We start from the raw sequence: 113,770 nt of genomic DNA, 5'->3' as shown, positions 1-113,770 counted from the left end.
CCGTCGCCGGGAACGTGGCCTACCCGCTCAAGGTGGCGGGCTGGTCGCGCGAGAAGCGGGCAGCGCGCGTCGCGGAGCTCCTCGCGTTCGTCGGGCTCGCGGACAAGGCGAAGGCGTACCCGCGCCAGCTCTCGGGCGGGCAGAAGCAGCGCGTCGGGATCGCCCGCGCGCTCGCGGCGCAGCCCACGATCCTCCTCGCCGACGAGGCGACCTCCGCGCTCGACCCCGAGACGACGCGCGAGGTCCTCGCGCTCCTGCGGCGCGTCAACGCCGAGCTCGGCATCACCATCGTCGTCATCACGCACGAGATGGAGGTCGTGCGCTCGACGTGCCACCGCGTCGCCGTGATGGAGCACGGGCGGGTCGTCGAGACGGGCGACGTGTACGACGTCTTCTCCGCGCCCCGCGCCGACGCCGCGCAGCGGTTCGTCGGCACCGCGCTGCACGACCGGCCGTCGCGCGAGACGCTCGCCCGCCTGCGCGAGCGCCACCCGGGCCGGCTCGTGACGGTCGGCGTGCGCGAGGGCGCGAGCACCGGGACGGACCTGTTCCGCCTGCTGCGCGAGCACGACGTCGACGGGTCCGTCGTCTACGGCGGCATCTCCGAGGTGGGGGAGCGGCCGTTCGGGTCGCTCACCGTCGAGCTCGACGCGCCCGAGGACCGCATCGCGCCGTTCCTCCTCGCGCTGGGCGAGCGCGCCGACGTCGTCGACCTCGGGACGGCGGAGCACCCGCTCGACGACCCGCGCGTCGCGCGCCTCGCCGCGGCTCCGGCCGACGAGGACGCCCCCGACCCGACCGACGACGACCCGGGCGACCCGTACGGCCTCGCCCGCGACACCCTCTTCCGCCACGGCAACCTCGGAGGCCGCTGATGAACCGCGACTGGTCCCAGCTGTGGCCGATCCTCGTCGAGTCGTTCGGCCAGACGCTCCAGATGGTGTCCGTCGCCCTGCTCACGGGCGGCGTCGCGGGCCTCGCGCTCGGCATCGCGCTCTACGTGACGCGACGCGGCAACCTGCTCGCCAACCGCTGGGTGTTCGGCGTGCTCAACGTGCTCGTCAACATCGTGCGGCCGATCCCGTTCATCATCTTCGTCACGCTGCTCGGGCCGGTGACGCTCCAGGTGGTCGGGACGACGCTCGGCACGGAGGCGTTCATCTTCCCGCTGTCGGTGATGACGGCGTTCGGCACGAGCCGCATCGTCGAGCAGAACCTCGTGGGCATCGACCCGGGCGTGATCGAGGCGGCGCGCGCCATGGGCGCGTCGTCGTGGCGCATCATCACGACGGTGCTCGTGCCCGAGGCGCTCGCGCCGCTCATCCTCGGCTACACGTTCCTCTTCATCGCGGTGCTCGACATGTCGGCGATCGCCGGGATCATCGGCGGCGGCGGGCTGGGGAACTTCGCGATCGTCTACGGCTACCAGCGCTACAACTGGGGGGTCGTGGTCGTGACGGTGCTCGTCATCATCGCGATCGTGCAGGTCGCGCAGCTGCTGGGCAACTGGCTCGCGCGCAAGGCGCTGCACCGCTGACGCGGCCGGGCCGGGACCGGCGGGACCGACGGCGGAGCGACCTCGTGCGTGTGGGTCGCGACGTCTAGAGTGACCGGGGTGAGCACCGCCCTGTACCGCCGCTACCGGCCCGAGACCTTCGCCGAGGTGATCGGTCAGGACCACGTGACCGCACCGCTCATGCAGGCGTTGCGCAGCGGTCGGGTGAACCACGCCTACCTGTTCTCCGGGCCCCGAGGGTGCGGCAAGACGACGAGCGCGCGCATCCTCGCGCGCACGCTCAACTGCGAGCGCAACACCCCCGAGAGCCCGCTCGACACGCCGTGCGGGCAGTGCCCGTCGTGCGTCGAGCTCGCGCGCGGCGGCCCGGGCAGCCTCGACGTGGTCGAGATCGACGCGGCGTCGCACAACGGCGTGGACGACGCGCGCGAGCTGCGCGAGCGCGCGGCGTTCGCTCCCGCGCGCGACCGGTACAAGATCTTCATCCTCGACGAGGCGCACATGGTGACGCCGCAGGGCTTCAACGCCCTGCTCAAGCTCGTCGAGGAGCCGCCGGAGCACGTGAAGTTCGTGTTCGCGACGACGGAGCCGGACAAGGTCATCGGCACCATCCGCTCGCGCACGCACCACTACCCCTTCCGCCTCGTCCCGCCGGACGTGCTCGGCCCCTACCTCGAGGAGCTGTGCGCGGCCGAGGGCGTGTCGATCGGCAGCGGCGTGGTCCCGCTCGTCACGCGCGCGGGCGGCGGCTCGGTCCGTGACTCGCTGTCCGTCATGGACCAGCTCATGGCGGGTGCCGAGGACGGCGCCGTCGAGTACGAGCGCGCGGTCGCGCTCCTCGGCTTCACGCACGCGACCCTGCTCGACGACGTCGTGGACGCGCTCGCCGCGCGCGACGGCGCGAGCATCTTCCGGGTCGTGGACCACGTCATCGCGACGGGGCACGAGCCGCGGCGCTTCGTCGAGGACGTGCTCGAGCGCCTGCGCGACCTCATCGTCATCGCGGTGTCGGGCGACGAGGCGCAGGCCGTCCTGCGCGACCAGCCCGCCGACCAGCTCGAGCGCATGCGCACGCAGGCGCAGCACCTCGGGGTGGCCGAGCTGTCCCGGGCCGCCGACCTCGTCAACGCCGCGCTCACCGAGATGACGGGCGCGACGTCGCCCCGCCTGCACCTCGAGCTCCTCATGGCCCGCCTGCTCCTGCCCGGAGCGGACGACGGCGCGGCCGGGTTCGCGGCGCGCCTCGACCGGCTCGAGCGCGGAGGCCTGGGCAACGTCGTGGTCCCCCCGGCCGCGGGGACGCCCGCCCCGGGCGACGCCGCCGCGGCCACCGCGACGGCCCCGGCTGCTGCTCCGGCCGGCGCGCCCTCCTCGGGCCTCACCGGTGCCGCTGCCGTCCGCGCGGCGCTCCGGCCCGCGCGACCGGGCCAGCCCGCCGCGGCACCGGCGAGCGCGCCGGCCCCGCAGGACCCGACGCCGGTCGGGCGCGTCGCGGCTCCCGCTGCGCCGGAGCAGGACCGGCCGTCCGGCGACGCCTCCGCGTCGCCTGCCGCCGCGTCGCCCGATTCCGCATCACCCGCTGCCGCGTCGCGCGCGGCCGACGGTGCGGGGTCGTCGGCGGTCGACAGCGCCGGGTCGGCCGTCGGGTCGTCCGCTCCCACGCACTCGTCCGCGCCGCGCGAGGAGACCGCGCCTGCCGAGGCGTCCGCCCCCGAGCGGACCGGTCCCGTGTCGGGTGCGGCGAGCGCCCCGCCGCGCACCGCGCCCGACGCGGCGTCCGGCGCCGGGGCCGGCACGACGTCCGTCGCGGAGTCCGAGGCCCCGGACGACGGCGCCCGCGAGACCGCTGCCTCTGCTGCCTCGGCGGATGCTCCCTCCCACGCCCCCGAGGCACGGCACCCCGAGGCATCGCGCCCGGAGGCGTCACGCGAGGAGGCGCCGCGCGAGGAGACCCCGCGGCCGTCGACGCCGCGCGAGGCGGCTCCCCGGCAGGAGGCGGCTGCGTCGTCTGCTCCGGCGGCGGGTGGCGCGAGCCCTGCCCTGACGACGGAGGAGCTGCGCCGGCGCTGGCCGGAGGTCCTCGAGAACCTGCGTGCGAGCCCCGTGACGTGGTCGCTGGTGAGCGCCAACGCGCAGGTCGCGGAGCTCGGCGCCGACGTGCTCTACCTCGCCTTCCCCTCGCCCGGGCTGGCCCGGACGTTCTCGTCGTCCCGGCACACGAGCGCGGTCCAGGACGTCGTCTACCAGACGCTCGGGCTCCAGGTCCGCGTCGAGCCGCGCCTCGACGAGGGTGGTCAGGCGGGCGGCGGCTCGGCGCCGTCGTCCGGCCCTGCGCCGGTAGCGCCCGCGCCGTCCGGCGGCTCCGCGCCGTCGGGCCCCGCGTCGCCCGTCGCCACGTCGTCCGGCCCGGCGGCGAGCGCCCCGACGGCAGCGGCTCCTGCCGTGCCCGGCCCCGCGGGGTCCGCCTCGGCGAGCGTCGGGGCTGCCGCCCTCCACGGACCGGGCGGCTCGCAGGCAGGGACGCCGGTCGCGACCGTCGCGGCGCCGAGCGCGCCCGGCGCCGCCCGCTCCGCGAGCACCTCCCGCCCGGCGGACGAGGCCGCGGAGGCGCACGAGGCCCCGCGCGCCGCCGTCGCGCTCCAGGAGCGACCGAGCACCGAGACCGCACCCGCCCCGCCGCGGGCAAGCTCGACCGTGGTGGACGCCGCCGACGAGGCCTGGCTCGCCGGGGCGTCGGTCCCGGCGTCCGCACCGGCGCCCGCACCGCGCGTGGACAGCGCGGACGAGGCGTGGCTCGCGGGGCTGCCCGCGGAGCCGCCCGTCGACCTCGACGACGGCCCCGAGCCGGAGCCCGTGCTCGAACCTGCCCCGCCGACCACCCCGGCCTCCACGCAGGCCCCCGCCCGCACCGCGCCGTCCGCCGCCACCGCGCCGACGGCGCCCGGACGGCCGTCCGCGGCGTCGCCCGCGGCCTCGTCGCAAGGGGCGCCCGCCCGCGCGGCGGCCCCCGCCGCACCGGCGTCCGCAGGCACGTCGGCCGCACCGTTGCGCGGCGTCTCCGCCGCTCGCGCGGCGATCGCGGCGGCCCGCGTCCCGCGGCCCGCCGAGGAACCCGCCCGGCGGGGCGAACCGTCCACGGCCGACCCCATGGACGACCTCCCGTCCGCCGACGACCCCGACATCGTCTCGACGGGCCTCGTCGGGACGGCGCTCGTGGTGAGCCTGCTCGACGGCAAGATCATCGAGGAGATCCAGGACCAGGGCTGACGCCCCTCGAAACAGCGGGCCGGCTGCCGGACACGTACGAGGTATGAGCCCACCTCCCGTGGCGGACCGTGAGGAACGGTTCCGCGACCTCTACCGAGACACGTACGCCGACGTGCTGCGCTTCGTGCGGCGACGCACCGACGACGACCACGCCGAGGACGTCGTCCACGAGGCGTTCGTCGTCGCGTGGCGGCGGATGCGCGACCTCCCACCGACCCGGGACGCGCAACGGGCGTGGCTGTTCGGGGTCGCGCGCGGCTGCCTCCTCAACGACCGGCGGGCGAGCACGCGACGCGGTGCGCTCGGTGTCCGGCTCGCCGCGCAGCCCGAGCCGATGCTCCCGGCCCCCGACGAGCAGACCGCCGCGCGCTCCGACCTCGCCGCGGCGTGGCGCCGGCTCACCCCGGAGCAGCAGGAGGTGCTGTCGCTGCTCCTCTGGGAGGACCTGCCGTCCGCTGACGCCGGACGCGTCATCGGCATCTCGGCGGTCGCCTACCGGCTCCGCCTGCACCGCGCTCGCACGGCGCTCCGCCGGCTGCTCGCCCTCGACGAGGGAACCGGCGCGGACGGCGAGGACCACCGGCCCGCCGCCCTCCCGACCCCATCCCTCGACGTCACCGCCCAGGAGGCGCTCCGATGACGCACGACGACCTGACCATGCTCCGCGGGCTCGATCACGCCCCCGCGTCCGACCTCTCCGCCGCCGAGGCCACGCGAGCGGCGCAGGGCCTCGACCGCATCCTCGCCGGCGAGGAGCCGGGCACGACGGGCGCGCTCGCCGTCGGGCACCTCGCCGTGCAGGCCCGGCGCCGCGCGGCCCGCCGGATCGGCATCCCGGTGGCCGTGACCGCCGCCGCGGCGGCGGCGTTCGCGCTCCCGTTCGTCGGTCCGGCACCGCACGCGCTCGCGTCGTGGACGCCCGAGCCGGACGCCCTCTCCTCGCAGGACCTCGCCGTGCTCGACGCGGCGTGCCAGGCGCGGCTGGGCTCCGAGCGGGCGGTGACCGTCGACGACGTGGTGCTCGCGGAGCGTCGCGGCTCGTGGGCGGCCGTGATGTACCTCCACGACGACGCGCAGGGGCAGACGCTGCAGTCGTCGTGCGTCGGCTACCTGCCCCCGGGCGCGGACGAGGCGGAGGACGTCTCCGCCGGGTCCGCGGGCGGTGGCGACCTCGTCCCCTCCGCCCGGGGCGTCGCGGAGGGCGCGATGTTCCAGTCGGGCGGCAAGGCCTACCCGTGGAGCCGCGAGCGTCCCGTCCTGTCGATGACGGGTGGCCGTGCCGGCGCCGACGTCGTGGCGCTCACGCTCCGGCTCGCGGACGGGACCGCCGTCGAGACGACGCTCGAGGACGGCCGCTTCGTGGCCTGGTGGCCCGGGCCGATCTTCGACCCGGAGACGGTGGACGGTCCCGACGGCGAGGGCGGCCCGCTACCGACCCTCGCTTACGAGGCGACGTACACGGACGGCACCACGCGGACCGTGACGCCCGAGCTCCCGGACTGACCCCGGTGCCCGGGCACGGACCCGGCCTGTCCGCGACGGCGGCGGGCCGGGTCCGCCGTGCGGGCCGCGCCCCGTAGGCTGGGGGCGTGTACGAAGGCGCTGTCCAGGACCTGATCGACGAGCTCGGCCGGCTTCCCGGCGTCGGGCCCAAGAGCGCGCAGCGCATCGCGTTCCACCTGCTCGCCGCGGACGCGGTGGACGTGCGCCGGCTCGCCGACGCGCTCACCGAGGTGAAGGCGCGCGTCCGCTTCTGCGAGACGTGCGGCAACGTCGCGGAGTCGGAGCAGTGCCGCATCTGCGCGGACCCGCGCCGCTCGCCCGAGGTGATCTGCGTCGTCGAGGAGCCCAAGGACGTCGTCGCGATCGAGCGCACGCGCGAGTTCCGCGGCCGGTACCACGTGCTCGGCGGCGCCATCAACCCGATCGAGAACGTCGGGCCGGGCGACCTACGGATCGCGGAGCTCATGAGCCGGCTCGCGGACGGGCAGGTGACCGAGGTGATCCTCGCGACCGACCCGAACGTCGAGGGCGAGGCCACCGCGACCTACCTCGCGCGCATGCTCGGCCCCATGGGCCTACGCGTGACCCGCCTCGCGTCGGGCCTCCCGGTCGGTGGAGACTTGGAGTACGCGGACGAGGTGACGCTCGGCCGGGCGTTCGAGGGCCGCCGCCTCGTCGGCGGCTGACGGGAGGTGACGAGCATGGGGGAGATCCACAACGACCCCGACCTGCGGGAGATCGCCGAGGGCATGGCGGAGCAGGCCCGCGCCTACCTCACCACGACGACGCAGGTCGCGTCCGGCGCGGCCCCCGGCGCGGTGCTGCCGCTCCTGCTCCTCGCGCTGTCCGACGCGCTCGCGGCGGGCGCCCGCCTGGGAGCCGTGGGCGACGTCGTGCCGGTCGAGCGCTTCGAGCCCGACGCCGGCCGCGACACGGACGTGGACCCGCTGCGGACGGCGCTCGCGCGGCTCTTCGACGGGTTCGACGACTACGCCGAGATCACCGACCCGCTCGTGGGGGCCGAGGTCGGCGCGGCGTCGCTCTCGGGCGACCTCGCGTGCGTCGCCGAGTGCCTCGCGAAGGGCCTGCAGCACTACGACGCCGGGCGCGAGCTCGAGGGCCTGTGGTGGTGGCAGTTCTCCTACGTCTCGCTGTGGGGAGAGCGCGCCGCGAGCGCGCTGCGCGTCCTGCAGCTCGCGCTCGCGCACCTGCGTCTCGACGTCGAGGACGACGTCGCGACCGAGGCGGAGTACGACGCGCTCCAGTCCTGAGCGTGCCGGTCGGGCGCCGCGGGCGTCCCGCGGTCAGCCGGCGTCGCCCGCCCGGCCGTAGTGGTCCGCGAGCCCGGCGAGGTACGGCTCCCACGGCACGGTGGCGGCGTCGCGCCCCTCGCGGACGGCGACGAGCCGGTCGAGGTAGTACTCCCACCCGGGCCCGATGTTCCGGGCGTCGTCGTCGGGGCCGAGGAGCTGGCGGAAGGTCAGTGTCGTGACGCCGTCCTGCTCGGCGAGCTCGAAGGACAGGTGCCACGTCTGGTCGCCCGAGGACGTCATCCCGGCGAAGCGGTGCGGCGGCTCGCACCGGGTGATGCGGTACTCCTCGGGCTCGGGCTCGGGGTCGTCGCTCTCGGCCGTCATGAAGAACTCGACGCGGCCGGTCGAGGGGTCGCCCTCCCAGTAGCCGATCCACCGCGCGAGCCGGTCGGGCTCCGTGAGGCTCGCCCACACGTCGTCGGCCGCAGCGTGGAACGTCCGCGTGACGACGAGCTCGTCGCCCGCGGGGCCGCGCTCCACCGTCCCGCCGGGTGTCGGCAGACCGGGTGCCGGCGGGACGGGGGCTGCTGATGGGGTCGTCGGGTCGCTCATGCGCTCTCCTCCTGCTGGGTCGTCCCGCGCTCGGCACGACGTTCTCGGGTGGTGCGGCGGACCTCGAGGTCGAGGCCGTCGAGCGCCCGCGCCGGGACGGGCGGGGCGGGTGCGGTGAGCGCCGCGACGAACGCGGCGAGAGGGTCGAGCGCGGCGGGCCGCAGCGAGTAGAGGCGACGGCGTCCCGCGACGACGGCCTCGACCAGCCCGGCCTCGCGCAGCACGCGCAGGTGGCGGCTCACGGCGGGGCGGGAGACGTCGTCGCGCACGCGCGCGAGGTCGCCCGCACTGAGCGACCCGGCCCGCAGCGCTCGGAGCAGGTCGCGGCGCACGTCGTCGGCGACGGCCTCGAACACGTCCATCCAGGAAGCGTAACCGAACGGTTACGCATGGGGAAGAGCCTCCTCGGCCGTGGACCGGTCGCGGACCGGTCGTGGACCCGGCCCGGGCGTGCCCCGTCCGCGTGGTACCACTGGGGGGTGCTTCCCGCCCTCTCCCTCCCGGTCTCCGGCGGCCTCGAGATCGACGGCGTGACCGTCCTCCTGCTCGTCCTCGCCGCGCTCACGGCGGGGTGGATCGACGCCGTCGTCGGCGGCGGCGGGCTCGTCCAGCTCCCGGCGCTGCTCCTCGTCCCGGGCATCAGCCCCGTGCAGGCGCTCGCGACGAACAAGCTCGCGAGCATCATGGGGACGTCGGTGAGCGCCGCGACGTACTACCGGCGCGTCGGGCCGGACCTGCGTACCGCCGGGCCCATGGCGCTCGCCGCGCTCGTGGGCGCCGTCGGGGGAGCGGCGCTCGCGTCGCGCATCCCGGCCGACCTGTTCAAGCCGATCATCCTCGTGGTGCTCGTCGGCGTCGCGGCCTACACGATCGCGAAGCCGAGCCTCGGGCACAGCACGAACCTGCGCTGGGAAGGCAACGGCCACCGGTGGGCGGCGGCCGGGATCGGCCTGGTCATCGGCACCTACGACGGCCTGCTCGGGCCGGGCACCGGGACGTTCTTCGTCATCGCGCTCGTGAGCATCCTCGGGTACGCGTTCCTGCCGGCGTCGGCGCTCGCGAAGATCGCGAACTTCGCCACGAACGCCGGCGCGCTGATCTTCTTCGTGCCGTACGGGGCGGTGCTGTGGGGGCTGGGCCTCCTCATGGGCGCGGCCAACCTGCTCGGGGCGTACGTGGGCGCCCGGATGGCGGTGGCCAAGGGCAGCGCGTTCGTGCGCGTGGTCTTCGTGGTCGTCGTCGGCGCGCTGATCGTCAAGCTCGGGTACGACGTCGTCCGCGACCTCACCACCTGAGGCATCCGCGCCGTCGGGGGCTGATGCCACCAGTGGTGTCAACGCGTTGTCACAGAGGGTTGCGGTGACACCACTCGTGGTGTCATGATGGCGTCATGGACCTCACCCCGTATGTCGACGACCTTCAGAACCGCCTCGCCGCCGCCGCGGACGCCGCCGGGGACGACGGCCGTCGGCTCGCGGAGCGCCTGACCGCACCGCTCGACGCGGCCGTGCGTCTCGTGCTCCTCGACGCGCTCTCCGCCGCGGCGGGGGAGATCTCCGCAGACCTCGCCCCGGGGTCGGTGGACGTGCGGCTGCGAGGCGGTGCCCCCGAGTTCGTGGTCGCCGTCCCCGCCGCCGCGCCCGCCCCGGTCGAGGGCCTCGTCCCCGCGAACACCCCGGCCACTGCCGCCGGGCCCGCGCCGTCCGACGTCGAGGCTGGGGCCACGACCCGCACGACCCTGCGCCTGCCCGACCACCTCAAGACGCAGGCCGAGACCGCCGCCGCCCGCGACGGCGTCTCCGTCAACACGTGGCTCGTGCGCGCGGTCGCCGCGGCGCTCGAGCAGTCCACCGGGCGTCCGGCGGCGCAGGCCCGCCCGCAGCAGCGCGGCTCCGCCCGCGTCACCGGCTGGGTGCGCTGACCACCTCGGTCTCCGTCTCCGCCCCCTCCGACCGCACCTGACACCACCACGACACCACTCCTGGAGCTTCGTCATGCCCACTTTCCCCGCCCCGCAGCCCTTGCCCGTCGTCGTCGACGTGCCGTTCGCCCACCTGCACGTGGTCGCCGGGGACCGCGACGACGTCGTCGTCACGGTCCTGCCGACCGACCCGGCCAAGTCAGGCAGCGTCCGCGCCGCCGAGGCGGTCCGCGTCGACGGCGACGGCAGCGCCCTGACGATCTCCTACCCCGGGTCGTGGAAGCAGTACGTGCTGCCGTTCGCGTCCGGCACCGCCGACATCACCGTCGAGCTGCCCGCGGGCTCCGACGTGCGCGGCAAGGCGGGCTCGCTCTACGCCGAGGGCAGCCTCGGCACCGTCGCGATGGCGCTCTCCGCCGGGGACGCCCGCGTCGAGGACGTCGACCGGCTCGACGTCAAGGCCTCGGCGGGCTCCGTGGCGGCGCGCCGCGTGCGGGGCTCGCTGGACGCCCGCGCCAGCGCCGGGTCGGTCCGTGTCGAGGAGGTCCAGGGCGAGGGCACGATCAAGGCGACGAACGGCACGACGACGGTCGGCGCCGTCACCGGCTCGCTCGCCGTCCACGGCGCGCACGGCGACATCGCGGTGACGCGCGTCGCCGGCACGCTCACGGCGAAGTCCGCGCACGCGGGCATCCGGGTCGAGCGCCTGGAGTCGGGGAGCGTCACCCTCGCGACGTCGTACGGCTCGATCGAGGTGGGCGTGCCCGAGGGGACCGCCGCGTTCCTCGACGCGAGCTCCGAGCACGGCAGCGTGCGCAACCACCTCACGCCCACGGAGGGCCCCGTCGAGGACGAGGCCACCGCGGAGATCCACGCCAGCACCGGGTTCGGCGACGTCGTCGTCCGCCGGCCCTGAACCACCCACCAGAACCCAGGGATCGGAGATCCGCAGATGTCTGCTGACCAGACCCTCGCCCCGGCCGTCCGGGTGCGAGGCATCGAGAAGTCGTACGGCGACCTGCGCGTGCTGCGCGGTGTCGACCTCGAGGTGGCGCGCGGGAGCATCGTCGCGCTGCTCGGGTCCAACGGTGCGGGCAAGACGACGCTCGTGCGGATCCTGTCCACCCTGCTCGCGCCGGACGCCGGCACCGCGACCGTCGACGGGTTCGACGTCGTCGCGCAGCCCGGGCACGTGCGCGAGTCCATCTCGCTGACGGGGCAGTTCGCCGCGGTCGACGAGGTGCTCACCGGACGGGAGAACCTCGTCCTCGTCGCCCGCCTGCGGCACCTCGCAGACCCGGGGCGCGTCGCGGACGAGCTGCTCGCCCGCTTCTCCCTGACCGACGCCGGGGCCCGCCGCGCCGGGACCTACTCCGGCGGGATGCGGCGCCGGCTCGACATCGCCATGAGCCTCATCGGCGACCCGCCGGTCATCTTCCTCGACGAGCCGACGACCGGCCTCGACCCGCAGGCCCGGATCGAGGTCTGGGCCACGGTGCGCGAGCTCGCCCACGGCGGCACCACCGTGCTGCTCACCACCCAGTACCTCGACGAGGCCGAGCAGCTCGCCGACCGGATCGCGATCCTGCACCGCGGGACGATCATCCAGAACGGCACCCTGGCCGAGCTCAAGGCCCTGCTGCCCCCGGCGACCGTCGAGTACGTCGAGAAGCAGCCCTCCCTCGAGGACGTGTTCCTCGCGCTCGTCGGCGACGCCGGCGACAGCGCCCCCACCACGGACCGGACGAGCGCCGACGGCGTCCGCCCGGCAGGAGGGGAAGCCCGATGACCACCCACGCCCTGGCCGACACCCGTGCCCTCACGGGCCGCTCGCTGCGCCACGTCCTGCGCAGCCCGGACACGATCATCACGACCGCCGTGACCCCGATCGCGCTCATGCTCCTCTTCGTCTACGTGCTCGGGGGCGCGATCGACACCGGCAGCGGCGAGTCGTACGTGAACTACCTGCTGCCCGGCATCCTGCTCATCACCGTCGCGTCGGGCGTCGCGTACACGTCCTACCGCCTGTTCCTCGACCTGCAGGGCGGCATCGTCGAGCGCTTCCGGTCCATGCCCGTCGCCCGGTCCAGCGTCCTGTGGGCGCACGTGCTCACCTCGCTCGTGGCGAACCTCGTCTCCGTGACCCTCGTGGTGGGGGTCGCCCTCGTCCTGGGGTTCCGGACCGACGCGTCCGTCGGGGCGTGGCTCGCCGTCCTCGGCATCCTCGTCCTGTTCGTCCTCGCGCTGACCTGGCTCGCGGTCGTCGCCGGGCTGTCGGCCAAGACGGTCGACGGCGCGTCCGCCTTCAGCTACCCGCTGATCTTCCTGCCCTTCGTCAGCTCGGCGTTCGTCCCCACGGACAGCATGCCGGGACCGGTCGCGTGGTTCGCCGAGAACCAGCCCGTGACCGCGATCGTCGACACCCTGCGGTCCCTCTTCGCCGGCCAGCCCGTCGGGAGCGACATCTGGGTCGCGCTCGCGTGGCTCGTCGGCATCCTCGTCCTCGCCTACGCGTGGGCGACGGCGGTCTACCGGCGCCGCGTCGGCTGACGACCGCCGGGGACCGACGCCCGAGGGGCCGCGCGCGGGAGACCGTGCGCGGCCCCTCGCCCGTCTGCACCCCCGTGCCCCGGGGCCGACGCGCGGACCTTCGGTCCCGAGCCGGGGCGACCACCGGCCCTGTCCGGGAGGTCGCCCGGACGCGAGGATCGAGGTCGTGCAGACCCTCGCCCAGGCGGTGACCACCCAGTCGGAGGCGGCCCGGGAGAAGGTGCTCTTCGCCAGACGTCCCGGGCGCTACCTCGTCGCGGCGATGCTCGCGGGCGCGTACATCGGCGTCGGCGTCGTGCTCATGGTCGCGACGGCGGGCCCGTTCCTCGCCGCCGGGTCCCCGGCCGAGCGGCTCGTCGCCGGGGGCGTGTTCGCCGCGGCGCTGACGCTCGTCGTCTTCGCCGGGGCCGAGCTCGCCACGTCCGCGATGATGGTCCTCACCCAGGGCGTCGCGACACGAGCCGTCCGCGTGCGCGACGCCGTCGCCACCCTGGGCCTGTGCCTCGTCGGCAACCTGGCCGGGTCGATGCTCTTCGGCTGGGCCGTCACGCAGGCGGGCGTGCTGCGCTCGAACGCGGCGGCCGGCGAGATGGCCGCCTCGATGCTCCGCGCGAAGGCGCACGAGACCGGGGGAGAGCTCTTCTTCCGCGGCGTGCTGTGCAACATCCTCGTGTGCGCCGCGATCTGGGCCTGCGGGCGCCTGCGCTCGGAGGCCGGCAAGGCGGTGATCCTGTTCTGGGGGATCCTCGCGTTCATCGCGTCCGGGTTCGAGCACGTCGTCGCCAACATGACGACGTTCTCCCTCGGGCTCTTCGGCGACCTCGGCCCGACGACGTGGGCCGACTTCGGCCGCAACCTCACCTGGGTGGGCCTCGGCAACCTCGTCGGCGGGGCCGTCGTCGTCGGGCTGGCGTACGTCGTCGTGGCCGGGCCGCGGGCCCGCGTGCTGCCGGAGGTGTGACCCCGGCGGCGGCCTGCCGCGGTCCGCAGGGCGGGACGGGCTTGGCCGGGGCGTGGGACGCGTGCCTATCATCGACCGACCCACAAGCACCCGGCGGGCCGTTGAGAGAGACGGAGGCCGGCGACAGATGGAGCAGCACGTGGCACTTGTCGTGCAGAAGTACGGCGGTTCGTCCGTCTCGGACGCCGAGAGCATCAAGCGGGTGGCCAAGCGCATCGCCGAGGCGAAGCGGGCCGGGAACGACGTCGTCGTCGTGGTCTCGGCGATGGGCGACACGACCGACGAGCTCATCGACCTCGCCCAGCAGGTCAGCCCCCTCCCTCCGCAGCGCGAGATGGACATCCTCCTCACCGCGGGCGAGCGCATCTCGATGTCGCTGCTCGCGATGGCGATCACCAGCCTCGGCGTGAAGGCGAAGTCGTTCACCGGGCAGCAGGCCGGTCTCATCACCGACGCGGTGCACGGCAAGGCGCGCATCGTCGACGTCGTCCCGACGCGCGTGCGCGAGACCCTCGACCGCGGCCAGGTCGCGATCGTCGCGGGGTTCCAGGGCGTGACGCAGTCGACGAACGACGTGACGACGCTCGGGCGCGGCGGGTCGGACACGACCGCCGTCGCGCTCGCGGCAGGTCTCGACGCCGACGTGTGCGAGATCTACACCGACGTGGACGGCGTGTTCACGGCCGACCCCCGCATCGTGCCGTCCGCGCGCAAGATCGACCGCATCACGTACGAGGAGATGCTCGAGATGGCGGCGAGCGGCGCGAAGGTCCTCGCGCTGCGCTGCGTCGAGTACGGCCGCCGGTACGGCGTCCCCATCCACGTGCGCTCGTCCTTCAGCGGCAAGGACGGCACGTTCGTCAGCGCGGACGCGTACACCGCGCGCCCCGGCGCGAGCGCCGGCTCCCCGGCCGGCACCGCCGGCAGCACCGCAGACCTTCCCGAGGAGACCGTCATGGAAGACCCGATCATCTCCGGCGTCGCGCACGACCGCAGCGAGGCCAAGATCACCGTCGTCGGCGTGCCCGACGTCCCGGGCACGGCCGCGCGGATCTTCGAGGTCGTCGCGGGCTCGGGCGTGAACATCGACATGATCGTGCAGAACGTGTCGGCGGCCCGCACGGGCCTCACCGACATCTCGTTCTCCCTCCCCGAGGGCGACGGCCCGGCCGCGATGTCCGCCCTCTCGGCGCTGCAGGCCGAGATCGGGTTCGACTCGCTCCAGTTCGACGACCAGATCGGCAAGCTCTCGCTCGTCGGCGCGGGCATGAAGTCGCACCCCGGCGTCTCCGCGAAGCTGTTCGGCGCGCTGCGCGACGCGGGCATCAACATCGAGATGATCTCCACCTCGGAGATCCGCATCTCCGTCGTCACGCGCGAGGACTCGCTCGACGACGCGGTGCGCGCCGTGCACACCGCCTTCGAGCTCGACGCCGCCGACGGCGAGGCCGTCGTCTACGCCGGCACCGGCCGCTGACCCGACGCAGGAGAGGACCCACCATGAGCACCCAGAGCACCCCCGGTCTGCACCTCGCCGTCGTCGGCGCGACCGGCCAGGTCGGCGCGGTCATGCGCCGCCTCCTCGAGGAGCGCGACCTGCCCGTCGCGAGCGTCCGCTACTTCGCGTCGGCGCGCTCCGCCGGGTCGACGCTCCCGTGGCGCGGGACCGACGTCGTCGTCGAGGACGTCGCCGCGACCCCGACCGAGGACCTGCGCGGGATCGACGTCGCGCTCTTCTCCGCGGGCGGCGCGACGTCGAAGGCGCAGGCCGAGCGGTTCGCCGCCGCGGGCGCCGTCGTCGTCGACAACTCCTCCGCGTGGCGCATGGACCCCGACGTCCCGCTCGTCGTCTCGGAGGTGAACCCGGGCGCGCTGCGCGAGGCGCGCAAGGGCATCATCGCCAACCCCAACTGCACGACGATGGCCGCGATGCCCGTCCTCAAGCCGCTCGCGGACGAGGCCGGGCTGGAGCGCCTGATCGTCGCGACGTACCAGGCCGTCTCCGGCGCCGGGCTCGCCGGCGCGGAGGAGCTGCGCGCGCAGGCCGTCGCGGGCGCCCGGGCCGAGGCCGACGGGTCCGGCCCGGGCCTCGTCGGTCTCGTGCACGACGGCGGCGCGGTCGCCTTCCCCGAGCCCGCCGTCTTCCCGCGGAACGTCGCGTTCAACGTCGTCCCGCTCGCCGGGTCGATCGTCGACGACGGGCAGGAGGAGACGGACGAGGAGAAGAAGCTCCGCAACGAGTCGCGCAAGATCCTCGGGCTGCCGGAGCTCGCCGTCTCGGGCACGTGCGTGCGCGTCCCCGTGTTCACCGGGCACTCGCTCGCGATCCACGCCGAGTTCGGCGCCCCGATCACGCCCGACCGTGCACGCGAGATCCTCGCCGACGCCCCCGGCGTCGCGCTCGCGGACGTCCCGAACCCGCTGGAGGCGGCCGGCAAGGACCCGTCGTTCGTCGGCCGGGTCCGCACCGACCAGTCGGTGCCGGGCGGGCGCGGTCTCGTGCTGTTCGTCTCGAACGACAACCTCCGCAAGGGCGCCGCGCTCAACGCCGTCCAGCTCGCCGAGCTCGTCGCGCAGGACCTCGACGGCGTCCGCGCCGCGTTCGCCCCGGCCCTCGCGCAGTAGAAACCAGGTACCGCGGGGTAGAGCCCCGGTACCGCGAGGTAGAGCCCTGGTGATGACCAGGGCTCTACCTCGCGAGCCGGGGGTGGCGGCGGTGCGGGCTCAGCCCTCGACGAGCCGGGCCATGTTCTCGCCGTCCGCGAGCCCCACGACGTTGCCGGCCGGGTCGGTGAGCCAGGCGCCGTCGCCGCCCTCCATGAAGCCGCGCACGATCCCCTTCTCGTCCTGGTCGAACCCCTCGTAGCGCTCGAACGTCACGCCCTTCGCGATGAGCTCGTCGACGGCCTGGTCCACGTCGTCGACGGTGAGGTGCATGACCGTGAAGGCGGCCGGCCGATGGTCCTCCTTCGGGTAGACGAACACGTCCGAGCCGCCGCCGAGGTGGAGCACCAGACCGTTCCCGTCGTCGAGTGCCGTGACGGGGAGCCCGAGGGTGTCCCCGTAGAACGCGCGCGCCGCGTCGAGGTCGTCCGCCGAGAAGCTGGAGAACCCGCGCCTGATGGTGACCATCGTTGCCTCACTCCTTCGGGACCGCCGGCGGCCGGAGGGCGGGGCCCGCCGCGGACGCCGGATCCTCCCAGCGTCCCACCGCCGGCCCGCCGTGGGTACCGCCCGGGGCGGGGGAAGGGAGCGAGTCAGGACGAGCGTGCGAGCGCGGGGCGGGTCCCGGGCGTCGGCGCGAGCACCCACAGGGCCGTCGCGGCGAGCACGTGCCAGACGGCGTGCCCCTGGAGCGTGACGCCGAGCGCGCCGTCGGCGTCGCACAGGGGCCAGCCCGGGCGGGTCAGGGTTCCCACCGTGCCGCCGACGGCGAGCAGCACGAGCGCGGCGACCGTGCGGCGTCGGACGGCGGGCCGTCGCCACGCGCGTGCGGCGCTCGCGGCCACGGCCGCGCCTGCCGCGACCACCTGGGCGGCGGTGGACGCCGGGACCGAGACCGCCGCGAGCACGACCCCGAGCAGGGTCGGCGCGAGCCACCACCACGTCCGCAGGCGGCGCCCGGTGAGGTCGGCGACGGCGTCGGCGGCGACGAGCGCGAGCGTGCCGAGCAGCGGCGGGTCGTGCGCGACGGGGTTCCACGACGGCGACGGTCCGTGCTGCACCACGGAGCCCACCCCGATCAGCGCGACCAGGACCCCGAAGGCCACCGCGCAGCCGCGACGCGGCGCCGTCGGGCTCGCCCGGGTCCCCGGGGGCCCCGGGTTCCGGCCGCCGCGCCGCCACCACGACGGCCGCGCCGGCCAGGACGAACGCGAGGCTCGTCCACGTGCTCAGCGGCTCGGCCCCGGGCGCCCCGCCCGCGAGCTCGCACGCTCCGCCCACCGCGCCCCCTCCGTCTCCCGATGCGGCCCGACCGGGTCTCCCGATGCGACCCGACCGGCACCGGCCTCGGCGCCGACGTCCCCATCGTTCCGCCCGGCGTCGGTCGTCGCGCGTCCGGAAGAAGGGTTGCGCCGCACTCCTCATCTGTGGTTCATTACTCAAGTAATGAACCACAGAACACGCGAGCCGGGAGAGGATGGGCCCCATGTTCGACGGACCTGAACCCATCTACCTCCAGATCGCGCAGATGATCCGGGCACAGGTGCTCGCGGGGGAGCTCGCGGAGGAGGAGCAGGTCATGTCCACGACGCAGTTCGCGACGACGTTCCGGATCAACCCGGCGACGGCGGCCAAGGCGTTCGCCGGGCTCGTCGACGAGGGCGTCCTCTACAAGCGGCGCGGGCTCGGCATGTTCGTCGCACCGGGCGCGCGCGAGCGGCTGCTCGCCGAGCACCGCGCGCGGTTCTTCGACGAGGTCCTCGACCCCGCGCTGGCGCAGGCGGACCTCCTCGACATCCCGGCCGCCGAGATCGTCGAGCACGTCCTCGGCCGCCCGCGGCCCGCCGGTCCCGGGACCGGCGACGCACCCCGTACCGGCCCCGACACCGACCCCACCCCGAGGTGAGACCCGTGACCGCCCGGCCCACCAGCCATCCCACCGACCACCCCGCCGCGACCGCGCCCTTCGGCGCCGAGGTGCGCGACGTCGTCGTGCGGTACTCCCGCGGCGACGACCCCGCGCTCGACGGCGCGACCCTGACGATCCGCCCCGGCGTCATCACCGGCCTCCTGGGCCGCAACGGCGCCGGCAAGACGACGCTCGCGGCCCTGCTCGCCGCGTTCCGGCGCCCGACGTCGGGCACGGTCCGCGTCGGTCCGGACGGCGAGCTCGAGGACCCGTTCGAGAACGTCTGGGCGACCATGCACACCCAGCTCGTGCGCGAGAGCGGCGACGTGGGGGAGTCCGACAAGGCGCGCGACACGCTCGAGTACTACGCGGACGTGCGCCCGCACTGGGACGCCGACCTCGCCGGGCGCCTCCTCGACACCTTCGAGGTGGACGTCCGCAAGAAGCCCAACGAGCTCTCGCGCGGCAAGCGCTCGGCGCTCGGCGCGGTCGTCGGGCTCGCCGCCCGCGCGCCCCTGACGATCTTCGACGAGGTCTACCTCGGCATGGACGCCCCGAGCCGCTACGCGTTCTACGACGCGCTCGTCGCGGACTACGCCGAGCACCCGCGCACGATCCTGCTCTCGAGCCACCTGATCGCCGAGGTCGAACGGCTCTTCGAGGACGTCGTGATCATCGACCGCGGGCGGGTCCTGCTCGCCGAGAACGCCGACGACGTCCGCGCGCGCGGCGTCAGCCTCACCGGGCCGGCGGACGTCGTCGAGCGCCACACCGCGGGCCGGGAGGTGCTCGCCCGGCAGCGGCTGGGGAGCACGGCCCAGGTCACGCTCTTCGGCACGTTCGCCCCCGACGAGCGGGCCGCGGCCGCCGCGGCCGGGCTCGAGGTCGGGGCGGTGCCCGTCCAGGACCTGTTCGTCCACCTCACGCGCACCGACCGCACCGAGGACGGCGCGTCCGCCCGCACCCGCACGCAGGAGGCACGATGACCGCCACGACCCCGCGCTCCGCGGAGCGCCGCGCGCTCGAGAAGGCCGCCCACCGGCGCGGCGTCCGCGCCGTCGCCTGGTACTTCATCGGCGGCACCTGGTACGTCGGCGTGTGGTTCTGGCTCATCGCGCTCGCCATCGGGGCCCTCGTCCTGTGGATCATGCTGCGCAACGACGACGTGAGCATCGAGGGCGTGGGCGGCGTCGCGGGCTCCGCGAAGTTCTTCCTCTTCGTCATGGGCATCCTCCTGCCGCTCATGACGATCGCGCTGCACGTCGCCGCCGGCGGCACGCGGCGGTCGTACACGCACGGCCTGTGGATCGGCGCCGCCGTCTCCGGGCTCACGTTCGGGATCGCGACCGCGCTCGTGCGGTGGGCGGAGTGGGCGCTGTTCCGCCAGGCCGGCTGGCCGACGGAGCAGGACCTCACGCAGCTCTACACGGACGGGTCCGAGGTCGGGCTCATGATCCTCGTCGAGGGCACGTTCTGCGTCGTCTACTACCTCGCGGGCATGGTCGTCGCCGCGGGCTTCTACGGCTTCGGGTTCCTGCGCGGCGTGCTGCTCGTCGTCGCGTCGCTCGCGACCGTCCTGGTGAGCGAGGTGTTCCTGCGCTCCGGGTTCTTCGGCCACGCGCTCTCGCGCGTCGTCGGTCTCGACGGCACCCCCGTCTGGCTCGCCGTGCTCGGCGGGCTCGCCGGGGTCGTGCTCGCCGCACTGCTCCTGCGCGTCGTCCTGCGGGGCGTCGCGATCCGTCCGGTCGAGTTCGCGGGCACCGCGAGCGCCTGACCGGCAGCACCCTCCCGACCGCACTCCCACCCGTCCGGGCGGCGCACGGCGCCGTCCGTGGGTGCCGCACACCCTCCTGGAGGTCACCATGAGCACCGCAGCACCGCCCCCGGGCGGCACGACGGCGACGTCGCCCGCCCCGCCCGCCGACCGCACGGCCGGGCCCGCCCCGGTCGTCGAGATCCGGAACCTGCGCAAGACGTACCCGGGACCGCAGGGCTCCGGCACGCGCACCGTCGCGGTCGAGGACGTGAGCCTCACCGTCCGGCAGGGCGAGATCTTCGGCATCCTCGGGCCCAACGGGGCCGGCAAGACGACGACCGTCGAGTGCCTCGCCGGGCTGCGCCAGGCCGACGGCGGCACGGTCCGCGTGCTCGGCGTCGACCCGCAGGCCGACCCCGCCGCGGTGCGCGACGTCGTCGGCGTCCAGCTCCAGGAGGCCGCGCTCAACGAGAAGATCACGGTCGAGGAGGCGATGCGGCTCTTCGCGTCGTTCTACGCGTCGCCCGGCGACGTGGAGGAGCTCCTCGACCTGCTCGACCTCGCCGCGCACCGGCGCGTCGCGTTCGCCAAGCTCTCGGGCGGGCAGAAGCAGCGCCTGTCGATCGCGCTCGCGCTCGTGGGGAACCCGCGCGTCGCGATCCTCGACGAGCTGACCACCGGGCTGGACCCGGCGGCCCGCCGCGCGACGTGGGAGCTCGTCGAGCGTGTGCGCGACCGCGGCGTGACCATCCTGCTCGTCACGCACTTCATGGACGAGGCGGAGCGCCTGTGCGACCGGCTCGTCATCATCGACCGCGGCCGGGTCGTCGCGCAGGGCACGCCCGCGGAGCTCGTCGACTCCGTCGACACGTCGCGCACCGTGCGCCTGCGCGTGCCGCCCGCGGACCACGACCTCGCGCTGCACACGATCGCGGGGCTCGCGGACGTCCAGCACGTCGAGGCGACGCCCGGGGCAGGGCGCGAGATCGAGGTGACGGGCTCCCGGCAGGTGCTGCCCGCCGTCGTGCTCGCGCTCGCCGAGCGCGAGGTCGTGCCCGACGACGTCCGGACCGTCTCCCGCACGCTCGAGGACGTCTTCGTGGCCGTGACCGGCCGCACGTACGACCCGGACGCGACCGACGCCTCGGACGCGACCGACGCTCGATCGACCCGAGGGGAGTCCCGATGACCGCCACGACCCTGACCCCGTCCACCGTGCCCGTCCGCCGCAGCAGCGGCTGGCGCGGGTTCGGCGTCCTGCTCGCCACGGAGGCGCGGCTCTGGCTGCGCGACCCGGGGACGGTGTTCTTCGCGCTCGTGTTCCCGACCGTCCTGCTCGTCGGGGTCGGTTTCGCCATCCCCGGGATGCGCGTGCCGATCGAGGACGCGCCCCCGCCGTGGGGCGGGCTCACACCCGTCGCTCTCTACGCGCCCGTGGTGCTCGCCGCGGCGATCGCGACCCCGGCCCTGACGACCATGCCGGTCTACTTCGCCACGTTCCGCGAGAAGGGCCTGCTGCGGCGGCTGTCGACGACGCCCATGCGCCCGCAGGGGATCGTCGTCGCGCACCTCGTCATCAACCTCGTGGCCGTCGTGGTCGCGTCCGCCGTCGCGCTCGTCGTCGGGCAGCTCGTGTTCGGCCTGCCGGCGCCGCAGAACGCGGCGACGGTCGTGCTGGCGTTCGTCCTCGGCGTCGCGTCGATGTACGCGCTCGGCACCCTCGTCGCGGCGCGCGCGCCCAAGGCGAGCACGGCGTCCGCGATCGGGACGCTCATCTACTTCCCGCTCCTGTTCCTCTCCGGGCTGTGGACGCCGGGGCCGATGATGCCGGAGGCCGTCGCGCAGGTCGGCAGGTTCACGCCGCTCGGCGCCGCGTCGCAGGCGATGACGGCGGGGTGGTTCGAGGAGGGCTTCCCCACGGTGCAGGTGGTCGTCATGGTCGTGTGGACGGCCGTGCTCCTGCCGCTCGGCATCCGGCTCTTCCGCTGGAGCTGAGGCGGGACGGACCGCGGAGCCGGGCCTCGGCCCCGTCCGCGCCACCGCTCGGCCTCGTCCGGACTGCGGCCCGGCCCCGCGGGCGTGGCCGCCGGAGCGCCCCTAGCCTGACCGGCATGAAGCCCTTCCTGCTGCTGGCGTCCCGGGCGGAGGACCCGGCCGCGGACGGCGAGCACGCGGCGGTGCTTCGTCACTCCGGCCTCGCGCCGCACGAGCTGCACCGCGTGCGGATGGAGGCGGGCCCGCTGCCGGCGATCGACCTCGACGCGTACTCGGGGGTGATCGTCGGCGGCAGCCCGTTCGACTCGTCGCGGCCCGAGGCGGAGAAGTCGGCGACGCAGCGCCGGGTCGAGCGCGAGCTCGCGCCTCTCCTGGACGAGATCGTCGAGCGCGACGTCCCGTTCCTCGGGGCGTGCTACGGCGTCGGGACGCTCGGCCTGCACGAGGGCGCGGTGCTGGACGACACGTACGCCGAGCCCATCTCGCCCGTGACGATCCGGCTCACCCCGGAGGGCCGGGCCGACCCGCTGCTCGCGGGCCTGCCCGACGCGTTCGAGGCGTACGTGGGCCACAAGGAGGCGGTGCGGGAGCTGCCGCCGCACGCGGTGCTGCTCGCGACGTCGGACGCGTGCCCGGTGCAGATGTTCCGCGTCAAGGAGAACCTCTACGCGACGCAGTTCCACCCGGAGCTCGAACTGGAGGGCATCCTCACGCGCATCGGCGTCTACCGGGACTACGGCTACTTCCCGCCCGAGGCCGCGGGCGACGTCGAGGCGGCCGTCCGGCGCGGCGACGTCCGGGAGCCGCACCGCATCCTCGCGACGTTCGTCCACCGCTACGCAACCGACTGAGACCGAGCCGGTCCTCGCAGGTCGAGCAGGTGGTCGTGGTCCGTCCTGCCGCCAGGACGGACCACGACCACCTGCTCGGCGGAGCGGGTCCTGGCGGCCGGGTCAGCGGGTGGCCGGGGCCGGGTGGGGGGTGTCGGCAGGCAGTCGCTCCGCCGCCACGGCGCGGCGGTGCGCCCGCACCGACCAGACGACGGCGGCCGCCCAGACGACCGCGACGAGCGCCAGCACGACGCCCTGGACCGCGCCGCTCGCGTCGACCCAGTCGGAGCGCAGCAGCGTGCGGACGTTGGTGAGCACGATGACGCCGCCCACGGCCGAGCCGAGGATCCGGGGCGGGAGCATCCGCACGAGCCAGGCCGCGATCGGCGCGGCGACCAGCCCGCCGAGGAGGAGCGCCACGACCCACGTCAGGTCGATCCCCTGGGAGCCGAGCGACCAGAGGAACCCGAGCGACGCGGCGACCGCGACGAGGAACTCGCTCGTGTCGACGGACCCGATGACCTTGCGCGGCTCGATCCGGCCCGAGGCGAGCAGGGCGGGCGTGCCCACGGGGCCCCAGCCGCCGCCGCCCGTGGCGTCGACGAAGCCCGCCACGAGACCGAGCGGCGCGAGGAACCGCTTGCGCAGCGGCAGCCCCAGGCGACCCGTCGGCAGCCCGGCGAACGTGAAGCGCGAGAGCACGTACACCCCGAGCGCGAGGAGCAGCAGCGACATGACGGGGGCGGCGACCTCGGTCGACAGGTTCGCGAGGAACGTCGCGCCCGCGAACGCCCCGAGCGCGCCCGGCACGCCGATGCGCAGCACGACCTTCCAGTCGACGTTCCCGAACCGCCAGTGCGCCGCGCCGGACGCGAGCGTCGTCCCGATCTCCGCGAGGTGGATCGTCGCGGACGCCGCCGCGGGGTTGGTCCCGATCGCGAGGAGGAGCGTCGTGGACGTCACGCCGTACGCCATGCCGAGGCTGCCGTCGACGAGCTGGGCGCCGAGGCCCACGAGGGCCAGCAGGACGAGGGTCCGCACCGGGGCCTCCTTGCTCGGGCCGCCGGGAGGGTCCCGACGTGTCCTGACAAGGTTGACCGGGCGGGTCCACTATGTGAAGCGCCGCCCGCATCGTGGGCCAGTGTTAACGGGAGCGTCCCGTCAGGGGTTCTCCCACGCGTCGGCGCGGGCCGCGAGCGCGTGCACGTCGTCGGGCAGGTCGCGGCGCACGACGTCGTCGATCGTCACGCGGTCCAGCACGTCGCGGACGCTCGCGCGCAGGGCGATCCACACCTCGAGCAGGCCCGCGGCGGAGCCGTCGTACTCGAGGCTCGGGGGGCGCTCGTCGCGGACCGTGACGAGCGGGCCGTCGACCGCGCGGAAGACGTCGGCGAGCGTCACCTCGGACGCCGGGCGCGCGAGGCGGTGGCCGCCGGAGCGCCCGCGGACGCTCGCGACGATCCCGGCCCGGCGCAGGTCGCCGAGGATCCGTTCGAGGAAGCTCACCGGGAGGCCCTGACCCGTCGCGAGGTCCTCCGCCCGTACCGGGTCGCCGTGCGGCGACGCCGCGAGCTCGGCGCACGCCCGCACCGCATAGTCCGCCTTCGCCGAGACACGCATGAGGACATTGTGCCGTGCGCGGGTCTCACCCCGGGGCGCCGCTGCCCCTCGCGACCCCTTCCCCCCTACGCTGTGACGCGTGGACGTGCACGAGCGCAACAACGTGCGGGTCATGGGGGCGCAGGACGGCCCGACGATGGTCTTCGCGCACGGTTTCGGCTGCGACCAGTCGATGTGGCGCTTCGTCGCGCCCGCGTTCGCGACGGACCACCGGGTCGTGCTGTTCGACCACTCGGGGTGCGGGGCGTCGCACCCGACCGCGCACGACGCCGTCCGGCACGCCGACCTCGCGGGCTACGCCGCGGACGTGGTGGAGATCGTGGAGGCCGTCGGGCCGGGGGAGGGGCGCGGGCCCGTGGTGCTCGTGGGCCACTCGGTGAGCGCCGTGATCGCGCTGCTCGCGGCGGCCGACCGCCCGGACCTGTTCGACCGGCTGGTGCTCGTGGGCCCGAGCCCGCGGTACGTCGACGACGACGGCTACCGCGGCGGGTTCACCGCCGAGGAGATCGACGAGCTCCTGGAGACGATGGACGCGAACTACCTCGGCTGGACGCAGGTCATGGCACCCGTGATCGCCGGGAACCCGGACCGCCCGGCACTCGGCGACGAGCTCGCCGCGGTGTTCCGGCGCAACGACCCGGCGGTCGCCCGGCAGTTCGCGCGCGCGACGTTCCTCGGCGACAACCGGGCGGACCTGGCGCGCGTGCGCACCCGGAGCCTCGTGGTGCAGAGCCGGGAGGACGTCATCGCGCCGCCCGAGGTCGGGCGCTACGTGCACGAGCACCTGCCGGACAGCGACCTCGTCGTCATCGACTCGGTGGGGCACTGCCCGAACCTCTCGCACCCGGACCTCCTCGTGCGCGCGATGCGCGACTGGCTGGGCGCCGCCTGATGGCGATGTCCCGGGCCGAGCGCTGGGCGCTCGCCCCCGTCGCGCTGCTCCTCCTCGACACCGAGGCGCGCGTCCTCGACGCCAACGACGAGTTCCTGCGGACGATCGAGGTCCCGGACGTCGAGGCGGTCGCGGGCCGCCGGCTGGCGGACCTGCTCACCGTGGGCGGGCGCATCTTCTGGGAGACGCACGTCGGTCCGCGCCTGCACATCGAGGGCCGCGTGGACGAGGTCGCGGTCGAGCTCCGCACGCCCGGGGGCCGCGAGCCCGTGCTGCTCACGGCGATCGAGCGCGAGGCGCGCGGCGAGCGGCTGATCGAGGTCGCGATGCTCGGCGCGCGCGAGCGCTCGCGGTTCGAGCACGAGCTCGTCGAGGCGCGCCGCGCGGCGGAGGAGGCGGAGCGCCGGGTGCGGCTGCTGCACGGCGTCGCCGCCGACCTCGCGAGCGTCGCCGGTCTCGACGGCGTCGCGTGGGTCCTGCTCCGGGCGGCCGTCACGATGCTGGGCGCGGGCGACGCCGCGCTGTGGACGGCGCAGGAGCGCGGCCCGCTGCGGCGGTGGGGCGGCGCCGTCGGCGTCCTGGCGCCGTCGATCGACGAGCTCACCGAGGCGACCGTGCGGGACGACGGGACGGTCGTCGTGCCGCTGCGCACCGCGGGCGCGCTGCTCGGCGTGCTCGCGCTCGAACCACGTCGCGCCGCGGGCTCCGACCCCGTCGACCTGGGCACCGCCGCCGCCGCGGGCCAGCTCGCGGCGCTCGCGCTCTCGCGCGCGCGGGTCCACGAGCAGAGCGTCTCGGTCGCGAGCGAGCTCCAGGGCGCGATGCTCTCGGACGGGATCGTCACCGACCCGCAGGTCGAGGTCTCGGCGTGCTACCGCCCGGGCGTCCACGACCTCCAGGTCGGCGGCGACTGGTACGACACCTTCCGGGTCGCGCCCGACGTCGTCGCGCTCAGCGTGGGGGACGTCGTCGGCCGGGGGCTCAAGGCGGCGACGTCGATGGGGCAGCTGCGCACCGCCGTCCGGGCCGCGTCCGACACGGGGCTGCCGCCGGAGGAGGTGGTCGAGCGCGTCGACCGCTTCGTCGACCGGACGGGCACGGGCTTCATGGCGAGCCTCGTGTACGGGGAGCTCGACCTGCGGGCCGGGGTGCTGCGCTACACGTGCGCGGGCCACCTGCCGCCCCTGCTCGTGCGGGCCGGCGGCTCCGCGGCGTACCTGTGGGAGGCCCGGTCGACGCCGCTGGGCGTGCGGGGCACGACGCCGCGCGTCGCGAAGGCCGTGCGCCTCGCCCCGGGCGACCTGCTGCTGCTCTTCACGGACGGCGTCGTCGAGCGCCGCGACCGGCCGCTCGCGCTCGCGCTCGACGAGCTCGCGGACGTCGTCACGCGCGCCCTCGACGTCGGCCTGCGCGACGACCGGCTGCTGGAGGCCGTCGTCTCGCGTGCGCCCGAGGACGACGACGCGTGCCTGCTCGCGGTGCGCTGGCTCGGCCCCGCCGGGGACGGGCGGGCGGTGCCCGACGCCCCGGCCGCCGCGTCAGCGGACGAAGAACGGGCCGGCTGAGGGGTCGGCGAGGCGTGCGAGCGCGTGCCCGAGACGCTCGGTCGACGAGCGCGCGACGTCGTCGGGCAGGGCGTCGGGGGCGAACCACGCGACCGCGAGCGACTCGTCGTCCGCGACGTGCGCCGCCGCGGCGGCCGCCGGCGACACCGGGCGGCACAGGAACGCGAGGTCGAGGTACTGCGACCGGTCGCCGTTGGGGTACTCCATCGGCTCGGTGACCGTCACCGCGACGAGCGCGTCCACCACCACCTCGACGCCCGTCTCCTCGAGCACCTCGCGCGCGAGCCCGACCGCCGGGTCCTCGCCCGGCTCGAGGATCCCGCTGATCACGGCCCACTGCCCGGAGTCGGCGCGCTGCCCGAGCAGCACCCGGCCGGCGTCGTCCACGACGACGCCCGACACCCCCGGCATCCACAGCAGGTCGGTCCCCACGTGGGACCGGAGGGCGGCGACGAACTCGGGGATCGGCATGCCCCGAGCGTAGGCGCTGCCCGACCGGCCCGTGAGACGGCCCGTCCGCCCCTCGGAGGCGCTGTGCTACGGTCGGCTCGTGACTTCTCAGTGGTATTGGCGCTTTACGCAGGCTCCCGGTGGGGCCGTGCGGGCGTCAGCCTGACCACAGATCACCACCCGGAGCCAGCACAGGGCCTTGGACGCGGACCGCGTCCGGGCCCTTCGTCGTGAGACGGGCCGCTCCGGGACCACGGGCGGCAGCAGGCCGGTGGAGCGCCGCTGGGCATCCCGACTCACGGCGTTCCCAGACCCCGCCGCACAGACCAGGAGCCCCCCGTGACCAGCACCACCACCTCGCCCGAGACCGCGACGACCGACGGCGCGACGAGTACCGTCGACCCCGTGGACAGCCCCGAGCTCCAGGCGCGCACGAGCGACCTGCGGGTCCGCGCGCTCGACGCCCTCCCCGCGCCGCGCGCCATGCTCGCCGACCTGCCCCTCGGTGCGACGCGCAGCGACCTCGTGACGACGTCGCGCCGCGAGGTCCGTGACGTCCTCGCGGGCGACGACGACCGCCTCCTCGTCATCGTCGGCCCGTGCTCGGTGCACGACCCCGAGGCCGCGCTCGAGTACGCGGGGCGCCTGGCCGCCGTCGCGCACGAGCTCGCGGACGACCTCATGGTCGTCATGCGCGTCTACTTCGAGAAGCCGCGCACGACCGTGGGCTGGAAGGGCCTCATCAACGACCCGCACCTCGACGGGTCGCACGACGTGCACCACGGCCTGCGCCTCGCGCGCGAGGTGCTGCTCGGCGTGCTCGACGCCGGCGTCCCGGCCGCGTGCGAGTTCCTCGAGCCGACGAGCCCGCAGTACATCGCGGACGCGGTGTCGTGGGGCGCGATCGGCGCGCGCAACGCCGAGTCGCAGGTGCACCGCCAGCTCGCCTCGGGCCTGTCCATGCCCGTCGGGTTCAAGAACGCGACCGACGGCGACGTGCAGATCGCGGTCGACGGCTGCATCACCGCGGCGAGCGAGCACACGTTCTTCGGCATGGACTCGCTCGGCCGGGCCGCCGCCGTGGAGACCGCGGGCAACCCCGACTGCCACGTCATCCTGCGCGGCGGGCGCTCGGGCCCCAACTACGGGGCCGACGACGTCGCGGCGGCGCTCGCGGTCGCGCGCACCTCGGGTCGCGGCGGGGTCACGGAGCACGGGCTCGTGGTCGACGCGTCGCACGGCAACTCCGGCAAGAGCCACGTGCGCCAGGCGGAGGTCGTGCGCGAGGTCTCCGCACGGCTGGCCGAGGGCGAGCAGGGCATCACGGGCCTCATGATGGAGAGCTTCCTCGTGGCGGGCGCGCAGAAGCCCGCGCCGAGCGGCCTCGTCTACGGGCAGTCCGTCACGGACGCGTGCATCGACTGGGACACGACGGCCGACCTCCTGCAGGAGCTCGCGGCGGCGGTCCGCGCCCGACGCGCGCTCTGAGCGGTGCCCGCGGGGCGGGGACCCATCCGTCCGCGCGTCGGCGCCGAACCCAGGATGTCCCGGACGGACCGGGACGGCGCTGGCGACGGGAGGTCGGGTGCCGAGAGCCGTGGTCGACGCGCCGCAGCGCGTGCGGGAGGCGCCCGTGCTGCACACTGACCGGGTGCCACCTCCCGTGACGACGAACCCGGCGGTCGACGCCGCCCTCGCGGCGTGCGCCGGCGGCGACCCCGCGGCGTTCGCGCCCGTCTACGACGCGCTCGCGCCGGTCGCGTACGGCACGTGCCTGGGGGTCCTGCGGGACCCGGACCACGCGGCGGAGGTCGTGCAGGAGGTGATGGTGGAGGTGTGGCAGACGGCGGCGCGCTACGACGCGACCCGCGGCTCGGCGCGAACCTGGGTCGCCACGCTCGCCCGGCGGCGCGCGGTGGACCGCGTGCGGGCCGAGCAGGCGCGCCGCGACCGCGACCAGCGCGACGTGGACGCCTCGACGGCCGCGGCACCGCGGGACGTGGTGGTGGAGGACGTCGAGCGACGTCTCGAGGGCGCGGCCGTGCGGCGGTGCCTGGACTCGCTCACGGCGACGCAGCGGGAGGCGGTCGTGCAGGCGTACTACGGCGGGCTCACCTACCGGGAGGTCGCGGAGCGGCTCGACGCCGCGCTGCCGACCGTGAAGTCCCGCATCCGGGACGGGCTCCTGCGGCTCCGCGACTGCCTGGGGGTGCGTCGTGGCTGACCTGACCACGCCCCGCGGTGACGGCGCGGACGACCGTCCGGACGCCCGCGACCTGCTCCCCGCCTACGCGCTCGACGCGGTGGACGACGTCGAGCGGCGCGCCGTCGAGCGCCTGCTCGCGGCCGACCCCGACGCGCGGCGCGAGCTCGACGAGTACCGCGACGTCGTGGCGGCGTTCACCGTCGAGAGCGCACCGCCGCCCGCGCTGCGCGACGCCGTCCTGGCCCGCGTGGCCGCGTCCGCGGACGCGGCCCTGTCCGCCGGGGAGAGCACGGGGGGCGTCGTCGTCGACCTCGCGGCCGCGCGTCGCGCCCGCCGCCGACGCTGGACCGGGCTCGCGGCGGCCGTGGCCGCGGTGGTCGCGGTGGCCGTCCCGACCACGGTCGCGGTCCGCGCGACGCAGGAGCAGTCCCGCCTGGAGGCGCGGGCGGACGCGATCGAGCGCATGCTCGCCGACCCCGACGCGACGATCCTGCACGGCGACGTGGCGGGCGGCGGGCAGGCGTCCGTCCTCGCGGCGGGCGACGACATGTACTTCCGCGCGTCCGACCTGCCGGACGCGGGCGACGACCGTGACTACCAGCTCTGGGTGGTCGAGCCCGACGGCGCCGTCGTCTCGGCGGGCGTCCTCGACGTCCAGGACGGCAGCACGTCGCGGCTCGTCCAGGACGAGCCGGGCGTCGGCATGGCCGTGACGGTCGAGCCGGCGGGCGGCTCGGAACAGCCCACGACGGACCCGGTGGTCGCGCTCGTCGGCTGAGCGCAGCGGCCCGGAGGGGTCGGGACGCGCGCGGGAGAAACTCGTGCTGATCTCGACCCATCCACCCGGGGCGGCGCTCCGAACCCTCGGCATGACGCCCCGCACCGGCGGGGCGACGACCCGAGGAGAGACCGATGAACGTTCGCACCCGCACGTCGTACGCCGTCGCCGGCATCGCCACGCTCGCCGTGCTCGGCCTGTCCGCGTGCAGCTCGGACACGGACACGGGGTCCGACTCGACGACGACCGACTCGCAGTCCGACACCATGACGGACGACTCGACGTCCGACGACATGACCGACGACTCGACCGAGGGCTCGGACGACATGGCGGCCGACCCCGCCGCGAACCTCGTGGGCCCCGGCTGTGCCGCCTACGCGGAGCAGGTGCCCGACGGCGCCGGGTCGATCACCGGGATGTCGACGGACCCCGTCGCCGTGGCGGCGTCGAACAACCCGCTGCTCACGACGCTCACCGCGGCCGTCTCGGGTGAGCTCAACCCGGACGTCAACCTCGTCGACACGCTCAACGGCGGCGAGTTCACCGTGTTCGCCCCCGTCGACGACGCGTTCGCCAAGATCGACGCCGCGACGCTCGAGTCGCTGAAGACGGACTCCGACACGCTGACGAAGATCCTCACGTACCACGTGGTGCCCGGCCAGCTCACGCCCGACCAGGTCGTCGGCGAGCACGGGACCGTCGAGGGCGGCACGGTCGAGGTGACCGGATCGGGCGACGAGCTCATGGTCAACGACGCGGCCGTCGTGTGCGGTGGCGTGATGACGCAGAACGCGACCGTGTACCTCGTCGACTCGGTGCTCATGCCGACCATGTGACCCTCCCGGCGCGTCCAGAAGCGGGCGCGCGGTGGGCCCGCGCGAGCGGGTCCTGACGGCCCCGACCGGACGGTCGGGGCCGTCGTCGTGCGCCCGCCGACGTGCACCCGGCGCGTGGTGGACCCATCCGCGAGGGCCGCCGGTCCGAACCCCGGGCATGGAGACGCTCATCGTCATCGGCCTGCTCGGGGGACTCATCACGGGGATCTCGCCGTGCATCCTGCCCATGCTGCCCGTCATCTTCTTCGCGGGCGGCGTGCAGGGCGCGCGCACGGGGGAGGCGCCGTCGGGCACCGCGGAGACCGGGACGGGCGGCGTCTCCCCGGGGCTGTTCGCGGGCGTCCCGGACGCGGTCCGCGTCGGCGGTCGCCCGGCCGCGGGGCTGCGTGGCCGGGGTGGCCCGGTCGGCGCGCCGGAGGCCGCCGGGTCGCGGGAGGTCGCGGCGCGGCCGACGCGCGGCGGGACGCTCGCCCTCGACCTGCCGACGGGGGACGCGGCGGAGCCCGCCGCCCCGGCCGACGGTGGCCCCGGTCGCCGCGCGACGCGGCGGACCACGCGCCGCTCGTGGCGCCCCTACCTCGTCATCGCGGGCCTGGTCCTCAGCTTCAGCGTCTTCACGCTCCTCGGCTCCCTCCTGCTGACCGCGCTCGGGCTCCCGCAGGACCTGCTGCGCTGGGCGGGCATCGTGCTCCTCGTCGCGATCGGCGTCGGGATGATCGTGCCGCGCGTCGAGGAGGTCCTGGAGCGGCCGTTCCGGCGGGTCGCGGCGCTCGGGGCACGGCGCGGCGCCGCCCGCCAGGACCGCGGGGCGTTCGTGCTCGGCCTCGGCCTCGGCGTGCTGTACGTGCCGTGCGCTGGTCCCGTCCTCGCGGCGATCACCGTGGCCGGGGCGACGGGGAACATCGGCCCGGGCACCGTCGCCCTCACGGTGTCGTTCGCGGTCGGGGCGGCGATCCCGCTCCTGGTCTTCGCGCTCGCGGGACGCCGCGTCGCGGAGCGGGTCCGCGGGTTCCAGCGGCACACGCGCGGCATCCGCGTCACGGGCGGCGTCGTGATGATCGCGCTCGCGGGCGCGCTCGCGCTGAACCTCCCCGCCGCGCTCCAGCGCGCCCTGCCCGACTACACGGGTGCGCTCCAGCAGCGGGTCGACGAGAACGACGCCGTGCGCGAGGCGCTCGACCTCGGCGGGCTCGTCACCGACGAGAACCGCGAGCTGTCGAACTGCTCGAACGGCGCGCCCGTGCTCGAGGACTGCGGCACCGCCCCGGAGCTGCGCGGCATCGACACGTGGCTCAACACCCCGGGCGGCGAGGCGCTGACGCTCGAGGGGCTGCGCGGCAAGGTCGTGCTCGTCGACTTCTGGACCTACTCCTGCATCAACTGCCAGCGCGCGATCCCGCACGTCAACGCCTGGTACGACCGCTACCGCGACGTCGGCGCGGGGTTCGAGGTCGTCGGGGTCCACACGCCCGAGTTCGCGTTCGAGCGCGAGACGCGCAACGTCGTCGCGGGCGCGCAGGACCTCGGCGTCACCTACCCCGTGGCCCAGGACAACGCGTACGCGACCTGGACGGCCTACCGGAACCGCTACTGGCCCGCGCAGTACCTCGTCGACGCCGACGGGACCGTGCGCCACATCCGCTTCGGGGAGGGCGGGTACGAGGACACCGAGCGCCTGGTGCGCGAGCTCCTCGAGGACGCGAACCCGGGCGTGGAGCTGCCCGAGCCCACCGCCGTCGGCGACACCACCCCGCAGGACGAGACGACGCCCGAGACGTACTTCTCCATCAAGCGCGTCGTCAACTACGCGGGCGAGCCGCGCTACGCCGCGGGGCAGCAGGACTTCACGCTCGCCGACGACCAGCGGCAGGACACGTTCTCGCTCGGCGGCACGTGGGACGTCGACTTCCAGGGCGCGACCGCCGTGTCCGACGACGCGCGCGTGCGTCTCGCGTACCGCTCGACCGACGTGTTCACGGTGCTCGGCGGCGAGGGCACCGTCACGGCGCGCGTCACGACGGACGGGCGGACCACGACCCGCGAGATCGACGTGTCCGGCAGCCCGACGCTCTACCCCGTCCTGGAGGGCGACGGCCCGACGGAGGGTCTCGTGGAGCTCGACGTCCCACCCGGCGTCCAGGTGTTCACCGCGACGTTCGGGTGACGCGTCAGCTCGCGAGCTCCCGCGCGGGCGTCCACGACCCGATCGTCGCGGTCCCGCCGCCGAGCAGGTCGAGGCCGTCCCCGACGCCGGGGATCCCCGCGAGCCCGACGACCGACTCGGGGTCTCCCGGGTGCGGGGCCACGAGCAGCGTCGTGACGAGCGGCGGGTCGTCCGCTGTCGACCCACCGCGCCACGAGAGCGCGGCCCAGGCGGTGGCGCCCGGCGCGAGCGTGATCGGGGCGAGACCGTCGTCGTCCGGCTCGAGGAGCACGTCCGTCTCCGAGCCGTCGTCGGCGACGAAGCGGACCGCGGGCGCGCCCGCGAGGACGCACTCCGCGGTGCCGTCGTTGCGGGCCGTGACGGTGAGGAACCGGCGCCCCGCCGCGGCGTCGAACCCGAGGGCCCCGAGCGTGAGGTCGCCGGGGGCGCACGCGCCCGCGGGGGGCGTCCCGGTCGTCGGTGCGGCGGCTCCCGCGACGAACCCGGAGCGCGTCGCGGACGCGCCGCCGTCGGTCGAGCCGTGGACCTGGTACGCGAGGGTCGGGCCGGCATAGGCGGCGCCGTCGAGGGTCCGCGCGACCACGGCGGCGTCGCCCGAGGTGATGACGGTGAGCAGGGGTCTCGGCGGGAACGTGTCCCGCGCGGTCTCGTGCACGACCTGCGTCACGCCAGGTTCCGCGGCGACCTCTCCGAGCAGGGTGAGCAGCGCGTCGTCGGGGACGGACTGCCCGCCGTCGTCGTAGGTGCCGACGGCGCCGCCGGCGACACCGAGGCTCGTCAGCCCCCGGCCCTCGGCACGGACGAGCGCGGCGGCCGCGACGAGGTCCCCGGCCGCGCGGACGTCGACCGACGCGGACCCCGGGGACAGGAACACGCGGCGCACGGGGTCGTGGGCGACGAGGCGCACGGCGTCGGCCACGGCGTCGGCCCCGAGGAGCTCGGGGCGGGGCTCCCCGGTGGCCGGGTCGATGCCGCGGTCGGTGTCCGCGCCCGGGCCGTGCGCGACGGCGAACGTCCCGCCGCCCGCGCCCGTGCCCTCGACGCGGAGCGACCAGGCACCACCGCCGGGCACGGCGGCGACGATCGCGCTCGCGTCGTCGGCGGTGCGCTGCGCCTCCTCGGGTGTCGGCAGCGGACTGACCAGCGTGACGCGCGCGGACTCGCCCGCGGTCCCCAGGGCATCCACGGCCGCGACGCCGGGCAGCGCCCGCAGTCGCGCCGCGACGGCCTCGTGGTCGCTCTCGGGGGAGGTCGGCGCGGGCGTCGCGCCGGGTGCGGGGGTCGTCGGGGCGACCGACGAGGTGGTCGGGGCGGGCTGCTCGGCCGCGGTGCGCAGCGCCGCCGGCCCGACGACGGTGGCCACCACCGCGAGGACGCCGCCCACGCCCGCGGCGGCCACCGCGACGAGGGGGCCGCGCCGTCGGGCCCGTGGCGGGACCGTCCCGGTGCCGGTGCCGGTGCCGGTGCCGGGGTCGGTAGCGGGCTCGGGGGAGGGTGTGCCGTCGTCGTCCACGGCCGTGACCGTACCGGTCACCGCGACCGTGCGGGGTGGCGCGCCGACGTCCTCCCCAGGGTCCGCCCGGCGTCTTCACCGTGCCAGGGCCTACCCGGGCCGCCGCGCGGGGGAACCGGTCTTTTCGGCGCATCGACGGACGAGCCGGGCGCGTACCGACCCCGCGCTATTACCAGGACTCCTGCTGACGGGCAACATCTGGCATGATCCGGCCATGACAGTGCGGACGGCTGCGGAGCTCGCTGCGGTCGACGACCCGGCGTGGCCGACGCTCTCGCGCATGCTGGGTCGCGGCGGCGTCGAGGTCGTGCCCGCGCCCGCCTGGTCGCTCGAGGTCCTCTACCGGCTCCAGGTCACCGTCCGCTCGACCCTCGGCGCGCTCGCCCTGCACACCGGCGGGGTCCTCGTCGACGGCGGCTGGCTCCGGATCATCGGCGGGGGCGGGGCCGGGCTGCCGGACCTCGCGACCGTCAACGGCCTCGGCGAGCCGGGCGAGGACAGCGTTGCGCCGTCCGTCCTCGTCGTCGCGTACGACGTGCTCGGCGGCACGTTCGCGATCAACGGCGGCGGGCTCCCCGGCCCGCTCGGCAACGTCCACTACTTCGCGCCGGGCTCGCTCTCCTGGCTCGACCTCGGGTTCGGCCAGGCGGCGTTCCTCGAGTGGTCCGTGAGCGGGGGGACCGCCGAGTTCTACGCGCCCGTGCGCTGGCCCGGCTGGTACGACGAGATCGGCTCCGTGCGCCTCGACGAGGGCCTGAGCGTCTACCCGCCCCTGTGGTCGGAGGAGGGGCGCGACGTCGCCCGCTCGTCGCGCACCCCGGTGCCGCTCGGCGAGCTCGTGGACTGGCACTTCGAGATGGCCGAGCGCATGGCCCCGGTCGACGACTACGTGCGCGACGCCGACGAGCACCTCGACGGCTACGGCGCCTGGCCCACGGACGGCTACCGCCCCTGAGCCCCGGTCACGCCCTCGTCATGCCGGGTCCGCGTCGAGGAGGTCGGCGCGCACCGTCCCGAGCTTGTCGGGGTTGCGCACGACGTCGAGCGCCGCGACCCGCCCCCCGACGACCGTGAACGCGATCACCGTGAGCACCCCGGTCCCGTCGCGCAGGAGCAGCCCGGGCGCGCCGTTGACGTCGACCAGGCGCATCGCTTCGGGCGGCGTGCGCAGGTAGCTGAGCAGCACGGGACCTGCCGTCCCCGCCCCGCGCACGGTGTGCCGCAGCGCGCGGACCTTGCCGCCGCCGTCGCCCCGCAGCACGACGTCGGGGTCGAGCACCGCGAGCAGGGCCGGCAGGTCGGCGTCCGAGCAGGCCGCGACGAACGCCTCGACGGCGCGCGCCTGCTCGGCGCGCGTCGCGGTCCCGCGCGGCCGCCCCGCCTCCACGTCCTTGCGGGCGCGCGCCGCGAGCTGGCGGACGGCGGCGGGCGAGCGCCCGACGACGTCGCCCACCTCGTCGAACGGCAGCCCGAACACGTCGTGGAGCACGAACGCGACGCGCTGCGCGGGGGAGAGGCGCTCGAGCACGACGAGGAGGGCCATGCTCACCTCCTCGTCGAGCGTCACACGGTCGGCGGGGTCCGCCGCGTCGACGGCGCCCGCGGCGACCGGCGAGGCGGCGCCCGGGGTCGTCACGACCGGCTCCGGCAGCCACGTCCCCACGTAGCGCTCGCGGCGCGCCCGCGCGCTCCCGAGCACGTCGAGCGCGAGCCGCCCGACCGTCGTCGTCAGCCAGGCCGCGAGGTTGCGGATCGAGCCCGCGTCCTGGGTGCGCAGCCGCAGCCACGCGTCCTGGACGCAGTCCTCGGCGTCGGACCAGGAGCCGGTCGTCGTGTACGCGAGCCGCAGGAGGCGCGGGCGCTCGGCCTCGAACGCGCGCGCGAGGTCGTCCGCGGCCGGGCCGGTCACCGGGCCCCCGCCCGCTCGGCGTGCTGCGCGGCGAGCCAGTCGCGGAACGTCGTGGTGCCGCGCACGTCGGGGTGCGGGTCGGTGAGGCCGCCGGCGCGCAGCGCGCGGCCGAGCGCGCCGGGGAGCGGCACCCGGACGGGGACGGCGCGCGAGCCGGTGACGTCGCGCCAGGCGCGCGCCAGGTCGCGCAGGTCGACCGCCTCGGGACCCGCGACGGTCGTGGTGCCGCCGAGCGGGCCGCGCACGGCCGCGTCCGCGACCGCGGCGCCGACCTCGGCGGCCGCGACCGGCTGGACCGGGGCGCGCAGCAGCGGCACGACGCCCCGGCGCGCCGCGGCCCCGAGCGTCGCGGCGACGAGCTCGTGGAACTGGGTCGCGGCGACGACCGTCCACGGCACGCCCCCGTCCGCGACCTCGCGCTCCTGCGCGACCTTGGCGGCGTAGTAGGCCATCGGCACATCGTGGCACCCGACCACCGACACGAGCACGTGGTGCCGCACCCCGGCGTCGCGCTCGGCGGCGAGCAGGCGCCGCGTGCCGTCGACGACGGCCGCGCGCACGTGCCGCAACGACGTCGCGGTGTTGCTCGCGTCGACCACGACGTCGACGCCGTCGAGCGCCGCCGCGAGACCTGCGCCCGTCGTGAGGTCGACGGGGTGCTCCCGCGCGTGCCTGCTCAGCGCCCGCACCTCGTGGACGCGCGCGGCCAGGCCCGCCACGACGTGCCGACCGACGGTCCCCGTCCCACCCACCACAGCGATCCTCATACCCGGACGACGACGCGGCGCCATCCGATGTGACATCTCCAGCCTCCTCCAGAGTTGTATACAAGTGCGCAGGCCGTGTGGCACGATGGCCGGGTGACGACGACGCCCGAGCTGCGCACCGCCGTCGGGCCGGCTTCGGTGCCCGGCGACGCGGGCCTCGTGCGCCGCCAGTCCGGGGCTCGCGCGGTCTACGACCTGCTGCGCGGTCGCATCATCGACGGCTCCCTCGCGCCCGACGCGCGGCTCACCGAGCCCGTGCTCTCCGCCGAGCTCGGCGTCTCGCGGACCCCGGTGCGCGAGGCGGTGCGGCTGCTCCAGGCCGAGGCGCTCGTCGTCGAGCTGCCCACCGGGGGAGTGCGCGTCGCGCCGCTCGACCTCGCCGACGCGCGGCGCGTCTACGACGTGCGCGCCCGCCTCGAAGGCCTCCTCGCCCGGGACGCGTGCGAGCGCGCCACGCCCGACGGCGTCGCGCGGCTCGCGCGCCTCGTGACGCTCATGGACGCGGTCCGCGACCACGAGGACGAGGTGCTGCGCATCGGCGCCCAGTTCCACGGCGAGATCGAGGCGCTCGCCGACAACCGCTGGGGCTCGGCGCTCCTGCGCCAGATCCGCGGCCACGTCGACCGGTACCGCGCGCTCGCGGCTCGCCGCCGCGTGGGCACCACCGACCACGTCGACGAGCACCGCGCCGTCGCCGACGCCATCGCGAGCCGCGACGCCGCCGCCGCCGAGGCGGCGATGCGCGCCCACATCGAGCGCAGCGCCGCCCTCGCCGAGCAGTCGTTGCGCGGCGCGGGGTCGGCGACCGACGACCTCCCCTGACCACCGCCCACCGCACGACGGAGACACCGATGCCGTACACCCACCACCTGCGCGTCTACCCCAGCGCTGAGCCGCTCGACCGCACGGACCAGCTCGCGTGGAAGCTCGCCGAGCTCGCGACCGACCCCGTCGAGGTCACGCCCGAGGTCGTCGACATGGTCGTCAACCGGGTCATCGACAACGCGGCCGTCGCCGCGGCCAGCCTCACGCGCGGCCCCGCGGTCGCGGCCCGCGGCCAGGCGCTCGCGCACCCCTACACCCCGGGGTCGACGGTGTTCGGCTGCGGCCTCGAGACCCGCACGAGCCCCGAGTGGGCGGCCTGGGCGAACGGCGTCGCGGTGCGCGAGCTCGACTTCCACGACACGTTCCTCGCCGCGGAGTACTCCCACCCGGGCGACAACATCCCGCCGATCCTCGCCGTCGCGCAGCACGCCGGGTCCGACGGAGCCGCCGTCGTCCGGGCGATCGCGACCGGCTACGAGATCCAGGTCGACCTCGTGCGCGCGATCAGCCTGCACCGGCACAAGATCGACCACGTCGCGCACCTCGGGCCGTCGGCCGCCGCGGGCATCGGGACGCTGCTCGGCCTCGACACCGAGACGGTGTTCCAGGCGATCGGCCAGGCCCTGCACACGACGACGGCCACCCGCCAGTCGCGCAAGGGCCAGATCTCCACGTGGAAGGCGCACGCCCCGGCGTTCGCGGGCAAGGTCGCGGTCGAGGCGGTCGACCGCGCGATGCGTGGCCAGACGTCGCCCGAGCCGATCTACGAGGGCGAGGACGGCGTCGTCGCGTGGCTGCTCGACGGCCCGGACGCGGCGTACGACGTCGTGCTCCCGGCTCCCGGCGAGCCGAAGACGGCGATCCTCGACACGTACACCAAGGAGCACTCCGCGGAGTACCAGTCGCAGGCGCTCATCGACCTCGCGCGGGCACTGCACGACGAGCACCCGTGGCTCGCCGACCCCGAGAACGTCACGTCGATCGTCATCCACACGAGCCACCACACCCACTACGTCATCGGCTCCGGCGCGAACGACCCGCAGAAGTACGACCCGACGGCGTCGCGCGAGACGCTCGACCACTCGATCCCCTACATCTTCGCGGTCGCGCTGCAGGACGGCGGCTGGCACCACGTCGACTCGTACGCCCCCGAGCGCGCGGGCCGCCCCGACACCGTCGCGCTGTGGGCCAAGGTCACGACGGCCGAGGACCCCGAGTGGACGCGCCGCTACCACTCGACCGACCCGGCGGAGAAGGCGTTCGGCGGGCGCGTCGAGATCGAGCTGGCCGACGGCGGCCGCCTCGTCCGCGAGATCGCCGTCGCCGACGCGCACCCGCTCGGCGCGCGGCCGTTCGGGCGCGAGCAGTACGTGCACAAGTTCCGCACGCTCGCCGCGGGCGTCCTCGAGGACGCCGAGATCGAGCGCTTCCTCGACCTCGCGCAGCGGCTCCCGGAGCTCACGCCCGCGGAGGTGCGCGAGCTGACGATCGTCGGGCGGCCCGGTCTGCTCGACTCCGTGCCGACGCCGACCGGCCTGTTCGAGCTCGGTCGCGACGACGCCCCCGCGCACCCCGAGGTCGAGGGCGACGGGTTCACCATGCACGAGGCCGACGCGACCACCGAGGGAGAGGCGCGCTGATGCTGTACAGCCAGGTGACGCCGTCGGACAAGCGGCGTGGGTTCCGCGCGGCGCTCGACGCCGCGGCGACCACGGGAGAGCCGCTGCGGCTCCCGGGCGCGTTCAACCCGCTGTCCGCGCGCCTGATCCAGGACAAGGGCTTCGAGGGCGTGTACGTGTCGGGGGCCGTGCTGTCGGCCGACCTCGGCCTGCCCGACATCGGCCTCACGACCCTCACCGAGGTCGCGGGGCGCTCGCAGCAGATCGCGCGCGTCACGGACCTGCCCGCGCTCGTCGACGCCGACACCGGCTTCGGCGAGCCGATGAACGTCGCGCGCACCGTCCAGGCGCTCGAGGACGCGGGCGTCGCGGGCGCGCACGTCGAGGACCAGGTCAACCCCAAGCGGTGCGGCCACCTCGACGGCAAGGAGGTCGTCGGGCTCGACGAGGCGGCGAAGCGCGTGCGGGCGGCCGCCGACGCGCGCCGCGACCCCGGCTTCCTGATCATGGCACGCACCGACGTCCGCGGCACGATCCCCGGCGACGCCGGGCTGCGCGCCGCGATCGACCGCGCCAAGGCGCTCGTCGACGCGGGGGCCGACGCGATTTTCCCCGAGGCGATGAAGGACCTGTCGGAGTTCGAGGCCGTCGCGTCGGCCGTGGACGTGCCCGTGCTCGCCAACATGACCGAGTTCGGCAAGTCCGAGCTCTTCACGCGCCGTCAGCTCGGCGACGCCGGCGTGCGGCTGATCATCTACCCCGTCACGCTCCTGCGAGTCGCGATGGGCGCCGCCGAGCGCGCGCTCGACGAGATCTCCGCGACCGGCACCCAGGCAGGCCAGGTCGAGGGCATGCAGACGCGCGCACGCCTCTACGAGCTGCTCGACTACGCCGCCTACAACACCTTCGACGAGGGCATCTTCACCTACCGGCCCTGACGACCGGCCGGTGCCGCGCGCCCGTCGGCCGCGGCACCGGCATCTCCCCGCGACCCGTGCTGCACGAAGGAGTGACCGCATGACCATCACCGCACCGACCACCGACGCGCCCGAGATCCGCAAGGGCCTCGCGGGCGTCGTCGTCGACGTCACCGCGATCTCGAAGGTCAACCCCGAGACGAACTCGCTCCTGTACCGCGGCTACCCGGTGCAGGACCTCGCCGCCCGCCGCAGCTTCGAGGAGGTCGCGTACCTCCTGTGGCACGGCGAGCTGCCCACGCCGGAGCAGCTCGCCGAGCAGACCGCCGTCGAGCGGGCGCACCGCGCGCTGCCCGGCCACGTGCGCAACGCGATCCTCGAGCTCCCGACGACGTGCCACCCCATGGACGTCGTCCGCACCGCCATCTCCCAGCTCGGCGCGCACGACCCCGACGCCGAGGACTCCTCGCCCGAGGCCGAGCAGGCCAAGGCGGTCCGACTGTGGGCCGTGCTGCCCGCCGCCGTCGCGCTCGACCAGCGTCGCCGTCGCGGCCTCCAGCTCGTCGAGCCGCGCGACGACCTCTCCTACGCCGAGAACTTCCTGTGGATGACGTTCGGCGAGGAGCCCGAGCCCGCCGTCGTGCGCGCGTTCGAGGTGTCGATGGTGCTGTACGCCGAGCACTCGTTCAACGCGTCCACGTTCACGGCGCGCGTCATCACGTCCACGCTGTCCGACCTGCACTCCGCCGTGACGGGCGCCGTCGGCGCGCTCAAGGGGCCGCTCCACGGCGGCGCGAACGAGGCCGTCATGGCGACGTTCGCCGAGATCGGCACCGCCGACCGCGCCGCCGCGTGGCTCGACGACGCGCTCGCCCACAAGCGCAAGATCATGGGCTTCGGGCACCGCGTCTACAAGCACGGCGACTCGCGCGTCCCCACCATGCGCGCGACGCTCGACGACCTCGTCGACCACTACGGCCGCCCGGACCTCCTCGAGCTCTACACCGCGCTCGAGACCGCGATGACCGAGCGGAAGAACATCCTGCCGAACCTCGACTACCCGGCCGGCCCGGCGTACCACCTCATGGGCTTCGACACCCCGATGTTCACGCCGCTGTTCGTCGCGTCGCGCGTGGTGGGCTGGACCGCGCACGTCATGGAGCAGCGCGCCGCCAACGCCCTCATCCGCCCGCTCAGCCAGTACGTCGGCCCGGAGCAGCGCGACCTCCCCTGACTCTGCCCCTGCCCTGCCCTGCCCTGCCCTGCCCTGCCCTGCCCTGCCCTGCCCTGCCCTGCCCTGCCCTGCCCTGCCCTGCCCCTGCCCCTGCCGCTGGCCCCGCGCCCCTGCGCCGAACAGGTGGTCCTGGCGCGTCCCGTCCCCCGGACGAACCGGGACCACCTGCTCGGACCGCCGGGATCGCCTGGTCGGCCGACGGAGGGCGTCAGCCGACGAACGACTCCAGCTCGGCGCGGTCGGGCGGGCCGTCGCGGTGGATCAGCGTCTTGACGTCCTCCATGCGGTCCCAGACGTTGACGGCCATGCCGGCCTCGACGCGGCCGTCCTCGAGCCAGAACGCGACGAGCTCGCGGTCCGGGACGGAGCCGGAGACCACGACCTCGTCGTAGGCGTCCGGGCCGGCGACGAAGCCGAGGTACTCCATGCCGACGTCGTACTGGTCGGAGAAGAAGTAGGGCAGCTCGGGGTAGGGGTCGGTCGCGCCGAGCATCGCGCGCGCGGCGTGCGGGCCCTGGTGGAGGGCGGTCGCCCAGTGCTCGACGCGCAGCGACCGCCCGTAGCGTGCCGAGGGCACGCTGGCGATGTCACCCGCGACGAAGACGTCGGGGTCGGTGGTCTGGAGGGTCGCGGAGGCGACGACGCCGCCCGTCGCCGAGTCGAGGGCGAGCCCGGCGTCCCGTGCGAGCCCGACGTTCGGGACCGCGCCCACGGCGACGAGCACGAGGTCCGCGTCGACATGGGTGCCGTCGGCGAGGTCCACCCCCGTGGCCCGACGACCGTCGCCGGAGATGCCCGTGACCTCCGCGCGGCGGTGGAGGTGCACGCCGTGGTCGGCGTGGACCTGCCCGTACAGCTCACCCATCTCGGGCCCCAGCACGCGCTCGAGCGGGTGGGTGCCGAGCCCGATCACCGTGACGTCCAGGCCGAGCGTGCGAGCGGACGCCGCGACCTCCAGCCCGATCCAGCCGTCGCCGACGACCGCCAGCCGCCCGACGCCGTCGTCCCGGGCCGCGCGCAGCGCCGCGGCCAGGGCGTCGCTGTCGTCGAGCGTCCGCAGCTCGTGCACCCCGGCCAGGTCGCCGCCGGGCAGGGGGATCCGGCGCGGGTCCGAGCCCGTCGCGAGCAGCAGCTTCTCGTACGACAGCGCGCGGCCGTCGTCGAGCGTCACGCTCCGCCCGGCGAGGTCGAGGGCCGTCGCCGCGGTCCCGGTGCGCAGCTCGACGTCGTGCGCGGCGTACCAGTCCGCCGCGAGCGGGAACACCGCGTCGCGCTCGGCCTCGCCGCGCAGGTAGTCCTTGGACAGCGGCGGCCGCTCGTACGGGCGGTGCGGCTCGCGCGCGACGACGGTGATCCCGCCGTCGTAGCCCTCCGCGCGCAGCGTCTCGACCGCCTTCGCCGCGGCGAGCCCTCCTCCGACGACGACGTGACGTCCAGCGCTCATGGCGACCTCCGCGGTGGTTCGGGACAGCGGACGGCCTCAGTCTCGCGCGAACCGGGGCGCACCGCCGGGGGAGCGGCGGGCGGGAGAACGACGAGAGGCCCGGGATCCTCGCGGATCCCGGGCCTCTCGGCTGGTCGGGGTGACAGGATTTGAACCTGCGACCTCTTCGTCCCGAACGAAGCGCGCTACCAAGCTGCGCCACACCCCGGTTGCTGGCCCACGTGACGGTCGACGAGGAGACCTCGTCTTCCCCGCAGGAAGCCTGCCCAGAATAGCCGACGAAGTGCCGTGCCACGAAACCCGATCCCCGTGACCCCGACGACACCCGCCAGCAAGCGCCCCCAACCACCCGCCGAGCACGGGGTCGGCGACCGAGAACCCGGGATCGCGGTCGCTGACCCCGTGCTCGGTGGAGCGGTGGGGAAGGGGGCGTCAGCGCGACGTCAGTGTGAGCAGCGTGGCCTCCGGGCGGCACGCGAACCGGACCGGCGCGTAGGGCGACGTGCCCGCGCCGGCGGAGACGTGCAGCCACGTCGAGTCCTCGCCGCCCGCGGCGTCGGGGCGAGGGCCCGGCCAGCCGTGCAGGCCCTTGGCCCGCTTGCGGTCGATGTCGCAGTTCGTCACGAGCGCGCCGAACCCGGGCACGCAGAGCTGCCCGCCGTGGGTGTGGCCCGCGAGGACGAGCTCCGCGTCGTCGTCGTGCATCTGGTCCAGGACCCGCCGGTAGGGCGCGTGCGTGACCCCGAGCCGGAGCACGCCGCCCTCCGGCGGCGCGGCGGGAGCCTGCGACGCGGGCGCGGGGAAGACGTCGCGGTCGAGGTGCGGGTCGTCGACGCCCACGAGGTCGAGGCGGACGCCGCCGACGTCGAGGACGTCACGACGGTTCGTGAGGTCGACCCACCCGGCGTCCCGCATCGCGCCGGCCATCTCGGCCGCGGGCAGGAGGCGGGCCTGCGACGTGAACGGCAGGCGGGCGTCGGGCAGGAGGTAGCGCGCGGGGTTCTTCGGGACCGGGGCGAAGTAGTCGTTCGAGCCCAGGACGAACGCGCCGGGCAGTGCAAGGAGCGGGGCGAGCGCGTCGAGCAGCGGCCCGAGCGCGTCGACGTGCGCGAGGTTGTCCCCGGTGTCGACGACGAGGTCGGGCTCGAGCTCGGCGAGCGAGCGCACCCACTCGATCTTGCGCCGCTGGGTCGGCACGAGGTGCAGGTCGGAGACGTGCAGCACCCGCAGGTCCCGCGACCCGGGCGGCAGGACGGGGACGGTCGCGTCGCGGAGCGTGAAGAGCTTCGTCTCCACGTGCGCGTACGCGACGCCCGCCACGCCGACGGCGGCCAGCGCCCCGAGCCCTCGCAGGGCCCGGCGCGCCCCGTCGGCGCTCAGCCGTTCCCCCCGCCGCCGAGCCCCTCCAGCCACGCGCCGAGGTCGCTCTCGCGGCCCGCACCGTTGCCGCGGTCGCCACGGTCGCCGCGGTCGCCGCCGTCCGCCTCGGTGTCCGGCTGGTCGGCGCCGGAGTCGTCACCACCGGGCTGCTCGGCCCCCGGGTCGCCTCCACCCTGGTCGCCGCCCTGGCCGCCCTCGGGGGTCGAGGGGGTGCTGGGCGGGGGCGTCGGGGCGTTCACGCGGCCCCAGTCCGGGTCGGCGAAGCCGGGAGCGGGCTGTCCGGCGAGGATCTGGTTCATGTAGTCGCGCCACGTCGGGGCGGCGAGGCTCGAGCCGTACCAGTACGGACGCGTCTTGCCGTTGATGGTGAAGCGCCCGTTCATCGGGACGTCGCTCTCGGCGTTGCCGATCCACACGGCCGTGACGACCTGCGGGGTGTACCCGATGAACCACGTGTGCGTGTTGTTGTTCGCCGTCCCGGTCTTGCCTGCTGCGGGGCGCCCGTCCGCGAGGGCGTTGCCGCGCCCCGAGCCCTGCGTGAGGACCTGCTGCAGCGCGTAGGTGACGGTGTTGGCGATGTTCGGGTCGATCGCTCCGGGCTGGCAGCCCGCGGAGGGCACGGGGAGCTCCGTGCCGTCGCCCGCGACGACCTTGGTGATGGCGATCGGGGAGCAGTAGGTGCCGCCGCTCGCGAAGGTCGCGTACGCGGCCGCCATGTGCAGCGGCGACGAGTTCTGCGTGCCGAGGATCATGGACGGGCGCACCTTGACCTCGCCCGCGTCCGCGAGCATCGACGGCTGGAACCCGGCGGCCTTGGCCGTGTTCGCCACGCCGCACAGGTCGAGCTGGCTCGCCATCGTCGTGTACGCGGTGTTCACCGAGTTGAACGTCGCCTGGAGGACGGACATCGAGCCGCTCCCGGGACCGTCCGAGTTGGCCGGCGTCCACTGCTCGTTGCCGAAGCGCGCGCAGCTCGCGCGGAAGTCGCGACCCAGCGTCCACGTGCGCTTGTTGGCGCTCACCGTGTCGTAGAGCGAGTGGCCCTCCTTGAGCCACTCCGCGAGCACGAACGGCTTCCACGTCGAGCCGGGCGAGAAGCCGTTCGACGACCCGTGGGCCTGGTCGACGCTGTAGTTGACCGCGGTCGTGTTCGGCGCCGGGTCCTGCGTGTTGTCGAACGCGCGGTTCTGCGCCATCGCGAGGATCTTGCCGGTGCCGGGCTCGACCGTGACGATCGCGTCCTCGATCTGGCTCGGGTCGTCGGCGGGGACCGCCGCGGCCGCGTGCTGCTCCGCCGCCGCCTGCATGGTCGGGTCGAGCGTCGTGTAGATGTCGAGGCCGCCGCGGTAGAGCAGCGCCTGGCGTTCCTCCTTGGTCGCGCCGAACACCGGGTCGGACATGATGATCTTGGTGACGTAGTCGCAGAAGAACGCGGATCCGCCGGACGCCTGGCAGCCCGCCTCGAGCGGCTGGACGTTGAGCGTGTCCGCGATGGGGGTGGCCAGCCCGGCGTCGTACTCCTCCTTGGTGATGTACCCCTGCTGGTACATCGTGTTGAGGACGACGTTGCGGCGGTTCTGGGCCTTCTCCGGGTCGGCCGTCGGGTCGTAGGTGGACGGCGCCTTGGTGATGCCGGCGATCGTGGCCGCCTGGAGGTAGTTCAGGTCGACGGCCGAGACGCCGAAGTAGTGCCGCGCCGCCGTCTCGACGCCGTACACGGAGCGACCGAACTGCGCGATGTTGAGGTAGCCCTGGAGGATCTCCTCCTTGCCCATCCTCTTCTCGAGCGAGATGGCGAGCTTCGCCTCGCGGGCCTTGCGGCCGAGCGTGTCGGCCTTGGCCTCGTGCTGCGCCATGACGTCGTCGTCGCGCACGGCCTGCTCGATGAGGACGTTCTTCACGTACTGCTGCGTCAGGGTCGAGGCGCCCTGCGTCGAGCCGCCCGTGAGGTTGTTGACGAACGCGCGCGGGATGCCCTCGACGTCGACCCCGCCGTGCTCCCAGAAGCGCTTGTCCTCGATCGCGATGACCGCGTTCTTCATGGGCTCGGAGACCTGGTCCAGCGGGACGACGATGCGGTTCTCCGTGTAGAACGTCGCGAGCCGCGTCGTGCCGTCGTTCGCGTAGATGCGCGACTGCTCGGACAGCGGGCCCGGCTCGAGGTCGGCCGGCAGCTCGTCGAACACCTCGACGGCGGTGTCTGTCGCCGTGTTCGCCCCGGCGGCGAGCGGCACGAGGAGCCCGGCCGCGAGCACGCCGCCGACGCCGGAGACCAGCACGAACGCCAGGAAGAGGGCGACGAGCTGGTACGCGTTGATCTGCCGGCCGCGAGGACGCACAGGGGAAGCCATGGTGCCAACCCTACGGGAGCACACCCGGGAGAGGCCCGGAAAGCCGCCTCTCCCGGGTGTGCGGGTTGTGTAAGCATCCCGGGACGGCGCGCCCGTCCGGCCGCGCCGCGGCCCGCGCCGTCCGACTACGCTCGCCCCATGGCAACCACGTGGGAGTACGCGACCATCCCCCTCATCATCCACAACACGAAGGCCGTCCTCGACCAGTGGGGCTCCGACGGCTGGGAGCTCGTCCAGGTCGTGACCGGCCCGGACGGCAACGGCCTCGTCGCCTACCTCAAGCGCCCCACCGGGGAGAAGTAGTGACGGGCGTCCCCGCCGGGACGGTCGCCGCGCGCCTCGCGGAGCTCGGGATCACCCTCCCGCGGGTGGCGGCGCCGGTCGCCGCCTACGTCCCCGCGGTGCGCTCGGGCCGGTACGTCCACACCTCGGGCCAGCTCCCGTTCGTCGACGGCGCGCTGCTCGCGACCGGCAAGGTGGGCGACGGCGAGGGCCTCGTCGCGCCGGCCGACGCCGCGGGCCTCGCGCGCGTGTGCGCGCTCAACGCGCTCGCGGCCGTGCACGACGTCGTCGGCAACCTCGACGACGTCGTGCGGGTCGTCAAGGTGGTCGGGTTCGTGGCGAGCGACCCGTCGTTCACGGGCCAGCCCGGGGTCGTGAACGGTGCGAGCACCGTCCTCGGCGAGATCTTCGGCGAGGCGGGGGTGCACGCGCGCAGCGCCGTCGGCGTCGCGGTCCTGCCGCTCGACGCACCGGTCGAGGTCGAGCTCGTCGTCGAGCTGGCGGACTAGCCCGCACGCCCGCACGAGAACGGGGTCGGCGACCGGGTCCGTGAGGATCCGGTCGCCGACCCCGTTCTCGTCGGCATCTCGTCGGTCAGCGTGCGCGGCGCTCCAGGCGGTCCATGTCGAGCAGGACGACGGCCCGGCCCTCGCGGCGGACCCAGCCGCGCGTCGCGAAGTCGGCGAGCGCCTTGTTCACGGTCTCGCGTGACGCGCCGACGAGCTGCGCGAGCTCCTCCTGCGTGAGGTCGTGCGCGACGCGGACGCCCTCGTCCGTCTCCTCGCCGAAGCGGGTCGACAGGTCGAGGAGCGCCTTGGCGACACGGCCCGGCACGTCGGAGAACACGAGGTCGGCCAGCGTCTCGTTCGTACGACGCAGGCGGCGCGCGAGGGCGTTGAGCAGGTGCTTGGCGACGCTCGGGTGCTTCTCGATCCACTCGACGAGCTGGTCGTGGCCGAGCTCGTAGATCACGGAGTCGGCGACGGAGCTCGCGGTGGCGGTGCGGGGGCCCGGGTCGAAGAGCGAGAGCTCGCCGAACATCTCGCCGGGGCCGAGGATCGACAGGAGGTTCTCGCGGCCGTCGTTGGAGCGGCGCCCCAGCTTGATCTTGCCGCTCGCGATCACGTAGAGGCGGTCGCCCGGCTCGCCCTCGCGGAACAGCACGTCTCCGCGCGAGAGCTCGATCTGCTGCATCGACTCGAAGAGGGTGCGCGTCTCGTCCGCGTCCATCGTCGCGAACAGGGGGGCGGAGAGCACAACGTCGTCGTCCACGCGGGGTGTCCTATCGTCTCGTCCTCGGAAATGTTCCAGGACAAGTCTGCCCTACCGCTGCAACTCGGGTGTCAGGGGCGGCGGCTACGGTGGGTTTCGTGACCACCACCGAGCAGGCCCGCGCGCGGGCCCCGAAGCCCGAGTCGCACCTCGCGCTCGTGCGGCGCGCGCGCCGCACCAACCGTGAGCTCGCGGTCACCTACCCGGACGCGCACTGCGAGCTCGACTTCACCACGCCGCTCGAGCTGCTCGTCGCGACGGTCCTCTCGGCGCAGACGACGGACAAGCGCGTGAACCTCACGACGCCCGCGCTCTTCGCGCGCTACCCGGACGCCGCCGCCTACGCGGCGGCGGACCGCGCCGAGCTCGAGGAGATCCTGCGGCCCACGGGCTTCTTCCGGGCCAAGGCGCAGTCGGTCATCGGGATCGGCCAGGCGCTCGTCGAGCGGTTCGACGGCGAGGTGCCCGCCCGACTGGAGGACCTCGTCACCCTGCCCGGCGTGGGGCGCAAGACGGCGAACGTCGTGCTCGGGAACGCGTTCGGCGTGCCGGGGCTCACCGTGGACACGCACTTCGGCCGCCTCGTGCGTCGCCTGGGGTGGACCACGGAGGAGGACCCGGTCAAGGTCGAGCAGGTCGTCGGCGGGCTCATCGAGAAGTCGGAGTGGACGATGCTCTCCCACCGGCTGATCTTCCACGGCCGGCGGGTGTGCTTCGCGCGCAAGCCGGCGTGCGGTGCGTGCACGATCGCGCGGTGGTGCCCGTCGTTCGGCGTCGGCGAGGTCGACCCGGTCAAGGCGGCCGCGCTGGTCAAGACGAGCTGAGGGTCTCGCGCGGACGGTCGGGCGAGGGCGCGGTCAGCCCGCGGGCCGCTGCGTCGTGGGGAGCCAGTCCAGGAGCAGGTCCGTCACGGTGTCCGGGGCCTCCTCGGGGAGGAAGTGCCCGGCGTCGTCCACGACCTCGAAGCGGAAGTCCGGGGCGAGCGCGGCGCCGTCGGCGTCCGCGAGGTCGCGCCGCAGCAACCCGTCGCGCGCCGCGTGCACCTGGAGGGCGGGGACCTCGACGGGGCGGCGGAGCGCGGCGAGGAAGCGGCGCCCTTCGGGACGGGGGGTGGAGCGCACGGCCCAGCGCAGCGACTCCATCGCGGTGTGCGCCGCGAACGGGATGCGCATGACGGTGCGGTACGTGTCGACGACGTCGGGCGCGAAGGGCTGCGCGGCGCCCGTCGCGAGCACGTCGGCCACGAGGTCGCCGCGGACGAGTGCGCGCTCGGGTAGCGTCGGCACCTGGTAGAACGCGAGCTGGCGCTGCGCGGCGGGCGTGAGGAGCCGTCGGGCCGACGTGTGCAGGCGTGCGGGGTGCGGCGCGGAGAACGCGGCGACCCCGGCCGTCACGGCGGGCTGGAGCGCCGCCATCGCCCAGGCGAGGCTGCCGCCGGTGCCGTGGCCCACGACGACCGCGCGCCCCGACCCGAGCGAGCGGATCACGCCGGCGATGTCACGCGTGCGCGTCGGGGCGTCGTAGCCGATCGGCGGCTTGTCGGACGCCCCGACGCCCCGCACGTCCATCGCGGCGACGCGGTAGCCCGCGGCGGCCAGCGGCTCGAGCTGGTGCCGCCACGCCCACCAGAACTGGGGGAACGAGTGGAGCAGCACGACGAGCGGCGGGCCGGGGTCCCGCACGCCGCGGTCCTCGGGACCGGCGAGCGCCACGTGGAAGCGGGCCCCGTTGGCCGGCACGAACTCGTGTCGCCAGGGGCCGTCGAGGAGGGCGGACGTGAAGTCGGAGGGGTCGGGCGTCACCCGGACGAACCTACCGGCGTCCCGGACCCGCTGTCGGCCGACGACCCGGAGCCGGCGCCGGCGGCGTCCGCTCCGGACGTCTCCGCGGCCGCCGCGGGCCGGCGGTCCTTCGGCGGGTCGAACCGGTAGCCGACGTTGCGCACCGTGCCGATGAGCTGCTCGTGCTCCGGCCCGAGCTTGGCGCGCAGACGGCGCACGTGGACGTCGACGGTGCGCGTGCCCCCGTAGTAGTCGTAGCCCCAGACCTCCTGGAGGAGCTGCGCGCGCGTGAACACGCGGCCCGGGTGCTGGACGAGGTACTTGAGGAGCTCGAACTCCTTGTACGTGAGGTCGATCGGGCGGCCGCGCAGCCGGGCGGTGTAGCCGCTCGCGTCGATCGCGAGCTCGCCCGCCGCGATCTCCTGCGGGCCGTCCTCGGCCGGACCCCGCGCGGAGCGCTCGATGACGAGGCGGAGGCGAGCCTCGACCTCGGCCGGTCCGGCACCCTCCAGCAGGAGGTCGTCGGCACCCCACTCGGCGGTCACCACGGTGAGCCCGCCCTCGGTGAGCACGAGCACGAGCGGGACCGTCAGGCCCGTGGCGTGCAGGAGCCGGCACGTGGTGCGGGCCGCGACGAGGTCGCGGCGCGCGTCCAGCAGCACGACGTCGGAGTCCGGTGCGTCGACGAGCGCCGACGGCTCCATGGGCAGGACCCGGATACGGTGCGAGAGCAGGCCGAGCGCGGGCAGCACCTCGACGGAACCGCCAGTGGCGGGGGTGAGGATGAGCAGGTCGGCCATCCGGCACCTCCTTCCGGGTCGCGGGGCGCGGGCGGCGCCCCCGGGCGTCGACGCGTGGCGACCGGGCGGGACGGACCTCTACGGGGCACGCCACGTCGTCGGCCACGTCCGCGGTCCGTGGACGGTTACCGTATCGCGTGCCGGCCGCGCGCACGGTGCGTGTCTCACATCGCGCGCGTCCGCACTCCCCGGCCGGTGACAGCGCTGCCCGGCAGCGACGCCGCGGCTCGCTCGCGAGACCGCCGCCCGGCCGCCGACGGGCAGCCGGTGAGCGGCCCGCGGCGAGTCTCTGCGACACTCTGAGGCGTGCTGCACGACCCGACGCCCTCCCGCGACCCCCGAACGGGGCGCTGACCGCGTGGACCTCTCGACCCGTGCCGTCGTGACGGCATGCCTGGCGGCGGTCGTGGCCGTCGCCGCGTTCTTCGGCCCGCTGCCGCTCACGATCGCGTCGGGCGTGCTGGCGCTGAGCGTCGCGATCGGCTGGCCGCGGCTGCTCGACATCCCCGTCCACGGCGGGACCCGGGTCGTCATCGCGATCGCCGGGCTCGGCGCCGTGGCCGCGACCGCCGCGACGCGCGGGGAGCCCGCGCTGCGCCACCTGCCCGTCGTGCTCGCGCTCTCCGTCGTCCTCGCGTTCGTCGCCGAGCTCCTGCGGCGCGACGGCCGCCCGCGTCTCGTCGAGTCGCTCATCGGCACGGTGAGCGGGATCGTCGTGGCGACGTCGAGCGCGGGCTGGATCGCCGCGGGCCGCACCGACGCGGGCGAGTCCCTCGTCGTCACGACGGCGGTCGCGCTCGCCGTGGCGTCCGCGGTGTCCGCGCTGCCGCTCGGCGGCTGGCTCAACGCCGCGCTGACGCTCGGCCTCGCGGTGCTCGCGGGCGGCGCCGTCGGCTACGTCATGCCCGATCTCGAGCTGCTGGGCGGCGTCTGGGCGGGGGTCGTCGCGGGCCTGCTCGTCGCGTCCCTGCACGCGCTCTTCGACCAGCTCCCCGAGCTGCGCGGCCGGCTGGGCGCGTTCTCCGCGACGGCGCTGCCCGTCGCCGTCGGCGGGACCCTGATCTTCGTCGTCGGCCGGGTGATCGTCGGGTGACCCCCTCGCCGCTCGCCGTCGTGCTGCTCGTCGTGACCCTCGTCGCGACGGCCGCGCTCGGCGTGTGGTGGCAGCGCCGCCAGGGCGTCGTGCGGGCCGCGCGGGAGAGAGGGCCCGCGTCGCCCGCGGCCGCCGTCGCCGGGCCCGCGCCCGTGGACTGGGCGGCGCACGGCGTCGCGCTCGCGGAGCGCCGCACGTTCGTCCAGTTCTCCGCCGAGCTCTGCGCGCCGTGCCGCGCCACCGCCCGGGTCCTGCGCGACGTGAGCGCCGCGCACCCGGACGTGACGCATCGTGAGATGGACGTCGACGACCACCTCGACCTGGTGCGAGCATTCGGCATACTGCGCACGCCGACCGCCCTCGTGCTCGACGCGGAGGGCCGCGAGGTCGCCCGCGCGAGCGGGGGCATGAACCGCGCCCAGGCGCTCGCGGCGCTCGCCGTCGCGGACCCGGGCGCGCGGCCCGCGAGCGTGCCAGGCAGCTGACCGCCGTCTCCGACGGCCCGACCGGAGGAGACCCGAGTGAGCGACCAGGCAGGCCCGGAGGCCACCGTCACCGAGCCGGGCGGCGCGCCCGCCGGCATCGACCCGCGCGGGCCGCGCGCGGGGGCGGGCATGACGGCCGTCCTGCTCGCCGTGGTGATCCTGCTCTGGACGTCGCCCGCGGCGCTCGTGCTGCTCGCCGTCGTCGCGGCGGGCTTCCTGCTCGGCACCGTCCGCGGCGCGCAGGGCACGTGGCAGGCGGCCGTCTACCGGCTGGTCCTGCTCCCGCGCATCGGCCCGACGACGGAGCGCGAGGACCCGAGGCCGCCGCGGTTCGCGCAGGCGGTGGGCCTGGTGATCACCGGCGCCGGGGTCGTGCTCGGGCTGCTCGGCGTCGCGGGCGCCGTGCCGGCCGCGGCGGCGCTCGCGCTCGTGGCCGCCGTCCTCAACGCCGCGTTCGGCCTGTGCCTCGGGTGCGAGCTGTACCTGCTGCTGCGCCGGGTCGCGCCGGCCCGCTGACGGCCCGGCGCGCGCCCGCCCCGCAGGCGAGCGCCTGCGGGCGCGGCTCGCTCAGTAGACGAGCGCCTGGGCGCCCTCGCGCAGCGCCTCCTCGACGAACACCGCCGCGCCCGCGATGCGGACGCCGGGCAGGACGTCGTCGGCCGTGATCCCGCGGCGCGCCGCGCACTGCGTGCAGACGGTCAGCGTGCCCGCGGCGAGGACCGCGTCGAGCAGGTCGGGCAGCGGCGCCGCGTGCTCGAGCTCGAGCTCCGCCGCGCGGCCCGGCACACCGAACCACGCCGCCTCGCCCGTGAGCCACACGCTCACCTCGACGCCCGCCGCGACCGCGGCGGCGGCGACGGTGAAGGCCTGGTTCGCGGCCTCGGGCCGGTCGAGCCCGGAGGTCGTCTTGACGACGAGCGAGCGGGAGCGGGGGGCGGCGGCGGGGAACGTGGAGTCGGTCACGCGGCCGAGCGTAGCCCCGCGGGTGACCACGGCCACGGCGTGCGGGCGCCGTCCGGCCGGTAGGATCGCCCGCATGAGCCCGCACACTCTCGAGCTGATCTTCCTCGGCCTGCTCCTCGCGGCGACGGTGACCATCACGTGGTTCGCCGGGTACGTCGTCTACAAGCTCTTCAAGGGCCAGCGCTGACGTCGCCGCGCGGGGCCCGTCCCCGCGCGGGCGCCGCGCGCCGCCCGACTCCGAGAGGTGGTCGCTGATGCCGTTCGAGTTCCCCGAAGGCCTCGCTCCCGAGGTGTACCCGCTCGCCTGGCTCGTCGGGAGCTGGCGCGGCGAGGGCGTCGTCAAGTACCCGGGCATCGAGGAGACGCCGTTCGTCCACGACGTCGTGTTCGACCACGACGGCGGCCCCTACCTGCGCTACGAGTCGACGCTGCGCGTCCTCGACGCCGCGGTCCCCGAGACGGTGCCCGCGGAGGGCGAGTGGCCGGAGCGTGACGAGGCCACCCTCGACGCCGCGGCCGCCGCGTCGCCCGTCTGGTCCACGGAGACCGGCTACTGGCGCGTGTCGACCGACCGGCCCGAGGGCCTGGAGGACGACCGCCACCCCCTCGAGGTCCTCGTCGCCGACCCGGCGGGTCGCGTGTCGGTGTACCTCGGCGCCGTCGGCAACGGCCGCGTGGACCTGGCGAGCGACCTCATCGCGCGCACGTCCACGGCGTCCGAGGTCACGGCCTCGAAGCGGCTCTACGGGTTCGTCGAGGGCCAGCTCCTGTGGGTGTGGGAATTGGCGGCCTTCGGTCAGCCGTTGCAGTCGTACGCGTCCGCGAAGCTGACCCGGCGCCCGTCGGCCTGACGCAGGCCACCGGGCGGCCCGAGGGCCCGCCCGGTCCGGACGCGTCGACGAAGGAGGACCACCCGTGACCACCGGTTACACCAGCCCGCTCCTGTCCCGCCACGGCGCCGTGCCCGCGACGGGCCCCGACGAGGGCGTCGCCTGGCACTACGGCGACCCGACCGGGGAGCAGCGCGCGCTGCGCACGGGCGGCGCCGTCGTCGACCAGTCGCACCTGGGCGTCGTCACGGTCACGGGCCCGGACCGGCTGAGCTGGCTGCACTCCATCACGTCCCAGGACCTCACGGACCTCGCGCCGCGCACCTCGACGGAGCTGCTCGTGCTCTCGCCGCAGGGCCACGTCGAGCACGCCGCGTCGGTCGTCGACGACGGCACCACGACCTGGCTCGTCACCGAGCGCTCGCACGCGGCCGACCTCGCCGCGTGGCTGGACCGCATGAAGTTCATGCTCCGCGTCGAGATCGCCGACGCCACGGACGAGTGGGCCGCGCTCGGCGAGCCGGTCGACGCCGAGGGCGCCGAGGACGAGCCCGTGACGTGGCGCGACCCGTGGCCGCGCGTCCTCGCGGGTGGCACGCGGTACGGCCCGCCCGAGGACGAGCACCCGGGACGCGAGCGCCCGTGGCGGCTCGTGCTCGTCCCGCGCGCGGAGCTGGCCGACGCCGTCGCGGCGCGCGAGGCCGCCGGGTGGCGCCTCGTGGGCACGTGGGCGAGCGAGGCCGCGCGCGTCGAGGCCTGGCGCCCGCGCCTCGCGACGGAGGTCGACCACCGGTCGATCCCGCACGAGACCGACTGGCTGCGCACCGCCGTCCACCTGCACAAGGGCTGCTACCGGGGGCAGGAGACCATCGCGCGCGTGCACAACCTCGGGCGTCCGCCGCGGCGCGTGGTCATGCTGCACCTCGACGGGTCGGGCCATCTGCTGCCCGCGCCGGGGGCCGAGGTCACGCTCGACGGTCGCGCCGTCGGGGCGGTCACGTCGGTCGCGCGCCACCACGAGCTCGGGCCGATCGCGCTCGCGGTCCTCAAGCGGAGCGCGCCGGTCGACGCCGAGCTCCTCGTCGACTGCGACGGGGGCGCGATCGCCGCGGCGCAGGAGGTCGTGGTGCCCGGCGAGGGCGTCTCCGTCGACCGTCCGGCCGCGCGCGGCCCGGTCGGGCGCGGCGTCACGCCGCGCGGCGAGGGCGCACCCACGAGCATGCTGTGACGTCGGGGCCGGCGCGCGGGCAGTCCCCGGGGGCGGTCGACGTCGCCCGGACGGCGTGGCGCCGACTCCTCCTGCGGGCCCGGGTCCGGCAGGGCGCGTCGCGCGTGCGCGTGGCGCTGTGGCCCGTCCTCCAGGCGTCGGCGGCTGCCGGCCTCGCGTTCGGCATCGCCCGGTACGGGCTCGGGCACACGGCCCCCTTCTTCGCGCCGGTCTCCGCGTGGATCTGCCTCGGCTTCAGCCAGGACCGTCAGCTCCGCCGCGTGCTCGAGCTCGCGGTGGGCGTCGCGATCGGCGTCGGCCTCGGGGACCTCGTGGTCCACGCGATCGGGTCGGGCTGGTGGCAGGTCGCCGTCGTCCTCGCGGTCTCGGCCCTCGCCGCACGCTTCATCGACCGGGGCGCGATGCTCACGACGCAGGCGGGCGTGCAGGCCATCGTCATCGTCGGGCTCCCGGCCGCGCAGGCGGGCGGCCCGCTCGGGCGGTGGACGGACGCGCTCGTGGGCGGCGCCGTCGCGCTCGCCGTCGCGGCGCTCACCCCGGGCGACCCGCGGCGACGCCCCCGTCTCCTCGGCGCGGAGGCGACGTCGGAGCTCGCGGGCGTGCTCGACGTGCTCGCGCGCGGTCTGCGCGGGCGCGACCCGGGGGACCTCGACGCGGCGCTGGTCAAGGGCCGGGCGTCCGAGGGCGCGCTCGAGGAGTGGCAGTCGTCCGCGACGTCCGCGCGCGAGCTCGCGCGCGTGAGCGCCGCCGGGCTGCGGCACCGGGACGAGCTGGGCGGGCTCGAGCGGCAGGCGGTGCTCGTCGACCGCGCGATGCGCAGCGTGCGCGTCCTGGCGCGGCGCGCGCGGCCGGTGGCGAGCGGCCCGGACCACCACGATCTCGACGCCGTGGCGGACCTCGTCGCCCGGTTCGGCGCCGGGGTGCACGTGCTCGCCGAGGCCGTCGGCGCGGGGCGCGACCCGGCGGTCGCGCGCGAGGTCCTCCTCGAGGTGGCCCGCAGCGCCGACCCCCACGCGCTCGGCGACGGCGACTGGCAGGTGCAGTCGCTCGTGATGCTCGTGCGGTCGCCGATCGTCGACGCCCTGGAGGCGGCGGGCGCGACGCCCGAGCAGGCGCGCGACGCGCTCCCCGAGCTCTGAGAGCGTTCGCACCCGGGACGACCGACCCCTGCACAGCGGTACCGCGGGCCGGTACGGTCGGGGCATGGAGGTCCCTGTCAGCGCGCTGCGTGCCGAGCTCAAGTCGTGGATCGAGCGGGCCAGGGACGGTGAGGAGGTCGTCATCACCGAGCGCGGCGTCCCCGTCGCCCGGCTGACCGGCGTCGCGACGGCGGACCTCGTCACCGAGCTCGTGCGCGACGGCGTCCTGGTGCCCCCGGCGGGGGAGCGCCCCGTGCACGCGGTGCCCGCGCCGGCGCTCGTCGCGGCGACGGACGGGGCACGTCCGGCGGGTCCCGACGGCCCGCGCCCGTCCGACGGCGCCCGGGCCGCCCGCGGCGGCGGGGTCGCGGCGCTCGTGCGCCGGATCCGGCGCTGAGGGTCCCGCGGTGGCCCTCGTCTACTTCGACGCGAGCGCGCTCGTGAAGCTGTGCGTCCCGGAGGCCGGCTCCGCGCTGGCGAGCCGCCTGTGGAACCGTGCCGACGTCGTCGTCACGAGCCGCCTCGCCGACGTCGAGGTCCGCGCCGCGCTCGCCGCGGGGGCCCGCGGCGGGGTGATCGACGGCTCGGCGCACGCCCGCGCGCTCGGCACCTGGGACACCCTCCGGCCCGCGCTGCACGTGGTCGAGGTGTCCGGCGCGGTCGCCGACCGCGCGTCGCGCCTCGTCTCCGCGGGGTCGATGCGCAGCAACGACGCGGTGCACGTGGCGAGCGCGCTCGCCGTCGCGCACGACGACACGGTCGTGGCCGCCTGGGACCCCCACGTCGTCACGGCGGCGCGTGCCGCCGGGCTGCGCGTGGTGCCGTGGCCGCTCGTCAGACCGTAGGCTCGTGCCCGTGGGAATCTTCGGGTCGCTGCAGTGGATCGTCTACCTCCTCCTGTCGCTGGTCGTGTTCGGGACGCAGCTCTTCGCGCTCGTGGACGCCCTCCGGCGGCCTGCGAGCGCGTTCACGGCGGAGGGCAAGCTGAGCAAGCCGATCTGGCTCGCGATCCTCGGCGTCGCCGCGGCGCTCGGATTCCTCTCGATCCCCCTCGGCGGCGGGATCAACCTCGGCTTCATCGGGATCATCGCGGTCGTCGCGGCGATCGTGTACCTCGTCGACGTGCGCCCGCGCCTCCAGCCGTACGGGAACGGGCGCGGCAACGGGTCGTCCGGCCGGCCGGGCGGCTGGTGAGCGCCGCGGTGACCGACGGCGTCCGCACCGGGGTCGCGCGCGCCGCCGTCCCGCTGGCCGAGGTCGTGCGTGGTGACCTCGTCGAGTCCGTCCACACGGGCCACCTCGTGCTGCTGGACGCCGACGGCGGCACGCTCCTCGAGCGCGGCGACGCCGGCACGGTGATCTGGCCGCGCTCGAGCGTCAAGCCGTTCCAGGCCGTCGCGATGCTGCGGCACGGGCTGCGCCTTCCGCCGCGCCTCCTGGCCCTCGCCGCCGCGAGCCACGACGGCGAGCCCGAGCACCTCGCCGGGGTGCGCGAGATCCTCGCGGGCGCCGGGCTCGACGAGTCCGCGCTGCGCAACACCCCCGACCTCCCGCTGCACCCGCCCGCCGCGCTCGCGTGGCAGGAGGCGGGGAACGGCCCGGCGTCGATCACCCAGAACTGCTCCGGCAAGCACGCGGCGATGCTCGCGACGTGCGTCGTGGCGGGCTGGGACCCGCGCACGTACCTGGAGCACGACCACCCGCTGCAGGTCGCGGTCCGGGAGGCCGTCGCGGAGGCGACGGGCGTCGCGGTCGAGCACGTCACGGTCGACGGCTGCGGGGCGCCGCTCTTCTCGACGACCGTGCGCGGGCTCGCGCGCGCCTTCGGGCGGCTCGCCGCGGCCCCGCAGCACGACCCGGGTTCCCCCGAGGCCGAGGTCGCGCACGCCATGGCGGCGTTCCCCGAGATGGTGGGTGGCACGGGCCGCGACGCGACGGTCGCGATGCGCGCCGTGCCCGGCCTGGTCGCCAAGGACGGGGCCGACGGGGTGTACGGGGCCGCGCTGCCCGACGGCCGTGCGCTCGCCCTCAAGGTGCTCGACGGCGCGTCCCGACCCCGGCCGGCGGTGCTCGCCGCCGCGCTGCGTCGTCTCGGCGCGCTCGACGTCGCGGGGGCGGACGGGCCGGCGCTCGACGCGCTCGGCGACGTGCCGGTCCTCGGTGCGGGGCAGCCGGTGGGCACGGTCCGCGCGGTGCTCGACGAGGCCGCGGCGGACGCCCTGCAGGACCGGCCGCACGGCCCCTCGGCCGACACCGCGCGGCACGCCGACGGGGGTCGGCCGTGAGGGCCGTCGTCCAGCGCGTGACGCGCGCGAGCGTGCGCGTCGTGGCCGACGACGGGACGGCGGAGGTCGTCGGCGCGATCGACCGGCCGGGCCTCCTCGCGCTCGTCGGCGTCACGCACGACGACGGCGACGCGCAGGTGGAGACGATCGCGCGCAAGATCGCCGAGCTGCGGATCCTCGCGGGGGAGCGGTCCGTGCTCGACGACGGCGCGCCCGTGCTCGTCGTCAGCCAGTTCACGCTCTACGCGGACACGCGCAAGGGCCGTCGGCCGTCGTGGAACGGCGCGGCGCCCGGTCCTGTCGCGGAGCCGCTCGTCGACGCGGTCGTCGAGGCGCTGCGCGCCCGCGGGGTCGAGGTGGCGACCGGGCGGTTCGGCGCGCACATGGCGGTCGACCTCGTCAACGACGGCCCGGTCACGCTGATCCTCGAGGCCTGACGCGGCGTCGTACGGGCTGTCCCGTACGGGGCCTGCGTACGGAGGACCGCGTACCCCGCGCGTCGCGCGTGACGCGAAGAGTGTGGGAAGCACGTAGTCCCGCGGGCCCCGCCCACGGCTACGGTCGCTCACGTCAGCCGGTCGCTCAGGCCCCGCAGGAGGCCGCACCGCCGCGCGTCCGCGCGGGTCGGCGACCGACCTCGTCGACGAGAGGTCCTCTCGATGCACCGTCCTCGCCCGTCCGCCCCGTGCCGCGCCCGCGCCACGCGCGCGGCCGCCGGCCTCACCGCCCTCGCGCTCGCCGCGAGCGGGGCCGTCGCCGCCGCGACGACCGCCGCCGCCGCGCCGACCGCCCACCTGACCGCCACGACGGCGGCCACCACCCCGACGCCCGACTCGCCGAACGGCGACGCCGCCCTCAACGGGTACCGCAACGTCGGCTACTTCATGTCCTGGGCCCCGGAGAACTACGGCTACACCGTGCGCGACTTCGTCGAGTCGGGCCAGGCCGAGCAGATCACCCACGTGAACTACGCGTTCGGCAACATCCACCCGACCGACCTCACGTGCTTCCTCGCGGACGCCCCGGGCACGCCCGAGCCGGGCGGCAACGACGGCGCCGGCGACGCGCAGGCCGACTTCGTGCGAGCCGTCTCCGCCGAGGACTCGGTGGACGGCGTCGCGGACGAGCCGGGCCAGGCGCTCGCGGGGAACTTCAACCAGCTCCGCAAGCTCAAGGAGGAGCACCCCGACACCAAGGTCCTCATGTCGCTCGGCGGCTGGACCTGGTCCAAGTTCTTCTCGAAGGCCGCGGCGACGCCCGAGAGCCGCGCGAAGTTCGTCGCGTCGTGCATCGACCTCTACATCGACGGCAACCTGCCCGTGATCGACGGCCGCGGCGGCCCCGGCGCGGCCGCGGGCCTGTTCGACGGCATCGACGTCGACTGGGAGTGGCCCGGGGCTCCCGACTGGTCGCAGCACCCCGAGAACCACGTCGACCCGGTCAACGACAAGGCGAACTTCACCGCCCTCCTCGCCGAGTTCCGCAAGCAGCTCGACGAGCGCGGTGCCGCGCAGGGCAAGGACTACCTGCTCTCCGCCTACATCCCGGTGAGCCCCACCGTGGTGAACGCCGGCTGGGACGCCCCGACGATCTTCGACTACCTCGACTACGGCAACATGCAGGGCTACGACCTGCACGGTGGCTGGTCGCCGAACCTCGCCGGGCACCAGGCGAACCTGCACGACACCTCGCAGCCCGGCACGATCTCGCTCGAGGACGGCATCGACCTCTACCTGTCGCGCGGCGTCGACCCCGCCCAGCTCACGCTCGGCATCCCGGCGTTCGGCCGCGGCTGGTCCGGCGTCGAGGCCGGCGACTCGAACGGCGCCTGGCAGCCCGCCGCGGGCGTCGCCCCCGGCACCTACGAGGCCGGGAACAAGCAGTACTTCGAGCTGCGCGACCACGGGACCGAGTACTTCGACGAGGTCAGCGGAGCCTCGTGGCGCTACGACGGCGACCAGTGGTGGAGCGTCGACACGCCGCGCGCCGTCGAGTTCAAGGCGTCGTGGATCACGGAGAAGGGCCTCGGCGGCTCGATGTTCTGGGACCTCGCGGGCGACGACGAGGACGAGCTCGTCGGCACGGCGGCCGACGTCTACCGCGCGGCCCCGGCCGGTCCGGTCGACCCGACCGCGCCCGGCTCGTGCTTCCCGGGCTGGGACCGCAGCACCTCGTACGTCGGGGGCCGCGTCGTCTCGCACGAGGGCGTGAACTACCGCGCCGCGTGGTGGGTCCGCACGAACGTCCCGGGCACGGAGAAGTGGTACCCGGCCTGGCGCGTCGTCGGCACCTGCGCCTGACCTGAGGGTGCGGTGCGCGGCCTCGGCCGCGCACCGCACCGTCCGTCGCTCAGCGCAGCCAGCCGCGGCGCTTGATGTACGCGAGCGGGATGACGGCGGCGACGAGCGTCACGAGGACCGTGAGCGTGAACCCGTACGGCCGGTCGAGCTCGGGCATGTGCGTGAAGTTCATGCCGTAGAACGACGCGATGAGCGTCGGGGGCAGGAACACCGCCGTGATGATGGTGAAGACCTTGACGATCTGCGCCTGCTTGACGTCGAGCGACGTCATGATCGCCTGCTGCAGGTAGCGCACCTTGTCGTGCTCGAACCCGGCGTGCTGCTTCACGCCGTCGACGTCCGCGACGAGCGTCTCGACGAGCCCCGCGAGCACGGGGTCCGAGTCCGCGATCTCGCTGCGCAGGTGCCGCGCGGCGCGGGCGAGCGAGAGCTGGGACTCCTGGGCGCGCGACACGATCTCCTCGGCGCGGTTCATGCGCGTGATCGTGTCCTGCATGTCGCTCACCCCGATCTCCCGGCCGCGGGAGTCGACGCCCCGCGTGGCCTCGTCGATCTCGTCGGACATGTCCTCGAGCAGGTCGCTCGCGTAGGACACGACGCGGTCGGCCGCCTCGTTGAGCGCGTAGAGCAGCGCGTACGCGACGCCGTACGACGAGCCGATGAGCCACGGCGTGCGGCGCATGCGGGCGATCGCCTTGTCGAAGACGGCGTAGTGCCGCTGCGGCTGGGCGGTCACGACGACGTCGGCGGACAGGGCGAGCACGATGCGCTCGTCCACCACCCGGTCGCCGTCGCGCCGGGTCGCCGTCACCGGCAGGTAGACGTGCGCGTCCGTCTCCCAGACACGTCCTCCGGCAGCCGCGAAGTCGACGCCGTGCTCGGCTGCGCGGGCCGCGGAGTCCGGGTCCCCGACCGCGACCTGCACCCAGCGCGAGCGCAGGACGCGCGGGTCGAACCGGGGCGAGCCGTCGCCGTGCGCGCGGGCGTGCAGGTCGAGCCCGCCGCGCGCCGGGGCGGGCAGGCGGGTCTCCGTGCCGGGGGCGAGGCCCGGGGTCTCGGGCAGCATCGTCGTCATCACGCACCGCCGGCCGTGAAGTGCGCGGTGAGGAGCGCGGCGCAGATGAACAGGTAGAGCCCCACGGTGAAGGAGATCGACTGCCGTTCGAGGTTCGGCTGGCGCGCGCGGCGCCGCGCCTCGCGCGGGGCGCGCAGGGGCGTCCGGGCGGGGCGGGCCCGCACCGGGGTGGCAGGGGTGGTGGTCGGCGCGGTCGCAGGGGAACGCTGGGTCATGGTGGTCGTCCTTTCCGGCGGGCGGACGGCACGGGCGCGGCCACGGGTGGGCGGCGCGGGTGCGTCGGCGGGGGAGGTCCGGCGGCGCGCGCGAGGCGCGCGCGGAGCGCACTGGCGACCTCCCCGCGCGGGACGGACGACGGCCGGGGACGCAGGGACCTGCGTCGGCCGGGCTCAGGCGTCGGGTCGCGAGCCACGGGGGGTGAGCGCGCAGTGCACGGATCTATGACTGCTGCCGTCAGGCATGGGGCTCACCTCGCTCTCGTGGCGGCGGCGCCGTGGGCGCCGCACCCGGGTCGGGGCGCACGGGGGTCGTGGCCGCGACGGGGATCGAGGCCAGGCTAGCCCTCCGGGCAGCGGGCAGCAACCGTCGAGGTGCGAGCGTCGGCCCAGGTGGCGACCGTGTGACGAGCGGGAAACGATGAGGTGATCCCTTGTTTACGGAGGGTTGTTAACATTTCATCCGGTCGACGGGCGACGAAGCCCCCGGACGGAGGGTCCCGACATGTCAGAACAGCAGGACTACATGGTTCCCGAGCCGGTCCGTCGCGCGGACTCGCGGTTCGCGCGACGGCTCGAGCGGCTCTCGTCCCGCGCGCAGGAGGTCGACCGCGCGCTCGCCGCCGTGAGCGAGGGCAAGGGCGGTCTCGTGTGGACCGCCGAGCACGGCATGGGCGCGAGCGCGACGCTCGAGCTCGTGTGCGAGGCCGTCGCGACGCACGAGTTCGCGCAGCCGACCGTCACGCTCCGCTGTCGCCCGCCCGCGGGCGTCCCCGCTCCCGGGTCGGCCGTCGTCTCCGTCGTGTCGCAGGTGTCGCAGCTCGCGGGCGGCGTGGTCCCCGAGCGGCTCACGCGGGTCCTCGAGCCGGTCGACCCGGGCTTCGGCCACCTCCCCGAGGTGGCGGCGGTCGCGCTCGCCGAGCTCCTCGTCGCGACGTTCGACGGCGCGACCGTCGTCCTCGTCGCCGACGACCTGCACCTCCAGGACGAGCTGAGCCGGTCGGTGCTCGCGAGCCTCGTGGCGCAGCGGCACGCGCCCGTCGTCCTGCTGGGGACGGCGCCCGCGGGCGCGCTCGACCCGTCCGCGGGGCCGTTCGAGCTGCGCGCCGTCCCGCCGCTCGCGCCGGCCGACGCGCTCCACCTCCTGCTCGTCGAGCGGCGGCTCGCCGTCGCCCCGCACGTCGCGGCGCGGCTCGCGCACCTCCTCGGCGGCAACGCCGCGGCCATCACGCAGACGGCGGCGCTCCTCACCCCCGAGCAGCTCTCGGGCGGGTCGATCCTGCCCGACCCGCTGCCCGCCGTCCCCGCCGTCCGGTCGCTCTTCGCCGACCGGCTCGCCGCGCTCAGCGAGGCGGAGCGCCAGGCGCTGCTCGTCGCGGCGGTCGCCGTCGTCGACCGCACCGAGCTCGTGCTGTCCGCGACGGGGCTCGCGATGGAGCAGGTCCTCGACGGCCCGCTCGCGGAGCACCTCGTCCTCGCGGGCGGCCGCTTCGCGTTCGTCGACCCGCGCATGCGCTCCCTCGTCCACGCCGACGCCCGCCTGGCCGAGCGCACGGCGGCGCACGTCGCGCTCGCCGAGGCGCACCGGCGGGCGGGGGAGGAGGACGTCGCGGTGTGGCACTCGGCGCTCGCGACCCTCGTGGGAGACCCGGCGCTCGTCCCGGGCCTCCTGCGCATCGCGCGCCGCCACCTCGACCGCGGCGACGTCGTGTGGGCGCACGAGGTCGCGCGCGAGGCGGCGAGCCAGGCGGGCGCCGAGCACCGCGCCGAGGCGTTCGCGATCGCCGGGGTCGCGGCCCTGCGCTCGGGCCACGTGCAGGACGCCGCCGACTGGCTGCGCAAGGCCTCGCGGAGCGGGGACGACGCGCTGCGCGCGTGCACGCTCGGCCCGCTCGTCGCGGCGCTCACGCTCGCCGAGGGCCAGGTGCCCGACGACGTCCTGTCGCCCTACCTGCGCGGGGGCCGGCCGGACGGCCTCCCGCCGGACGCCGTCGCCGGGGTCGTGACGGGCGTGCTCACGGCGGCGCGGCTGCACGCAGAGCGGGGCGACGGCGTGAGCACCTCCCAGCTCCTCGACACCGCGACGTTCCTCGCGTCGTGGTGCGAGGACGACGCGACCCCGGCCCGTCTCGCCCTCGCGCGCTCCTGGGCCGCGGTGTTCGGGGTGGGGGAGCGCGGCGTCGTGCCCGACGTCGACCTGGGCCCGGACCACGAGGCCGCGCTCCAGGTGAGCCGGGCGCTCGGGCTCGCCGCCGACGACCGCCTGGACGACGCCGCGCAGACGCTCGCGAGCGTCGTCGCCTCCCTGGCCCCGGTGCGCGACGGCGGCCGGTGGTTCGACGGCCCGGACGCCGCCCTCACGCCGCTCGCCGAGGCGCACGTCCGGCTCGCGCAGGCGCTCGTGCACCTGTGGCGCGGCACCCTCACGCGAGCCGCGGACGAGCTCGCGGAGGCCGCGTTCCGCCTGCCGCTCGGCCTGCCGTTCGCGGGGATGGGCGTGGCCGCCGCGCGCCGCCTCGACATGATGACCCGGGGCGTCGTCGGGCCCGTCGCGACGGCGCTCGAGGAGACGTGCGCGAGCCCGACGTCGCGGCCCGTGCGCCTCGGCCTGCTCGTGGACCGCGCCATGGGCGCCGCGTTCGCCCACCACGTGACCCAGGCCGCGACGCTGCTCGAGCTCGCCGCGGAGCGCGAGCGTCCCGACAGCGCACGCATGCTCCCGCTGCCCGGGCTGGACGACGTCGAGGCCTGGGTCGTCGCCGGGCGGCACGACGCGGCGCAGCGCGCGCTCGCGCGGCGCCGGGTCGACGCCAAGGAGCTCCCGCCGTCGCTGCGGTCGGCGACGCTCGTGCGCGCCGACGTCTCGCTCGCCGCGCCCGAGGACCTCACCGCGCCGCTCGAGCGGTTCACGCGCGTGAACCGCACGACCGCGTCGCCCTACGAGCACGCGCGGACCGACCTGTGCGCCGCGCGCGCCCTCGTGCGCGCGGGCGAGCTGCAGCGTGCCCACGGCCTGTTCCTGTCCGCGATCGAGCTGTTCGACGACGCGGGCGCGGACGCCTGGACGACGATCGCGCTCGACGAGCACGCCGAGGTGGTCCGCCTCCTCGGGGGCCCGGTGCCCGAGGACCTGACCGCGGCCGTGCCGGGGGTGCCCGGCGTCCTCGGCGGCGGGGCCGTCGTCCCGGGCGGCACGTGGCCCGCGGCCCCGCGGGCCGGGAGCATGCACGCCGCCCTCGGGGTCGCGCGCGCCGGCGTCGAGGCGCAGGCCGCGCTGCGGCCCGCCCCGCCGGACGCGTGCCGGCTCGCGGTGCGCGAGAGCGACGTGACGGACGAGGCGCTCGCCGAGCTGCGGGGACGGTGGGCGGACGAGCTCACGGAGCGTGAGCTCGACGTCGCGCTCCTCGTCGTCCAGGGCGCGTCGAACCGGGAGGCGGCGGACCAGCTCTACCTGTCGGTCCGCACGGTGGAGGTCCACCTCGGGCGCGTGTTCCGCAAGCTCGGGGTGCGCTCGCGCGTCGAGCTCACGGTCCTGGCGCACCGCGTGGGGCGCTGAGCCGGAGTCGATTCGGGGCCTCTCGTCAGCATCTGTCCGCTTTTGTCCTACGGGTCTTCCCCTACGCCGACCGCGCGGAGGAGCCGCGAACACTGCGGGAAGCGCGGATCACGCGCGGGTCCCCTCGTGGCTACGTTCGGGGTGACCTGAGGGCAGGGCGGTCCGGAGCACGGAGCCGCCGCAGCTCCCCGTACGAGCACGAGGCAGGACCCATGGACGTGTCCCTCTCCACCCGACCACCGCGCCCGGCCCGGCGGCGCGGCGCGCGCCTCGCGGCGCTCGCGACGGCGGCCGCCCTCGTCGGCGGCCTCCTCGCGGGCGTCGCGCCGGCGCAGGCGGCGCCGACCGCCACGGCGGCGGTCGGCAACCCCGGCGACAGCGACGTCAACGGCTACCGCAACGTCGGCTACTTCACCCAGTGGGGCGTGTACGGCCGCGCCTTCCCGCTCAAGAAGGTGCAGGACTCCGGCGCGGCCGCGGACCTCACCCACATCAACTACTCGTTCGGCAACATCCACCACCAGAACCTCACGTGCTTCATCGCGAACAAGGCGCAGGGCACGGGGCCGAACGGCTCCGACGGCGCGGGCGACGCGTGGGCCGACTTCGGCATGGGCTACACGGCCGCGAACTCCGTCGGCGGCGTCGCCGACGCGTGGGACCAGCCGCTCGCGGGCTCGTTCAACCAGCTCAAGCAGCTCAAGGCGAAGAACCCGCAGCTGCGCGCGCTCATCTCGATCGGCGGCTGGACCTGGTCGAAGAACTTCTCCCGCGCGGCGGCGACGCAGGCGTCCCGCGAGAAGCTCGTGTCGTCGTGCATCGACCTCTACATCAAGGGCAACCTGCCCGTGATCGACGGCCGCGGCGGGCCGGGTGCGGCCGCCGGCGTGTTCGACGGCATCGACATCGACTGGGAGTGGCCGGGCTCGAACAACGGCGAGGTCGGCAACTCCGTCGACCCCGTGAACGACCGCGAGAACTTCCGGCTCCTGCTCGCCGAGTTCCGCAAGCAGCTCGACGCGTACGGCGCGCAGACCGGCAAGCACTACCTGCTCTCGGCGTTCCTGCCCGCCAACCCGGCCGACATCGCGGCCGGCGGCTGGAACGACCCGCGCATCTTCCAGTCCCTCGACTACGGCAACGTGCAGGGCTACGACCTCCACGGCGCCTGGGACCCGGCGCTGGCCGGCCACCAGGGCAACCTCTACGACGACCCGGCCGACCCGCGGGCCGCGAGCCGCCAGTTCAGCGCGGACAAGGCCGTCCAGGAGTACCTCCGCGCCGGCGTCGCCCCGAGCCAGCTCGGCCTCGGCCTCGCCATGTACGGCCGCGGCTGGAAGGGCGTCACGTCGTCGCAGCCGTGGTCGGCCGCGAACGGGGCGGCCCCCGGCACGTGGGAGGCGGGCAACGAGGACTACGACAAGCTCCGCACGCGGGGCCAGGACTACTACGACCCGACGACCGTCTCCGCCTGGCGGTACGACGGCGACCAGTGGTGGAGCTACGACAACGCCCGGTCGGTGGCGGCCAAGGCCGAGTACATCGACCGGCTGAACCTGGGAGGCGCCATGTGGTGGGACCTGTCCGGCAACCACGACGGCACGCTGCTCGGTGGCTTCACGGACAAGGTCCGCACGCTCCCGGCCGGTCCCGTCGACGGCACGAGCGGCCCGACGAACCCGCCGACGAACCCGCCCACCAACCCGCCGACGAACCCCCCGACCACCCCGCCGACGGACCCGACGGCCTGCGTGGCCGCGTGGTCGGCCGCGACGGTCTACACGGGCGGGGCGACGGCGTCGTTCGAGGGCAAGAACTACCGCGCGAAGTGGTGGACCCAGGGCGACCGGCCGAGCGCGGGCGGCCCCTGGGAGGCGACGGGCGCGTGCGGCGGGACCACCCCGACGACCCCGCCGCCCACGAACCCCCCGACCACGCCGCCCACCACGCCGGGCACGTGCACCGCGCCGGCCTGGTCCGCGACGGTGGCCTACACCGGGGGTGCGACGGTCTCCTACCAGGGCCAGTCGTACCGCGCGAAGTGGTGGACGCAGAACAACGTCCCGGGTGCGGAGCAGTACGGCCCGTGGCAGGCCCTCGGCGCGTGCTGACGCCCGGCCGCCCCTCCTGACGGGGGACCACCGGGGCGGCCCGCGGGTACGGGGAATCCCGTACCCGCGGGCCGCCATCGTGTGGTTCTCCCGCATCTCGACCAGCCCTCGCGCTCGTTAGCGTGAAGGGGCCGACGAGGACCTCCGCAGCCCTCCCCAGTGGGTTGCGGGGCTCCTCCGACCGTGAAAGGCGGTCAGCGTGCCCGTGCGTCACCGAACGACCCGACCCCGCACCTCCCGTCCCCTCCCGCCCTCCGTGGCCTCCGCCCTGCCCGTGGCCCTGACGGCCGTGCTCGGCGCCGCGCTCCTCGCGGGCTGCACGAGCGGCTCCGACGACGCCGGGTCGGCCGTCGACGGCGGGTCGGGACCCGCCCAGGCCGAGGACCACGGCTCGCACGGCGACCACGCCGACGCGGGCAAGGTGCCCGTGGGCCCCCTCCAGCTCCCCGGCGCCGACTACTGGTCGGTGCTCCAGCCGGCCGACGGCGTCACGCAGGTCCGGGCGGGCGGGTGCCCCGAGGACGCCGCGTGCCCGAGCTTCGAGGTGCTGACCGGTGCGGCGCTCGACGGCGTCGACCCCGCGACGGCGCTCCTGCCCGACGGCGCCACGTGCCCCGGGGCGGACGCGCTCGCGGCCCGCGCGGTCGGCGACCCTGCGGAGTCGGACGTCGAGGTCGCCGGCACGCCCGCGACGCTCGCGCGCTGGACGCTCTCGTGCGTCGACGCCGCCGGGGCCGAGGTGCGGACCGTCGAGCAGCTCCAGTGGTACGTGCCTGACGCCCCCGGCGGTGCGGTGCTCGTCGTCGACCGCTGGGCGTTCGAGGGGCTCGAGTCGCGCCTCGCCGCGGGAGGCTGGGCGTCCGCCTGACCGACCCCGGCCCGCACCGACGACGGCCTCGCACCCGGGAGGGTGCGAGGCCGTCGTCGTGCACCCGGCCGTGCCGGCGGCCGGGTCAGCCCTTGCGCGTGCGGCGCGTCAGCAGCACGACCGCGGCGCCCACGGCGGCGAGCCCCGCGGCGACGGCGGCGTACAGGCCCACGGTCGCGCCCGTCGTCGCGAGCGACGAGGACGACGAGCCGGTCGCGACGGTGCGCGAGACCTGGGACGCCGTCGTGGTCGTCGTGGGGTTCCCCTGTCCCGGCGGGTTCGTCGCGCAGCTCGGCGACGACGGCGGGTAGTCCACGCTGACGACCGTCTCGGGGTTGACCTGGAAGAGCACCTGGACGCTGGGGCGCACCCAGTCGAACTCGTCGCCCTCGACCCACTGCCCGTCGACCAGGCTCCAGCCGGGCCAGTCGGCGCCGCGGCCGTCCGCCCCGACGACGGCGCCGGGCCACAGCACGCGGCCCTGCAGGGGGAGGCCGGACTGGACGACGTCCGCGCCGCCCGGGTTGAGCCACGTGATGGTCGCGGTGTCGTTGTCCGTGCCGGTGACGGCGATGGCGTACTCGAGGTACGGGACGTCCCCGTCGCAGACGGGGGACAGGGTGGTGAGCTCGATCGTCGGCTCCGGCACGTACGTGTCGTCCTCGGCGGCTCCCGCGACCGGCGCGGTGAGCAGCACCACCGTCGCGGCTGTAGCGGTGACGGCCAGCGCGCGGCTCCCGGCGCGGCGTCCTCCCGACGTCTTCATGGTGAATCCTGTCCGTGGGCGGGAAAGGCTGTTCGTGGAGAGGGAGCCGTGCCCCGAGGTCCCTGATACGTGCAGGTGCCACACGTGCGCGAGGTGTTTCCGTCCTGCCAGGCTAGCGAGGCGGGCGCCCGAGTTGGACGCTTGTCCAGGGTGAAAAAGCGTCGGTGCGCGGGATCGTGACCGCGCCGTGACGCGACCGGACGCGGCTCAGCCGCAGGGCGCGACGTCGACCGTGCGCAGGCCCGGCTGGGTGGTCGTGGGCGTGCTCCACACGTCGAGCGAGGTCGCGGCGGCGGTCCCCGCGTCCCGCGGCGTCGTCGTCGTGAACGACAGGGTCGCGGACTGCCCGGGCGTGAGGTCGACCATCGCGGAGAGCGCGCCGCGGCCCGCGACGTCGCCGGGCTGCGCCGGGAGCGGGGCGTCGTCGCGGCGCAGGCCCGAGACCTGCCCGTCGCGCGGCGGGTAGAGCACGACGAACGTGCGCGTGACGCCCGGCTCGACGCCCGCCGTCCCGCCGCCGGTGACGTACCAGGGCAGGCTCGTCGCGGCGTCGGCCGGGGCGGACGACGCGAGGTCGACCTCGAACGTGTCCACGCGGCCCGCGGCCGTGCACGTGCTGCCCGCGAGGCGCACGTCGCTGCCGAGGTAGACGCCCATCTTGCCGCCGGTGCCGTCGTTGAGGAACACGCCGACCGAGCCCGCGGCCTGGTCGGCGGTGTCGATGTCGCCCGCCACGACCGTGCCCGCGAGGCGCTCCTGCTCCGCCTCGTGCGCCGACCACAGCAGCACGCGGTGCTCGTCCGCGCCGCGCACGAGCGCGTCCCGCGCGACGGCCGGGTCGGCCCCGCCCGCGAGGAACTGCTCCAGGACCTGGGCCGCGACCGCCGCGAAGAACGTGTCCGTCTGCTCGCCGGGCTCGAGCTCGCCGTACGCGTCGGAGAGGAGGGTCTGCACGACGTTGCCCGCGTCCAGGTCGACCGCGCCGCCGTCGACCGGGACGGTCACCGGACCCGTGGCCTCGAGCAGGTAGGAGAGGGCGACGGGGTCGGTCGCGACCACGCCGTCGACCTGCTCGCCCTGCGCGCGCTCCCACATCGTCGACGCGAGCGCGGCGGTCGTGGGGAAGTCCGGCGTCAGCGGGGTGTCCTGGAGGTAGCGGCCCACGCGGTCGGTGAAGAGCTGCTCGACCCCGGGGTCGAGGGGCAGCACCGGCTCGTCGAACGACGGGAAGCCGACCGTCGAGGCCTGCCGCTCCAGCGTCACCCTGCCCTGGTCCGCCGAGATCACCGCGAGCGCGCCGGGGATCCCGCCGCCGGCGCGCAGCTCGGCGTTGTTCAGCGCGAGGACGAGGTAGCGGCGGGGGCCGTCGGCGCCGAGCATCGCGGGCGCGAGCGCCGTGAGCCGGTCGGCGGTGCGGACCACCGGGCGCAGGTCGTCGGTGCGCGCGACGAGCGCGGCGTACGGGTCGGCGACCTCCGCGTGCAGCGCGTCGCGGTCGACGGTCGCGAGGCGCGCGTCGATCGCGTCGAACGCGTCGGCGGCGCGCGCGACCGTCGGCGCGGCCGCGACGAGCGGTGCGAGGTCGACGCCGTCGCCCGTGAGCGCGATCCCGTCGCCCTCGACGCTGCCGAGCGTCTGCGTGAGGGACGGCAGCACCACGGCGGCGAGGTCGTCGGCCGTCGCGGCGGCCACGGAGAAGGCCCGCACGTCCTGCCCGTAGACCGGCAGGTGCGCGGCCAGGGACCACAGGGGACCGTCGGTGTGCGCCCGTGCGGACGCGGTGAGGGGCTGGACCCGCTCGAGCGCGGCGTCGGCGGCCGCGACGTCGCCGTCCCGGAGCGCCTCCTCGGCGGCGGGGACCTCGTCCAGCGCGCGCGTCAGGGCGTCCCGCGCGGCGAGCGCGTCCCGGGCGAGGAGCCCGGCGCACACGACGAGCGCGACCGCGAGCAGGATGAGAACCCAGCCCAGCCAGGCCGCCCGGCTCCGCCGACGGCGGGGGTGGCGCGGCGGGGCGTCCCGCTCCGTCGTCGTCATGCCTCTCAGCGTAGGGGCCGGAGATGGCAGGATCGGGGCCGTCGCGGGTGAGGTTCGGGTGAACCGCGGGGCGTGCAAGGAACGCGGGCCCCGGGACACAGAGCGGTTGACAGCCCGCCCCGCCGACGAGGAGCCGCCGTGACGACCGACGAGGGCAGTGACGAGACCACCGAGGCCGCCGTCCACGACGAGGCCTGGTTCGCCGCGCTCTTCGCCGCGCACGCGACACCGCTGTACCGCTACTTCCGCCGGCGCCTGCCGAGCGCCGTCGGGGGCGTCGCCCCCGACGCCGACGACCTGACGGCCGAGGTCCTCGCGACCGCGTGGCGGCGTCGCGCCGACGTGCCCGACGGCGCCGAGCTGCCGTGGCTGTACCGCACGGCGGGGTTCCTCCTCGCCAACCACCGCCGCAAGGCGCGGGCCCTGCCCGTGGCCGAGGTGCCCGAGCGCCCGGACGACGGCGCCGACGTCGAGCACGTCGTCGTGCAGGACGACGAGGTGCGCCGCGCGCTCGGCGCGCTCTCCGACCGCGACCGGCGCATCCTGCTCCTGCACGCGTGGGAGGGGCTCGGCGGGGCGGACCTGGCCGCCGTCCTCGGCACGTCGCGCGGGGGCGCGGACGCCGCGCTGTCCCGGGCCCGCGCGCGCCTGCGCACGGCGTGGGCGGAGCAGTCGGCGCTCGCGCAAGAGACCGGCGCCTGAGCACACATCACGGGTAGACCCGACCGGCCGCACCTGCGCGGTACGGCCCCTGCGGTACCTGGAGGGCGACATGACCACCCGAACCCCCGAGCAGCCCGACGACGCGGACCTGGAGCGCCTGCGCGCGGCCGACCCGGCCGCGGACGCGACCCCGGACGCCACGGTCCTGGAGGCCGCGGTGCGCGACCGCGTCCCCGAGGCGTTCGCCCGTCCCGCGACGAGCGGCCCGGGCGCGGCTCCTGCGAAGCTCCCGGACGCGGCCGGCCTCGCCGGGGCGGACGGCCCGACGGCCGCGCTCGTCGACGAGCTCGCCGAGCGTCGCGCCCGCCGGCTGCGCCGTCGGGCGCCGCTCCAGGTGGCGGCCGCCGTGGTGGGCGCGCTCGTCATCGGGACGGGCGGCTACGCGCTCGGCGCCGGCGAGTGGAGGACCACTGCGGGCGGCTCCGCCGCGGAGAGCACGGCGCTCGCCCCGATCCGGCTCGGCAGCGCGGACGCACCCGCGGGGGCGGACGCGTTCGCGGGCGGCGCCGCCACCGAAGGGGGCGCTGTCGATGCGTCGCGCGCGGCGAGCGTCGTCCCGGGGTTCGCCGGGGGGTTCTGGGGAGCGCGCACGGTGTTCCACCAGGACGGCCTGCCCACGCAGGGCGCGAGCGCCGAGGCGTGGGCCTACGACGCGGCGGGCGTGTTCTCGCAGGAGACGGTGCGCCGCGTCGCCGACACCCTCGGGGTCGCGGGCGAGGTGCGCGAGGAGTACGGGTCGTACGCCGTCGGCTCGGCCGACTGGACGGGACCCAGGGTCTCGCTCCAGCCGGACGGTCTCGCGAGCGTGAGCTTCACCGACCCGGCCAAGGACCCGTGGGGCTGCGTCGCCGTGACGCCGATGCCTGCTGACGGTGCGGACGGCTCAGGGCCGGCGGGCTCGTCCACCTCGTCAGCGGAGCCAGGGGAGTGCGCGGAGGAGGGGCACGGGGCGCCGCCAAGCCCCGACGCCGCCGTGGACCAGCTTCGCGAACTGCTCGCGCGACTCGACGTCGACGTCTCGGGATACGAGGTCGTCGCGCGCGAGATGACGCCGGAGCAGGGCGCCCGGGCCACGTTCCTGGCGGCCTACGAGATCGTCGACGGTCAGCGCACGGGAACCACGTGGGAAGCGACGTACTCGGGTGCGGGGCTCGCGTCGCTCTCCGGACCGCTTGCGCCGCGGGTCCCGCTCGGCGCGTACGACGTCGTCAGCCCGGCCGAGGCGGTCGAGCGGCTCGGCGACGCACGGTTCGGGTTCGGCGGCGGGGGGATGATCGCGTGGGCCCGCGAGGACGTGCAGCCCCTCCCGGAGACCGCGTCCGAGCCCGAGGCCCCGACGGTCCCGCCCACCGTGGGGGAGGGTGCGCGGTTCGCATGGCCCGTCACGGACGTGACGATCACGGACGCGCGCCTGGGCCTGGCGGTGCAGCACCAGCCGGACGGCGCGGCCGTCCTGCTGCCCGCGTACGAGCTGTCCGACGCGGACGGGAACCTCTGGTCGGTCGTGGCCGTGGTGGACGACCAGCTCGACTTCACGCCCGCTGCCGGATGACGGAGCACGACCCGGCGGTCGGTATCGTGATACCGACCGCCAGGTCGGCTTCGCCTGCGCGCTTTTGCACGTTGCAAGCATCCGAGGTCGCGAAAGTGGCCACGCTTTTGATTGACCACCGACAAAAGTGTGGTTAGGGTCGCAGCAGACCGAGCGCCACCGGGTCGGAGAGCGAGCAGAGCGACCCTCTCCCGGGGCGTGCGGTCCGACGGTGGCAGGGAGGCCATCGTCGTCGTGATCGGCGGCGCCGCGGCGTCCGCCGTCGGAACGGGAGCAACGATGCACCACTTCGCCCCTGACGGATCGTCGGACCGCCCCGCCCCGGACGCGCGCACCGGGCTGTGGCTCGTCGGCGCCCGCGGCTCGGTCGCCACCACCGCCGCCCTCGGCCTCGCGGTGATCGCCGACGGGCGCGCGGAGCCGACCGGGTGCGTCACCGCGGGCGAGCCCTTCGCCTCCGCCCCGCTGCCCGCCTTCGGCGACCTCGTCGTGGGCGGCCACGACATCTCCGACGTGTCGATGGTCAAGCGCGCCGAGCTGCTCGTCGAGGCCGGCATGATCGCGCCGCGCCTGCTCACCGCCGCGCACGCCGCGCTCGAGCGGGCCGACGCCGAGGTGCGCCCCGGCTACTCGGCCCACCCCGCCGAGGGCACCGCGCGCGAGTCGCAGCAGGCCGCCGCGGAGCGCCTCGCCGCGGACATCGTGGACTTCCGCGAGCGCCACGGCCTCGCGCGCGTCGTCGTCGTCGACCTCGTGTCGACCGAGCCGCTGCCCGAGCCCGCGCCCGAGCTCTCCGACCGCGACCTGCTGCGCGCGGCGCTCGCGGACCCGGAGCGCGCGGTGCTGCCGCCGAGCTCGGTCACCGCGTACGCCGCGCTGCTCGCGGGCGCCCCGTTCGCCGAGTTCACGCCGTCGGCGAGCATGCACCTCCCGGTGCTGCTCGAGCTCGCCGAGGAGCGCGGCGTGCCCGTCGCGGGCCAGGACGGGAAGACCGGCCAGACGTGGCTGCGCACGATCCTCGCCCCGGCGTTCGGGGCCCGCGGGCTGCGCGTCCTGTCGTGGGCGGGGGCCAACCTGCTCGGCGGCGGGGACGGCGCCACGCTCGCCGACCCGCAGGCGGTGCAGAGCAAGCTCGTGTCCAAGTCGCGCGGGCTCCAGGACCTCACGGGCAGCGACGTCACGCCGCTGCACATCGACAACGTGCCCGACCTCGGTGACATCAAGGTCGCGTGGGACCACGTGCACGTCGAGGGCTTCCTCGGCTCGCGGCTCACGCTGCAGACCACGTGGTCGGCGTACGACTCGATGCTCGCCGCGCCGCTCGTGCTCGACCTGGCGCGCCTGCTCGCGCTCGCGGACGCGGCCGGGTACGCGGGCCCCGTCCCGGAGCTCGGGTTCTTCTTCAAGGACCCCTGGGGCAGCGGCGTGCACGACTTCGCCGCGCAGACCGTCGCGCTGTCCGACTGGGTCCGCGCGGCGACCGCCCGGGTGGGCGGCGACGCGACCGCCGCGGCCGACCGGTCGTGACGGGCTCCCTCCACGACCACCTGGACCTCGTCCGCGCCCCCGCGGTCCTCTCGGTGGTCGGTGACACGCTCGCGGGCGCGGCGGCGGCCGGGCACGCGCTCACGCCGCGCCGCGCCCTCCTGCCTTTCGCCTCGGCCTGCTTGTACGCGGGCGGCATGGCGCTCAACGACTACGCGGACCGGCACCTCGACGCGGTCGAGCGGCCCGAGCGGCCGATCCCGTCGGGCCGCGTGACGGAGCGCCGGGCCCTCCAGGTCGCCGTCGGCCTCACGGCCGCGGGCGTCGGTCTCGCCGCCGCGGGCGGGGGAGCGCGCGCGCTCGCCGTCGCCGTCCCGCTCGCCGCGAGCGTGTGGACGTACGACACGGTCGCGAAGGAGCGCGCGGCCGGTCCGCTCGTCATGGCCGCGTGCCGCGGGCTCGACGTGCTGCTCGGGGCCGGCGTCGGGCACCTGCGCGCCGCGCTGCCGGCCGCCGCGGGGATGGCCGTGCACACCGCCGGCGTCACGTACCTGTCGCGCGGCGAGGTGCACGGCACGACGTCGTCCCTCGCCGCGGGCGTGGCCGCCGCCACCGCGGCGGGCGGGGCGGTCGTCGGCGCGGGGGCGGTGCGCCGCGCCCGGGCGGCCGACGGCGCGAGCCACCGGACGCGCGTCGCGACGGCGGTCGCCGGGGTCGCGGCCGCGGGCGCCTACCTCGCGACGTGCCTGCCCCGGCAGGTCGACGCCGCGATCACGCCGTCCGCCCAGAACGCGTTCGCCGCGACCAAGGCCGGGATCCGCGCGATGCTGCCGCTGCAGGCGGCGTGGTCCGCGCGCGGGGGGAGCCTGGCGTCGGTGGGGGTGCTCGCGGGCGTCGAGGTCGCGGGCCGGCTGCTGCGCCGCGCGGGGCGGGCCCCGGGCCGCGCCGAGATGAGCGAGACGTGAGCGCGCCCGGCACCGCCGGGGGCGCGATGCTCTTCACGCTCGGGTACGGCACCAACGGCTTCACCGACCACCCGCTCGACGTCGCGCTCGACGTGCTCGCCCACGAGGGGTACGGCGCCGTCGCGCTCACGCTCGGCTTCCCGCACCTCGATCCCTTCGCGGACGGCTGGGAGGACGAGGCCGCGGCGCTGCGTGCACGGCTCGCCGCAGCGCACGAGGGTGCGGGGATGCGCGTCGTCGTCGAGACGGGCACGCGGTTCCTCCTGGACCCGTTCCGCAAGCACCGCCCCACGCTCGTGGACGTCGAGGCCGACGCGCGGCTGCGGTTCCTGCGCCGCGCGGTCGAGATCGCGGCCGTGCTGGACGCGGAGTGCGTGTCCTTCTTCTCGGGGGTCCTGCCCGACGACGTGACCCCCGCCGAGGGCTGGACGCTCCTGCGCGAGCGCCTGCCCGCGCTCGTCGAGCACGCGCGCGACCGCGGCGTGCGGCTCTCGCTCGAGCCCGAGCCCGGGATGCTCGTGGAGACGGTGGGCGACGCGCTGCGGCTGCGCGACGAGCTGGGCGGCGACGGCGGCGACCTCGCGGACCTCGGCGTCACGGTCGACGTCGGGCACTGCCTCGTCGTCGAGCCCGACGGCGTGGTGGGCGCGCTGCGCGCGGCCGCGCCGTACCTCGCCAACGTGCAGCTCGACGACATGCCGCGCACCCACCACGAGCACCGCCCGTTTGGCGAGGGCGAGATCGACCTCCCGCTCGTGCTCGGCACGCTCGCCGACGTCGGGTACGCGGGCGTCGCGGCGGTCGAGCTGCCGCGCCACTCGTACGACGCCCCCGGCCTCGCGCACCGCAGCATGACAGCGCTGCACCGCGCGTGGGACGACCGCCCCCACCACCCCCAGGAGGTGCCATGACCGAGACCACCCGCCCCGACGCCCGCACGGCGGACGGGACCGCCCCGGGCGAGCGCTGGCTCGCCGAGGCGCGCGCCGCCGTCGCGCAGGACCCCGCAGCCGTGACCCGCGCGTTCGCGCTCGCGGGCCGCCAGGTGGGCCGCGCGCCCGTCCGCCCGGACACCGACCCCGCGGGGGTCGTGCACGGGACGGTCGACGACGCCGCCCGCGCCGACCTCGTGGTCGCGCTCGGCGAGGGCGCGGGTCGCGGCGGTGCCGACGGCGAGGCCGCCCTCGCGGCGCGGCTCGCGGACCTCTACCAGCACGGCGACACCGCCGAGCGGCGGGGCGTCCTGCGCGGTCTCGACGCCCTCACGGCGCGAGGTGCGCTGGCGGACGACGCCGCGCCGTCGGTCGTGGCGGTGGGCCGGGACCTCGCCGCGGACGCGCTCCGCACCAACGACCAGAGCCTCGTCGCGGCGGCCGTCGGGCCGTTCGCGGCCGCGCACCTCGACCCGCACGCGTGGCGCCACGCCGTGCTCAAGCTCGTCTTCATGGGCGTGAGCCTCGACGCCGTCGCCGGTCTCGACGACCGCGCGGACGACGAGCTCGCCCGCATGGCCCGCGACTTCGCCGCCGAGCGCCGCGCCGCGGGCCGCGTCGTGCCCGACGACGTCGCCCGCCTCGCCCCTGACGTCACCACCGGGAGGACCGCCTGATGCGCATCTTCGACCCCCACATCCACATGACCAGCCGCACGACCGACGACTACGAGGCCCTGTACGCCGCGGGCGTCCGCGCGCTCGTCGAGCCGGCGTTCTGGCTGGGCCAGCCGCGCACGAACGTGGGGTCGTTCCTCGACTACTTCGACGCGCTCCTGGGCTGGGAGCGGTTCCGGGCCGCGCAGTTCGGCATCCGCCACCACGCGACGATCGCCCTCAACCCCAAGGAGGCGAACGACGCGCGGTGCCGCGAGGTGCTCGACGAGATCCCGCGCTACCTGCTCAAGGACGGCGTCGTCGCCGTCGGCGAGGTCGGGTACGACTCGATGACGCCCGAGGAGGACGAGGTCTTCTCGCGCCAGCTCCAGATGGCCCGCGACGCGGCGCTGCCCGTGCTCGTGCACACCCCGCACCGCGACAAGCTGTCGGGGACGCGGCGCACGCTGGACGTCGTGCGCGAGTCGGGGATCGCGCCCGAGCACGTGCTCGTGGACCACCTCAACGAGACCAACGTCGCGCTCGTGCTCGACGCGGGCGCGTGGGCCGGGTTCTCGATCTACCCGGACACGAAGATGGACGAGGACCGCATGGTCGCGATCCTCCAGGAGCACGGCACCGAGCGGATGATCGTGAACTCCGCCGCCGACTGGGGCCGCTCCGACCCGCTCAAGACGCTCAAGACGGGGCAGGCGATGCTCGCCGCGGGCTTCACCGAGGACGACGTCGACCAGGTGCTGTGGCGCAACCCGGTCGAGTTCTACGGGCAGTCGGGCAACCTCGTGCTGGACCCGGTCCCCGGGTTCGTCGAGGGCGACCTCCCCACCCCGGGCGTGGAGTTCGAGGGCTCCTCCGTGCTGCGCGGCGCGCGGGCGTAGCGCGGGAGGGCTCGACCATGCTGCTGTCGTACTGCACCAACGTCCACCCGGCCGAGCACCTCGACGGCGTGCTCGACCAGCTCGTGCGCTACGCCGCGCCCGTGCGCGAGGCCGCGGGGCTCGACGTGCTCGGTGTCGGGCTGTGGATGCCGGCCGTGCTCGCGCACCGCCTCGCGGGCTCGCCCGACGACCGCGTGCGCCTGCGCGCCGTGCTCGACGAGCACGGCCTCCAGGTCCACACGCTCAACGCGTTCCCGTACGGCGGCTTCCACGCCGACGTCGTCAAGCTCGACGTCTACACGCCCACGTGGGCCGACCCGGAGCGGCTCGCGTACACGCTCGAGTGCGCCGAGGTGCTGGCCGAGCTCCTGCCCGACGGCGTCGCCGGGTCGATCTCGACGCTCCCGCTCGCCTGGCGCGAGCCGTGGACGGACGCCGACGACGACGCCGCGTCGCGCGCGTTCGCCGCGCTCGGGGAGGGCCTGCGCGACCTGCGCGAGCGCACGGGCAAGGTCGTGCGCGTCGCGGTCGAGCCCGAGCCGGGCTGCGTGCTCGACACGGTGGACGACGTCGTGGCCTGGCTCGCGGCGCGCACGGGGCCGGACGTGCCGGCGGACCGGCGCATCGACCCCGAGCACGTGGGCGTGTGCCTCGACACGTGCCACCTCGCGGTGTCCTTCGCGGACCGCCGCGCGGGGACGGCCGCGACGGTGCGCCGCATCACCGACGCGGGCCTGCGGGTCGTCAAGGTGCAGGCGTCGGCCGCGCTGCACGTCGCGGACCCGGCCGACGACGCGGCGCGCGCCGCCGTCGGCGCGTTCGCCGAGCAGCGGTACATCCACCAGGTGCGCGAGCTCACCGCGGCGGGCGACGTGCTCGCCGCCGACGACCTGCCCGACGCCCTGGACGGCGCGCTGCCCGCGGAGGGACCGTGGCGCGTGCACTTCCACGTGCCCCTGCACCACGAGCCCGCCGCGCCGCTCGCCGCGACGACGGACGTGCTGCGCGCGGCGGTCGACGCCGTCCGCGCGGCGCCGCACGGGGACGAGGCTCACCTCGACGTCGAGACGTACACGTGGGCCGTGCTGCCCGAGGGGGCCGCGACCGACTCGCTCGTCGCCGGCATCGCGGCCGAGCTGCGCTGGGCGACGAACCACCTCGCCGCGACCCACCTCGTCGCGGCGCACGACGTCGCTGCCGCCGGGACGGCGCGCACCGAACCACCCTCGGGACCGACCGCGGACGACGCCGCCGCCGACCCGGGCACGACCAGGAGGACCGCATGAAGCCCGTGCTGCTGCTCGACGTCGTCGGGCTCACCTCGACCGCGCTCGCCCACATGCCGCGACTGCGCCAGCTCGCCGCGAGCGGCTGGCAGTCCGAGTTCGCGACGGTGCTGCCCGCCGTGACGTGCAGCGTCCAGTCGACGATGCTCACGGGGCTCAGCCCTGCCGAGCACGGGATCGTGGGCAACGGCTGGTACTTCCGCGAGCTCGGCGACGTCTACCTGTGGCGCCAGCACAACCGCCTCGTCGAGGGGGAGAAGCTCTGGGAGGCCGCGCGCCGGGCGCACGGCGAGTACTCGTCGGCGAACGTCTGCTGGTGGTACGCGATGGGCATGACGACGGACGTCACCGTCACGCCGCGCCCGATCTACCACGCGGACGGCCGCAAGTCCCCGGACGCCTACGTGCGCCCGGCGGCGCTCCACGACGACCTCGTCGGCCGGTTCGGGGAGTTCCCGCTGTTCACCTACTGGGGCCCGACGGCGGACATCACGTCGTCGCGGTGGATCGTCGACGCGACGCGGCACGTGCTGCGCACGCACGCGCCCGACCTCACGATGGCGTACGTCCCGCACCTCGACTACGACCTGCAGCGGTTCGGGCCCACGTCGCCGCAGGCCGACGCCGCGGCGGCCGAGCTCGACGCGACGCTCGCGCCGCTGCTCGACGACGCCGCGAACCAGGGCGTCACCGTGCTCGTCGTCTCCGAGTACGGCATCGCGGACGCCGACCGGCCCGTGCACCTCAACCGCATCCTGCGCCGGGAGGGCCTCCTCGAGGTCTACGTGCAGGACGGCAAGGAGCAGCTCGACCCGTGGACGTCGGGCGCGTTCGCGGTCGCGGACCACCAGGTCGCGCACGTGTACCTCGGCGACCAGCAGGACCCGGCGCTCCGGCGGCGGGTCACGGACCTGCTGCGCGGCGTCCCCGGCGTCGACGAGGTGCTCGACCGCGAGGCGCAGGCGCGGTACGGGCTCGACCACGAGCGGTCGGGCGACCTCGTCGTCGTCGCGGAGCCCGGCGCGTGGTTCACGTACTACTTCTGGCTCGACGACGCCCGCGCGCCCGAGTACGCGCGCGGCGTCGACATCCACCGCAAGCCCGGCTACGACCCCGCCGAGCTGTTCTTCGACCCGGCGGACCGGCTGGCGAAGGCGAAGGCCGGCCTCAACCTCGTGAAGAAGAAGGTGGGCCTGCGGTACGCGATGAGCACCGTGCCGCTCGACGCGTCGTACGTCAAGGGCTCGCACGGGCGGCTCCCCGACTCCTCCGCCGACACGCCGCTCGTGATCTGCTCGGACGCGGAGGTGCCGGCGTCGGTCGCGGGTGTGGTGGAGAGCGGGTCCGGGCAGGTCCCGGCCGCCGCGATCAAGGGCCTGGTGCTCGAGCTGCAGGGCCTCGGCGTCCGGGTCTGACGAGCGATCGCTACCGGGCGAGGCGCTCGTCGAGCCAGTCGAGAACGCGCTGCTCGACGAGCGCCCGCCCGAGGGGCTCGCAGTGCCCGCTTGCGCCCTCGTCGTCGCTGAAGGTGACGAGCGTCGCCCCGGGGACGAGCCCGGCCAGCCGCTCCGGCTGGCCGGGCCAGAACTGCTCGTCCTCCGGGCTCGTGACGAGCAGCGGCGTCGTGACCTGAGCGGCGACGTCGGAGGCGTCGTACCGGCGGACCTCGCGCAGCGTCGCGGCATACCCCTGCTCGCCGTACGGGCGCGCGCGGAAGCGCCACGTGCGGGCGGCGCCCTTCGACAGGCGCAGGCCGAGCGCCATGTCGCGGTCGAACGCGTGGTCGTCGCCCTTGTCCAGGAGCTTGAGGAGGCTCTTCGGCACCTCGCGCTCCCACGAGGTGGCCACGTCGACCACCCCTGGGTCGACGACGGCCGCGGCCGGGCGGTGCTCGAACGCGAGCGCGCGCGTGACCCAGTAGCCGCCCTGGCTGATCCCGTAGACCGCGACGCGGCCGGGGTCGACGTCGGCCCGCGCGACGACCGCGTCGAGCACGGGCGTGAGGACCGCCTCGAAGTCGGGACGGAACGGGACCCCGTGCTCGAAGAGCACCGACTGCTGGCCCGGGCCGTCGAACACGAGCGCGTGGTACCCGCGGCGCACCGCCCCGTACACGACGGCCGACCACAGCGACGGCAGCGAGCCGTCCGAGCCGTTCACCGCGACGACGACGGGCCCGCGCACCCCGGGGTCGACGCCCGGGGCGCGGAACAAGTACCCCGGGAGCGTCGTGCCCTCGTAGGGGATCGGGAGGCGCTCGACGTCGAGGTCCACGAGGTCGACCCAGCGGTCCCACGCCGCACGGTGCTTGCGGAACGTCGGCAGCAGCGGCGCGTCGTCCTCGAGCCCGGACACCGCGTTCACCGCGACGCCGAGGTAGGTCGCCGCACGCAGGTACGCGGAGGCGGCGCTCACGCGGTGCCCGCGCGCCGCGCACGACTCGCCGGTCGCGGCCAGGCGGTCGCCGAGCGCGTCCCAGGCGCGGAACCACGCACGGTGGTCCGTGCCGACGTCGGCCACGGCCGCGAGCACCTCGCCGGCGTCGGCGGCGCCGCTGAACGCTCCGCCGAGGACCGTGCGGATCTCGAAGTCGAGGTCGGGGTCGTGGGAGAAGCGTCCGGAGAGGCTGCTCCGGTGCGAGCCGTGCCCGGTCATGGGGTGCCCCTGCCGTCCTGGGAGGTACGGAACGCTCTCCAGGCTAGGAGCGTCGGCGCACGGGCGCGCGGCGAGCGAGGGGTGCGCACGCCCGTGCGCCGTCGGCGAGTCGCGCGGGCGGTCGGTCAGGCTCGGGTGACGGCGCCCACGACGAGCGTCGCGACGACGCCCACCACGAAGACGGCGGAGCACACGCCGCCCACGGCCCGCGCGGCACGCAGCCCGGCGGGGGCCGGCGCGTCGCCCGGGTCGAGGAACCCGATGCGCGCGGTACCGATGTACGCGGGCCGGATCGGCACGTGGAACTGGCGGACGTCGTGGTCGGTCAGGGCCGGCGGGGGCTGGTGCGCGAGCGCCGCCTCGACGCGACGGCGGCGCAGGCGACCGACCTGCAGCACGTACCCAGCGAGGACGCCGTACTGGCTGAGGTAGAACAGGCCCAGCGCGAGCACCGTCGTCCCGAGGCAGACCCCCGTCGCGGACCGCATCGACACCAGCAGGGCCACCCCGCCGGCGGTGAGCGCCGCCCCGAGGAGCAGCCACAGGGGCAGGACGGCCCAGGAGCCCGAGCGGTCGTCGGCGTACGGCGAGGCGGGCTGCGCCGGACGGCTCGAGTCCGCGAGCTGGTCCGCGAGCCGGCTCGCGGACGGCTTCTCGTCTTCCCACCAGGCCATTCGGCCCCTCCTTCGTCGCGGGTCGTCACCTGCCCCGGAACGCTAGCCGCCCGCGCGCCACCGCTCCATGGGGAGCGGTGCCCGCCTAGTCGTCGTCCTCGTCGTCGGGCAGCGCGACGAGCAGGTCGAGGTGCAGCCCGAGCACCGTGCCGTCCGCGGCGACGGTCCGCACGAGCGGGTAGAAGCCGTCGCCCCAGCCGGAGTGTGCGAGCACGACGTTCTCGCCGTCCTGCGCGCCGGGCAGCAGGATGTTCGCCGACCCCTCGCGCAGGTGGTCGGGGGAGTCCGTGAGCGCGAACCAGCTCGTGTCGGTGCCGTCGTCGAACACCTCGTCGTACCAGTCGCCCTCCGGCATGAGCCGGGCGACGGCGTCGGCGTCGGCGAACGCGACCGTCCCGGCGTCCACCGGCACGCCGTAGGCGGCGCCGGCCTCCGGCGGGCCGTCCGCACCCTCGGGGACCACGGGCTCGACGGCGGCGACCTCGCCCTCGGCGAGCACGACGCTCAGGTACGCCTCGCGCAGGTGGGAGCCGTCCTGCTCGTCGGAGACGTCGGCGACGGTGACGCGCACCGGGTACCGCCCTGGCTCGACCGGCACGACGAGCCCGTGGCCGAGCAGCGTGAACGGGTCGGACGCCTCCAGGCGCCCGCTGGGGAGCACGAGCTCGCCCAGGTCGTGGACCGTGAGGGTGTAGTCGGGGCCGTCGGCTGCGCCCGTGCCGACGGCGGGGCCGGGGCGCAGGGCGAAGAACGTGTCGGGGGAGGGGAAGTCGCTCACGCCCGCGAGCGTAGCGGGCCGCGCCCACGCGGACGGCGGGGCCACCGCGCGGCGGCCGGCATACCCCGGCGGCGGCGGGAACCACGACGCGGCCCCGGACATGCCGACGGCGCCCGGTCCGTGGGGACCGGGCGCCGTCGGGGGGTGTCGCTCGAGCGTCCGCGAGGAGCGCTCAGGCGGCGGGCCTCACGAGCAGCTCAGCGCCTCGTAGTCGGCGTCGTAGGTCGTGGTGACCTCCTCGCCGTCGATCTCGGCGGTGAGCGTGGCCGTCACCGAGCCCGCGTCGAACGACGCGGCGCGCGACGAGAACGACCGGTAGGCGTTCTTGCCGTCCTTGACGTTCGGGAACGTCTTCTCGCCGTACGGCGTGGTCACGACGACGTCGGCCGTCGCGCCCGACTCGTTGAGCACGCGCACCGCGACGTGGGCCTTCCCGCCGAGGCAGCGGGCCTCGGCCGTGACGGTCGCGTCGACGACGGCGGACGTCGTGACGTCCACGGTCTGCCAGCGCGAGGTCGGGGTCGCGTTGTGCAGGTGCAGCAGCAGGAGCTTGCCGCTGCCGGCCTCGACCGCCGACTCCGAGCGGTGCACGGTGATCGGCGCGTCGTCGGCCCCGACGTAGACGAGCTCGCCCTCGCCCCCGAACCAGTAGGCCGGGTCGTACGGGTCGGCCGTGAACGTCTCGCTCGCGTCGACGAGCTGGTCGGCGGCCTGCGAGTACGGCGAGTACGTGAGGACCTGGAAGGTCGGCACGTCGCCCTCCTCGATGCCGAGCGACCCGATGCCGACCGGGATGACGACGACGTTGTTGTCGAACACCGAGGTGTCGACGTCGCCCCACACCGAGTTGACCGGCTGGAGGTCGACGTTGTCACCCGCCTCGTACTCGGTGCCGTCGGGAGCCGTCCAGTCCTTGAGCGTGTACGTGGCGGCGAGCGTGAGGTCGGTCTCGGCGTTGTACTTCACCGCCGCGACCTCGAAGTCGGCCGAGCCGTCGGAGTCGACGTCGATCTCGACCGCGGGGATCGAGACGGAGCCGAGGCTCGCCCACTCCCCGTCCATCGCGACGCCGATGCCCATGGCGCCGTCGGCGGGGTCGCCCCCGGCCGCGGCCTCCTGCGGCGCCGTGGACGCGAAGCCGACGGCGCGCACGTCGGCCGCCGCGATGGCCGACGCCGAGGCGCCCACCGCCGCGTCCGCCTCGAGGCGGGGGCTCGTCGTCTTGAGCTCGAACGGCGCGACGATCGACGTCCAGCCGCCGGAGGCGACGCCGCGGCCGTCGAGGTCGAGCTCGGCGGTCGTCGCGGTGCCCGGGAAGGCGACAGGCTTGCCGGACAGGTCGCTCACGAGCCGCGGCGACGCCTGCACGGGGACGCGCAGCTCGCTGCCGCCGTCCGTCGGGGTGAGGACCACGCGGCCGCTCACCGAGGACACGAAGTCGCGCGGCACGCCGACGCCGGAGTCGGCCGACGACGTCGGGTCGAGCTCCTTGGCGAGCGTCGCCGGGTCGGCCGTGAGGGTCACGGTGACGACGGTGCGCTGGCCGGCGGGGACGGTGATCGACGCGGGCGCGACGGAGACGGTGGCGCCGCCGGCCGTGCTCGACTGCGTGAATCCGGTCGAGTACGTCTTCGGGGTGTCGCCGGTGTTCTGCACCGTCACGGTCTTGCGGACCGTCACCGGGTCCGCACCCACGGGCACGACGCCGAACGCGACGGAGACCTGGTCGGAGTCCTGCGACGCGTAGGCGAGGGTCGTGTTCGTGGCCGCGTCGACGGCGTCGACCCGGCCGGAGCCCACGCGCTCGGGACCGTACGCGGTGCCCGTGCCCGAGGGGCCGGTGAAGACGTCGTGCGTCGCGGTGTTCATGACCGACGCCTTGACCTCGGCCGGAGCCCAGCCCGGGTGGGCCTGCTTGACGAGGGCCGCGATGCCCGCGACGTGCGGGGTGGCCATCGAGGTGCCGGACTTGATGCTCGCGCCGACCAGGCGGCCGGACGCGACGGACGCGATGCCGGTGCCGGGCGCCGCGACGTCGGGCTTGGCGACGCCGAGCGAGCCGTGCACGCCGCGCGACGAGCCGCTGTTCAGCGTGTCGCCGATCTCCGGGATCGAGACGAACGACGACAGCGCGAGCGACGGGCCGACGGTCAGCGTGACCTCGCCGGCCTCGATCGCCGGGCGCAGCGCGGCGTGGCTCGGGCCCGTGAGCTGCGCGCCGGGGATGCCGGGGTTGCCCGCGATGCCCGCGACGAACGACGACAGCTCGGAGGACAGCAGGACGCCGACGGCGCCCGCGGCCTCCGCGTTGTTGAAGCGCGCGGCGCTGCCGCACGCGCGCGTCGCGTCGTCGTCGTCCCAGTAGAGGAACGCGATCTTGCCCGCGACGGCGGCCGCCTGCTCGGGCGTGAACGCGGTGCAGCCGGAGAAGTCGTCCGCGACGAACGCGACCGGGGCGGTCACGTCCGCGGTGCCCGCGTACGCCTGCGAGTTCTGCGCCGGGTACGTGCCGGCGAGGGACTCCGGCGCCTCGACGCGGACCGCGTCGAACGTCTGCGTGTCGCCGACCGAGTTCGCGACCGTCAGCGCGGTGCGCGCGTTGCCGGGCGAGCCGCCGACGTCGGTCACGTCGCCCGCGTTGCCCGACGCGATGACGGACAGCGTGCCCAGGCGCGAGAGCTGGTCGATGAAGAGGTTCTCCGGGTCGTCCGCGGGCGAGCCGTCGGAGCCGAGGGAGAGGTTGACGATGTCGAGGCGGTCGGACAGGTCGCCGTCGCCGTTCGGGTCGGCCGCCCACTCGAGCGCGTCGACGACGACGCCCGTCGAGCCGCCGAGGTCGCCGAACACCTTGAGCGCGTAGATGCCCGCCTCGGGCGCGGAGCCCGGGCCGACCTGCCAGTCGGAGATGTCCGTGAGCGTCGAGTAGTCGCCGTCGAACGTCTCGCCGTCGGCCGTGACGCCGTACGCCGCCGTCGTGCCGGCCACGTGCGAGCCGTGGCCCGAGCCGACCGAGTCGAGCGAGTCGATGGGGTTCTCGTCGGGCGTCGGCACGAGCGTCGTGCCGGGGACGGTGCCGCTCGCGTCGTAGTCGTACCCGGCGAAGTCGTGGCCGCCGAGGAACTTCAGCTCGTCGTACGTGCCCTCGGGGACCGGGCCGGTGCCGCGGTCGCCGTAGGCCTCGTCGAACGCCTCCTGCGTGCCGGGGCCGCCGAACGCCTTGTGGGTGTAGTCGACGCCGGTGTCGATGATGCCGATGCGCACGCCCTCGCCGGTGAGGCCGGTGCTCTGCCACGTCTCGAGCGCGCGCGTGAACACGTCCGTGCCCTTGTTCGCGGGCTTCTTGGGGATGATCCGGTAGACCGTGCGGACGGAGGCGTCGCGCGCGAGGTCGCGCACGCGGGCCGCGTCGCCCGTGACGACGACGCCCGCGACGAGCGTGCTCGTGACCGACACCTGCTGCGGGTTCCGCGCGCCCGCGCTGCGGGCGGTCGCCTGCTGCGGGACGACGTCGTCCGCGAGCTGCGCGACCTCCTGCGCGTTGGCCTCGACCTCGTCGGGGCTCGCGCCCTGCGCCGTGAGGTCGACCGCCGACGGCGCGTCGAGCTCGACGAACGCGGTGACCGTGCCGGTCGCCTTGGCGAGCGACGGCGCGACCTTCTCGGTCGGCTCGAGGGACGCGCCCGACTGCACGCCGAAGGCGTTGCCGGGGTCGGGCGGCGGGTCCGCGGCGGCGGGCGCGGCGGCGGCCGCGACGACCGCGAGGCTCGCGGCGGCGGCGGTCAGTGACACGGGTAGAGAACGGTGCTTCATCGACACTCATCTCCCCGGCAGTGCCGGTTCGGCGAAGGGTTCGTGGATGGGTCCTTCCCAGCGGTCTCGCCCGGGTGGGACCGAGGCCACCCGAGCACGGTAACCAACGACCGCCCGACCTGCCCAGCGGCAGGGGACCTCCGCCGGGCCCCGGGGGACCGTCCGCCCTAGGATGCGGGCGGGGTCACGGGACGTGGCCGTCCTGTGGGAGTCCCCTTCCCGCGTCAGGTCCACGGGGTGCGAACCCGGGGGCGTGGCCCACGCAGAAGGAGAACCATGACCAGCACTCCGCTCCGCGCCCTGTCCGCCGGCCTCGTCGCCGGTCTCGTGCTGGTGGGCGCCGTCGCCGGCCCGGCGCTCGCCTCGCCGTCGGGCGTCCGGGCCGCCCCGGGGGACGATCTCGCGGCGGTCCCGCTCGCCGACCAGCCCGTCGCGACCGGCGAGAGCTGCGCCGTCGAGGCCCGGCCTCTCCTCCCCGGCGAGGACCCTGCCTCGCTGCCCGCCGCACCCGAGGTGTGCTTCGGCTCGCTGGAGGAGGCGCTCGAGTTCGTGTCGGGGGACGAGGTCGCGCCGTCGCGCCTCGGTCGCGCCACGCGGGCCGACGTCGACGGCCTCGTCGGCGAGCTCAACGCGACGACGACGGCGGGCCCGCGGGTCGCGGCGGAGCGGGCGACGACGGCCGCGGCCGGGTCGATCGTGCTCGGCGTCCTGTGGCGGGACCCGAGCTACAAGGGCGCGTCGAAGGTGCTCTACGGGTCGGGTACGAACGGGTGCCACACCGGCTCGACGTACGGGTTCCCGAACCTCGCGAACCTTCTCATGAACAACGTCGTCTCCTCGGCGTCGACGTACGCCGGGTGCTGGGTGACGCTCTACGACTCCTACTCGTACGCGGGCACGAAGAAGAACTGCACGCCGCACTGCGCGACCCTGGGCTCGTTCGACGACCGCGCGTCGTCGGTCGTCTACCGCCCGGCGGGCACGCTCGGCTGAGCGCGCCGCGTGACGCAGACCTCACGCACCCCGTCCCGGCGGGGCGCGGCGCGGCGGGTTACGGTCGGGGCACCGGGTCCTGCCCGGGACCCACGACGTCGAAGGAGATCTCGCATGCCCACCCGTATCGCACGCACCGCCTGGAACGGCGGCCTCCAGGACGGCCAGGGCCAGGTCGAGCTCACGAGCTCGAAGGTCGGGACGTACGACGTGTCCTTCCCGCGTCGCGCCGCCGACGACGCGGGCGGGGTCACGAGCCCCGAGGAGCTCATCGCCGCCGCGCACTCGTCCTGCTACGCGATGCAGTTCTCCGCGCTGCTCGGCGAGGCCGGCGCGACGCCCGTCTCGCTCGAGGTCACGGCGGAGGTCACCCTCGCGCCGGACCCGGCAGGCGGCTTCCAGATCCCGGAGATCGCGCTGACCGTCCGCGGCGAGGTCGAGGGCATCGACGCCGCCGGCTTCCAGCAGGCGGCGGAGGCGGCCAAGGCCACGTGCCCCGTCTCGAAGGCGCTCGCGGGCGTGCCGACGATCACGCTGGACGCCACGCTCGAGAGCTGACCCCGGCACCGACGACGGACCCCGGGCCGCGCACCGCCGGACGGCGCGCGACCCGGGGTCCGTCGTGTCAGGGGCGTGGTGCCGCGAGCGGGTCCGGTCAGCGGGGGAGGAGCGGGGGCGAGGACGTCCCGGCGCCCGCCCGGATGCCGTCGACGAGCTCGGCGAGCGTGTCCTTCGCGCCGTGCACGGGGCGCCAGCGCAGCAGCTCCGTCGCGAGCTCGGTGTCGAGCACGGGCACGCGCATCGCCATGTCGAGCCAGCCCTCGCCGACGGGCGCGAGGCGCGCGCGCCACGCGACGGCGACGGCGGTCCGCGCGGTCGCGTAGGGCACGGTGCGCAGCGAGCCGTCCGCGACGACGTCGGCCACGTCCTGCGCCGTGAGCACGGTGGGGTGAGCGACGTTGAACGGCCCGGGGTGCCGACCCACGACGATCCGCGCGTACGCGTCCGCGAGGTCGTCGGCGTGCACGACCTGGAGCCGTAGGCCGTCGGGCAGCGGGACCGCCGGGAGCGGGTCGCGACGCAGCACGCGCGTGCCGAGCGGGCCGAGGAAGTACCGCGCGATCTCGGAGCCCGCGTCGCGCTGGAACACGAGCGCCGAGCGGACGCGCGAGACGACGATCCCCGTCTCCCGGTCGAGGTCGTCGAGCAGCGTCTCGACGGCGGCCTTGTCCTCCGAGTACGACGAGCCCGGGACGCCCTCGACGGGCCAGCCCTCGTTCACCGGGGTGTCGCGCGCGTCGCCCGCGTACGGGGCGGGGGAGTAGGCGCCGACGGACGACGCCACGACGACGTGCGCGACGCCCGCCCGCTGCGCCGCCTCGACGACGCGGCGCGTGCCCTCGACGTTGACGCGCCGCAGCCGCTTGCGGTCGTGGCTCGGCTGGATCGCCCACGCGAGGTGCACGACGACGTCCGCCCCGGCGAACGCGGCGTCGAGCCGCTGGTCGGCGTCGGGGGCCGCGACGTCCGCGTACCGCCAGGTCGCGACGTCGTGCGGGAAGCGCACGGTGCTCGACCCGTCGGCGCGCGGCACGCGCCGAGCGACCGCCACGACGGACGTCACGACCGGCTCCTCCGCGAGCCGGCGCAGGACCGCCGTGCCGACGTTCCCGCTCGCTCCGACGACCACCACGCGCATGCGTTGCCTCCCGACCTCGTCCGCTGCCCGTCGCCCCGACGCTAGCCCGCCGCGGGCGAGTTCGCCCGGGCGATGGCCAGGACGGCGCCGCGCGCGGGCTCGGGGAGCTCGGGCACGAGCACGACGGCGCTCGCGAGCACGAGGCTCTCGATGTCCGCGCGGCTCAGGTCCCCGCCGCCGAGCCACGCGGCCGTGACGTTCTCCACGAGCGCGACCCAGCCCGCGGCGAGCAGCCGGAGGCGGGGCGTCGTGGGCAGCGCGTCCGTCGTGGTGGCGCTCACGGTCGAGGTCAGGCGCGCGACGAGGCTGTCGCGGACGCGCGCGAGCGCCTCCTGGGTGGCGTCGTCCTCGGCGAGCACCCCGCGCCACAGGTCCTGCCAGACGAGCCGGCGCGCCTCGACGGCGTCGAGGTAGGAGGCGACGGCGAGCGCCGGGCGCTCGACGAGGGGACGATCGTCCGGTGCGACCGTCGCCGCCTCGAGCTCCGCCACGGCCTCCAGCGCGACGGCCCGGCGCAGCCCGGCCGTGGACGCGAAGTAGTGGAAGACGAGCGCCTTGGACGCCCCCGAGCGGGCCGCGACGGCCGCTGGGGTCAGGGCGTCGAGGCCGTGCGCGTCGGCGTGGCGCGCGGCCGCGTCGAGAAGCTCGCGCCGTCGGTCGGCGGGCTCGCGCCGTCGGCGGGCGCCGCCCGGCCGGGCGCGCACGGAGCCGTCGGCGCCGGAGGGGCCGGCGGGGGTGGGCGTGCGAGGCATGACACCGTTCTACGCTGTTGTTGACCACGAGTCAACAAGAGGCGTAGCGTTGTTGACCGTGAGTCAACGGCGCCCCGGGGCAGGCCCGGGACGCCACGGAGGGGAAGAACCGGATGCAGATCACGCTGACGGACGTGCGCGTCGACGGGCGGCGCGAGCCCATGCTCGAGCCGATGGACCTCGCCTGGTCCACGGGCGAGTGCGTGCTCGTCGCCGGGGAGCCCGGGCACGGGCACACCGCGCTCGCCCTCGTCGCGACAGGCCGCTTCGACCCGTCCGCGGGGGAGGTCCGCCTCACCCCGGCGAGCACGCCGTCGCACCGCTCCGGCCGCCCCGCGCGCGGCGCCGCCGCGACCCTGCGGGACGTGACCGCCGTCGTCGACGTGCCCGGCATCAGCGAGCCCGACGACGCGCTCACCGTGGCCGACGTCGTCGCCGAGGGCCTCGCGCTCGCCGGCCGCCGCTCGCTGCCCACCGACGTGACCCGCTGGCTCGCGGACCACTCCCTCACCACCGACCGTGCGCGGCGCCTCGACCAGGTGCCGGGGGTCGTGCGCACCGCGCTGCTCGCGGCGCTCGCGGCCGAGGACCCGGACGTCCGGTTCCTCGTGCTCACGCTCCCCGACCGGCACGGGGGAGAGCCGTCCGGCTGGTGGGAGGTCGCGCAGAGCCTCGCGGGCGCCGGGTACGGCGTGCTCGTGCAGTGCACGCGCGCCTCGGCCCGCGACCTCGGCGTGGACCTCCCGCCCGCGCGCGGTGCGTCGATCCACCAGCCGCCGGCCGTCGTGCTGCGCACGCGCCCCGAGCCGCCGCGCGACCCGGACCCCGCGCCGGACCCGGACCTCGCGCCGGACCCCGACCCTGCGCCGGACCCCGACCCCGCGCCGGGGCCGGACCCCGCGCCCGAGCCGGACCCGGCTCCCGAGCAGCCCGTCCCCGGGACCGCGCCCACCACGATCGACGAGCCCGCCGCCCCGCACGACCCCGAGGAGGACCGATGACCGCGATCCGCCTCGGGCTGTCCGAGCTGCGCCGCCTCGCCGCGGGCACGCTGCCCCGCCTCGCGATCCTCGCGATGGCGCTCATCCCCACGCTCTACGCGGGCCTCTACCTGTTCGCGAACCACGACCCGTACGACAAGCTCGACGAGATCCCCGCCGCGCTCGTCGTGCTCGACGAGGGCACGACGACCACCGACGCCCAGACGGGCGCGACGACGCGGCGCGACTTCGGGCGCGACGTCGCCGACCAGCTGCTCGACGACGGCGGCTTCGGCTGGGTCGAGACGAGCCAGGTCGACGCCGAGTACGGCGTGCGGTCCGGGCGGTACGACGCCGCGCTCGTCATCGGCCCGACCTTCTCGGCGGACCTCGCGTCCGCGGGCGAGTTCGAGCCGCAGCAGGCGAGCCTCACGCTCATCACCAACGACGCGAACAACTACCTCGCGCGGACGATCGCGGACCAGATCGTCGGCAAGGTGCGCGACTCGATCGCCGAGCAGGTGGGCACGGAGGCGGCCGACACGTTCCTGCGCGGCTTCGCGTCCATCCACACCAACCTCGCCGACGCCGTGGACGGCGCGGACCAGCTCCTCGACGGGTCGACGCAGCTCCGCGACGGCCTCGTCACCGCGGACGACGGCGCGCACACCCTCGCCGACGGCGCGGGCCAGGCCGCCGACGGCGCCGAGCGTCTCGACGCGAGCACCGGGACGCTCGTGGACGCCGTCGAGCAGCTCGACGACGGCGCGGAGGCGCTCGCGTCCGGGCTCGGGACGCTCCGGGGCGCGACGTCGTCCCTGCCCGCCCAGACCCAGCAGCTCGCGGACGGCGCCGCGCAGGTCGCGGACGGGAACGCGCAGGTCGCGCAGTACGGGCAGCAGGCCGCCGCCGCCGCGGGCGAGGTGCTCCCGACGCTCGACACGATCCGCGGCGACGTCGACGCGCGGCTCGACCAGCTCGTCGCCGACGGCGTCATCGACCGGGCGACCGCGGACCAGGTGCGGGCGCAGGTCGGGCCCGTGCTCGACCAGCAGCGCGAGCAGGTGCAGGGCGCCGTCGACCAGGTGACCGCCGCGTCCGGGAAGCTCGACCAGCTCGCGGACGGGTCGCGCCAGGTGTCCGACGGCGCGGCCAAGCTCGCGGGCGCGACGCCGCAGCTGACCTCCGGCATCGCGAGCGCCGCCGACGGCGCGGACCGCCTCGCCGACGGCACCGGACAGCTCGCCGCCGCGACCCCGCAGCTCGTGGACGGCGTCTCGCAGCTCGCCGACGGCACGCGCCAGGTGTCCGACGGCGCGACCTCGCTCGCGGACGGTACGTCGCAGCTGCGCGACGGCTCGGGCGAGCTCGTCGACGGCGTCACGCAGCTCCGCGACGGGCTCGCCGAGGGTCTCGGGCAGGTGCCGGACCTCGACGAGCAGACCCGCCAGGACACCGCCGAGACCATCGGCAACCCCGTGTCCGTGAAGAGCGACGCGCTGTCGTCCGCGGGCACGTACGGCGGCGGCCTCGCGCCGTTCTTCCTGTCGCTCGCGACGTGGATCGGCGCCTACGTGCTCTTCCTGCTCGTGCGCCCGCTGTCGTCGCGGGCCCTCGCCGCCGGGAGGTCGGGCCTGGCCACCGCCCTGGGCGGGTGGCTCACCCCGGCCGCGATCGGCGTCGTGCAGGTCGCCGCGATGTTCACGGTGACGAAGTTCGCGCTCGACATCGACCCGGTCCACGGGGTCGGGACCGCGCTGTTCCTCGTGCTGGTGTCGGCGACGTTCGTCGCGATCCTCCAGGCGCTCAACGTCTGGCTCGGCGCCGCGGGCCAGTTCCTCGGGCTCGTGCTCATGCTCGTCCAGCTCGTCACCGCGGGCGGCACGTTCCCGTGGCAGACGATCCCCGAGCCGCTGCGCTCCATGCACCGGTTCCTGCCCATGACGTACGCGGTCGAGGGCCTGCGCCAGCTCCTCTACGGCGGCAACATGGCGACGGTCACGCGCGACGTCACGGTGCTCGTCGTCGTGCTGGTCGCGGCCCTCGCCCTGACGACGCTCGCCGCCCGCAAGCAGCGCGTCTGGACCATCAAGAAGCTCCAGCCGGAGCTCGTCCTCTGACTCACGGGATAGAGCCCAGGTCTGCCGAGATAGAGCCCAGGTCTGCCGAGATAGAGCCCTGGTCTGCCGAGATAGAGCCCAGGTCTGCCGAGGTAGAGCCGTGGTTCTCGTGCCCGACGGCGTGTGGTTGCGTCGGGAGGTCGGGGTGGGTGGTGGTGCCGCGTCTACCATCCGCGCCGCTCGTTCCTCGCGTCGCTCCCGCCTTCTCGGTCGGGATCGTCCTGCGTTCGCAAGCTCACTCCGGACGATCCCTCGTTCCAGGGCCGCCACGACGCGGCACCACCACCCACCCCGCCCGGCGTCGTCTCGCCGTGGTCTTCGCTCACCTGGGCGAACCACCCGCGGCGTCGTTCGCTCACGTCGGGCAGCGGCGACCCGCCCGCCGCGGGCGACCGGCCGCCGTCGGGCATCAGGTGCCCATGCCGGCCGCAACCTCGGCCGTGATCGGTGACCACGCGCTGCCGGGCATGGCCAGGCCTCTACGTCGGCGGACCACCCTTCTACCTCGACGGACCACGCCTCTACCTCGGCAGACCAGGGCTCTACCTCGGCAGATCGGGGGTCAGGGGGCGGACGGGGCGGAGGGTCGGGGGCAGGGGGTGCGACAATCGCGACGTGTCCGCTGAGATCGACGCCACCCCGACCCCCGCCCCGCAGCACTACGGGAACGGCTCGCGGCGGTCCGGCTCCCGCGCGACGACGTCGCCGGAGGCGGAGCGCGCCGCTGCCGTCCGCGAGGCGGAACGGGCGGCCGACGCCGCGCGCACGGCGCTCGCGGACGCGCTGCGGACGGTCGTGCGCGGCACGGTCGACACCGCGACGCGACGCCGCGCGGAGTACTCGACCGACGCGTCGAACTACCGCGTCGTGCCCGAGGCCGTGGTCTACCCGCAGGACGCGGACGACGTCGTCGCCGCGCTGGACGTGCTGCGCGAGCTCGAGGTGCCGGTCACGGCGCGCGGGGCGGGGACGTCGGTCGCGGGGAACTCGATCGGCCCGGGCGTGGTGCTGGACTTCACGCGGCACGTGAACCGCGTGCTCGACGTCGACCCGGAGGCGCGCACGGCGCGCATCGAGCCGGGCGTCGTCATGTCGACGCTCCAGCAGGAGGCGGCCCCGCACGGGCTGCGGTTCGGCCCGGACCCCTCGACGCAGAACCGCGCGACGCTCGGCGGCATGATCGGCAACAACGCGTGCGGGCCGCACGCCGTCGCGTACGGGCGCACGGTCGACAACGTGCTCGCGCTCGACGTCGTCGACGGCCGCGGGCGCCGCTTCACGGCCGGCACGGGCGACCCGACGTTCGCGGCGGTCCCCGGTCTGGCGGAGCTCGTCCGCGAGAACCTCGCGCTGATCCGCACGGAGTTCGGGCGGTTCGGGCGCCAGGTGTCGGGCTACTCGCTGGAGCACCTGCTGCCGGAGAACGGCTCGGACCTCGCCAAGGCGCTCGTCGGCACCGAGGGCACGCTCGTGACGATCCTCGAGGCCACGGTGCGCCTGGTGCCGGTGCCGTCCAAGCCGACGCTCGTCGTGCTGGGCTACCCGGACATGCCGTCCGCGGCCGACGACGTCCCGACCTTCCTCGGCCTCAGCCCCCTCGCGGTCGAGGGCCTCGACGCGCGGCTCGTCGACGTCGTGCGCCGCGCCAAGGGCGACGCGTCCGTGCCGCCGCTGCCCCCGGGCGCCGGCTGGCTCATGGTCGAGGTCGGCGGCGCGACCCCCGAGGAGGCGATGGCGAACGCCGAGGCGATCGTCGCGGCGTCGGGCAGCGAGGCCACGATGATCCTGCCCGCGGGCCCCGAGGCGACCAAGATGTGGCAGATCCGGGCCGACGGCGCAGGGCTCGCCGGGCGCACGCCCGCGGGCGAGCAGGCGTGGCCGGGCTGGGAGGACTCCGCCGTCCCGCCGGAGAAGCTGGGCGACTACCTGCGCGACCTCGACGCGCTCATGGCGCGCTACGGCGTCGACGGCCTGCCGTACGGGCACTTCGGCGACGGGTGCGTGCACCTGCGCATCGACATCCCGCTCGAGGCGTCGGGGTCGGTGCTGCGCACGTTCATGCTGGAGGCGGCCGAGCTCGTCGCGAAGTACGGCGGCTCGCTCTCGGGCGAGCACGGCGACGGCCGCGCGCGCTCGGAGCTGCTCCCGGTCATGTACAGCCCCGAGGCGATCGCGCTCATGGAGCGGTTCAAGGCGCTGTTCGACCCGCAGGACGTCATGAACCCGGGCGTCGTGGTGCGCCCGAGCGCCGTCGACGACGACCTGCGCCGCCCGCACGCGCACCCGCTGCTGTCGAAGGTCGGTGCGCCGGGGACGCCCGGGACGAGCACGGCCGCGCCCGCGAAGGTCACGAAGATCTCGCGTCGCGCCGGCTACCAGGGCTTCTCGTTCGCGCACGACCACGGCGACATGACCCAGGCCGTGCACCGGTGCGTCGGCGTCGGCAAGTGCCGCGCCGACACCAGCGCCGCAGGCGGCTTCATGTGCCCGTCGTACCAGGCGACGAAGGACGAGAAGGACGTCACGCGCGCCCGCGCCCGCGTGCTCCAGGAGGCGGTGAACGGCACGCTCGTCGGCGGTCTCGCGGCGCCCGAGGTGCGCGAGTCGCTCGACTTGTGCCTGTCCTGCAAGGCGTGCTCGAGCGACTGCCCCGCGGGCGTCGACATGGCGCAGTACAAGTCCGAGGTCCTGTACCGGACGTACCGCGGCAGGCTGCGCCCCGTCGACCACTACTCGCTCGGCTGGCTCCCGGTCTGGGCGCGCCTCGCGACCGGGATGCCGCGCCTGGCCAACAAGCTGCTGGGGTTCCGGCCGCTCGCGAAGGCGGTCCTGTGGGCGGGCGGGATGGACACGCGCCGCTCCATGACGGAGTTCGCCGAGGTGCCGTTCCGCACGTGGTGGAGGCGCGGCGGCGCGACCCAGGGCGTGCCCGGCCTGCGCATCGGGCAGCAGCCAGGCCGCCCCGTGCGCGACGAGCGCCCGAAGGTCGTCCTGTGGACCGACTCGTTCAGCGACAACATGTCGCCGGGCGTGCCGCAGGCCGCCGTCAAGGTGCTCACCGCGGCGGGGTACGACGTCGTCGTGCCCGACGAGCAGGCGTGCTGCGGCCTCACGTGGATCAGCACGGGCCAGCTCGACGGCGCGCGCAAGCGCCTGGAGAACCTGCTGTCCGTGCTCGGCCCGTACGCCGTGAACGGCATCCCGATCATGGGGCTCGAGCCGTCGTGCACGGCCGTGCTGCGCTCCGACCTCGTGGACCTGTTCCCCGACGACCCCCGCGCCCAGGCGGTCTCCGCCGCGACGCGCACGCTCGCCGAGCTCCTCACCTCGGTCGACACCGCGCCCGGGCGCGAGTCCGGGTGGCGCGTGCCCGACCTCTCGGACGTGACCGCCGTCGTGCAGCCGCACTGCCACCAGCACTCGGTGATGGGCTTCGCCGCGGACGAGCGGCTCCTGCGCGACGCGGGCGCGACCATCAAGGTCCTCGCCGGCTGCTGCGGCCTCGCGGGCAACTTCGGCATGCAGAAGGGCCACTACGAGACGTCGGTCGCCGTCGCGGAGAACGCGCTGCTGCCCGCGCTGCGCGACGCCGCCCCCGGCGACGTGTACCTCGCGGACGGCTTCTCGTGCCGCACGCAGGCCGACGACCTCGCCGGCGTGCAGGGCAAGGCCCTCGTCGAGCTGCTCGCCGAGCGGCTCTGAGCCCGTCGGGCGGCCGACCGCCCGACGGCGCACGCCGCCCGACGGCGCACGCCGCCCGATTGCGCACGGCCGCCCCGGCCCCGCACGGGCGCGCGTCCCCTGGGGTGCGTCCGCGCACCGAGGTGCGGTCCGTCGACCCCGGCGCGAGCATGGCAGGGGAGCACCACCGCGGGCGGTGCTCCGTCCACGTCGTCGGCGGTGAGGGGCAGGCCATGTACTACTCCAGCGGCAACTACGAGGCGTTCGCGCGGCCGCGCAGGCCGGAGCGGACGGACCGGCTCGGGTCCGTGCACCTGGTGGGAGCGGGCCTCGCGTCGCTGTCCGCGGCGGGCTTTCTCGTCCGCGACGGCCAGGTGCCGGGGGAGAAGATCACCGTCTACGAGCGGCTCCGGCTCCCCGGCGGCGCGCTCGACGGCATCAAGGAGCCGCGGCGCGGGTTCGTGATCCGTGGCGGGCGCGAGCTCGAGGACCACATGGAGTGCCTGTGGGACCTGTTCCGCTCCGTCCCGTCGATCGAGACCGAGGGCGTCTCGGTCCTCGACGAGTTCTACTGGCTCAACAAGGACGACCCGAACTTCTCGCTCCAGCGCGTCACCGAGGACCGCGGGAAGGACGCGCACTTCGACAACCTGTTCCGCCTCGACGAGAAGGCGCAGAAGGAGATCACGAAGATCTTCCTCGCGCGCCGCGAGGACATGGAGGGCAAGTCGATCGAGGACGTCATGTCGCGGCACTTCCTCGACAGCCAGTTCTGGCTCTACTGGCGTACGATGTTCGCGTTCCAGGAATGGCACAGCGCGCTCGAGTTCAAGCTCTACCTGCACCGGTTCATCCACCACGTCGGCGGCCTGCCCGACCTCTCGGCGCTCAAGTTCACCAAGTACAACCAGTACGAGTCGATGGTGCTGCCGCTCACGCGCTGGCTCATGGACCAGGGCGTGACGTTCCGGTTCCACGTCGAGGTCACCGACATCGACTTCGACCTCGCCCCGGACCGCAAGGTCGCCACGCGGCTGCACCTGCTGGACCACGCGGCGGCCCACGAGTCCGGCGGGGCCGCCGTCGAGCGGACGATCGACCTCGGCGAGGACGACCTCGTCATCGCGACCATCGGCTCGCTCACCGAGAACTCCGACAACGGCGACCAGCACACGCCTGCGCGCCTCGACACGGGGCCCGCGCCCGCGTGGGACCTGTGGCGGCGCGTCGCGGCCAAGGACCCGTCGTTCGGCCGGCCCGACGTCTTCAGCACCGACATCCCGCTCACCAAGTGGCAGTCCGCCACCGTCACGACGCTCGACCGGCGCATCCCCGAGCACATCGAGCGCATCTGCCGGCGGGACCCGTTCAGCGGGAAGGTCGTCACGGGCGGCATCGTCACCGCGCGCGACTCGGCGTGGCTGATGAGCTGGACCGTCAACCGGCAGCCGCACTTCAAGGCGCAGTCGCCCGACGAGATCGTCGTGTGGGTCTACGGCCTGTTCGTGGACACCCCCGGCGACTACGTGAAGAAGTCGCTCCAGGAGTGCACGGGCGAGGAGATCACGCAGGAGTGGCTCTACCACCTCGGCGTGCCGGAGGCCGACATCCCGACCCTCGCCGCCGAGGCCGCGAGCTGCGTGCCCGTGATGATGCCGTACGTCACGGCGTTCTTCATGCCCCGGCACGCGGGCGACCGGCCCCAGGTCGTGCCCGACGGCGCCCGCAACTTCGCGTTCATCGGCCAGTTCGCCGAGACCACCCGGGACACGATCTTCACCACCGAGTACTCCGTGCGCACCGGCATGGAGGCGGCCTACCAGCTGCTCGACCTGGAGCGCGGCGTGCCCGAGGTCTTCAACAGCACGTACGACGTCCGCAAGCTGCTCGCCGCGGTGAGCGCCCTGCGCGACGGCGAGGAGCTCGACATCCCCGGGCCGCGGATCCTGCGCGACCGGCTCCAGAAGAAGGTGGACGCCACCGAGATCGGCGAGCTGCTCGCCGAGTTCAGCCTCCTGTCCCACGACGAGTAGCGGCACGCACCGCGTCGGTGAGCCGGGCGACCGCCTCGTCGACGCGGGCGTCGGCGAGGTTGCCGTACCCGAGCACGAGGGTCGTCGACCGCTCGGCGGGGCGCACCTGGTAGCGGCGCAGGTCGACGACGGTCACCTCGCGCCGCGCGGCCTCGCGCACGACGTGCGCGGCGTCGGGCGCGGGGTCGTCGGGCGAGCCCGGCAGGGACAGCAGCGCGTGCATCCCCGCCGCGATGCCGCGCACCGCGGCGCCGGGCAGCACGCGGGCGAGGGCGTCGAGCACGGCGTCGCGACGGCGGCGGTAGCGCCCGCGCGCGGCGCGCAGGTGCCGGTCGTAGCCCCCGGACGCGACGAGCCGCGCGAACGTGAGCTGGTCGACGGTGGACGGGGCCGCCGTCGGGCCGTGCGGGGCGGCCGCGCGCGCGACGGACTCGCGCCAGCGGGCGGGCACGACCATCCACCCGACGCCGAACGCGGGGCTCATCGTCTTGCTCACCGAGCCGAGCAGCACGACCCGGTCGGGGTCGAGCTGCTGGAGCGCGGCGACGGGCCGGCGGTCGTAGCGGAACTCGGCGTCGTAGTCGTCCTCGACGACGACGCCGTCGACGTCCCGCGCCCAGGTGAGGACGGCCTCGCGCCGCTCGGGCGCGAGCGCGGAGCCGGTGGGGAACTGGTGCGCGGGCGTGAGGAGCGCGGCCCGCGCGCCCGTCCGCCGGGACGCGTCGACGAGCGCCTCGACGTCCGCGCCCCCGGCGTCCACGGGGACCGGGACGGGGGTGAGACCGGCGCGCGCCGCGACGTCGCGCAGCACCGACCAGCTCGGGTCCTCGACGAGCAGGTGCGTGTGGCCCGCCTCGACGAGCGCTGCGGCGACGCGCGTCATGCCGTCCGTCGCGCCGCGCGTCATCACGACGGCGTCGTCCGGCCCGGTGACGACGCGCGCCCGGCGCAGGTGGCCGGCGACGACGGCGCGCGCGTGCGGGTGCCCGGCGGGGGCGGGCTGCCCGAGGTCGTCGTTCGACGCCGTCCCGCCGGACGTGCCGAGCGCCTCGCGTGCCGCGCGGAGCCACGCGTCGCGCGGGACGTGCCGGAGATCGGGGACGCCCGGCGCGAGGTCGAACCGGGCGCGCGCGGCGTGGGTCCTGCCGGTGTCGGTCCGCCCGGCGTCCACGACGGCGCGCGCGGGTCTACCGTCCGCCGCTCGTTCCTCGCGGCTCCCGCCAGGCCCGCCACGACCCGCGCGCACCGTCGTTCCTGCCGGGCTCGTGGGCCGCTCGCCCAGCGCGCTCGTTCCCCTCGGGCTCGTCGAGCGGGCGCCGGCTGCGGCGGAGACGCGGGTCGCGGAGCCGGTGCGCGCCTCGAGGAAGCCCTCGGCGACGAGCTGGCCGTACGCCTCCGTGACGACCCACCGCGACACCCCGAGCGACTCGGCGAGCTGTCGGCTCGGCGGCAGCGCCGCGCCGACGGGGACGCGGCCGGCGTGCACGGCGTCGCGGACCGCGCGCTCGAGCCGCTCGACGCGCGACCCCGGCCCCGCGCCCAGGTCGAGCAGGGCCTCCCAGGCGAGCGCCGCCGTCGGCCCGGGGCGGTCGGACGGCAGATTGGTCTGGTCGACGGCCATGGCATCGGACCGTACACCCGTGCCGATGCCTCCCTAGCGTGGAGCACGTCACCGAGACCACGGTCCGCCACGGACCGCTCGGACCACCGGCAGATCCAGGGAGACCACCATGCGGTACCGCACCATCGGCGACGGACGCACCTCCTTCGAGGTGTCGACCCTGTGCCTCGGCACGATGAACATGGGCACGCTCGTCGACGAGGACACCTCGTTCGCGATCCTCGACCGCTACCGCGAGGCGGGCGGCACGTTCCTCGACACCGCGAACAACTACAGCTTCTGGGCCGACGGCCACGGCCGCGACAGCGAGGACCTGCTCGGCCGCTGGCTCGCGAGCCGCGGCGCGCGCGACGAGGTCCGGATCGCGACGAAGCTCGGCGCGGCCAAGAAGGACCCGGCCCTGCCGCTGCGGAACGTCGAGCCGACGAACTTCCAGGGGCTCGGCGCCGACGTCGTCGCGGACGAGGCGCACGAGAGCCTGCGCCACCTCGGCGTCGACCACCTGGACGTGCTGTACGGGCACGTCGACGACCACGGGACGCCGCTCGCCGAGACCGTCGGCGCGTTCGGCAAGCTCCAGGCGGAGGGCGTCGTCGGCATCACGGGCATCTCGAACGTCGCGCTGTGGCGCGTCGTCGAGGCGCGCGAGGAGGCGCTGCGCCAGGGCGTCGCGCCCTACGGGCTCGTCCAGCAGAACTACACCTACGCCTACCCGACGCCCAAGCCCGGGCGGCACAACTGGGCGTCGTACGAGCTGCTCGACTACGCGGCGTCCACAGGCGTCGAGGGCCGCCCGCCGCTCGCCGTCACCGCCTACTCGCCGATCCTCCAGGGCGCGTACGTGCGCCGGGACAAGCCGCTCTGGGACGGGTTCGACCACCCGACCACGCGCGAGCGCATCCGCCTCCTGCACGAGGTCGCGGGCGAGCTCGGCGCGACGCCGAACCAGGTCGCGCTCGCGTGGCTCCTCGGCGGCGAGCACCCGGTGGTCCCGGTCGTCGGGCCCAGCACGGTCGAGCAGCTCGACGACCTCCTCGGCGCGGCCGACCTGGAGCTCGACCCCGAGCTGCGCGCGCGCCTCGACGCGGCCTGAGCCGGCCGAGCGGCCCGGCCCGGCGCACGCACGCCGGGCCGGGCTGCCACGATGGGCCGATGCCCACCACGCTCGTCGAGCGCACCCGGCCGGACGACTGGCGCGACCTGCGGGACGTCCGCCTGCGGGCGCTCGCGGACGCGCCGTCCGCGTTCGGCTCGACCCTCGCGCGCGAGGTCGCCTTCCCCGACGACGTGTGGCGAGAGCGCGCGGCGCAGGGACGCACGCTCCTGGCGCGGACGACGTTCGACGGCGGCCCGCCTGGCGACCGCAGCAAGTCCGAGGACGGCGCCCCGCCCGGGAGCGGCCGGTCGCCCGGTCCCGTGGTCGGGGTCGCGGCCGTCGTTCCCTCGCCCGACGACCCGACCGTGGCCGAGCTCGTGTCCGTGTGGGTCGAGCCCGGCGCGCGGGGGAGCGGCGTGGCGGCGTCGCTCGTGGCGCGCGCCGACGACCTCGCGGCCGGGCTCGGCGCGCGCACGCTCGCGCTCTGGGTCACCGCGACCAACGCCCCCGCGCTCCGGCTCTACGAGCGCGCGGGCTTCGCGCCGACCGGCGACACCCAGCCCCTCCCGAGCGACCCCCGCCTCGTCGAGCTGCGGATGACGCGGCGCGTCGCCGGATAGGGTGCGGGGACCTGATCCCGGACCGTGCCGAGGGGGCCGCGTGGAGTTCCAGGACGTCGTCCGACGCCGGCGCATGGTGCGCCGGTTCACCGACGAGGCGGTCGACCCGGACGCCGTCGACCGCCTCGTGCGCAACGCCGTCCGCGCACCGAGCGCGGGGTTCGCGCAGGGGTGGTCGTTCCTCGTGCTCACGGAGCCCGACGACGTCGCGCGCTTCTGGGCCGCGACCTCGCCCGAGCAGCCCGAGCGGAGCATGAGCACGTGGCTCGCCGGGATGCGCACGGCGCCCGTGCTCGTCGTGGTCCTCACGTCGAAGGACGTCTACCTCGACCGGTACGCCGAGGACGACAAGGGCTGGGCGGACCGCGACGAGAACCGCTGGGCGGTGCCGTACTGGCACGTCGACGCCGGGATGGCGGCGCTGCTCATGCTCCAGACCGCCGTCGACGACGGGCTCGGCGCGTGCTTCTTCGGCGTCGCGCCGGGCGAGGTCGGGCGGCTGCGCGCGGCGTTCGGCATCCCCGACGCGTACGCACCGACCGGGGTGGTCGCCGTCGGGCACCCCGCCGACCGGGCGGCCACGGGCTCGCCGCGCCGTCGCGCGCGCAAGCCGCTCGACGACGTCGTGCACCGCGGCCGCTGGGGAGGCCGGTCGTGACGCGCTCGCGTGCGGGGGCGCTCGCCGTCGGGCTCGCGCTCGCCGTCCTCGGCGCGGGAGCGTGCACGGCGAGCGCGACGCCCGAGGACCCGACGGGCGCGGCGTCCGCGACGCGGACGGACCGGCCGCCCGCCGAGGTCCCGGCCGACGACCCGACCGCCTCGGCCGACCCGGAGCGGACCCCGGGTGGCTCCGACGATCCGACGGCGGCCGCCTCCGCCGGGCCGGGGGAGGAGCCCGAGGCCGTACCGCCCGAGGTCACGGGCCTCGGTGGCGCGACCGGCGCGACACCGCTCGTCGTGCGGGCCGGGTGGCAGGTCGTCGGCGCGAGCGGCGCGTGCGTGCTGTCGTCGCGTGCCGCGGCCGACCCGGCAGCACCGACGGCGAGCCCGCGCGACGCGTCCGCCGCCCTCCTCGCAGAGACGGTCGCCGCGGACGGCGGCGACCTCACGGCTCCCCGCGACGTCCTGCTGCCCCTCCTCGCCGACGGCGTGACCCTCCAGGGGGTGAACGCCGCGGCCCAGGACTGGACGGTGACGACCCCGCGCGGCGAGGTGCGGGTGCGCGGGGCGGCCCGCGTCGTGAGCGTGCCGACGTTCGAGGGCGACGCGTCGACGCAGTCCGTGGTGCTCGCGCTGGACTGCGCCGGGCCGCTCGACGAGGGCGCGTGGCAGCGCCTCCTCGCCGAGGTACGTGTCGGCCTCCTCGCGCCCGCCGAGGAGCTCGGTACCTGGCCGTCGTAGCGGCGCGGGCGGGTGTCGGGTCAGGCGTCGTGGTCGCGCAGCGCCGGGACGTGCAGCCCCACGGCGGCCCGCACGTGCGGGGGCAGCTCGCCCCAGTCGTCCACGGTGTCCAGGTCGACGGCGGTCCCAGGCCGCTGCACGACGACGGCCCGCAGCCCGAGCCGCTCGGCCTCCGCGACGTGCGCCGCGCGACTGTCCGGCCCGAACCGGAACCGGAACCCCGCACCGTGAGGACCGCCGCCGGGCCGAGCACGAGGTTCCTGGCGTTCTGTGCCGGTTCCCGACAGCAAGGTCGTGCTCGACGGCGCGGAGGCCGGGGGGTCGAGGACGAGCAGGTTCGTGCCGGCTCCGAGCCGGTCCGTCGCGACGACGACGGGGGCGTCCTCGGCGAGGAGCGCCGCGACGTCCGCGGTCGTGAGCGCGGGGAGGTCGGCGTGCGCCACGAGGAGCCGCACCGGGCGGTGCTCCGCCGTGCCCGACGTCGTGCCCTCCTCCGGCTCCGACGCCGCGATCTCGCGCCCGACGTCCACCGCGGCGTCCAGGCCCGGCCGGTCCGCGGGCTGGAGCACGATGCGCAGGCGGTCCGCGTCGGCGGTGAGGAGGGGCAGACCCTCGCCGTCGTCCGTCGCCGCGGCGGCGCCGTCCACCACGACGTCCCGCAGCGCCCGCCACGTGAACCGCGGGTCCGACGTCACGACGACCACGCGCTCCACGTCCTCGCTCGCGAGCAGCGTGCCCACGACGTGCCGCGCGAGCACGCCGATCAGCCTGCTGCGCGACGCGGGGTCGAGCACGTGCGCGAGGCGCGACTTCCCCGACGAGCCGTCGCGCAGCGGCACGACGGCGACCACGCGCCCCGGGCGGGCATCCGCACCCGGGCGGGCGCCGGCGTCGGGCGGCTCAGCCACGTGCGGGACCCGACAGGAGCGTGCGCGCCAGGCGCTCGCGGCCCTCGGCGCCGCCCATGACCGTGTCCGTCACGACGACGTCCATCCCGAGCGCGCGGACGGCGTCCGCGAGGTGCGCGTCGTGGTCGTCGATGACCATGACGTCGACCAGGCCCACGTAGAGGCGCGCGACGCCGAGCGCGGAGACCTCGTGCCCGAGCGTCGTGAGGATCTGCGCCGCCGGGCCCTTGAGCGCGCGACCGCCCACGATCGGGCTCACCGCGACGCGTCGCGCCGACGTCACGGCGAGCGCCTCCCGCACGCCCGCGACGCCCAGCACCGGCTCCACCGACAGGAACGGGTTCGACGGCGCGACCACGACGACGTCGGCGCCGGTCACCGCGTCGAGCACGCCGGGCGCCGGGCGCGCGGCGTCGATGCCGTCGTAGACGAGACCGAGCACGTCGTCCGCGTGCCGGCGGCCCACGAAGTACTCCTGGAACCCGAGGCGCCCGGCGGGCGTGTCGACGAGCGTCGCGACGCGGTCGTCGGTCACGGGCAGCACGCGCGCCCGGACGCCGAGCGCGGACGTGAGCTGCGCGGTGACGTCGGACAGCGGCGCGCCCGCGCGCAGCCGGGCCGTCCGCACGACGTGCGTCGCGAGGTCGCGGTCGCCGAGCGTGAACCACGTGTCCTCGCCGAGCCGGCCCATCGCCTCCAGGGCCGCGTACGTCTCCCCGACGACGCCCCAGCCGCGCTCCTCGTCCGCGAGATCGGCGAGCGTGTACGTCACGGTGTCGAGGTCGGGCGAGATCCACAGCCCGTGCAGCTCGACGTCGTCCGCCACGTTGACGACGACCGTGAGGTCCGTCCCCGCGAGGTCCAGACCGTGCGCGAGGCGGGCCCCGCCGACCCCGCCCGCGAGCACGGTGACGCGGTCGGTGCGGTGTTCTGCTGTCACGACGACGAGCCTACGTCGGAGCACGGTCCCCTCGGAGAGCGCCCGGTGCCCCGGCCCGTGGCGCACCGTGCCACGATGGACCCATGGCCGTCTTCGCCTTCTCCGTCGCCCCGCTCGGTGCCGGCGAGTCCGTCGCGGACTCCGTCGCCGAGGCCGTCCGCATCGTCCGCGAGTCGGGCCTGCCGAACCGCACCACGTCGATGTTCACCGAGATCGAGGGTGACTGGGACGTCGTCATGCCCGTGATCCAGCGTGCGACCGAGGCCGTCGGCGCGGGCGGTCACCGCGTGTCGCTGGTCCTCAAGGCCGACATCCGCCCGGGTCGCACGGGCGAGCTCACGGGCAAGGTCGAGCGCGTCGAGGAGCGGCTCGCGGCCGAGTCGGAGGACACCGGGCACGCCTGACCGGGCGGGTGACGCCCGGGCCGGAGGGCGGGGCCGGACGGCCCTTGCGCACCGGTTCGCCCGCTTCGAGGGACTTGACCCGCCCCCGTAGGCTATGGCGCATACGCCCCCGCCCAGGTCGCGTTTCCGCTGCTGCAGGAGAACCCCCGATGCCCCTCTTCGAGGTGGACGCCGAGCGTCCCGTACTGGTCCAGCCGCCCCAGCAGGCAGGAGCATTCGGGACGGACGCGCAGCGGGTGGTGGACGGCAACCTCGAGGGACTGCTGGGCGAGCAGATCTTCCCGGTCGCGCAGGGCACGTCCGACGACGAGCCGCACCTCCTCGCGCTCGACGCGGCGGGGCTCCCGGTCGTCATCGAGGTCACGGCCGAGCTCACCGAGGAGGCCCTGACCGCGGCGCTCAACCACGCGGGCCGCGCCGGTCGCCTCACGCGCGCCGAGCTCGCCGCGCGCTACACGGGCGGCGCGTCGCGCTTCCAGCAGGACGTCGCCGCGTTCTACGACAACGTGCCCCTCACGCGCTCGCAGGCGACCGCGCGCGCCACGGGCGCGCGCCTCATCGTCATCTGCTCGAGCGCCGCGCCCGGCATCCAGGACGCGCTCGACTTCCTGCGCCAGCCCGGCTCGCCGGTCGCGGTGCTGCGCCTCGGCGTGGTCCACGGGGCCGACGGCCGCCGCTTCGTCGACGTGTCCCCGCTCGCGATGACGCGCGACAACCCCGCGCCACCCGCGGCACCCGAGCCCCCGCGGGGCCGTGCCGTCGCCCCCGGTTCCGACTTCGCGGACGGCGTCGCCGTGGGCCGAGCCCTGACCGGCAAGTTTCCCGTGGTGACGCGTCAGGCCGCGAGGTCCCGGGCGGAGCGCCGCCGGGCCGCCGAGCTCGAGCCCCGCACCACCTACGGCGTCGCGCCGACGTCGGCCGACGAGACGGGCCAGCTCGCGCCCCTCGCCGCGACGGACGAGCCGCGCCGCGCCGAGCCGCCCGTGCTCGACTTCGTGCCCCTGGACGACCCGCTCACCGCGCGCACGGCGCCCGAGCCCGCGCCGACGGCCTGGGCCGACCGCCGCCCGGTCGAGGGCGCCGACGAGGCGCCGGCCTCGCGCACCTCGATCCTCACGCGCGAGTCGATCCGTACCCGGGAGTCGATCCGGACGCGCGAGTCGTACCTCACGCACGAGTACGGCGACCAGCGCAGCCCGGCGCAGGAGCGCCCGTACGACCCGCTGTCGTACCACCCGCCCGTCGACCTCGGCACGGGGCCGGACCTTCCGTCGAGGAGCCGCGACGTCGCGCCGGTGCCGTCCCCGCCCGCGGCCGACCTGCCGCTCGGCCCCGAGGACGACCCGGACCTCGTCGCGCTCGCCCGCGCGTTCGGCGCCCCGCGCCAGCTCGTCTGGTCGCGGCCCCGGCGCGGGCAGCGCTTCGAGGCGGTGCTCCAGCCCGACGGCTTCATCGAGCTGTCCGACGGCGCCCGGTTCCGCCACCCGGACCTCGCCGCGGTCGCGGTCTCCGGCACCCACACCGCCGACGGCTGGAGCGTCTGGCGCCTGGGCACCGACGACGGCCCCACCCTCACCGACGCCTTCCGCGAGCACACCGCCTGAGCCCGCGGGCCGGGACCGCTCCTGGCGTGAGACGGGAGAAGTGGCCCCTGGCGGACTCGCCGCAGGGGCCACTTCTCGCATCTCGCCCCGGCGCCCCGGGACCGCACCACGACGACCGGAGGCACGCGTGATCGGGTTCCTGCACACGGCGGAGGTCCACGTCGCGACGTTCGGTGCGCTCGTCGACGAGGTCGCGCCGGGGGAGGGCCACACGCATCGCGTGGACGTTCCCCTGCTCGACGCCGCGCGCGGGGGCGTGCCCGTCGCCGCGCGGGTGCGAGCCCACGTCGAGGCGCTCGCCGCGGCGGGCGCGTCGGCGGTCGTGTGCACGTGCTCGACGCTGGGGCCGGTCGCGGAGAGCGCCGGTCGGGGGTCGTCCGTGGTCCCCGTGGTGCGGGTGGACGCGCCGCTCGCGGCGGAGGCGGTGCGCGACGGCGGCCGGGTCGCCGTGGTCGTCGCGCTCGCCTCGACGCTGGCCCCGACGACGGAGCTCCTCGCCGACGCGGCTCGCCGCGCGGGGACGCAGGTCGAGCTGGAGCCGGTCGTCTGCGGCGACGCCTGGGCGGCGTTCGAGGCCGGCGACCTCACGGCCTACCACCGGGCCGTCGCCGACGCGGTGCGGGACGCCGTCGCGCGCCGCAGGCCCGACGTGGTCGTGCTCGCGCAGGCGAGCATGGCGCCCGCCGCCCCGCTGCTCGCCGACGTGCCCGTCCGGGTGCTGACGAGCCCGGGCAGCGCGGTGGCCCGGGCCGTGGAGCTGGCCCGGGCCTGACGCGCGCCCCGCTCAGTCGGTCGTCCGCACCATGGTCCGGATCCCGACGGCGAGCCCGACGGCGGCCGTCACGACGGCGGCGACCCACCCCCACGCGACGGCGGACGCCGTGAGGTCGCCCGCGAAGAGCGCCCGCTCGGCGTCGACCACGTAGCGCAGCGGGTTGACGTCGGACGCGACCTGCATCCAGCGGGGTCCGGTCTCGAGCGGCAGGAGCATGCCGGACAGGATCATGAGCGGGAAGACGAGCGTCTGCTGCACGACCCAGAACATCCAGTCCTGCTTGCGGACGGCGAGCGCGAGCGCGTAGCTGAGGGAGCCGATCCCCACGCCGAAGACGGCGAGCAGCACCAGCCCCACGACGGCGCCGGCGGGGTGCAGCTCGAAGCCGAACGGCAGCATGACGAGCACCACGACGACGGACTGCGCGACGATCGGGACCATCTCCTTGAGCGCGCGCCCGACGAGGAGCGACGCGCGCGACAGCGGCGCGACGAGCATCCGCTCGTGCGCCCCCGTCTGCAGCTCGACGAGGAGGTTCGCGCCCGTCGTGGACGTCCCGAACAGCGTCGTCATGACGAGGATCGACGGCACGAACCACTGCCAGACGTTGCCGCCCAGGACCTCCTGGCCGGTCGTCGTGCCGCCGAGCGACCCGACGAGGAGCGGTCCGAACAGCGCGAGGAAGACGATCGGCTGGACGAGCCCGAAGAGCACGGAGAACGGGTCGTGCAGCACGGGCCGCAGCTCGCGCACGAGCACGATGCCGGTGTCGCGCGCGAAGGCGGCGAGGCCGCGGCGCGGGGCGTACGCGTGGCTCGGTGCCGTGCGCGGGGTGGTCGGGGTCGTGGTGACGGTGCTCATGCTGCGGTCCTCTCGGTGGGGTGGGCGTCGGCGCTCGTGGAGGCGCCCGCCTCGCGCAGGCTGCGCCCGGTGAGGGCGAGGAAGACGTCGTCGAGCGTGGGCCGGCGCACCTGGGCGGTGTCGACGGCGATCCCGGCGGCGTCCGCGGCGCGCAGAAGCCGGGGCAGGTACGCGTCCCCCCGCTCGGTGCGCACCTCGAGCGCGGGTGCGCTGCCGGGACCGGCGTCCGGTCCGGTGTCGGGCCCGGCGGCGCCCGCGTCCTCGGGCGCGCGGGCCACCTCGCGGAAGCCCTCGACGCGGCGGGCCAGCGCGGTGAGGTGGGCGGCGTCGTCGTGCGCGCGACCGCCCGACGGCGCGAGCGTCACCAGGACGCGGTCCCCGGCGAGCTCGGCCTTGAGGTTCGCGGCCGTGTCGTCGGCGATGACGCGCCCGTGGTCGACGACGACGACCCGCTCGGCCATGGTGTCGGCCTCGTCGAGGTAGTGCGTCGTGAGGACGATCGTCATGGGCTCGCCCGTCGTCGCGCGGGCGCCGTCGCGCATGCGCAGGACGTGCTCCCACAGGTTCGCGCGGTTGTGCGGGTCGAGACCCGTGGACGGCTCGTCGAGGAAGAGGAGCGACGGCGCGTGCACGAGGCCCATGGCGACGTCGAGCCGGCGGCGCTGCCCGCCGGAGAGGTCGGACACCTTGCGGGTGCCGTGCGCCGTGAGCTCGAGGGAGTCGAGCAGCTCGTCGGCGCGTCGCCGGGCGGTCCGGCGGTCCAGGCCGTGGATGCGGCCCTGGCTCGCGAGCTCGTCGACGGCCCGCTGCGCGTGCCCGGCCCCGTTGCCCTGCCCGACGTACCCGATGCGGTGGCGGACGGCGTCGGGCTCGGCGACGACGTCGTGGCCCGCGACGGTGGCGGTGCCCGACGTCGGCCGGGTCAGCGTGGTGAGCATGCGCAGGGTGGTCGTCTTGCCGGCCCCGTTGGGGCCGAGGACGGCGACGAGCTCGCCCGGCGCGACGTCGAGGTCGATGCCCCGCACGGCGTGCACGGTGCGGCTCTCGTCCCGCCCGACGGCGAAGTCCTTGGTCAGTGCTCTGGTCCGGATCACGGTGCTCCTCCTGGGTGCGGTGCGTGCGTCGGGGACGACTCTGCTCCGGGTAGCGGACAGGTCCGGTCCTCTACCTCGTGCGACGCTGGAGCCATGCTCGAGACCTCAGGACGACTGCTGCGGCTGCTCTCGCTGCTCCAGGCGCGCCGCGACTGGCCGGGGGCCACGCTCGCGGAGCGCCTGGAGGTCAGCCCGCGCACCGTGCGGCGCGACGTCGACCGGCTGCGCACGCTGGGCTACCCGGTGCGCGCGACCAAGGGCCCCGACGGCGGGTACCGGCTCGACGCCGGGGCGGACGTGCCGCCGCTCCTGTTCGACGACGAGCAGGCCGTCGCCGTCGCGGTCGCCCTCCGCACGGGCGCGCTGCCCGGGGTCGAGGACGCCGCGGCCCGGGCGCTCGCGACCATCCGGCAGGTGATGCCCGCGCGGCTGCGGACGCGCATCGACGCTCTGGAGGTGACCGCCGTGCCGGGGCGCCGGGAGCAGAAGCTCCCCACCGTGCGTCCCGACGTGCTCGTCGCCGTCGGGACGGCGGCGAGCGAACGACGCGTGCTCCGGTTCGACTACGACGGCGGCACCGGTGAGGTGCTCCACGCGCCGGGTGCTCCGGAGGGCGCCGGGTTCCGCGCCCCGCGGCGCGCGGAGCCGCACCACCTCGCGACGTGGGGCGGGCGGTGGTACCTCGTCGCGTGGGACCTCGACCGGGAGGACTGGCGCACGTTCCGCGTCGACCGGATGGTCCCGCGCGAGGGCACGGGGGCACGGTTCGCGCCGCGCGCGCTGCCGGCGCCCGACGTCGCGGCGTTCGTCGTGGAGCGGTTCGCCACGACCAGCTACCCGGTGCGCGGGACCGTCGAGCTCGACGCGGACGCCGCGTCGGTGGCGCGGTGGGCGGGCGCGGACGCGGTCGTCGAGCCGGCGGGGGAGGGGCGGTGCCGCCTGACGACCGGTTCCTGGTCCTGGGGCGGGCTCGCGGCCCGGTGCGCGATGTTCGACGTGCCGTTCGACGTCGTCGGGCCGCCCGAGCTGCGCGACGCCGTGCGCGTCCTGGGGGAGCGCGCGCGAGCGGCGGCGACGGGTGAGCCGGGTGAGCCGGGTCACGAGGGAGCGAGTTGACCTCCTGGCCCGCGACCCCGTAATGTTCTCGAGGTCGCCCGGCAGGGAGGAACAGACACCACGGCACAGCTCTTCGGAGCAGATGCGAAGTGGCTGGTCCCCCGGGCGAAACTCCCACCAGATCTCTCGGAGCACAGTGCTGCGCCGTGAGTACGGTGAGGGTGTCTGGATCAGGTACATTTCTGAACGGAAATCCGGTTTTCACCGGTCCGGGACGAACGGCCGGGTCTGGTAGGATTCAGAACGAAGGAAGCGCCCCGCGCAAGGGCCTCGGGAACGAGGTCGGAGGCGGTGTGTGTCGGTTGTTTGAGAACTCAACAGTGTGCTTGTTAGTCAATGCCAAATTTTTTGTCCCTGTGGCATGGCT

105 protein-coding genes, 1 tRNA gene and 1 pseudogene (1 of these 107 cut by a window edge) are annotated in these 113,770 nt (G+C 75.5%); 74 read left to right on the top strand and 33 right to left on the bottom strand.

Annotated features, from left to right (window positions below; genetic code table 11):
- The 7 genes from E1O70_RS17700 to E1O70_RS17670 all read left to right on the top strand — a co-directional run.
- Positions 1-875, top strand: partial view of a methionine ABC transporter ATP-binding protein gene (locus tag E1O70_RS17700; protein WP_082774752.1) — the 3' portion only. It extends 334 nt beyond the left edge of the window; 875 of the gene's 1,209 nt are visible here — the last part of the coding sequence; its start codon lies beyond the left edge, outside the window; it ends in the stop codon at positions 873-875.
- On the top strand, positions 875-1,537 hold the full coding sequence (locus tag E1O70_RS17695) for a methionine ABC transporter permease (RefSeq protein WP_021483094.1): 663 nt from the start codon (positions 875-877) through the stop codon (positions 1,535-1,537). Before E1O70_RS17700 ends, E1O70_RS17695 begins: the two co-directional genes overlap by 1 nt.
- Positions 1,538-1,615: 78 nt before the next feature.
- A complete protein-coding gene (locus E1O70_RS17690) occupies positions 1,616-4,783 on the top strand; it encodes a DNA polymerase III subunit gamma and tau (RefSeq protein ID WP_128957733.1) in 3,168 nt (1,055 codons plus the stop codon).
- A 43-nt stretch (positions 4,784-4,826) separates the two neighbouring features.
- The gene (locus tag E1O70_RS17685; protein ID WP_082774519.1) at positions 4,827-5,423 is read left to right on the top strand and encodes an RNA polymerase sigma factor; all 597 of its coding nucleotides are present in this window, start codon (positions 4,827-4,829) and stop codon (positions 5,421-5,423) included.
- The gene (locus E1O70_RS17680) at positions 5,420-6,286 is read left to right on the top strand and encodes a hypothetical protein (RefSeq protein WP_061268028.1); all 867 of its coding nucleotides are present in this window, start codon (positions 5,420-5,422) and stop codon (positions 6,284-6,286) included. Before E1O70_RS17685 ends, E1O70_RS17680 begins: the two co-directional genes overlap by 4 nt.
- An 86-nt stretch (positions 6,287-6,372) precedes the next feature.
- Complete coding sequence (gene recR, locus E1O70_RS17675) at positions 6,373-6,972, top strand: recombination mediator RecR (RefSeq protein WP_021483478.1); 600 nt, start codon at positions 6,373-6,375, stop codon at positions 6,970-6,972.
- A gap of 15 nt (positions 6,973-6,987) precedes the next feature.
- Positions 6,988-7,557, top strand: coding sequence for a DUF5063 domain-containing protein (locus tag E1O70_RS17670; protein WP_061268027.1), 570 nt, complete (start codon positions 6,988-6,990; stop codon positions 7,555-7,557).
- 33 nt (positions 7,558-7,590) lie between these two features.
- Here the strand turns inward: E1O70_RS17670 and E1O70_RS17665 are convergent, their stop codons facing one another.
- Positions 7,591-8,151 carry an SRPBCC family protein gene (locus tag E1O70_RS17665; RefSeq protein ID WP_082774518.1) on the bottom strand — a complete coding sequence of 187 codons (561 nt, stop codon included), beginning with the start codon at positions 8,149-8,151 and terminating at the stop codon, positions 7,591-7,593.
- A complete protein-coding gene (locus E1O70_RS17660) occupies positions 8,148-8,513 on the bottom strand; it encodes an ArsR/SmtB family transcription factor (protein ID WP_061268026.1) in 366 nt (121 codons plus the stop codon). The genes E1O70_RS17665 and E1O70_RS17660 overlap by 4 nt, the downstream gene beginning before the upstream one ends.
- Before the next feature lie 117 nt (positions 8,514-8,630).
- Between E1O70_RS17660 and E1O70_RS17655 the strand changes: the two genes are divergently transcribed.
- From E1O70_RS17655 to E1O70_RS17620, 8 genes are all read left to right on the top strand, one after another.
- The gene (locus tag E1O70_RS17655; protein ID WP_061268032.1) at positions 8,631-9,446 is read left to right on the top strand and encodes a TSUP family transporter; all 816 of its coding nucleotides are present in this window, start codon (positions 8,631-8,633) and stop codon (positions 9,444-9,446) included.
- Between the two features lie 95 nt (positions 9,447-9,541).
- On the top strand, positions 9,542-10,072 hold the full coding sequence (locus E1O70_RS17650; protein WP_061268025.1) for a hypothetical protein: 531 nt from the start codon (positions 9,542-9,544) through the stop codon (positions 10,070-10,072).
- A 73-nt stretch (positions 10,073-10,145) separates the two neighbouring features.
- Complete coding sequence (locus E1O70_RS17645; protein ID WP_061268024.1) at positions 10,146-10,988, top strand: DUF4097 family beta strand repeat-containing protein; 843 nt, start codon at positions 10,146-10,148, stop codon at positions 10,986-10,988.
- 36 nt (positions 10,989-11,024) lie between these two features.
- A complete protein-coding gene (locus E1O70_RS17640; RefSeq protein ID WP_061268023.1) occupies positions 11,025-11,861 on the top strand; it encodes an ABC transporter ATP-binding protein in 837 nt (278 codons plus the stop codon).
- Entirely contained in the window at positions 11,858-12,622 is a 765-nt protein-coding gene (locus E1O70_RS17635; RefSeq protein WP_061268022.1) for an ABC transporter permease, read from the top strand. Before E1O70_RS17640 ends, E1O70_RS17635 begins: the two co-directional genes overlap by 4 nt.
- Before the next feature lie 166 nt (positions 12,623-12,788).
- Entirely contained in the window at positions 12,789-13,583 is a 795-nt protein-coding gene (locus tag E1O70_RS17630; protein WP_061268021.1) for a formate/nitrite transporter family protein, read from the top strand.
- A gap of 139 nt (positions 13,584-13,722) precedes the next feature.
- Entirely contained in the window at positions 13,723-15,060 is a 1,338-nt protein-coding gene (locus E1O70_RS17625; RefSeq protein ID WP_031316267.1) for an aspartate kinase, read from the top strand.
- A gap of 23 nt (positions 15,061-15,083) precedes the next feature.
- Positions 15,084-16,208 carry an aspartate-semialdehyde dehydrogenase gene (locus E1O70_RS17620; protein ID WP_061268020.1) on the top strand — a complete coding sequence of 375 codons (1,125 nt, stop codon included), beginning with the start codon at positions 15,084-15,086 and terminating at the stop codon, positions 16,206-16,208.
- A gap of 99 nt (positions 16,209-16,307) precedes the next feature.
- Here the strand turns inward: E1O70_RS17620 and E1O70_RS17615 are convergent, their stop codons facing one another.
- Both E1O70_RS17615 and E1O70_RS17610 read right to left on the bottom strand, forming a co-directional pair.
- On the bottom strand, positions 16,308-16,715 hold the full coding sequence (locus tag E1O70_RS17615) for a VOC family protein (RefSeq protein ID WP_061268019.1): 408 nt from the start codon (positions 16,713-16,715) through the stop codon (positions 16,308-16,310).
- Between the two features lie 125 nt (positions 16,716-16,840).
- On the bottom strand, positions 16,841-17,353 hold the full coding sequence (locus E1O70_RS17610; protein ID WP_061268018.1) for a hypothetical protein: 513 nt from the start codon (positions 17,351-17,353) through the stop codon (positions 16,841-16,843).
- Positions 17,354-17,733: 380 nt separating this feature from the next.
- Here E1O70_RS17610 and E1O70_RS17605 point away from each other — a divergent pair, with 380 nt between their 5' ends.
- From E1O70_RS17605 to E1O70_RS17580, 6 genes are all read left to right on the top strand, one after another.
- Positions 17,734-18,153 carry a GntR family transcriptional regulator gene (locus tag E1O70_RS17605; protein WP_031316974.1) on the top strand — a complete coding sequence of 140 codons (420 nt, stop codon included), beginning with the start codon at positions 17,734-17,736 and terminating at the stop codon, positions 18,151-18,153.
- A 5-nt stretch (positions 18,154-18,158) separates the two neighbouring features.
- Positions 18,159-19,142, top strand: coding sequence for an ATP-binding cassette domain-containing protein (locus E1O70_RS17600; protein WP_082774514.1), 984 nt, complete (start codon positions 18,159-18,161; stop codon positions 19,140-19,142).
- Complete coding sequence (locus E1O70_RS19985; protein WP_061268017.1) at positions 19,139-19,930, top strand: hypothetical protein; 792 nt, start codon at positions 19,139-19,141, stop codon at positions 19,928-19,930. The genes E1O70_RS17600 and E1O70_RS19985 overlap by 4 nt, the downstream gene beginning before the upstream one ends.
- Positions 19,931-20,018: 88 nt before the next feature.
- Positions 20,019-21,101, top strand: coding sequence for an ABC transporter ATP-binding protein (locus E1O70_RS17590; RefSeq protein ID WP_082774523.1), 1,083 nt, complete (start codon positions 20,019-20,021; stop codon positions 21,099-21,101).
- On the top strand, positions 21,098-21,907 hold the full coding sequence (locus E1O70_RS17585; RefSeq protein ID WP_061268016.1) for an ABC transporter permease: 810 nt from the start codon (positions 21,098-21,100) through the stop codon (positions 21,905-21,907). Before E1O70_RS17590 ends, E1O70_RS17585 begins: the two co-directional genes overlap by 4 nt.
- Before the next feature lie 116 nt (positions 21,908-22,023).
- Entirely contained in the window at positions 22,024-22,758 is a 735-nt protein-coding gene (locus tag E1O70_RS17580) for a glutamine amidotransferase (RefSeq protein ID WP_061268015.1), read from the top strand.
- Positions 22,759-22,860: 102 nt separating this feature from the next.
- On the opposite strand, the gene E1O70_RS17575 is transcribed toward E1O70_RS17580, so the two are convergent.
- Together E1O70_RS17575 and E1O70_RS17570 are read right to left on the bottom strand one after the other, a co-directional pair.
- Entirely contained in the window at positions 22,861-23,778 is a 918-nt protein-coding gene (locus E1O70_RS17575; protein ID WP_061268014.1) for a sulfite exporter TauE/SafE family protein, read from the bottom strand.
- Positions 23,779-23,898: 120 nt separating this feature from the next.
- On the bottom strand, positions 23,899-24,357 hold the full coding sequence (locus E1O70_RS17570; RefSeq protein ID WP_034652034.1) for an RrF2 family transcriptional regulator: 459 nt from the start codon (positions 24,355-24,357) through the stop codon (positions 23,899-23,901).
- A 79-nt stretch (positions 24,358-24,436) separates the two neighbouring features.
- On the opposite strand from E1O70_RS17570, the gene E1O70_RS17565 reads away from it, so the two are divergent.
- On the top strand, positions 24,437-25,249 hold the full coding sequence (locus tag E1O70_RS17565) for an alpha/beta fold hydrolase (protein WP_061268013.1): 813 nt from the start codon (positions 24,437-24,439) through the stop codon (positions 25,247-25,249).
- Positions 25,249-26,814 (top strand): PP2C family protein-serine/threonine phosphatase, encoded by a 1,566-nt coding sequence (locus E1O70_RS17560; protein ID WP_061268012.1) that lies wholly within the window; start codon positions 25,249-25,251, stop codon positions 26,812-26,814. The genes E1O70_RS17565 and E1O70_RS17560 overlap by 1 nt, the downstream gene beginning before the upstream one ends.
- Here the strand turns inward: E1O70_RS17560 and E1O70_RS17555 are convergent.
- On the bottom strand, positions 26,788-27,285 hold the full coding sequence (locus E1O70_RS17555) for an NUDIX hydrolase (protein ID WP_061268011.1): 498 nt from the start codon (positions 27,283-27,285) through the stop codon (positions 26,788-26,790). The two genes, E1O70_RS17560 and E1O70_RS17555, sit on opposite strands and share 27 nt — an antisense overlap.
- 384 nt (positions 27,286-27,669) lie before the next feature.
- Between E1O70_RS17555 and E1O70_RS17550 the strand changes: the two genes are divergently transcribed.
- From E1O70_RS17550 to E1O70_RS17530, 5 genes are all read left to right on the top strand, one after another.
- On the top strand, positions 27,670-28,752 hold the full coding sequence (locus tag E1O70_RS17550) for a 3-deoxy-7-phosphoheptulonate synthase (RefSeq protein ID WP_034652063.1): 1,083 nt from the start codon (positions 27,670-27,672) through the stop codon (positions 28,750-28,752).
- 163 nt (positions 28,753-28,915) lie between these two features.
- Positions 28,916-29,488 carry an ECF RNA polymerase sigma factor SigK gene (gene sigK / locus E1O70_RS17545; RefSeq protein ID WP_085951324.1) on the top strand — a complete coding sequence of 191 codons (573 nt, stop codon included), beginning with the start codon at positions 28,916-28,918 and terminating at the stop codon, positions 29,486-29,488.
- Positions 29,481-30,248: an anti-sigma factor gene (locus E1O70_RS17540; protein WP_061268010.1), complete on the top strand. Its 768-nt coding sequence runs from the start codon at positions 29,481-29,483 to the stop codon at positions 30,246-30,248. The genes sigK and E1O70_RS17540 overlap by 8 nt, the downstream gene beginning before the upstream one ends.
- A gap of 134 nt (positions 30,249-30,382) precedes the next feature.
- Complete coding sequence (locus tag E1O70_RS17535) at positions 30,383-31,084, top strand: fasciclin domain-containing protein (protein WP_061268009.1); 702 nt, start codon at positions 30,383-30,385, stop codon at positions 31,082-31,084.
- A 157-nt stretch (positions 31,085-31,241) separates the two neighbouring features.
- Positions 31,242-33,248 carry a cytochrome c biogenesis protein DipZ gene (locus E1O70_RS17530; protein ID WP_061268008.1) on the top strand — a complete coding sequence of 669 codons (2,007 nt, stop codon included), beginning with the start codon at positions 31,242-31,244 and terminating at the stop codon, positions 33,246-33,248.
- A 4-nt stretch (positions 33,249-33,252) separates the two neighbouring features.
- On the opposite strand, the gene E1O70_RS17525 is transcribed toward E1O70_RS17530, so the two are convergent.
- Positions 33,253-34,761, bottom strand: coding sequence for a DUF4232 domain-containing protein (locus tag E1O70_RS17525; RefSeq protein ID WP_128957734.1), 1,509 nt, complete (start codon positions 34,759-34,761; stop codon positions 33,253-33,255).
- Between the two features lie 214 nt (positions 34,762-34,975).
- Here E1O70_RS17525 and E1O70_RS17520 point away from each other — a divergent pair, with 214 nt between their 5' ends.
- Entirely contained in the window at positions 34,976-35,716 is a 741-nt protein-coding gene (locus tag E1O70_RS17520) for a DUF2625 family protein (RefSeq protein ID WP_082774512.1), read from the top strand.
- 18 nt (positions 35,717-35,734) lie between these two features.
- Here E1O70_RS17520 and sigJ read toward each other — a convergent pair whose 3' ends face one another.
- Together sigJ and E1O70_RS17510 are read right to left on the bottom strand one after the other, a co-directional pair.
- Positions 35,735-36,670 (bottom strand): RNA polymerase sigma factor SigJ, encoded by a 936-nt coding sequence (gene sigJ, locus E1O70_RS17515; protein ID WP_128957735.1) that lies wholly within the window; start codon positions 36,668-36,670, stop codon positions 35,735-35,737.
- Positions 36,667-37,425, bottom strand: a complete 759-nt coding sequence (locus tag E1O70_RS17510; protein ID WP_205688666.1) for an SDR family oxidoreductase — start codon at positions 37,423-37,425, stop codon at positions 36,667-36,669. Before E1O70_RS17510 ends, sigJ begins: the two co-directional genes overlap by 4 nt.
- Before the next feature lie 105 nt (positions 37,426-37,530).
- On the opposite strand from E1O70_RS17510, the gene E1O70_RS17505 reads away from it, so the two are divergent.
- The 4 genes and pseudogenes from E1O70_RS17505 to E1O70_RS17490 all read left to right on the top strand — a co-directional run bounded on the left by E1O70_RS17505 (position 37,531) and on the right by E1O70_RS17490 (position 42,032).
- Positions 37,531-38,259, top strand: a complete 729-nt coding sequence (locus E1O70_RS17505; protein WP_061268004.1) for a GntR family transcriptional regulator — start codon at positions 37,531-37,533, stop codon at positions 38,257-38,259.
- 29 nt (positions 38,260-38,288) lie between these two features.
- Positions 38,289-39,803 (top strand): annotated as a pseudogene (locus tag E1O70_RS17500) (MmgE/PrpD family protein); the annotation flags it as partial.
- A gap of 98 nt (positions 39,804-39,901) precedes the next feature.
- Positions 39,902-40,819: a methylisocitrate lyase gene (gene prpB / locus E1O70_RS17495; protein WP_061268003.1), complete on the top strand. Its 918-nt coding sequence runs from the start codon at positions 39,902-39,904 to the stop codon at positions 40,817-40,819.
- A gap of 79 nt (positions 40,820-40,898) precedes the next feature.
- A complete protein-coding gene (locus E1O70_RS17490; protein ID WP_061268002.1) occupies positions 40,899-42,032 on the top strand; it encodes a bifunctional 2-methylcitrate synthase/citrate synthase in 1,134 nt (377 codons plus the stop codon).
- A 208-nt stretch (positions 42,033-42,240) separates the two neighbouring features.
- Here the strand turns inward: E1O70_RS17490 and E1O70_RS17485 are convergent, their stop codons facing one another.
- The 4 genes from E1O70_RS17485 to E1O70_RS17470 form a co-directional block, all read right to left on the bottom strand.
- Positions 42,241-43,476, bottom strand: a complete 1,236-nt coding sequence (locus E1O70_RS17485) for an NAD(P)/FAD-dependent oxidoreductase (RefSeq protein WP_061267990.1) — start codon at positions 43,474-43,476, stop codon at positions 42,241-42,243.
- 131 nt (positions 43,477-43,607) lie between these two features.
- Positions 43,608-43,684: transfer RNA gene (locus E1O70_RS17480), tRNA-Pro, on the bottom strand.
- A 224-nt stretch (positions 43,685-43,908) separates the two neighbouring features.
- Positions 43,909-44,889 carry a metallophosphoesterase gene (locus E1O70_RS17475; RefSeq protein ID WP_370670914.1) on the bottom strand — a complete coding sequence of 327 codons (981 nt, stop codon included), beginning with the start codon at positions 44,887-44,889 and terminating at the stop codon, positions 43,909-43,911.
- Positions 44,853-47,207, bottom strand: coding sequence for a transglycosylase domain-containing protein (locus E1O70_RS17470; protein ID WP_082774507.1), 2,355 nt, complete (start codon positions 47,205-47,207; stop codon positions 44,853-44,855). The genes E1O70_RS17475 and E1O70_RS17470 overlap by 37 nt, the downstream gene beginning before the upstream one ends.
- A 138-nt stretch (positions 47,208-47,345) precedes the next feature.
- Between E1O70_RS17470 and E1O70_RS19980 the strand changes: the two genes are divergently transcribed.
- On the top strand, positions 47,346-47,510 hold the full coding sequence (locus E1O70_RS19980) for a Sp36 family protein (protein WP_021481786.1): 165 nt from the start codon (positions 47,346-47,348) through the stop codon (positions 47,508-47,510).
- Positions 47,510-47,998: a RidA family protein gene (locus E1O70_RS17465; protein ID WP_061267989.1), complete on the top strand. Its 489-nt coding sequence runs from the start codon at positions 47,510-47,512 to the stop codon at positions 47,996-47,998. Before E1O70_RS19980 ends, E1O70_RS17465 begins: the two co-directional genes overlap by 1 nt.
- Positions 47,999-48,083: 85 nt before the next feature.
- Here the strand turns inward: E1O70_RS17465 and E1O70_RS17460 are convergent, their stop codons facing one another.
- The gene (locus E1O70_RS17460) at positions 48,084-48,761 is read right to left on the bottom strand and encodes a Crp/Fnr family transcriptional regulator (RefSeq protein WP_047232250.1); all 678 of its coding nucleotides are present in this window, start codon (positions 48,759-48,761) and stop codon (positions 48,084-48,086) included.
- Positions 48,762-48,859: 98 nt separating this feature from the next.
- On the opposite strand from E1O70_RS17460, the gene nth reads away from it, so the two are divergent.
- On the top strand, positions 48,860-49,585 hold the full coding sequence (nth, locus tag E1O70_RS17455) for an endonuclease III (RefSeq protein ID WP_043654712.1): 726 nt from the start codon (positions 48,860-48,862) through the stop codon (positions 49,583-49,585).
- Positions 49,586-49,618: 33 nt separating this feature from the next.
- Here the strand turns inward: nth and E1O70_RS17450 are convergent, their stop codons facing one another.
- Together E1O70_RS17450 and E1O70_RS17445 are read right to left on the bottom strand one after the other, a co-directional pair.
- Entirely contained in the window at positions 49,619-50,563 is a 945-nt protein-coding gene (locus E1O70_RS17450; RefSeq protein ID WP_061267988.1) for an alpha/beta fold hydrolase, read from the bottom strand.
- Positions 50,560-51,342 carry a winged helix-turn-helix transcriptional regulator gene (locus E1O70_RS17445; protein WP_061267987.1) on the bottom strand — a complete coding sequence of 261 codons (783 nt, stop codon included), beginning with the start codon at positions 51,340-51,342 and terminating at the stop codon, positions 50,560-50,562. The genes E1O70_RS17450 and E1O70_RS17445 overlap by 4 nt, the downstream gene beginning before the upstream one ends.
- A gap of 358 nt (positions 51,343-51,700) precedes the next feature.
- Here E1O70_RS17445 and E1O70_RS17440 point away from each other — a divergent pair, with 358 nt between their 5' ends.
- Genes E1O70_RS17440 through E1O70_RS17430 form a run of 3 tightly spaced genes read left to right on the top strand, consistent with a single transcriptional unit; the run spans position 51,701 to position 53,436 of the window.
- Complete coding sequence (locus E1O70_RS17440) at positions 51,701-52,435, top strand: hypothetical protein (RefSeq protein ID WP_061267986.1); 735 nt, start codon at positions 51,701-51,703, stop codon at positions 52,433-52,435.
- Positions 52,432-52,920, top strand: coding sequence for a thioredoxin family protein (locus E1O70_RS17435; protein ID WP_218004292.1), 489 nt, complete (start codon positions 52,432-52,434; stop codon positions 52,918-52,920). The genes E1O70_RS17440 and E1O70_RS17435 overlap by 4 nt, the downstream gene beginning before the upstream one ends.
- Before the next feature lie 36 nt (positions 52,921-52,956).
- Positions 52,957-53,436 (top strand): DUF4395 domain-containing protein, encoded by a 480-nt coding sequence (locus E1O70_RS17430; RefSeq protein ID WP_061267985.1) that lies wholly within the window; start codon positions 52,957-52,959, stop codon positions 53,434-53,436.
- A gap of 51 nt (positions 53,437-53,487) precedes the next feature.
- Here E1O70_RS17430 and E1O70_RS17425 read toward each other — a convergent pair whose 3' ends face one another.
- Positions 53,488-53,883, bottom strand: coding sequence for a DsrE family protein (locus E1O70_RS17425; RefSeq protein ID WP_061267998.1), 396 nt, complete (start codon positions 53,881-53,883; stop codon positions 53,488-53,490).
- A gap of 254 nt (positions 53,884-54,137) precedes the next feature.
- Here E1O70_RS17425 and E1O70_RS17420 point away from each other — a divergent pair, with 254 nt between their 5' ends.
- The 9 genes from E1O70_RS17420 to E1O70_RS17380 all read left to right on the top strand — a co-directional run bounded on the left by E1O70_RS17420 (position 54,138) and on the right by E1O70_RS17380 (position 61,665).
- Positions 54,138-54,734, top strand: coding sequence for a heme-binding beta-barrel domain-containing protein (locus E1O70_RS17420; RefSeq protein WP_043654723.1), 597 nt, complete (start codon positions 54,138-54,140; stop codon positions 54,732-54,734).
- A gap of 64 nt (positions 54,735-54,798) precedes the next feature.
- Positions 54,799-55,941 carry a CAF17-like 4Fe-4S cluster assembly/insertion protein YgfZ gene (gene ygfZ, locus E1O70_RS17415; protein WP_061267984.1) on the top strand — a complete coding sequence of 381 codons (1,143 nt, stop codon included), beginning with the start codon at positions 54,799-54,801 and terminating at the stop codon, positions 55,939-55,941.
- The gene (locus tag E1O70_RS17410; protein ID WP_061267983.1) at positions 55,938-57,080 is read left to right on the top strand and encodes an FUSC family protein; all 1,143 of its coding nucleotides are present in this window, start codon (positions 55,938-55,940) and stop codon (positions 57,078-57,080) included. Before ygfZ ends, E1O70_RS17410 begins: the two co-directional genes overlap by 4 nt.
- A 64-nt stretch (positions 57,081-57,144) precedes the next feature.
- Positions 57,145-57,477: a type II toxin-antitoxin system prevent-host-death family antitoxin gene (locus E1O70_RS17405; RefSeq protein ID WP_061267982.1), complete on the top strand. Its 333-nt coding sequence runs from the start codon at positions 57,145-57,147 to the stop codon at positions 57,475-57,477.
- A gap of 10 nt (positions 57,478-57,487) precedes the next feature.
- A complete protein-coding gene (locus E1O70_RS17400; RefSeq protein ID WP_061267981.1) occupies positions 57,488-57,925 on the top strand; it encodes a type II toxin-antitoxin system VapC family toxin in 438 nt (145 codons plus the stop codon).
- A gap of 10 nt (positions 57,926-57,935) precedes the next feature.
- Positions 57,936-58,274 carry a DUF2516 family protein gene (locus tag E1O70_RS17395; RefSeq protein ID WP_286185721.1) on the top strand — a complete coding sequence of 113 codons (339 nt, stop codon included), beginning with the start codon at positions 57,936-57,938 and terminating at the stop codon, positions 58,272-58,274.
- Entirely contained in the window at positions 58,271-59,365 is a 1,095-nt protein-coding gene (locus E1O70_RS17390) for an asparaginase (protein WP_240696757.1), read from the top strand. Before E1O70_RS17395 ends, E1O70_RS17390 begins: the two co-directional genes overlap by 4 nt.
- On the top strand, positions 59,362-59,802 hold the full coding sequence (gene dtd / locus E1O70_RS17385; protein ID WP_061267980.1) for a D-aminoacyl-tRNA deacylase: 441 nt from the start codon (positions 59,362-59,364) through the stop codon (positions 59,800-59,802). Before E1O70_RS17390 ends, dtd begins: the two co-directional genes overlap by 4 nt.
- A 222-nt stretch (positions 59,803-60,024) precedes the next feature.
- Positions 60,025-61,665: a glycosyl hydrolase family 18 protein gene (locus tag E1O70_RS17380; protein WP_061267979.1), complete on the top strand. Its 1,641-nt coding sequence runs from the start codon at positions 60,025-60,027 to the stop codon at positions 61,663-61,665.
- A 49-nt stretch (positions 61,666-61,714) separates the two neighbouring features.
- Here E1O70_RS17380 and E1O70_RS17375 read toward each other — a convergent pair whose 3' ends face one another.
- Positions 61,715-62,740, bottom strand: coding sequence for a CorA family divalent cation transporter (locus E1O70_RS17375; RefSeq protein WP_061267978.1), 1,026 nt, complete (start codon positions 62,738-62,740; stop codon positions 61,715-61,717).
- Positions 62,740-62,955 (bottom strand): hypothetical protein, encoded by a 216-nt coding sequence (locus E1O70_RS17370; protein ID WP_128957737.1) that lies wholly within the window; start codon positions 62,953-62,955, stop codon positions 62,740-62,742. Before E1O70_RS17370 ends, E1O70_RS17375 begins: the two co-directional genes overlap by 1 nt.
- A 505-nt stretch (positions 62,956-63,460) precedes the next feature.
- Between E1O70_RS17370 and E1O70_RS17365 the strand changes: the two genes are divergently transcribed.
- The 3 genes from E1O70_RS17365 (at position 63,461) to E1O70_RS17355 (ending at position 69,490) form a co-directional block, all read left to right on the top strand.
- Positions 63,461-66,511, top strand: coding sequence for a helix-turn-helix transcriptional regulator (locus E1O70_RS17365; protein WP_128957738.1), 3,051 nt, complete (start codon positions 63,461-63,463; stop codon positions 66,509-66,511).
- A 212-nt stretch (positions 66,512-66,723) separates the two neighbouring features.
- A complete protein-coding gene (locus tag E1O70_RS17360; protein WP_082774505.1) occupies positions 66,724-68,622 on the top strand; it encodes a glycosyl hydrolase family 18 protein in 1,899 nt (632 codons plus the stop codon).
- A gap of 256 nt (positions 68,623-68,878) precedes the next feature.
- Positions 68,879-69,490, top strand: coding sequence for a hypothetical protein (locus E1O70_RS17355; RefSeq protein WP_061267976.1), 612 nt, complete (start codon positions 68,879-68,881; stop codon positions 69,488-69,490).
- A gap of 85 nt (positions 69,491-69,575) precedes the next feature.
- On the opposite strand, the gene E1O70_RS17350 is transcribed toward E1O70_RS17355, so the two are convergent.
- A complete protein-coding gene (locus E1O70_RS17350; RefSeq protein WP_061267975.1) occupies positions 69,576-70,256 on the bottom strand; it encodes a hypothetical protein in 681 nt (226 codons plus the stop codon).
- Between the two features lie 207 nt (positions 70,257-70,463).
- Complete coding sequence (locus E1O70_RS17345) at positions 70,464-72,290, bottom strand: DUF4012 domain-containing protein (RefSeq protein ID WP_061267974.1); 1,827 nt, start codon at positions 72,288-72,290, stop codon at positions 70,464-70,466.
- A gap of 138 nt (positions 72,291-72,428) precedes the next feature.
- Here E1O70_RS17345 and E1O70_RS17340 point away from each other — a divergent pair, with 138 nt between their 5' ends.
- The 9 genes from E1O70_RS17340 to E1O70_RS17305 all read left to right on the top strand — a co-directional run bounded on the left by E1O70_RS17340 (position 72,429) and on the right by E1O70_RS17305 (position 82,203).
- Positions 72,429-72,992 (top strand): RNA polymerase sigma factor, encoded by a 564-nt coding sequence (locus E1O70_RS17340; protein ID WP_061267973.1) that lies wholly within the window; start codon positions 72,429-72,431, stop codon positions 72,990-72,992.
- Positions 72,993-73,062: 70 nt separating this feature from the next.
- A complete protein-coding gene (locus E1O70_RS17335) occupies positions 73,063-74,565 on the top strand; it encodes a hypothetical protein (protein WP_061267972.1) in 1,503 nt (500 codons plus the stop codon).
- A gap of 198 nt (positions 74,566-74,763) precedes the next feature.
- Entirely contained in the window at positions 74,764-76,092 is a 1,329-nt protein-coding gene (locus E1O70_RS17330) for an inositol-3-phosphate synthase (RefSeq protein WP_240696756.1), read from the top strand.
- The gene (locus E1O70_RS17325; protein WP_061267971.1) at positions 76,089-77,015 is read left to right on the top strand and encodes an SCO3242 family prenyltransferase; all 927 of its coding nucleotides are present in this window, start codon (positions 76,089-76,091) and stop codon (positions 77,013-77,015) included. Before E1O70_RS17330 ends, E1O70_RS17325 begins: the two co-directional genes overlap by 4 nt.
- Complete coding sequence (locus tag E1O70_RS20195) at positions 77,012-77,926, top strand: sugar phosphate isomerase/epimerase family protein (protein ID WP_240696755.1); 915 nt, start codon at positions 77,012-77,014, stop codon at positions 77,924-77,926. The genes E1O70_RS17325 and E1O70_RS20195 overlap by 4 nt, the downstream gene beginning before the upstream one ends.
- Positions 77,923-78,624 carry an EboA domain-containing protein gene (locus E1O70_RS20190; RefSeq protein WP_061267970.1) on the top strand — a complete coding sequence of 234 codons (702 nt, stop codon included), beginning with the start codon at positions 77,923-77,925 and terminating at the stop codon, positions 78,622-78,624. Before E1O70_RS20195 ends, E1O70_RS20190 begins: the two co-directional genes overlap by 4 nt.
- Positions 78,624-79,502 (top strand): TatD family hydrolase, encoded by an 879-nt coding sequence (locus E1O70_RS17315; RefSeq protein ID WP_061267969.1) that lies wholly within the window; start codon positions 78,624-78,626, stop codon positions 79,500-79,502. The genes E1O70_RS20190 and E1O70_RS17315 overlap by 1 nt, the downstream gene beginning before the upstream one ends.
- Positions 79,503-79,519: 17 nt before the next feature.
- The gene (eboE, locus tag E1O70_RS17310; protein ID WP_174526028.1) at positions 79,520-80,788 is read left to right on the top strand and encodes a metabolite traffic protein EboE; all 1,269 of its coding nucleotides are present in this window, start codon (positions 79,520-79,522) and stop codon (positions 80,786-80,788) included.
- Positions 80,785-82,203 carry an alkaline phosphatase family protein gene (locus E1O70_RS17305; RefSeq protein ID WP_061267968.1) on the top strand — a complete coding sequence of 473 codons (1,419 nt, stop codon included), beginning with the start codon at positions 80,785-80,787 and terminating at the stop codon, positions 82,201-82,203. The genes eboE and E1O70_RS17305 overlap by 4 nt, the downstream gene beginning before the upstream one ends.
- 10 nt (positions 82,204-82,213) lie before the next feature.
- Here E1O70_RS17305 and E1O70_RS17300 read toward each other — a convergent pair whose 3' ends face one another.
- The 4 genes from E1O70_RS17300 to E1O70_RS17285 form a co-directional block, all read right to left on the bottom strand.
- Positions 82,214-83,443, bottom strand: coding sequence for an alpha/beta hydrolase family protein (locus E1O70_RS17300; RefSeq protein WP_061267967.1), 1,230 nt, complete (start codon positions 83,441-83,443; stop codon positions 82,214-82,216).
- Between the two features lie 125 nt (positions 83,444-83,568).
- On the bottom strand, positions 83,569-84,117 hold the full coding sequence (locus E1O70_RS17295) for a hypothetical protein (protein ID WP_061267966.1): 549 nt from the start codon (positions 84,115-84,117) through the stop codon (positions 83,569-83,571).
- 85 nt (positions 84,118-84,202) lie between these two features.
- Positions 84,203-84,895, bottom strand: a complete 693-nt coding sequence (locus E1O70_RS17290) for a DUF4241 domain-containing protein (protein WP_163188632.1) — start codon at positions 84,893-84,895, stop codon at positions 84,203-84,205.
- A 186-nt stretch (positions 84,896-85,081) separates the two neighbouring features.
- Positions 85,082-88,684, bottom strand: coding sequence for a S8 family peptidase (locus E1O70_RS17285; RefSeq protein ID WP_061267965.1), 3,603 nt, complete (start codon positions 88,682-88,684; stop codon positions 85,082-85,084).
- Between the two features lie 297 nt (positions 88,685-88,981).
- Between E1O70_RS17285 and E1O70_RS17280 the strand changes: the two genes are divergently transcribed.
- Positions 88,982-89,698, top strand: a complete 717-nt coding sequence (locus E1O70_RS17280) for a hypothetical protein (RefSeq protein ID WP_061267964.1) — start codon at positions 88,982-88,984, stop codon at positions 89,696-89,698.
- 114 nt (positions 89,699-89,812) lie between these two features.
- Positions 89,813-90,256: an OsmC family peroxiredoxin gene (locus E1O70_RS17275; protein ID WP_034655150.1), complete on the top strand. Its 444-nt coding sequence runs from the start codon at positions 89,813-89,815 to the stop codon at positions 90,254-90,256.
- A 97-nt stretch (positions 90,257-90,353) separates the two neighbouring features.
- Here the strand turns inward: E1O70_RS17275 and E1O70_RS17270 are convergent, their stop codons facing one another.
- Both E1O70_RS17270 and E1O70_RS17265 read right to left on the bottom strand, forming a co-directional pair.
- A complete protein-coding gene (locus tag E1O70_RS17270) occupies positions 90,354-91,397 on the bottom strand; it encodes an NAD-dependent epimerase/dehydratase family protein (protein WP_061267963.1) in 1,044 nt (347 codons plus the stop codon).
- A 41-nt stretch (positions 91,398-91,438) separates the two neighbouring features.
- Positions 91,439-92,149 (bottom strand): TetR/AcrR family transcriptional regulator, encoded by a 711-nt coding sequence (locus tag E1O70_RS17265; protein WP_061267962.1) that lies wholly within the window; start codon positions 92,147-92,149, stop codon positions 91,439-91,441.
- Positions 92,150-92,262: 113 nt separating this feature from the next.
- On the opposite strand from E1O70_RS17265, the gene E1O70_RS20185 reads away from it, so the two are divergent.
- From E1O70_RS20185 to E1O70_RS17245, 4 genes are all read left to right on the top strand, one after another.
- A complete protein-coding gene (locus E1O70_RS20185) occupies positions 92,263-93,150 on the top strand; it encodes a hypothetical protein (protein ID WP_061267961.1) in 888 nt (295 codons plus the stop codon).
- Positions 93,147-95,249: a YhgE/Pip domain-containing protein gene (locus E1O70_RS17255; RefSeq protein ID WP_061267960.1), complete on the top strand. Its 2,103-nt coding sequence runs from the start codon at positions 93,147-93,149 to the stop codon at positions 95,247-95,249. Before E1O70_RS20185 ends, E1O70_RS17255 begins: the two co-directional genes overlap by 4 nt.
- Before the next feature lie 783 nt (positions 95,250-96,032).
- Positions 96,033-98,951 carry an FAD-binding and (Fe-S)-binding domain-containing protein gene (locus tag E1O70_RS17250; RefSeq protein WP_061267993.1) on the top strand — a complete coding sequence of 973 codons (2,919 nt, stop codon included), beginning with the start codon at positions 96,033-96,035 and terminating at the stop codon, positions 98,949-98,951.
- A gap of 212 nt (positions 98,952-99,163) precedes the next feature.
- Positions 99,164-100,963, top strand: coding sequence for an oleate hydratase (locus tag E1O70_RS17245; RefSeq protein WP_061267992.1), 1,800 nt, complete (start codon positions 99,164-99,166; stop codon positions 100,961-100,963).
- Here E1O70_RS17245 and pdxR read toward each other — a convergent pair.
- Positions 100,938-102,584 (bottom strand): MocR-like pyridoxine biosynthesis transcription factor PdxR, encoded by a 1,647-nt coding sequence (gene pdxR / locus E1O70_RS17240; protein WP_061267959.1) that lies wholly within the window; start codon positions 102,582-102,584, stop codon positions 100,938-100,940. The two genes, E1O70_RS17245 and pdxR, sit on opposite strands and share 26 nt — an antisense overlap.
- Before the next feature lie 109 nt (positions 102,585-102,693).
- Here pdxR and E1O70_RS17235 point away from each other — a divergent pair, with 109 nt between their 5' ends.
- The 4 genes from E1O70_RS17235 to E1O70_RS17220 are packed head-to-tail and all read left to right on the top strand — an operon-like array spanning position 102,694 to position 105,701.
- Positions 102,694-103,677, top strand: coding sequence for an aldo/keto reductase (locus E1O70_RS17235; protein WP_061267958.1), 984 nt, complete (start codon positions 102,694-102,696; stop codon positions 103,675-103,677).
- A 59-nt stretch (positions 103,678-103,736) separates the two neighbouring features.
- Complete coding sequence (locus tag E1O70_RS17230; RefSeq protein ID WP_061267957.1) at positions 103,737-104,300, top strand: GNAT family N-acetyltransferase; 564 nt, start codon at positions 103,737-103,739, stop codon at positions 104,298-104,300.
- Between the two features lie 40 nt (positions 104,301-104,340).
- Positions 104,341-104,958, top strand: a complete 618-nt coding sequence (locus E1O70_RS17225) for a nitroreductase family protein (RefSeq protein ID WP_061267956.1) — start codon at positions 104,341-104,343, stop codon at positions 104,956-104,958.
- Positions 104,955-105,701 carry a hypothetical protein gene (locus tag E1O70_RS17220; RefSeq protein ID WP_061267955.1) on the top strand — a complete coding sequence of 249 codons (747 nt, stop codon included), beginning with the start codon at positions 104,955-104,957 and terminating at the stop codon, positions 105,699-105,701. The genes E1O70_RS17225 and E1O70_RS17220 overlap by 4 nt, the downstream gene beginning before the upstream one ends.
- A gap of 20 nt (positions 105,702-105,721) precedes the next feature.
- Here the strand turns inward: E1O70_RS17220 and E1O70_RS17215 are convergent, their stop codons facing one another.
- Complete coding sequence (locus E1O70_RS17215; protein WP_240696754.1) at positions 105,722-106,609, bottom strand: CofC family guanylyltransferase; 888 nt, start codon at positions 106,607-106,609, stop codon at positions 105,722-105,724.
- On the bottom strand, positions 106,602-107,549 hold the full coding sequence (gene cofD / locus E1O70_RS17210) for a 2-phospho-L-lactate transferase (RefSeq protein ID WP_061267991.1): 948 nt from the start codon (positions 107,547-107,549) through the stop codon (positions 106,602-106,604). Before cofD ends, E1O70_RS17215 begins: the two co-directional genes overlap by 8 nt.
- Positions 107,550-107,632: 83 nt before the next feature.
- On the opposite strand from cofD, the gene E1O70_RS17205 reads away from it, so the two are divergent.
- The 3 genes from E1O70_RS17205 (at position 107,633) to E1O70_RS17195 (ending at position 110,329) form a co-directional block, all read left to right on the top strand.
- Positions 107,633-107,953 carry an MTH1187 family thiamine-binding protein gene (locus tag E1O70_RS17205; RefSeq protein WP_021483491.1) on the top strand — a complete coding sequence of 107 codons (321 nt, stop codon included), beginning with the start codon at positions 107,633-107,635 and terminating at the stop codon, positions 107,951-107,953.
- Between the two features lie 149 nt (positions 107,954-108,102).
- Positions 108,103-109,557, top strand: coding sequence for a restriction system modified-DNA reader domain-containing protein (locus E1O70_RS17200; RefSeq protein WP_128957739.1), 1,455 nt, complete (start codon positions 108,103-108,105; stop codon positions 109,555-109,557).
- Between the two features lie 127 nt (positions 109,558-109,684).
- The gene (locus E1O70_RS17195; protein ID WP_061267952.1) at positions 109,685-110,329 is read left to right on the top strand and encodes an aspartate/glutamate racemase family protein; all 645 of its coding nucleotides are present in this window, start codon (positions 109,685-109,687) and stop codon (positions 110,327-110,329) included.
- Between the two features lie 12 nt (positions 110,330-110,341).
- On the opposite strand, the gene E1O70_RS17190 is transcribed toward E1O70_RS17195, so the two are convergent.
- A complete protein-coding gene (locus E1O70_RS17190) occupies positions 110,342-111,193 on the bottom strand; it encodes an ABC transporter permease (protein ID WP_082774503.1) in 852 nt (283 codons plus the stop codon).
- Positions 111,190-112,287, bottom strand: coding sequence for an ATP-binding cassette domain-containing protein (locus E1O70_RS17185; RefSeq protein ID WP_061267951.1), 1,098 nt, complete (start codon positions 112,285-112,287; stop codon positions 111,190-111,192). Before E1O70_RS17185 ends, E1O70_RS17190 begins: the two co-directional genes overlap by 4 nt.
- 93 nt (positions 112,288-112,380) lie before the next feature.
- On the opposite strand from E1O70_RS17185, the gene E1O70_RS17180 reads away from it, so the two are divergent.
- Positions 112,381-113,403, top strand: coding sequence for a helix-turn-helix transcriptional regulator (locus E1O70_RS17180; RefSeq protein WP_061267950.1), 1,023 nt, complete (start codon positions 112,381-112,383; stop codon positions 113,401-113,403).
- Positions 113,404-113,770 lie beyond the last annotated feature (367 nt).

The organism is Cellulosimicrobium funkei, assembly GCF_004519295.1.
Classification (GTDB): domain Bacteria; phylum Actinomycetota; class Actinomycetes; order Actinomycetales; family Cellulomonadaceae; genus Cellulosimicrobium; species Cellulosimicrobium funkei.
The sequence above is the reverse complement of the archived record's forward strand: the minus strand, read 5'-3'. Positions and strand labels throughout refer to the sequence as shown.

What these genes read in the sequence shown, in the direction of transcription:
- E1O70_RS17695 (WP_021483094.1), top strand. Translation starts at nt 875, where the DNA reads ATGAACCGCGACTGGTCCCAGCTGTGGCCGATCCTCGTCGAGTCGTTC.
- E1O70_RS17685 (WP_082774519.1), top strand. Translation starts at nt 4,827, where the DNA reads ATGAGCCCACCTCCCGTGGCGGACCGTGAGGAACGGTTCCGCGACCTC.
- E1O70_RS17680 (WP_061268028.1), top strand. Translation starts at nt 5,420, where the DNA reads ATGACGCACGACGACCTGACCATGCTCCGCGGGCTCGATCACGCCCCC.
- E1O70_RS17670 (WP_061268027.1), top strand. Translation starts at nt 6,988, where the DNA reads ATGGGGGAGATCCACAACGACCCCGACCTGCGGGAGATCGCCGAGGGC.
- E1O70_RS17665 (WP_082774518.1), bottom strand. Translation starts at nt 8,151, where the DNA reads ATGAGCGACCCGACGACCCCATCAGCAGCCCCCGTCCCGCCGGCACCC.
- E1O70_RS17660 (WP_061268026.1), bottom strand. Translation starts at nt 8,513, where the DNA reads ATGGACGTGTTCGAGGCCGTCGCCGACGACGTGCGCCGCGACCTGCTC.
- E1O70_RS17650 (WP_061268025.1), top strand. Translation starts at nt 9,542, where the DNA reads ATGGACCTCACCCCGTATGTCGACGACCTTCAGAACCGCCTCGCCGCC.
- E1O70_RS17645 (WP_061268024.1), top strand. Translation starts at nt 10,146, where the DNA reads ATGCCCACTTTCCCCGCCCCGCAGCCCTTGCCCGTCGTCGTCGACGTG.
- E1O70_RS17640 (WP_061268023.1), top strand. Translation starts at nt 11,025, where the DNA reads ATGTCTGCTGACCAGACCCTCGCCCCGGCCGTCCGGGTGCGAGGCATC.
- E1O70_RS17635 (WP_061268022.1), top strand. Translation starts at nt 11,858, where the DNA reads ATGACCACCCACGCCCTGGCCGACACCCGTGCCCTCACGGGCCGCTCG.
- E1O70_RS17620 (WP_061268020.1), top strand. Translation starts at nt 15,084, where the DNA reads ATGAGCACCCAGAGCACCCCCGGTCTGCACCTCGCCGTCGTCGGCGCG.
- E1O70_RS17615 (WP_061268019.1), bottom strand. Translation starts at nt 16,715, where the DNA reads ATGGTCACCATCAGGCGCGGGTTCTCCAGCTTCTCGGCGGACGACCTC.
- E1O70_RS17605 (WP_031316974.1), top strand. Translation starts at nt 17,734, where the DNA reads ATGTTCGACGGACCTGAACCCATCTACCTCCAGATCGCGCAGATGATC.
- E1O70_RS19985 (WP_061268017.1), top strand. Translation starts at nt 19,139, where the DNA reads ATGACCGCCACGACCCCGCGCTCCGCGGAGCGCCGCGCGCTCGAGAAG.
- E1O70_RS17590 (WP_082774523.1), top strand. Translation starts at nt 20,019, where the DNA reads ATGAGCACCGCAGCACCGCCCCCGGGCGGCACGACGGCGACGTCGCCC.
- E1O70_RS17585 (WP_061268016.1), top strand. Translation starts at nt 21,098, where the DNA reads ATGACCGCCACGACCCTGACCCCGTCCACCGTGCCCGTCCGCCGCAGC.
- E1O70_RS17580 (WP_061268015.1), top strand. Translation starts at nt 22,024, where the DNA reads ATGAAGCCCTTCCTGCTGCTGGCGTCCCGGGCGGAGGACCCGGCCGCG.
- E1O70_RS17570 (WP_034652034.1), bottom strand. Translation starts at nt 24,357, where the DNA reads ATGCGTGTCTCGGCGAAGGCGGACTATGCGGTGCGGGCGTGCGCCGAG.
- E1O70_RS17560 (WP_061268012.1), top strand. Translation starts at nt 25,249, where the DNA reads ATGGCGATGTCCCGGGCCGAGCGCTGGGCGCTCGCCCCCGTCGCGCTG.
- E1O70_RS17555 (WP_061268011.1), bottom strand. Translation starts at nt 27,285, where the DNA reads ATGCCGATCCCCGAGTTCGTCGCCGCCCTCCGGTCCCACGTGGGGACC.
- E1O70_RS17535 (WP_061268009.1), top strand. Translation starts at nt 30,383, where the DNA reads ATGAACGTTCGCACCCGCACGTCGTACGCCGTCGCCGGCATCGCCACG.
- E1O70_RS17530 (WP_061268008.1), top strand. Translation starts at nt 31,242, where the DNA reads ATGGAGACGCTCATCGTCATCGGCCTGCTCGGGGGACTCATCACGGGG.
- E1O70_RS17520 (WP_082774512.1), top strand. Translation starts at nt 34,976, where the DNA reads ATGACAGTGCGGACGGCTGCGGAGCTCGCTGCGGTCGACGACCCGGCG.
- prpB (WP_061268003.1), top strand. Translation starts at nt 39,902, where the DNA reads ATGCTGTACAGCCAGGTGACGCCGTCGGACAAGCGGCGTGGGTTCCGC.
- E1O70_RS17490 (WP_061268002.1), top strand. Translation starts at nt 40,899, where the DNA reads ATGACCATCACCGCACCGACCACCGACGCGCCCGAGATCCGCAAGGGC.
- E1O70_RS17485 (WP_061267990.1), bottom strand. Translation starts at nt 43,476, where the DNA reads ATGAGCGCTGGACGTCACGTCGTCGTCGGAGGAGGGCTCGCCGCGGCG.
- E1O70_RS17470 (WP_082774507.1), bottom strand. Translation starts at nt 47,207, where the DNA reads ATGGCTTCCCCTGTGCGTCCTCGCGGCCGGCAGATCAACGCGTACCAG.
- E1O70_RS19980 (WP_021481786.1), top strand. Translation starts at nt 47,346, where the DNA reads ATGGCAACCACGTGGGAGTACGCGACCATCCCCCTCATCATCCACAAC.
- E1O70_RS17445 (WP_061267987.1), bottom strand. Translation starts at nt 51,342, where the DNA reads ATGGCCGACCTGCTCATCCTCACCCCCGCCACTGGCGGTTCCGTCGAG.
- E1O70_RS17420 (WP_043654723.1), top strand. Translation starts at nt 54,138, where the DNA reads ATGCCGTTCGAGTTCCCCGAAGGCCTCGCTCCCGAGGTGTACCCGCTC.
- E1O70_RS17405 (WP_061267982.1), top strand. Translation starts at nt 57,145, where the DNA reads ATGGAGGTCCCTGTCAGCGCGCTGCGTGCCGAGCTCAAGTCGTGGATC.
- E1O70_RS17380 (WP_061267979.1), top strand. Translation starts at nt 60,025, where the DNA reads ATGCACCGTCCTCGCCCGTCCGCCCCGTGCCGCGCCCGCGCCACGCGC.
- E1O70_RS17375 (WP_061267978.1), bottom strand. Translation starts at nt 62,740, where the DNA reads ATGACGACGATGCTGCCCGAGACCCCGGGCCTCGCCCCCGGCACGGAG.
- E1O70_RS17370 (WP_128957737.1), bottom strand. Translation starts at nt 62,955, where the DNA reads ATGACCCAGCGTTCCCCTGCGACCGCGCCGACCACCACCCCTGCCACC.
- E1O70_RS17365 (WP_128957738.1), top strand. Translation starts at nt 63,461, where the DNA reads ATGTCAGAACAGCAGGACTACATGGTTCCCGAGCCGGTCCGTCGCGCG.
- E1O70_RS17360 (WP_082774505.1), top strand. Translation starts at nt 66,724, where the DNA reads ATGGACGTGTCCCTCTCCACCCGACCACCGCGCCCGGCCCGGCGGCGC.
- E1O70_RS17350 (WP_061267975.1), bottom strand. Translation starts at nt 70,256, where the DNA reads ATGAAGACGTCGGGAGGACGCCGCGCCGGGAGCCGCGCGCTGGCCGTC.
- E1O70_RS17345 (WP_061267974.1), bottom strand. Translation starts at nt 72,290, where the DNA reads ATGACGACGACGGAGCGGGACGCCCCGCCGCGCCACCCCCGCCGTCGG.
- E1O70_RS17335 (WP_061267972.1), top strand. Translation starts at nt 73,063, where the DNA reads ATGACCACCCGAACCCCCGAGCAGCCCGACGACGCGGACCTGGAGCGC.
- E1O70_RS20190 (WP_061267970.1), top strand. Translation starts at nt 77,923, where the DNA reads ATGACCGAGACCACCCGCCCCGACGCCCGCACGGCGGACGGGACCGCC.
- E1O70_RS17315 (WP_061267969.1), top strand. Translation starts at nt 78,624, where the DNA reads ATGCGCATCTTCGACCCCCACATCCACATGACCAGCCGCACGACCGAC.
- eboE (WP_174526028.1), top strand. Translation starts at nt 79,520, where the DNA reads ATGCTGCTGTCGTACTGCACCAACGTCCACCCGGCCGAGCACCTCGAC.
- E1O70_RS17305 (WP_061267968.1), top strand. Translation starts at nt 80,785, where the DNA reads ATGAAGCCCGTGCTGCTGCTCGACGTCGTCGGGCTCACCTCGACCGCG.
- E1O70_RS17300 (WP_061267967.1), bottom strand. Translation starts at nt 83,443, where the DNA reads ATGACCGGGCACGGCTCGCACCGGAGCAGCCTCTCCGGACGCTTCTCC.
- E1O70_RS17295 (WP_061267966.1), bottom strand. Translation starts at nt 84,117, where the DNA reads ATGGCCTGGTGGGAAGACGAGAAGCCGTCCGCGAGCCGGCTCGCGGAC.
- E1O70_RS17280 (WP_061267964.1), top strand. Translation starts at nt 88,982, where the DNA reads ATGACCAGCACTCCGCTCCGCGCCCTGTCCGCCGGCCTCGTCGCCGGT.
- E1O70_RS17275 (WP_034655150.1), top strand. Translation starts at nt 89,813, where the DNA reads ATGCCCACCCGTATCGCACGCACCGCCTGGAACGGCGGCCTCCAGGAC.
- E1O70_RS17270 (WP_061267963.1), bottom strand. Translation starts at nt 91,397, where the DNA reads ATGCGCGTGGTGGTCGTCGGAGCGAGCGGGAACGTCGGCACGGCGGTC.
- E1O70_RS17265 (WP_061267962.1), bottom strand. Translation starts at nt 92,149, where the DNA reads ATGCCTCGCACGCCCACCCCCGCCGGCCCCTCCGGCGCCGACGGCTCC.
- E1O70_RS20185 (WP_061267961.1), top strand. Translation starts at nt 92,263, where the DNA reads ATGCAGATCACGCTGACGGACGTGCGCGTCGACGGGCGGCGCGAGCCC.
- E1O70_RS17255 (WP_061267960.1), top strand. Translation starts at nt 93,147, where the DNA reads ATGACCGCGATCCGCCTCGGGCTGTCCGAGCTGCGCCGCCTCGCCGCG.
- E1O70_RS17245 (WP_061267992.1), top strand. Translation starts at nt 99,164, where the DNA reads ATGTACTACTCCAGCGGCAACTACGAGGCGTTCGCGCGGCCGCGCAGG.
- pdxR (WP_061267959.1), bottom strand. Translation starts at nt 102,584, where the DNA reads ATGGCCGTCGACCAGACCAATCTGCCGTCCGACCGCCCCGGGCCGACG.
- E1O70_RS17235 (WP_061267958.1), top strand. Translation starts at nt 102,694, where the DNA reads ATGCGGTACCGCACCATCGGCGACGGACGCACCTCCTTCGAGGTGTCG.
- E1O70_RS17230 (WP_061267957.1), top strand. Translation starts at nt 103,737, where the DNA reads ATGCCCACCACGCTCGTCGAGCGCACCCGGCCGGACGACTGGCGCGAC.
- E1O70_RS17205 (WP_021483491.1), top strand. Translation starts at nt 107,633, where the DNA reads ATGGCCGTCTTCGCCTTCTCCGTCGCCCCGCTCGGTGCCGGCGAGTCC.
- E1O70_RS17200 (WP_128957739.1), top strand. Translation starts at nt 108,103, where the DNA reads ATGCCCCTCTTCGAGGTGGACGCCGAGCGTCCCGTACTGGTCCAGCCG.
- E1O70_RS17190 (WP_082774503.1), bottom strand. Translation starts at nt 111,193, where the DNA reads ATGAGCACCGTCACCACGACCCCGACCACCCCGCGCACGGCACCGAGC.
- E1O70_RS17180 (WP_061267950.1), top strand. Translation starts at nt 112,381, where the DNA reads ATGCTCGAGACCTCAGGACGACTGCTGCGGCTGCTCTCGCTGCTCCAG.